Raw genomic sequence first — 115343 nt, 5'->3', positions numbered from 1 at the left:
TTCCTCGCTCTGACGGCGGCGCCACTCCAGCGCGTTGATGTTGGCTTCGGCCGCAGCCACCTGTCCCTTGGCGGCGCGGTTCTGCAGCGGCATGGAAAAGGTGAAACCGACCACCGCCTCGAACGGATCGCGTGAACGACCGCCCAGGCCCTGCTCGCCGAAATCCTGTCCGGCTTCGGCAAACAGCCTGAGCGAGGGCAACAGGCGGTTGCGTTCGAGCTCGAGCCGGGTTTCGCCCTGTTCCAACCGCTGTTCGATAAGCTTGATATCGGGTCGCCGTGCGAGCACCGCCGCCGGATCGGTCGCCCGCGCCGCGGGGATCATCGGCAGACGGGCGGGCAGGTCTGCGGGGGTCGCTACCCTGGGCCTGCCGTCATTGTCACGCCAGAACAGCGACAGTCGCTGCGCGGCATTGGCCAGATCGCGCTCGGCGGCAACCAGCAGCGACTGGCGGCGCAGCAGGTTCTGCTGGTTTTCGGTCAGCAGGATCGCAGCCCGTGCACCCAGCTGGACCTGGCGGCTGATGCCGTCCTGCCGGTCCTCGGCCAGCTGGACCTGCGCGCGATAGACCTGCACCTGCTGCCCGGCTGCTACCCACTGTCCATAGGCCTGGATCGCCCGCTGCTGCACCCCGATGGCGATGATCAGGGCATCGAGCCCCGCCATGTCGCGTTCGATCAGCGCGTTGCGCTGGCCGAAGCGGCGGTCGTCGATATAGCGGTCGCGCAGCAGCGCGAAAACGCCGCGCACCTTGAGCTCGCCCAGCCGGTCGGTGAAGCTGTAATCCTCATAGACCGGAAAGTCGCCGCGCGAGACGCGATAGCTCGCCTCGATCTGGCCGCCATTGTTGGTCAGCGGCTGGATCGCCTTTCCCTGCACATAGGTGCCGTCATAGAATCCGGTGATCCGCGAAAAGCCCTCGCCGGTGAACAGCAGGTCGAACGCACCTTCGCTGGCAAGCACGCGCCCATCGGCGGCGCGGGCGTTGGCAAGCGCCTCCAGGATGGACGGGGCAAAGCGCCGCGACGAGGCCAGCACCTCTTCCAGCTGCAACCCCTTCGCCTGCCGCACCGGTTGCACCCCTTGTGTCGCGGCGGCGGGTGCCTGCGTTCGGGCCTGAGCCTGGGCAGGGGTTGGCGCGGTAAGGCTGACCAAAGCCAGCGCAGTGAGGCTGGCCAGCGATGCGGAGCGGCGCATCAGCGCTTCTCCTTCCTGGCCGTGCCGCCATTCTGGTTCTCCTCGATCAGCGCGGGGTTCTGCAGCGGGAAGTCGTTGAGCTGACGCCACAGTTCAAAGCCAACCGAAACCTCTTCCATCGCGACCCAGCCGCGGGCATTGGCGCCCAGGCGGACATAGGGCTCGCCCGGCCAGCGCGTCTTGCCCTTGGCTTCCTGCACCAGCACGCGGAACAGCCCGTTGGTCGAAGCGGCAAGATCGACCTGCTGCACCTCGCCATCGAACAGGCCTCGCGCCACCGACGGCCAGCCCGAGAACTGGATCGCGGGCCAGCCTTCGAACTCGAGCCGAACCGGCTGGCCACGCCTGATCAGCGGCACGTCGCGGCCATCGACATAGATTTCGACCACGCGCCGGGTCTGAGTGGGGGCAAAGCTTGCCAGCACGTCGCCCTGCGAGACCATGGTGGCCTTGTCGCCGCCGCTGATCCGCTGGATCACGCCGTCGCGCGGCGCACGCACCGTCTGCAGCGATTGCCGCGCCAGGTTGATGTCGATCTGGGTGATCGCCGCGCGTGCCTCTGCCAGCACGGCTTCCATCTCGGCGACCTTGATCCGCGCAAGTTCGCTTTCGCGCTGCGAGGCAAGACCTTCGCGGAACAGCGTTCCGGTGCGTCCGACGTCCAGCCGCGCAGTGCTAAGCGCACTCGCGGCGGCCGCAACCTTGGCCTCGGCGAGGCTGCGTTCTGCGCGCAGCCGCTGCAGCAGCATCGGATCGTTGTCGGCGATGAGGGCGATGGGGTCGCCTTCCTTCACCACCTGGCCATCCTGCACATACCATTTCTCGATCCGCCCGGGGACCAGAGCGGTGACGTTCTGCAGCCGGTCCTGCGGGTTGAGCGCAATTACCTGACCCGCGCCATAAGCGGTTTGCACCCATGGCACATAGATCATGAAGAAGGTCGCGGCGATCAGCCCGAACACCACCATCAGCCCGAAGGCGCGCAGCGGGCGCGGGGTTCGCATGTTCGCAAGGGTGCGAAAGCGGCTGAGCGCATGATCACGCGTTGCCATTGCGCGCCTCCGTTGCATGCGCTTCGACGATGCGGCTGAACTCGTCGGGATCGTCTATGATCCGTTGACCGTCATCCCCCAGCCACAGATACTGGCAATCGGGCTGGTGTTCGGAACGCTGGGTGAACTGAATCACCGTAGAGCCTGCCTCCCGCATGACAACGCGCACATCGGCCAGGATCGCGGGGTCGATCATGTCGAACAATCCGGTCAGGATCAGGATGCGCGGGCATTTCAGCATGGCGCCTGCCAGCTTGAGCCGCAGCGATTCGGCATAGGACAAGGGCCAGCCGCTGGTCGACAGCTGGGTATCCAGTCCGTCGGGGAGCGCCATCACCCGCTCTTCCAGGCGGACCAGCGCAAGCGCCTGCAACGCATCCGACGAGGTGATGTCGGGACCGGCCAGGCGCAGATAGTCCCGAATGCTTGCCTGCACGATGGTGGGGCGGTCGAGCACGATGATCTCGCTGCGCAGCCGGAACATGTCGACCATGGCGATATCCTGTCCGCCCAGCGTCACGACGCCGGTGTCGGGAGTAATATAACGTTTCATCGAATGCGTGAACAACCGCTGCACATCGTGGTTCCGGCTCTGCGCAATCAGCTGGCTGCCCGCGGGGATGGAAAGGTTGAAGGTGACGTCCTTGACGGTTGCCGGGTGGGTCACGCGGCGCAGCACCAGATCACCGCCGCCGATTGCGTCCTCGCCTTCGCGAGCCTCCACTTCCTGCTCGATATTGTAGAGCAGGCCAATCTCCTCGGCCGCTGCGATCAGGTCATAGGTGATGTCGAGATACGCCCCCATCTGGCCCAGGCCGAAGAAGGCCGCTGACAGGATGAGCTCGGCTGCGACCAGCTGGCCGATCGACAGCTCACCCTCGATGACCAGCCAGCCGCCGAGCGCCAACAGTCCGGCGCTGGCAAAGGCATAGAGCAGCAGAAACGCGACGGTCTGCGAGATGGTATAGCGGAAATGCTTGGCCTTGGCGGCGATGTAGTCTGCCGTCACACCTTCGGAACGATCGAGCGCATAATCGACATGCCGCCCGGATTTGTAGAAGCCGTTGGATGCGCCGACATTCTCCAGCCAGCTCGCCGCAGCGTATTTGGCATGGCTGAGCGCAATGCCCGAGCGAATCGCCCCGCGGGTCCACACCAGCAGGATGAAGAAGGCGAGGGCGATGACGATGAGGTTGAAGGCCAGGAAGAACGGGTGGTAGAATGCGGTGACGGTGAAGCCGACGGCCGACTGCAGGATGATGGTGAACCCGCCGATCAGCAGGCTGGGCACCGCTTTCTGCACGGTGACAACGTCGAAATAGCGGTTGAACAGATCCTGCCGCTTGGTGTCTTCGAAGAACGGGTTGCGCGCGTGGATCGACCGCAGGGTGATTTCGGCCACCTGCCGCGCGTAGAATCGCCGCGTGAACAGCTCCATCGCATAGATCCGCAGTGCGGAAAGCAGAACCGCGATCAGCAGCAGTCCCAGCAGCGTGCCAGCCAGCGTCACCAGAGGTGTCACCAGCGCGGTGTTGGCGACCGAATTGATCAGCATCTGCACGGAAATGGGCGTGGCAAGCGACAGCACGGACACGGCCACACCATAGACCAGCGCCAGCCAGATGAAGCTGCGCTCGGCCTTCAAGAGTCCCAACATCCAGCGCACAGCTTCCCGTGCGCCCATAATCTGTCCAGTTGCTGCTGCCATCTATCTGCCTGCCCGTTGGTCCAAGGTCGCTGACCACGAATTAGGTTGTAAACCCGATAAGCCTATTCGAAAGGTACTGCTGCAGGCGATTGGTTTTTTCTATCGAAAAACTCGCGCAGGCAGCATGCCCCATGTGCCTCGGAACGACCTGAAGCACAACGCAACACGCGAATTCAACAAAAGTTCATGAGCGCCAGTGCGAAACGTCCAAACCTGAAGCCAAAGCCCGATCTTCGGGCTGTTGGCTTCAGGAGTAAACCCGAACGCACAGCGCATTCAATCGGCTCGGTAGGGCTCGGAATGCGAGGGCTCAGCTCAGCGCCTCGCCTCGCGTGCCTGCCCCAGCCCCATTATCGCACGAGCATCTGAGCGAGATACTGGCCGGTGTAGCTGCGCGCGACCTTGGCGACCTTTTCCGGGGTGCCCTCCGCGACGATCTCGCCGCCCTTGACGCCGCCTTCGGGGCCCAGATCGATGATCCAGTCGGCGGTTTTGATGACGTCGAGATTGTGCTCGATCACCACCACGGAGTTGCCCTGATCGACCAGCCTGTGCAGCACCTCGAGCAGCTTGCGCACATCCTCGAAGTGCAGGCCGGTGGTGGGTTCGTCGAGGATGTACAGCGTCTGCCCGGTCGAACGGCGGCTGAGTTCCTTGGCAAGCTTGACGCGCTGCGCCTCTCCGCCGCTGAGCGTCGTTGCCTGCTGGCCGACCTTGACGTAGCCCAGGCCCACTTCCCACAGCATCGCCATCTTGTCGCGGATCGGCGGCACTGCCTTGAAGAATTCGACTGCGTCCTCGACGGTCATGTCGAGCACGTCGGCGATCGAGTGGCCCTTGAACTTCACCTCGAGCGTCTCGCGGTTGTAGCGCTTGCCGCCGCAATCCTCGCAGGTGACGTAGACGTCGGGAAGGAAGTGCATCTCGATCTTGATCAGGCCGTCGCCCTGGCATTTCTCGCAGCGGCCGCCCTTGACGTTGAAGCTGAACCTGCCCGGCTTGTAGCCGCGCGCGAGGCTTTCGGGCAGTCCGGCGAACCAGTCACGGATATTGGTGAACGCACCTGTGTACGTCGCTGGGTTCGATCGCGGGGTGCGGCCGATCGGCGATTGGTCGATATCGATCACCTTGTCGCAATGCTCGAGGCCCGTGATCTTGTCGTGCGCCCCGGCGATCACCCGCGCACCGTTGAGCGCGCGCGCAGCGCCCGCAAACAGCGTGTCGATGGTGAAGCTGGACTTGCCCGAGCCCGATACCCCGGTGATGCAGGTGAAGGTACCCAGCGGGATCGACGCCGTCACGCCGGTGAGATTGTTGGCGCGCGCATTATGGACGGTGAGCTTCTTGCCATTGCCCTTGCGGCGCTTGGCCGGAATCTCGATCTTGCGTTCGCCGGTGAGATATTGCGCGGTGAGCGAGCGCTTGGACTTGAGGATCTGCTCGAGCGTCCCTTCGGCGACGACCTCGCCGCCGTGGACGCCCGCGCCCGGACCTAGATCGACGATATAGTCGGCGGTGCGGATTGCGTCCTCGTCATGCTCGACGACGATCACGGTATTGCCCAGATCGCGCAGCCGCTTCAAGGTCACCAGCAGCCGGTCGTTGTCCTTCTGGTGCAGCCCGATGCTGGGCTCGTCGAGCACATAGAGCACGCCCGAGAGACCGCTGCCGATCTGGCTGGCGAGCCGGATGCGCTGTGACTCTCCGCCCGAAAGCGTCCCCGAGGTCCGATCGAGGTTGAGGTAGTCGAGCCCGACATTGTTGAGGAAGCCCAGCCGCTCGATAATCTCCTTGAGGATGGACTTGGCGATCTGCTGCTGCTGGGGACCGAGCTTGTCGTTGAGCGTCTCGAAAAACGCCAGAGCATCGGACACCGAACGCCGTGTCGAGATCGAGATATCCTCGCCGACGATCTTGACCGAACGCGCCTCTGGCTTGAGCCGCGCGCCATCGCAGACTTCGCAGGGCTGCGCGGTCTGGTATTTGCCCAGCTCCTCGCGCATCCACGCGCTGTCGGTCTGCAGCAGACGGCGGTTGAGATTGCCGATGACGCCCTCGAACGGCTTCTTGACCTCATAGCTCTTGCGCCCGTCCTGGAAGCGCAGCGTGACCGGCTTGCCGCCGGTGCCGTGCAGGATGATCAGCTTCACCTCGCCAGGCAGTTCGCTCCACGGCGTGTCGAGCGAGAAGCCGAACTCGCGGCCCAGGCTAGCCAGCACCTGCATGTAATAAGGCGAGGGCGGGTTCGACTTGGCCCAAGGCACCACCGCGCCCTTCTTCAGGCTCAGATCCTCGTTGGGGACAACCAGTTGGGGATCGAAATACATCTTCTCGCCCAGACCGTCGCAGGCAGGGCAGGCACCCTGCGGTGCGTTAAACGAGAACAGCCGAGGCTCGATCGCCTCGATGGTGAAGCCAGACACTGGGCAGGCGAATTTTTCTGAGAAGATGATCCGGTTGTCGGGGATGCCGACGTTCTTCATGCCCTTCTTGCCCCCCTCACGTTCACCTTCGGTGGCCTGCGGCTCAGTGGAGGGGCTGGGTGTGGGGGATGAACTTCCTGGCTCCGCTACCGTCCCATCCGCCAGATCGACATAGGCCAGACCTTCGGCAAGCTTCAGCGCGGTTTCGAAGCTGTCGGCGAGGCGCGTCTCGATGCCTTCACGCACCGCCATGCGGTCGACCACGACCTCGATGTCGTGCTTGTACTTCTTGTCGAGCGCGGGGGCTTCGTCGATCTCGTAGAACTCGCCGTCGATGCGCACGCGGGTGAAACCGGCGCGCTGCCATTCGGCAAGCTCCTTGCGATATTCGCCCTTGCGGCCGCGCACCACGGGTGCAAGCAGATAGAAGCGCGTACCCTCGGGCAGCGCCATCACCCGGTCGACCATCATGCTGACAGTCTGCGCGGTGATCGGAAGACCCGTGGCGGGCGAATAGGGCACACCGACGCGCGCCCACAGCAGGCGCATGTAATCGTAAATCTCTGTCACCGTCGCGACAGTCGAACGCGGGTTGCGGCTGGTGGTCTTCTGCTCGATGCTGATCGCAGGGGAGAGCCCGTCGATATGCTCGACATCGGGCTTCTGCATCATCTCGAGGAACTGGCGCGCATAGGCCGACAGCGATTCAACGTATCGACGCTGGCCCTCGGCATAGATGGTGTCGAACGCCAGGCTTGATTTGCCGCTTCCCGAAAGACCGGTGATCACGATCAACTGATCGCGCGGCAGATCGATATCCACGCCCTTGAGATTGTGCTCGCGCGCGCCGCGCACGGAAATATGAGTCAGCATGGAGTGCCTTATGTTCTATTGATGTTCTGGTTGCAAGCCGGGGAATGCGGCAAGCGGTCAGGATGAGGATGCGTCGCTCGCAAATGGTGCCCAAGGCGCTGCGGTGCAAGAGCAGCCGGGCCGGTTATGGAACGGCTTTGCGCCATCTGCGTAGCCGTGTTAACCGAGATCAACTTTGGTTTGAGGGAATGACCATCATGAAACTTCGCATTTCGCGCACCGCTTCCGCTGTGGCGCTGCTGGCCTCTTGCCTGGCGGTTGCTCCGCTCAGCGCGCAGCAGTCCAGCCCGCCCGCCGAGCAGGCGCCTGATTCCGGATCGATGGAGCCTTCGCCCGTCACCGTGAACCCGAGCTCGCCCGAAGAGCAGGCCGCGCGCGAGGCCGCCAACGCGCGCCAGCTCGAGATGTCCAACGCTCAGCTTCAGCAGAACGCCGCCAACCAGGCCGAATACGACGCCCGGCGCTCGAGCTATGAGAGCCAGATGAAGCTGTACGAAAATACGGTGGAATCGCGCGCCCGCGCCGAAGCGGAATACGCCCAGATCAAGCAGCTCTATGACGCGATCCATGCGCAGTGGGAGGCCGATGTTGCCGCGTGCAACGCCGGCAACCGCAAACGCTGCGCCCAGACCCCGCCGCCGATGCCGCAATAACCGGCCCGCGCTCCCCACCCCAGGGTGCGGGGCGGGTCAGTCTGTTGGCAGTAGCAGAGTGAAACGCGCGCCCTGACCTGGCGCGCTTTCGACCGTCAGGTCGCCCTGCATCGCGAGCGCGAGACGCCGCGAGATGTACAATCCGAGCCCGCTGCCGCCATCGCCGCTGCGCCCCAGCCGTTCCCATTTGTTGAACAGGCGCTGCTGGTCCTCGGCGCTGAGGCCTGGACCCTGGTCGGCGACGGTGACGCTGGCCCAGCCGGGGCCGTCGTCGAGCCTCAGCCATATCATTGAACCATCGGGTGCATAGTTGATCGCATTGCCGAGCAGGTTGAGCAGCACCTGCAGCACGCGGCGAAACTCGCCGGTCGCGGGCAGCATTTCATCTTCCGACGGCTTGTCGATGCGGATTTTGCGGTCCGCGGCCTTGAGCGCGAGCAGCCCCGCCGCGCGCCGGGCGATATCGGCCAGATCGACAGGCTCCCTGGCAGCGCTGAAGCCTGCGCCGTCGATCGCTTCAAGATCGGCCAGGTCGTCAACCAGAGCCAGCAGATGGCGCCCGGCAGCTGCGATGTCGCTGGCATAGTTCGCGTAATCGGCCCGCAACGGACCCTCGAGCCTGCCGCCGATGGTTTCGGCGTTGGCGATGATCCGTCCGATCGGCAGCCGCAGCGCCGGGCCGATCTGGCGGCCGAACAACTGGCCGATCCGCTCGCCGTCGAACAGCGGCGGCATCTCCGGGGGAGCGGCGGGGTCGGGCAGGGGAGGCGCGTGCCTCAGCGTGATGACGCACCCCGTCGCAGTTCCGGCGGGGCGCAGGCTGGCAATCCATTCGCGTTCGTCGCCGGCCAAGGTGACGCGCTGGCCATCGATCTGCTCCGCCCGAGCGAATGCAGAGCCGTCGCTCGGCTCGAGCACCGCGGTCACCGGCTTGAGCAGCAGGCCCGAACTCGCATCGTCGGTGCCGGCTCCGGCAGGCGGCGAGTATCGCACCACTCGTTCGAGACGGTCGAGTTGAAGATGGGCGACGCCAGGCTCGGCGGTGAAATCGGCGCCGTCTTCGGTCGCATCCGACCGGTCCGGCAGTGCGTGTTCACGCCAATGGGTGAGCAACAGCGCCACCCCTTCGGCGTCGGGTGTGCATTCGCACCACATGTCGATCAGCGCGGACGACCCCGCAGCCTTGACCGGGCGAGACAATCGCATGCCCAGCCGCATGCTGTGCCGCGCCAATTCCAGCAGCGGGGGCACTGCGAGCTCGCCGCCCGACGTGCTGCCGCCAAGCTGCTGGTGCAACCGCATCAGTCGGTCATCGGCGTGCAGCAGCATTCCGTTGCGGTCGATCCGCCCGGTTTCCGCAGCAACCCACACGGTGGTGAGGCCCGCCTCGTCCGATGATGGGATCTGCGCGTTCACCACAACGGTCCGGGCGTTGTCAGCGGCAGCTGGTTACGCCAGCCCGCGATGAGCCGCGCCGCATCATCGGGACCGATCGCGGCCAGCGCCGCAGCCGAAGGCACGGCCTCGAGCCGCAACGATGCCAGCATCGCGATGCCCTCGATAAGCCTTGCGGCGGTGTCGGCGGGCACGTCGCAGCCACGCACCACGACGGCAAGCCGCGAAAGATCTGGGTCGCGTGCCATGTCGATCAGATGATCGAACGGCAGGCCGCTGGCGCGCGCGAGCATGGCAAAGCCGAGCGAAGGGCCATTGTCCGCGAGTGACCAGTCGTCACCCGCGCGCGGCAGTGCGAACAGATGGCAGAAGCGCATCAGCCGGTGCGGGCGTCCTCTCCGTTCGTCAAAACCGCCCAGCAAGGCATCGGCGCGCGCGCGCAAGACCAGCGGATCGGCCTGCAGCCGATCCTGCATCCAGCCGGTCAAGCGCTGTACAAGAGCGTTCACCGTCTCGGGCGGAAGCTCGGACAGATCGAGACGAAATCCCTGCGCGTTGCCGACAAAGCGGCTTTGCGCGACGATCAGCGCCATCGCGGCTTCAGCCAGTTCGTCCTGCGTATCGGCGACCTGTGCCTCGACTCGCGGTGGCAGCTCGGCCATCGCAAGACCGATCAGCGGCGCGTTGCGGCACAGCCGTGCCTCGATTGCGCGCGCATGAGCCAGCCGGGTGGCAGCGGGATCGGCCAGCACCACTTCGTGTGCCACCAGCGAGGCATCGACGGCGTCGGGATCGGGCGCCAGGGCCTCGACCAGATGCCGCGCGATCGAATCCGCAAAGCCGCCCGCCAGGCTGAGATCGTCCTCACGCAAGGTGGCCGCGCTGCCCGGAGCGAGCCGCTGGCGTACCAGCACCGGAATAGCGCCCGCCAGCCGCGCCTGCTCTTCGGCATGGCGCAGCAACGCTCCAACGTCCCGTGGAACCGGGCGTGCGGGGGCCATGTCGGTACTCATCGGCTTGACCTAGCAATTGCTGGTTAAAATGCTGTTAGTTGAAGTGCGCGAAACGGGCTTTCGTCCAAGGTTAGATATGGCGCTTTGCCGGGTCGCTCGCAAGCGGCGAGGGGCGAGTCTGCCACCACATCAGCGTCAGCAAAATCAGGTTCCACAGCATCAGCGCGGGCAGCATCACGCCAAAGGGTACCGCCAGCATCGCCGCAACCGCAACAAGGCTGGGTGACCGCGCCAGCTGCACCCACAAACGCGGAAGCGGGCCGGAAATTCTTCCCAGAATCAGGGCCATGGCTGGCAGGATGAGCGACACGAAAAGCCCGGCGAGCCGGTCCGATGCCGCCACGGTCAGCACTGTGACCGCGATAAACGCGATCGCAAAGGCAAGATCGCGCGCCGCCCGCTCGGCAGCAGGCAGCGTCCTGGCGGCAAAGCGTCCGAAAAGCCGATCGGCTGCATGCCCCGCCGCGCGCCCGCCGATCAGCAGGGCCAACGCGGTCATGCTCCAGTCGGCCACCGCCAGGCCGATCGCGCCCAGCGGCAGCGCGAGCGCGGAGACACGCAGCGCGGGGTTGATCCAGCGCGCCGCCCATGCCCGGCGCGCGAGCGCCTGCACCGGAGCCATCCGCACCAGCCTGGCCCCCATGGTACCCGAAGATCCGGCCAATTCCTGCAGCGCCAGCGCATCGGCCTCGGCGCCATCGCGGACAATCGCGATGCGCCCCGCCTCGGCGAGTGCGAAGGGCAGGACCTGCCGCCGGTACCCGCGCTGGACCGCCAGCCGCAGCAGCGCGGACTGCACGCTCCAGTCTTCGGGCAGGTCGCGCGCCTCGACCAGATCCCGCGCGCGGACACAGGCCAGCCCCGCCCAGACATGGTTTATGTCGATCCGCTCGAACCGTTCAATCAGCGATCGCGCGCCATCGCCCGGGGCGAAGCTCGCGACAAAGGTGCCGCTCTGACGCGCCATCGGCTCGATCTCTTCCGGCGCGACGTACAGGCCGTCGGCAATGATCAGCAGCTCGTCATCGCTCGCCAGCCGGACGCTGATGTCGGCGACCGAACGGACGAGGTGGAATTCCACGCCGCAAGAGGCGGCATAGGCCTCGATCTGGCGCACGCGCTCTCCGACCGACCCGACCAGGCAGAGGATTTCGCCTGCGCCCGCCTGCCGGGCCAGATCGACCTGCAGCATCGCGAGCTGGCCATTGGCCAGCGGCAATGCGCCGCGCAGCGCGGATCCGCCGGGAACGGTCTCGATCAGGGAGATGAGGGCGGTACGCACGCGGGGTCACAGGCTCCTTGCAGCTCGGAGCGGCCCTCTTATCGCCCGGCTGGCGCCCTGCCAACCGGCACGGTGCCCGATCGCCTGTGGTGTGACGCTTTATTGCATTCCTGCGGGAAGATCGCCGAAGTCGCACATCGCGGCATCGAGCTGGCGCAGCACGACGGGGTCGCCCGGCGCGCCCTCCAGCGCATGGTCGGCCAGATCGACGATCCCCTGGACGCCGAAGCTGGCGGCGAGGCTCTTGAGCCGGAGCGCGGCAAAATGCCAGTTGGCATCGCACCGCGCGCGGCGCAGCAGGTCGATCTGCCGGGCGGCGCTTTCGACAAACGCCCCGCGCAGCTCGGCGACGAGTGCGGGATCGCTTCCCACCGCTGCGGCCAGCGCCGCGTTCAATGCTCCGGATTCATAGGCCATGCGCCAGTCGAATAGACGAGCTGCCTTAACTTTCGGTTTCTGGTCGGCCAAAATATGTTAGGGTTAACGCCATGGGCGAGGGGAAGAAAATCATCGATCTGCGGCACGGTCGCAGTGACGACGCACCGGCGGTGCACGAGGCAGAGCCCGACATGGCGGCTCCGCCAATGTCGATGCGCGCCGCGGTATCGCAGGCCGATGATTCGGCTGCACCGTGGATGGAGGACGAGGACGTCCCATCCTCTCCCGAGTCGCTCAGCCGATGGGCGATTGCAGGGGCCGTGATGGCGGCGGGCTGGACAGGCTTTTTCATCTGGGCATCACTGCCGCAATGGCAGGCGGGGATAACTCCAGCGTCAGCATCGGCCGCGGTGACGCAATGGGCCATTCCGGTGATCGCGATTCTGGCGCTGTATCTTGTGATTCAGCGCAACAGTGTGGCCGAGGCGCGGCGCTTTGCCAAAGTCGCAGGCTCGCTGCGCGCAGAGAGCGCGGCGCTTGAAGCCCGGCTCGGCAACATCAATTCGGAACTCTCGCTGGCGCGTGAATTCCTTGCCAATCAAAGCCTTGAACTGGAATCTCTGGGACGGGTCTCGAGCGACCGGCTGCGCGGATTCGCCGAAGAGCTCCGCACCATGATCGAGGCCAGCGATACCGGCATGCGCGCGATCGGCGAGGTGAGCGAGGCGGCGTCGGGCAACATGGACAAGTTGCGCAACCACCTGCCGGTGATTGCCAATTCGGCCAAGGACGTCACCAACCAGATCGGCAATGCAGGCCGGACTGCACAGGGCCAGGTCGAAAGCATGATCGCGGCGTTCGAGAAGCTCAACGCCTTTGGCCAGGCGGCGAGCAGTCAGATCGCGACCCTCGTGCAGGATTCGGATGCGGCAACGATCCGGCTGTCCGAATCGGTCGATACCAGTGGCCAGTCGCTGACACGCAGCGTTGCCGAGGCGACCGAGCAGATGGACCGCGCGATCGAGACGGTCGCCAGCCGGCTCGCCAACACCCGCAGCAATCTCGACGCAGCGGCTGACAGCCAGACCGGCGCCTTGCACGAAACGCTGGCGCAGTTGCGCGACAATCTGGATGCGATGGCCGCCGACATGGCTGAGCGCGCAGCTGCCACCCGCCGGGATATTCGCGCGGCGGCCGACGATCTGTCGCTGACGCTGGGTACGCTCGCCGCCTCGACCGGCGAGAGCGAGGCCGTGGTCCGCCAGATGGTCGCCTCTGCCGACGCGCAGATCAGCGACGCGGAGCGTCGATTGCAGGCGATGGACAGGGAAAGCACCGAGGCGCTGGCGCGGCTTGCGTTCGCCCTGTCGGCGCTGGATGGCAATGTCAGTTCGCTGAGCGAGCGGCTCGCGGCGGGCAGCCGCCACGCCGACGATTTCGACGCGCGCAGCGAACGGCTGCGCGAGCGGCTAGGCACGATCCAGCACCAGGTCGCCGATGCCATTCCCGGCGCGCTGTCGCGGCTCGACCAGACCACGCAGGCCAGCCAGGACAAGGTCGGCTCGCTGCTGGGTTCGGTAACCGAAGTTGACGGTCAGATGGTCCGGCTGGGTTCGATCCTCGGCAATTTCGAGCAACGGATAGCAGGCCAGCAGGCCGAGATCGGCAAGCTTTCGGAAACGAGCGAGGCCGACTGGCGCGAACGGGCAGAGGATATCGGCGCGCTGATCGCGGCGATGCGCTCGGCACGCGAGGAGATCGACCAGATCAACGCCAGTTCCGCGGTCCGGCTTGTCGAGACGATGCGCGATGTACAGCGCGAGGCGCATGCCGCCGCAGACGAGGCACGCCGCGCGATGGATCGCGCGATCACCGGCGCCACCAGCAAGCTCGGCGAAGACAGCGCTGCTGCGCTGGAAAAGGTGCTGCGCGGCAAGGCGGAAGAGCTGGTCGGCAAGCTTGAATCGGCGATCAGCCGCGCGGTCGGCGCCACAAGCGATGCCAGCCTGCACCTCAAGGACCAGCTGAGCCGGGTCGACGACCTTGCCAGCCATCTCGAGCGCCGGGTCGCCGAAGCGCGCGAACTGGCCGAGGAGCGCACCGACAACGATTTCGCGCGAAGGCTGGCGCTGCTGACCGAATCGCTCAATTCGGCGGCGATCGATGTCGACAAGATCCTCTCGACCGAGGTCAGCGACACCGCCTGGTCCGCCTATCTGCGCGGCGATCGCGGCGTGTTCACGCGGCGCGCGGTGCGGCTGATCGACAATGGCGAGGCCAAGGACATCGCTGCGGCCTATGAGAACGATCCCGAGTTCTTCGAGCTGGTCAACCGCTACATCCACGATTTCGAGGCGATGCTCCGCACCGTCCTGTCCACCCGCGATGGCGGCGTGATGGGCGTGACCTTGTTGTCGTCCGAAACCGGCAAGCTCTATGTCGCGCTTGCGCAGGCTATCGAGCGGCTACGCGACTAGTCCCTCGTCGTTGCACTGACCTCTGCCACGGCAGGCGCATTTTCCCAGCCGCCGCCCAGCGCGCGGAACACCGCAACCTCGGCCTCGGCGCGGGCGGCTGCTGCAGAGCCGCTCGCGGCGCGTGCTGCCAGCAGGTTGCGTTCCACCTCAAGCAGTTGCAGCGCATTGTCGCGCCCCGACCGGAAGCGGATGCGGGTGATCCGCGCGACTTCGTCTGCGGCAGCCGCTGCGGTCTGCAGCGCCGCGTCCTGTTCGATCGCAGCCTTCAGCCGGGCAAGCGCCTGTTCGGTTTCCTGCAGCGCGGTGAGGACCGCGCCATCGAATGCCGCAAGACGGGCATCGGCCTGTGCCGAGGCGGCGTTGACGCGCGCACGAGCAGTCCCGTCGATCGGGATCGACCAGGAGATCAGCGGGCCCAGCGAGAAACCGAGATTGTTCGATTCGGTGAGATCGCCAGGCGACGTTCCGCCGATTGACAGCGAACCGGCCAGCCGGATCGATGGATAGAGCGCCGCGGTGGCAACGCCGATCCGTGCGGTGTCAGCCGCCAGCCGGGCTTCGGCGGCGCGGACATCGGGACGGCGTGCGAGCAGCGCGGCGCCATCGCCCACAGGAATGGCCACCCGCACCTTGGGCGGAATGGCACAGGCATTTGCGGCGGCATCGATCTGGCCGGGCGGGTCACCGGTGAGGGTTGCCAGGGCAAACAGCGCGGCACGGCGTTCGGCCTCGAACTGCGGCACCTGTGCGCGTGCCTGCGCAACCAGCAGCTCGGCATTGGCGACATCGCGCCGCTGGCCGCGCCCGGCGGTGAACAGCCGCTGGGTAAGGTCAAGCGTGCGCTGCTGCGCGGCGAGCGAATCGCGGGCGATATCCGCCTGCAGCCGGTTCGAACAGGCCAGCGCGTAGGTGCGGGCAACCTCGGCAGCGACACTGACCCGGGCAGCATCGAGCTCTGCCTGGGCAGCAAGCGAATCGCCGCGCGAGGCTTCGACCGAGCGGCGGATGCCGCCGAACAGGTCGATCTCGTAAGAGGCATCCGAGGCGAGCTCGTAGAAATCGAAGCGCAGCGGCTCTGGCGGGGCGAAGCCGACGCCGGCGTTTGCGCCGGTGCCGACCTGGTTGGTGGTGGCCGACCCGCTCGCCGAGAGCGACGGCAATTGCGCGCCCCTGGCCTCGCGCACCAGCGCGCGGGCGCGGCGCAGATTGGCGCTCGCCTCGCGCACGCTCGTGTTGCGCTCGAGCGCGCGGGTGACCAGCGCGTCGAGCGCCGGGTCCTCGAACAGTCGCCACCAGCCTTCGGGGAGCGGCGCCTGGGCGAAGCGCGGATCGGCGCTTTCGATGAATGCACCCTCGGCGACGGCGCCGGGGGTGGCGGGGCGTTCGAAGTCCGGGCCGACGGTGCACGCGGCCAGCGTTGCGCTCAGCGCGGCGCAGGCGAGCAGGCGGGATTTCAGGATCATGGCTGGCTGCCCTCCATGACAGGCTGAGCGGGGGGAGCGGGCGGCGGCAGATCGGCGCGTTTGCGGCTCGCCGACCAGGCCTTTATCCGGTCCTCGAGCGTCCGCACCATCACATAAAATGCAGGCGTGAACAGCAGGCCGAAGATGGTCACCCCGATCATCCCGAAGAATACCGCGATGCCCAGCGCCTGGCGCATCTCGGACCCCGGGCCCGAGGAGATCACCAGCGGCAACACGCCCAGGATGAACGCCAGCGACGTCATCAGGATCGGGCGGAGTCGCTGGGCTGCGGCATGGCGCGCAGCCTCAAGGATTGACTGGCCATGGTCCTCGTTGTGCTTGGCGAATTCCACGATCAGAATGGCGTTCTTGGCAGCAAGCCCGATCAGCACCACAAGCCCGATCTGGGTGAGGATATTGTTGTCCCGGCCCATCAGATTGACCCCGAGGATCGCGGCGAGCAGGCACATCGGCACGATCAGGATCACCGCCAGCGGCAGCACCAGGCTTTCATATTGCGCTGCCAGCAGGAGGAAGACGAACACCACGCCCAGCAGGAAGACAAGCGTGCCGGTGTTGCCCGCGGCCTTTTGCTGGAAGGCGAGTTCAGTCCATTCGAAGTCGAACCCCTGCGGCAGCGTGCGCCGCGCGAGTGCTTCCATCGTGTCGAGCGACTGACCGCTCGAATAGCCCGGCATCGTGTCGCCCTGCAGCTCGGCGGAGCGGTAGAGGTTGTACCGCACCACGCGATAGGCACCCGAATCGTTGCGCAGGTTCATCACCGCGTCGAGCGGCACCATCTGCCCGCTGGACGACCGCGTGCGCAGCCGCCCGATATCGGAAATGTCGTCGCGATAGGGAGCATCGGCCTGCGCGGTCACCCGAAAGGTGCGGCCGAGGAAATTGAAATCGTTGATATAGCTCGATCCCAGATAGGTGCCGAGGGTCGAGAAGATGTTCTCCACCGGAACGCCCAATTGCTCGGCGCGGGCGCGGTCGATATCGGCGAATAGCCGCGGGGTACGGGTGTTGAAGGTGGTGAATGCGCTGGTGATCCCCTCGGTCTGGTTGGCCGCGCCCATCATCGCGAAGGCCGCGCCTTCGAGCGCCTGTAGCCCGGCATTGCCGCGATCCTCGATGATCATCTTGAAGCCGCCTCCGGTGCCCAGCCCTGCCACGGGTGGCGGGGCGATCACCAGGATGTTGCCCGCGGTGATGCTCGACATCGCGCCGCGCAACTCGTTGGCGACGTCTTCCGAACTTACCCGCGTGCCCGCTTCCTTCAGCGTGATGAAGATCGCGGCGGCATTGGGAGCGTTGGTGAAGGTCGCGCCGTCGAAACCGGCAAAGGCGATGGTACTCACGACAGAAGCGTTCTTGAGCGCGATCGCCTGCGCGGTCTCCACCGCAGCGGTGGTCCGCTGCAGCGAGGCGCCCGGCGGCATCTGCACCACCCCGATCAGATAGCCTTGGTCCTGCGCGGGAATGAACCCGGCAGGCGTCGCGGTGAAGCGCCAGCCGGCAACCGCGATCAGCGCAAGATAGGCCAGCCCCATGAACATCAGGCTGCGGATGGTGCGTGCGGTCAGGCGGCCATAGCGCTCCGAAAGCTTGGCAAAGCCGCGGTTGAAGCCTCGTGCAAACTTCTTGCCCCAGCCCCGCCATCCTGCCGGAATATCCTGCTCTCCGTGGGTGCGCGGGCGCAGCAGCAGTGCGGCGAGCGCGGGCGACAGGGTCAGCGACACAAAGGCCGAAAATGCGGTCGCGCCAGCGATGGTCACCGCGAACTGCTGATAGAAGGCGCCCGAAATGCCGGGGATGAAGGCGGTCGGAATGAACACGCCGCACAGCACCAGAGCGATCGCGATCAGCGCGCCGGATACCTCGTCCATCGTCTTGTGCGCGGCGTCGAAGGGGCTCAGCCCTTCTTCTTCCATCAGCCGCTCGACATTCTCGACCACCACGATCGCGTCATCGACGACGATGCCGATCGCCAGCACCATGCCGAACAGCGACAGGCTGTTGAGCGAGAACCCGAGCGCTGCGAGCACCGCGATGGCGCCTGCCAGCGCGATCGGGATGGCGATGATCGGGATGACCGCCGCGCGCCAGCTTTGCAGAAACACCAGCACCACGATGGCGACCAGAATGATCGCCTCGATCAGCGTATCCTGCACCGCGGCGATCGACGCCTCGACATAGGTGGTGGGGTTGTAGGGGATCGAATAGGTCATTCCGGGCGGGAAATCGCCCGATGCGCGCTTGAGTTCGTCCTCGACCTCCTTCGCTACGGTTAGCGCATTGGACCCTGGAAGCTGCGAGATCGCCAGTGCGACGGTCGGCCGCCCGCTGGAGAATGCGTTGATGCTGTAATCCTGCGCGCCGAGCTCGATCCGGGCGACATCGGCGAGCCGGGTCAGCGCGAGTCCGTCGCGCTTGACGACGATCTGGCCGAACTCCTCGGGACTGCTCAGCCGTCCCTGGGTCTGCACGCCCAGCTGAAACGCTGTGCCATTGGTGTTGAACGGAGGCTGGCCGATCGAACCGGCGGACACCTGCGCATTCTGCGCGCGGATCTTGCCGACGATCTCGTCGACGGTGAGGTTGCGCGATGCCGCGAGCTCGGGATCGATCCAGACGCGCATGTTGTAATCGCGCCCGCCGAACAATCGCGCTGAGCCGATCCCGTCGATACGCGATATGCGGTCGATGATCTGCAATGTCGCGTAGTTGGAGATATACTGCTGCGGCAGCGAGCCGTCGGGCGAGAAGAAGTTGGCCACCAGCAGTAGGTCGGGAGAGTTCTTGCGCACGGTGACGCCGATCTGGCGGACCTCCTGCGGCAGGCGCGGCTCGGCCGTACTCACCCGGTTCTGCACCAGCACCTGCGCCTGATCGACATCGGTGCCTTGCGCGAACGTGACCGTGATCGCGAGGTTGCCATCGCCGGTCGAGGATGACGACATGTAGAGCATGTCCTCGACACCGTTGATCGATTCCTCGAGCGGCGCCGCCACGACATCGGCGATGGTCTCGGCGGTGGCGCCGGGAAAGCTTGCGCTGACCACCACGGTGGGCGGGGCGATCTCGGGATACTGCGAAACCGGCAGCGACGGATACGCCACCACGCCGAAGATCACGATCAGGATGGACAGCACCGCCGCGAAGATCGGGCGGTCGATGCAGAAATGGGCGATCCGCATCGGCTTAGCGTGCCGTTGCCTGAGCGGGCGCAGGCGCGGTGGTCGGCCGCGCGATCGGGGCATCGCCCTTGGCGCGCGCCTTGATCTGTCCCTTGCGCGGCGTCACCACCATGCCCGGCTGCATCCGGGCCAGCCCGTCGATCACGATCCGTTCGGTGGGGGCAATGCCGTCGCGAATCACGCGCAGTCCCTCGACCATGGGGCCGGTAGAGACCGGGCGCGGGGCGACCTTGTTGTCCTTGCCCAGCACGAACACCAATTTGCGGGTCTGGTCGGTCAGGATCGCCTCGTCGGGCACCAGCATCGCCTTGTACGTGCCTGATCCCAGCAGCCGCGCGCGCCCGAACATGCCGGGGACCAGAAAGCCGTTGGGGTTGTCGACCATTGCATAGGCCTGGATCGTCCCGGTATCGGGGCTGATGCCGTTGTTGAGGAATTCCATCTTGCCGCGCCAGCGAAATTCGGGCTCGTCTGCGAGCTGGATCTCGACCGGATTTGCGGCATAGCGCGAGCTGCGCCGTTCGCCATCGGCGTCCTGGCGGATATATTTGAGGTAGAAGCTTTCTGCGCCGTCGAAGCTGAAGCGGATGGGATTGATACGGACCACGCGGGTCAGCTCGGTCTGCCCGGCGGTGACGAAGTCGCCGACATCGACCAGACGGTTGGATATCCGGCCCGAGATGGGGGCGCGTACCTGGGTGAAGGAAAGATCGAGCTGTGCCGCCTGCCGGCGCGCTTGCGCGCCTGCCAGCGTGGCACGCGCCGAGCGCAGCGTGGCGGCCAGGTTGTCTGCCTCTTCGCGGCTGATGGCATCGAAGCCCAGCAATTCAGTGCCTCGTCCCGCCTGCGACTGCGCGTTGGCGAGGGCTGCACGCGCGCTGGCGACGCTCGCCTCGGCCTCGGCCAGATTGGCGCGGAAGGGCCGCGGATCGATGACGAACAACAGATCACCCTTGCGGACATCGCGCCCGTCGCGAAACGCGATCTGGGTAATCGGGCCAGAGACGCGCGCGACCAGCTGCACGTCCTCGTCCGCCGTGAAGCGGCCGATATACTCGTCCCAGTCGACGACGTCGCGTTGCAGCGGGGTCGCGACGGTGGCCGCAGGCGGCGGGGGCGGGGGCGGGGGTTCTGAACTGCAGGCGCCGGCCAGCAACGTGAACGCTGCCGCTACAAGCGCGCATCTGGGGGTGACGCGCATGATGATTTTCCATTTATGCTGTTTTGAGGCAAATTGGGCGCTGCCGTAGCGTAAGTCCAGCAAAAAGAGTTGCAAATTACAACTAATCTATGTTGATTTTTTGCAAGTGCGAAACGGAAACACGCAACCGCCGTTTTGGTTCCTGCCCAATTTGCCCTGTCGGCAAACGCCGGATGAGAGGTGCGCTTGTAGTGCGCCAACGCGGTTCCTATCTTTTAGGCCAGCTTGTGAACCGAGGGGGATTACCTGAAATGCTGTACCACGATGCCGACGATGATCACGATGTTGCCGGCAAAGGCAAAATCCCTGTTCCTGTGGATGTTCAACAGGCCATCGTCACGCTGCTGCGCTGGACCGGAGATGATCCGGATCGCGAGGGACTGCGTGACACCCCGCTGCGCGTCGCGCGCGCGTGGAAGGAATATTGCTCGGGCTACGACGACGACCCCAGCGTTCATCTCAGCCGCACCTTCGAAGAGGTCGGCGGCTATGACGAATTGGTGCTGCTGAAGGACATTCCGTTCCAGTCGCATTGCGAACACCATATGGCACCGATCATCGGCAAGGCGTCGATCGCCTATATGCCCCGCGACCGGGTGGTCGGAATCTCGAAGCTGGCGCGCGTGCTGCACGGCTTCTCCCGCCGCCTGCAGGTGCAGGAACGGCTGACCGCGGAAGTGGCGGCGTGCATCTGGGAACATCTCCAGCCGCACGGCGTGGCAGTGGTCATCGAGGCCAGCCATAGCTGCATGACCGCGCGCGGCGTGCGTACCCCCGGCGTCAGCATGATCACCAGCCGGCTGCTGGGCTGCTTCCTCGACGATCACCGCTCGCGCGAGGAAGTCATGAGCCTGATGGGGTATTGATACATGTTTGGACTCTCCCCTTCAGGGGAGAGACGCGAGACTTGGCAGCTTGCTGCCTAGTCGTAGCAGAGAGGGGGAGGCGTTTGGCGCCTTTCCCCTCTCCCAACCCTCTCCCCCCAAGGGGAGAGGGCTTTTTTGCAATCAGAGCTGCTCGAGCATGTAGTCCGCGCTGCTGACCTTGAAGTCGCCGGGCTCTTCGACGAACAATTTGTCCACCACGCCATCCTTGACGACCATGGCGAAGCGCTGGCCGCGCTTGCCCATGCCGAAGCCGCTGCCGTCCATGGTCAGGCCGACCGCGTCAGCAAAATCGCCATTGCCATCGGCGAGCATCGCAATGGAATCGGCGTTGGCCGACTTGCCCCAGGCGCCCATAACGAACGCGTCGTTGACCGCGGTGCAGGCGATCTCGTCGACGCCCTTGGCCTTCAGCGCATCGGCCTTTTCCACGAAGCCAGGCAGGTGGCGCGCCGAACAGGTCGGGGTGAACGCACCGGGAACCGAGAACAGCGCCACGGTCTTGCCGGCGAAGAAATCCTTCGCCTCGACCTGCTGCGGGCCTTCGGCGGTGGCGCGGACGAATTTGGTGTTGGGAATGGTGTCGCCGACTTTGATCATGGAATGTCTCCTGCTGTGGTTGCACTGCTGGCTGCATGTTGTCGTGATGGCGCGGCAATGCAAGGGGGCTCGGACAGGCAAGGGTCGCGATCATCGCCCCACTGGCAGCGCTCGCTCGGGCTAAAATGTCATATAAAGGAATCTTTATATTTGCCTGTATCGCCCACTCTGGCTATGGGGACGGCAGTTTCCGATGGCCCTGTTGGCGCATCGGCCGTTTGACTCAGGAGAATTTACGTGGCCAGTGCCCCGACCCTCGACCGCCCCGATTATGTCGTCGCCGACATTGCGCTCGCCGATTTCGGCCGCAAGGAAATCACCATCGCGGAAACCGAAATGCCTGGCCTGATGGCCATCCGCGAAGAATATCGCTCTGAACAGCCGCTCAAGGGCGCCAAGATCACCGGATCGCTGCACATGACGATCCAGACTGCAGTTCTCATCGAGACGCTGGTCGCTCTGGGCGCCGAAGTGCGCTGGGCCACCTGCAACATCTATTCGACCCAGGACCACGCCGCTGCCGCAATCGCCGCGCAGGGCATTCCGGTTTTCGCCATCAAGGGTGAGAGCCTGGAAGAGTATTGGGAATATGTCGACCGCATCTTCGATTGGGGCGCTGAAGAAGGCAACACCTGCAATCTGATCCTCGACGATGGCGGCGATGCCACCATGTTCGCACTCTGGGGCGCGCGCGTCGAAGCCGGTGAAGAGCTGTTCACGCCTTCGAACGAGGAAGAAGAATTTTTCGTCAAGATCCTGAAGCGTCGTCTGGCACAGACCCCGGGATACCTCACCAAGACGGTGCAGGCGATCAAGGGCGTTTCGGAAGAAACCACCACCGGCGTCCACCGCCTGTATGACCTCGCCAAGAAGGGCAAGCTGCCTTTCCCCGCGATCAACGTGAACGATTCGGTCACCAAGTCGAAGTTCGACAACAAGTACGGCTGCAAGGAATCGCTGGTTGACGGCATCCGTCGCGGCACCGACGTGATGATGGCCGGCAAGGTCGCCGTCGTGTGCGGCTATGGCGATGTGGGCAAGGGTTCGGCAGCATCGCTGCAGGGCGCCGGCGCTCGCGTCATCGTCACCGAAATCGATCCCATCTGCGCGCTTCAGGCGGCGATGGACGGCTTTGCGGTGCAGACGCTGGAAGACGTGGTCGGCACCGCCGACATCTTCGTCACCACCACCGGCAACAAGGACGTGATCACCATCGATCACATGCGCGCCATGAAGGACATGGCGATCGTCGGCAACATCGGTCACTTCGACAATGAAATCCAGATCAGCGCGCTGGAAAACATGAAGTGGACCGAGATCAAGCCGCAGGTCGACATGATCGAATTCCCCGGCGGCAAGCGCATCATCATGCTGTCGAAGGGCCGTCTGCTCAACCTCGGCAACGCCACCGGCCACCCCAGCTTCGTGATGTCGGCCAGCTTCACCAACCAGGTGCTGGCGCAGATCGAACTGTTCAAGGGTGCCAACAAGTACCAGAACGACGTTTACGTTCTGCCCAAGCACCTCGACGAGAAGGTCGCGCGCCTTCACCTCGAAAAGCTCGGCGTCAAGCTGACCGAACTGACCAAGGAACAGGCCGAATACATCGACGTTCCGCTCGCTGGTCCGTTCAAGAAGGACGAATACCGCTACTGATGCGGCTATCCCGCTGACCGCGGGGGATTAAGATTGAAAAGCCCGCTTCGCATTGCGCGAGGCGGGCTTTTTTGCGCTTGGGTGCCTGCCCTTGCGGAGCATATTCTCCCCTCCCGCTTGCGGGAGGGGCAGGTCCGGCTTGCCGGACCGGGGTGGGCTGGGAGCACAATTGGCTGTTCAGGCCAACCCCGGCCTCGCCTGCGGCTCGTCCACCCCTCCCGCCTGCGGGAGGGGAGAGGCATTGCGCCCCGCCTCCATTCACCGCGCTACCTTCGTTTTCCGATTGCGCTTGGCGTTGGCGCGGCTAGCCTGAGCGCATACCAAAAGCACTCCGGGGAACATCACCATGAAAGCACAGCATCTGTCCGCCGCCATTGCGGCGCTGGCCCTGTCCATGCCCGCGCTGGCCCAGGGCAAGCCTGCGGACAAGACCGCCAGCTGGGACGTCAACGCGCCGCCGATGAAGACGCGCACCATCCCGATCAAGGTCGATGAAGGCACCTGGATGAACCTGGATGTCAGCCCCGATGGCAGCCGGATCGTGTTCGATCTGCTGGGCGATATCTACACCATGCCGATAAGCGGCGGGGCTGCGACTCGCATCGCAGAGGGGCTGGCCTATGAGCAGCACCCGCGCTTCTCGCCCGATGGCAGCCGGATCGCCTTCACCTCGGATCGCGGCGGCGGCGACAACATCTGGGTCATGAACGCCGATGGTTCGGACAAGCGCCAGCTGACCAAGGAGACGTTCCGGCTGCTCAACAACCCCAGCTGGAGCCCCGACGGCCAGTATATCGTTGCGCGCAAGCACTTCACCACCGGGCGCTCGCTGGGCACCGGCGAGCTTTGGCTTTACCACATCAGCGGCGGAAACGGCGTTCCGCTGGTCAAGCGCCCCAGCGAAGTCCACCAGAAGGAGCTTGGCGAGCCGATGTTCGCGCCCGATGGCAAGGGTATCTTCTACAGCAAGGATGCCACCGGCGGTCCGATCTTCGAATATGCGCAAGATTCCAACGGCCAGCTCTTCGTGATCGAACGCTATGACATGGCCACCGGCAAGGTCGAGCGGGTGACCGGCGGTCCCGGCGGCGCGGCGCGACCGCAGCCTTCGCCCGATGGCCGCTACCTCGCCTTCGTCCGGCGCGAACGCGCCAAGACCAAGCTCTACGTTCGCGACATGCAGACCGGCGAAGAGCGCAAGATCTATGACGCAATGGACCGAGACGTCCAGGAAACCTGGGCGGTGCATGGCGTCTATCCGAACATGGGCTGGACCCCGGACAGCGGCAAGGTGATCTTCTGGGCGGGCGGCAAGATCCACTCGGTTGATGTGGCGAGCGGTGGCGAGAGCGTGATCCCGTTCAGCATCAACGACACCCGTACGATCATCGACCCTATTCGCCCGCAAAAACCCGTCGCCCCCGATACCGTGGCGGTGACCATGCCGCGCTTTGCCAGCGTCTCGCCCGATGGCAGCCGGATGGTGTTCGAGGCGCTGGGCAAGCTCCACCAGCAGCCCGCCAGCGGCGGTGCGGTGCAGCCGCTGGTCAGCAATGGCGGCAGCGATTTCGAGCTGTTCCCGTCCTATTCGCGCGATGGCAGCCAGATCGTCTATGTCAGCTGGGACGATGCCCGGCTGGGCGAGCTCCGTGTCGTAGGCGCAGGCGGCGGCGAGGCTCGGACGATCAGCAAGACGCCGGGGCACTATCGGCGTCCGCAATTCTCGCCCGATGGCCGCTCGGTGGTCTATGAAGCCGGCGGCGGGGGTGGCCTGACGTCGGACGCCTGGGGCGCGGCGCCTGGCATCTATCTGCTCGATATCGCTAGCGGTGAGACCCGCCGGATCACGCCCGATGGCGGCGAACCGCATTTTGGCGCGACATCCGACCGGGTGTATTTCAGCCGCGGGACGGGCGGCAAACTGGCGCTGGTCAGCACCGATCTCAACGGCGAGGCCGAGCGCACGCATGCAAGCGGCGAGATGGTCAGCGGCTATGCGCTGGCCCCCGACGGTCGCACGCTTGCCTTCCGCCAGAATTACGCTGCGTTTGTGATGCCGTTCATGGCAGGCGCGGTGGATCTGGGCGCAGGCCGGGGCGGCGGGGCGCTGCCTGCGGTGCAGGTGAGCGAGGGCGGGGCGACCTTCCTCCAATGGAGCCATGGTGGCCGCCAGCTCAACTGGTCGCTGGGGCCCGTCGTCTATTCGGCCGATCCGGCGCGCGCGATCGCACCGGGCCCGGTTGGCAAGGCGGACGCAAAGTTCGCAGCGCCCAAGACCGGCGTCGCGATCAATGTCACCGCACCAGCGGACAAGCCTTCGGGCACGGTCGCGTTCACCAATGCGCGCATCGTGACGATGGCGAATGACGCAGGCGGCATCATCGAACGCGGCACTGTGGTGGTGCGCGATAACCGTATCCTTGCGGTGGGAGCGAACGTCGCTGTCCCGGCAGGCGCGCAGACCGTGGATGTCGCGGGCAAGACCATCATCCCCGGGTTGATCGATGCGCATGCGCACGGCCCGCAGGGGCAGGACGACATCATTCCGCAGCAGAACTGGAACGCGGTCGCGCATCTCGCGCTGGGGGTCACGACGATCCACGATCCGAGCAACTCGGCGGCGGAAATCTTCCCCGCCGCCAGCTATCAGCGCGCGGGCAAATATCTTGCCCCGCGGATCTTCTCGACCGGCGAGATCGTCTATGGCGCCAAGGCCGCAGGGGTCTTTGCCGAGATCGACAGCCTTGCCGATGCCCGAGCGCACACCACGCGGCTGAAACTGCAGGGCGCACACAGCGTCAAGAACTACAACCAGCCCCGGCGCGATCAGCGCCAGCAGGTGGTCGCAGCGGCGCAGGCCGACAATCTTGCCAGCGTCGCCGAGGGCGGATCATTGTTCGGGATGGACATCTCGCTGATTGCCGATGGCAACACCACGCTGGAACACAACATTCCGATGGAAACGCTGTACGAGGATGTCCGCAGCTTCTTCGCGCAGAGCAAGGTCGGTTACACACCGACTTTGGTGGTGACCTATGGCGGTCCGGCGGCTGACCCCTATTGGCGCAGCCACATGGATGTCTGGAGCCACCCTATCCTGAGCAGACACGTTCCGCGCCGCCGTCTCGAGGCAACGTCTGTGCGCCGCGAGATTGCGCCCGAGGAGGATTATTCCGATACCGCATCGGCGCGTGAAGCGCTGGCGCTGGCGCGGCGCGGGGTCCCCGTGGGCATCGGCGCGCACGGCCAGGAAGAAGGGCTCGCATCGCACTGGGAGCTGTGGAGCTTCGTCAAGGGCGGCATGACCCCGCTCGAGGCGCTTCGCACCGCAACCATCAGCGGGGCTCGCTCGCTGGGCTTCGACAAGGACATCGGGTCGATCGAACCCGGCAAGCTCGCCGACATGGTGATCATCGATGGCGACCCGGTTGCCGATATCCGCCAGTCCGACAAGATCACCCATGTCATGCTCAACGGGCGGCTCTACGACGTGCCGACGATGAACGAGACCGTGACCGGCACTGCGATGCTGAAGAAGTGGTACTGGGAAAAGTAGGGGGCAAAGCCAGCCCGGCTGTGCCAGCCGATTTCTGTTCCCGTCACCCTGAACTTGTTTCAGGGCCCATTTTGCCGACTATAGCATCAGATGCTGCGGACAGATGGGTGCTGAAGCAAGTTCAGCATGACGGGTAGGGAGGGAGGTTTTGCAGTCGTGCGATTGGCTTTATGCAAAAGCGTTCGGCATTTTGCGCAGCCACCAAATTGAGCTACGGCCAACAGCAATGACGCGGGCGATTTCAAACAACCAATATGCGGCGATTCGGCCATGCTGATCGGCAACGGCAGCATGCTGGTGATTGCGCTTGTCTTCGCAGGCTGGACCGGCGCAGCGATCTGGGCGCTGGTCACCGGGCTGCAGATGCGAAGGTCGGCGAGCACCGCGCGGCGGCAGCTGCGCAGGCTCACACGGCTGGTCGATTCAGGGCCCGCAGTCCCGCTGATCGTGCGGTCGGATTCGCGGATCGAGGGACCTGAAAAGGTCGCGCGCTGGCTGGGCCTTGCCAAGCTGCCGCCGTATCTGTCCGAGCTGGCGCAGGAGGACAAGGGCCTGCCGCGCGATGCGCTCGACGCCTTGGGCAAGCAGATCACCACCGCGCAGAAGAGCGGTGCGCCGTTCGAGACCGCGGTCACCGCTCTGGGGTCGAACCGGCGGCTGCGGATCGAAGGCAAGCTAGCCGACCCGCAGACGATCGCGCCGGGTGCGGTGCTGTTGTGGCTCTACGATGCGACCGAAAGCGAAACCCGCATGGCCGCGCTCGCCGATGCCGAGGCAGAAGCCAAGCGCGCGTTCGATGCGCTGTCCGGGCTGATCGAGGCCGCGCCGATCCCGATGTGGTTCCGCCGCGAGGATCTCTCGCTGCTGCTGGTCAACACCGCCTATGTCCGCGCGGTCGGCGGGCAGGATGCGGCGGACGTGGTGCAGGCGGGGCAGGAGCTGGTCGAAACCATCGACGGGCTCACCCCGATGGCGGTCGCCGCGCGCGCGATCGAGAGCAACGCGCCCTCGAGCCGCACCGTCACCACCACGATTGCCGGAACCCGCCGCGCGATGGAGATCGTCGATCTGCCGATCAGGGGCAGGGGCGTTGCGGGGTATGCGATCGATGTCCACGATCTCATCCTCGCGCGACAGGCGACCGACCGGTTCCGCGATGCGCAGCGCGACATGCTCGACAACCTGTCCGCAGGCGTGGCGCAGTTCGACGCGCAGCGCCGTCTGATCTTCGTCAACCAGCCGTTCGTGCGAATGTTCGCACTCAAGCCGCAATGGCTACAGGACGGGCTGGAGTTCGAACGGCTGATCGACCGGATGCGCGAGGCGGGGCGGGTGCCCGAGGTCCGCGATTTCCCCGTCTGGCGCGACGAGAAGCGCGAATGGTTCCATTCGGCCGAGCCGAAAGAAGAGGTCTGGCTGATCCCCGATGGCACGCACCTGCGCGCCATTGCCCAGCCCACCCCCGACAACGGCCTGCTGCTGGTGTTCGAGGATCGGACCGAGCAGGTGCAGCTGGCGAGCGCACGCGACACATTGCTGCGCGTGCGCACCGCGACCTTCAACAACCTGTTCGAGGCGCTGGCGGTGTTCACCTCCGATGGCCGGTTGCATCTGTGGAATACGCGGTTCGGTGCGGTGTGGGATGTCGAGGAGGGCGTGCTCGCGCAGCATCCGCGTGCCGACGAACTGCTCAAGGCGATAGCGCCGCGCCTCAAGCGGCCCGCGCAGATATCCGCGCTGCGTGAAGTGATCCGCGCCGCAACGCTCGACCGGGTGCAGCGTGCAGGCCAATTGGTGATGAAGGATGGCCGGGTGTTCGATTTCGTCGGCATCCCGCTGCCCGATGCGAGTGCATTGTTCACGATGATCGACGTGTCCGACGCCAAGAAGATGGAAGACGCGCTGCGTGAGCGCAACGAGGCTTTGGTCGAGGCGGATGCGATCAAGACGCGGTTCCTCGCCAACATGAGCTACGAATTCCGCACCCCGCTGACCTCGATCGGCGGCTTTGCCGAGCTGCTCGCGAGCGGGGTTGCAGGGCCTTTGTCCGAACAGGGTCAGGATTATGCCAAGGCGATCATCGATTCGGTCGAACGGCTATCGGCGCAGATCAACATGGTGCTCGATCTCAGCCAGAGCCAGGCAGGCACGCTGCCGCTCAAGCTCGAGCCCACCGATATCGGAGCGCTGCTGGTCGATGTCGCCAAGGGTGCGGCGGGGCTTGCGGGCGGTCGCAACATCGCGCTCGAACTCGACGTCAAGGGCCAGCCCGGCAGCGCCGAGGTCGATCGTGCGCGCTTTGGCCAGGCGATTGCGGCGGTGGTCGACAATGCCCTGCGCTACACGCAGGAGGGCGGACGCGTGCTGCTGCTGGGCGACCGGTTCCGTGGCAAGTTGCGGATCGTGGTGTCCGACAACGGCCCCGGGCTTGACGCCCGTGCCCAGGCGCGCGCGCTCGATGGCGTGTTGCAGGCAGACGAGGCGGGCGGAAAACCGTTGCAGAAGCGCTCCGGACTTGGCCTGCCGCTGGCGAAGAACCTGATCGAGGCGCATGGCGGCAGGATGGAGCTGATGAGCGAGCCCGGCGCGGGAACGATCGTCACGATCCTGATGCCATGACGATTGCCATCGCATCGCTGGATGCCATGCAGGCGCTGGGCACGGCGCTGGCCGAGGTCGCACAGCCCGGTGATGTCATCGCGCTGTCGGGTGATCTGGGCGCGGGCAAATCGACGCTGGCGCGCGCGATCCTGTTGGCGCTCGGCTTTGCTGGCGAGGTGCCCAGCCCGACCTTTGCGCTGATCCTGCCCTATGATCCGCCAGAGGTCCGCATTCCGGTGATCCATGCCGATTTCTACCGGCTCGATGGCGCGATGGAGCTCGATGAGCTGGGGCTCGATGCGGGCGATCCGGCGCTGCTCATCGCCGAATGGCCCGAGCGGGTTGGTGGCCTTGATGGGCCGGACACGCTGGAATTGCGGATCGAGGGCACCGATGCTAGCGAGCGCACGATTACTGCGCAGGCCGGATCGAACTGGCACGCGCGCTGGCAGCAGATTGCAGGTGGTGTGAGTTGAACGATCGTGATTCGGTTATCCGGGGTTTTGCCGAGGGGGCAGGTTGGGGCGGTGCAGAGATCGCACCAATCCCCGGCGATGCCTCGTTTCGCCGTTATTTCCGGGTGATCGAGGCGGATCGCCGCGCGATCCTGATGGATGCGCCGCCGCCGGAGGAAGACCCGCGACCGTTCATCGATGTCGCACGCTACCTGACCGCACAGGGCCTGCGCGCGCCAGAGATCATCGCGGCCGATGCCGAAGCCGGGCTGGTGCTGCTCGAGGACTTTGGCGATGTCCGCATGCGCGAGACGGTCGATGCTTCTGACGGCGAAACCGAGCGCACGATCTATGGCAAGGCGATCGAAACGCTGGTGCATCTGCACCAGCGCCCCGCTGCCAGCGTGCCGCTATACGATCGCGCTGTCTACCAGCGCGAGGCCGGGCTGCTGACCGAATGGTATTGTGCCGCGCGCGGGCTGGATGTGGATGTTGCGGGCTATGTCCGCGCCTGGGATCAGGTGCTCGATGCGATGGATGCTTCTGCGCCGCAGGTCACGGTGCTGCGCGATTATCACGCCGAGAACATCATGCTGCTGGACGATGGCAAGCAGGGGCTGCTCGATTTCCAGGACGCGCTGGTGGGCGATCCGGCCTATGATCTGGTTTCGCTGCTGCAGGATGCGCGCCGCGATGTTGCACCCGCTTTGGAGGCCGAGATGATCGCGCATTATCGCGCCCTGGCCAATCCGGCCTATGATTTCGACACCGCCTATCATGTGCTTGGCGCGCAGCGGAATGCCAAGATCGTCGGCATTTTCGTGCGGCTGTGGAAGCGCGACGGCAAGCCGCGCTATCCGCTGATGATCCCGCGCGTATGGGAGGCAATGGAGCGCGATCTCAAGCACTCCTCGCTGGCGCCTGTCGCAGCCTGGTTCGACGCCAATATCCCGGCAGAATTGCGCGATCCTCGCGCCACCCTCGGCGGCGAGTTCGCGCTGTGAGCGCGCGCGCGCCTTTTGCGCGTACCGCGATGGTGATGGCTGCCGGGCTCGGCAAGCGCATGCGGCCGCTCACCATCACCACCCCCAAGCCGCTGGTGCGCGTGGGCGGCAAGCCGCTGATCGACCATGTCATGACGCACCTTGCCGAAGCCGGAATGCAGCGCGTCATCGTCAATGTGCATTATCTTGCCGACGCGCTCGAGGCGCACCTCAAGGCGCGCGATTATCCGTTCGAGGTGATGATCTCCGATGAACGCGAGCTGTTGCTCGAGACCGGTGGCGGGCTGGTCAAGGCGTTGCCGATGATTCAAGAGGACCCGTTCTTTTGCCTCAACAGCGACAATGTCTGGCTGGAGAGCGCGCGCTCGTGCTTTGACGAGTTGCGCGCGGCATGGGACGACAGCCGCATGGATGCGCTGCTGCTGCTGGTGCCGCACAGCCGCGCGGCAAATTATCAGGGAGTGGGCGATTTCCACCTCGACCAGATGGGCCGGATCATCCGTCGCCGTTCGGGGCGGGTCGCGCCCTATATCTATACCGGTATCCAGCTGCTTTCGCGGCGGCTGCTGGCGGGTGCTCCCGAGGGGGCATTCTCGACCAACATCCTGTGGAACCGCGCCATCGCCGAGGACCGGTTGTACGGCATCGCGCATCTGGGCCAGTGGTTCGATGTCGGCACGCCCGGCGCGATCGAGCCCACGGCCGAGGCCCTGTTGAATGCCTGACCCTGTCCAGACCAGCGTCTATGCCATCGGGGCGCAGCGCGGGTTTGCGGATGTTCTGGCGAGTGGGCTGCTCGGCCGTTTCGGGAAGGACCCGCTTGGCCTTGCCCGCGTCACGCTGCTGATCCCCAACCACCGCGCCGGGCGTGCGATCACCGAGGCGCTGGTGCGGCATGCGGCGAACGGCCTGCTGCTGCCGCGCATGGCGTTGATCGGCGATATCGATCTCGACGAGAGCCTGGGCGCTTTGCTCGATCCGCTGGGCGAGGGCGAGATCGTCCCGCCCGCGGTCGATCCGCTCGAGCGTCGCTTCCGGCTGGCGGCGATCATCGCGCGGGAGGGCGCGGGGCGGCCCGGCGCGCAGGACCCGGCAGAGGCTCTGCGCCTCGCTGCCGAATATGCGCGTGTGCTCGACCAGTTGCAGATCGAGGAGAAGACGCTCGACCAGCTCGACTCGGTCGATGTCGAGGCCGACCTCGCCGACCACTGGGCGCAGGCCCGCGACCTGTTCGTCCGTGTGGGGCGCGCCTGGCAGCGGGAGCTTGCCACCGAGGGGCGGATCGATCCTGCCGAACGACGCAACCGGTTGCTCGCCAAGACCGCCGAGCGCTGGCGGGTGAGCCCGCCCGACAGCGCGGTAATCGCCGCCGGTATCACCACGGCAGCCCCGGCTGTTGCGCGATTGCTGCGCAGCATTGCGCACCTGCCGCAGGGCATGGTGGTGCTTCCCGGGCTCGATCTGGAGATGGACGAGGCTCTGTGGGGAGCGATCGGTTCGCCGGTCCCGATGACCATTCCGGGCGAAGCGCCGCCTGCCGAACGTCCCGCGATCACTCACCCGCAATATCATCTCAAGCAGTTGTTGAATGCGATGGACATCTGCCGCGATGAGGTCCAGCCGTGGCTGCCCGAACCGCGCACCGGGCTGGTCGCCGATCGCGCCAATTTGCTGCGCAGCATTTTCCTGCCCGCAAGGCTCAGCGACCGCTGGGTCACGCTGGCGGCAACCGAGCGCCGCACAAAGGGCATCCGGATCATCGAAGCAGAAACGCCCGATGAGGAAGCGCAGACCATTGCCTTGCTGGTGCGCCAGGCGCTCGACATACCCGCGCGCCGCATCGCGATCGTGACGCCGGACCGCACGCTTGCCGCGCGGATCATTGCGCATCTCAGGCGCTGGAACATCGAGGCGGATGACAGCGCGGGCGAGGCTTTGCCGGTGACGCCGCCGGGGCGTTTCCTGCTGGCGGTGGCGCACTGCCTGGCCGAAGATTTTGCGCCGGTCGAACTGCTCGATCTGCTCAAGCATCCACTGGCCCAGCCGGGCGAGGGCAGACTTGCCTGGCTCGATCAGGTGCGCGCGCTCGACATAAGGCTGCGCGGGCCCCGGCCGGCCCAGGGGATGCGCGGGATCGATGCCAGCATCGGCCAACCCGAGCTTCGCGAATGGTGGGGCGGCGCCAAGGCGCTGCTGGCGCCGATCGCGCAATTCCCGCGCGATCCGCAGCCGCTGTCCAGCGTCATCGCCGCGATTGTTTCCACGGCCGAGGCACTTAGCGGCCAAGCCGTTTGGAACGGCATCGCCGGGCGCTGCGCGTCCGATCTTGTGCAGCAACTGCTCGCACGCACCGGCAGCCATGACCCGCTGGTGACAAGCACCCAGGCCGCAACCATCCTGTCGCGGCTGATGGCCGAGAAGGCTGTGCGCCCGCCCTTTGGCAAGCATCCGCGCGTTGCGATCTACGGTCTGCTCGAGGCGCGCTTGCAGAGCGCCGATCTCGTCATCTGTGCCGGTTTGAACGAGGGCGTTTGGCCGCAGATCCCGTCGCCCGATCCCTGGCTGGTACCGATGGTGCGCAACGCGCTCGGGTTGCCGCCGCTGGAGATGCGCGTCGGGCTTTCGGCGCAGGATCTGGCAGGCGCGCTCGCTTCTCCCGAGGTGGTGCTCACCCGTGCGCGCCGCGATGGCAGCGCACCCACGGTCGCCTCGCGCTTCCTGCTGCGTCTGCAGGCGGTCGCGCCCGACAAGGACATGGAGGATGCCGGCACGCTGGCGCTGGCGCGCGCGCTCGACCGGCGCATGCCACAGGTGCGAATCGAAAAGCCGTCACCGCGACCCACGCCCGCGCAGCGCGCAGTCAGGCTCTCGGTAACCGAGCTCGATCGGCTGCGCGCCGATCCCTTCGCCTTCTACGCCAAGCGGATCCTTGCGTTGCGCTCGCTCGACCCGGTCGATGCCGAACCCAGTGCGGCGTGGCGCGGCACGCTGGTGCACGAGATTCTGGAGCTTTGGCACAAGGAGGATGGGCTCGATCCCGTGGCATTGGTGCCGCGCGCCAATCTGTTCCTTGCACGGGCCAACGTCCACCCGCTGATCAAGGCGCTGTGGCGGCCCAGGTTGGTCGCGGGGCTCGAATGGATCGTCCAGCAGACGCTCGACAATGCCGAGTCCGGACGCAGGATGATCGATGCAGAACGCAGCGGCGAGATGGTCATCGATGGGGTGAAGATTTCGGGCAAGGCCGACCGCATCGACCGGATGCCAGACGGAACCCTCGCGATAGTCGATTACAAGACCGGCAAGCCGCCCTCTGCCGCGCAGGTGGAAACCGGCTTTGCGCTGCAACTGGGGCTGCTGGGGCTGATGGCCGAGCGCGGCGGGTTCAACGGAGATACCGAGCGCACCGCGATCACCGGCAGCGCCGGGGTTTTCGAATATTGGTCGCTCACCCGCCACAAGGACAGTGAAACCGGTTTCGGCTATATCGACAGCCCGGTGCTGCAGGGCCGCAGGAAGAGCGGTCTGCCCGCCGATGCCATCGTCCCGACCAGCGAAAAGTTCCTTCGCGAGGCGCTAGCCAACTGGATATTGGGCGATGCGCCGTTCGAGGCCAAGCTGGTGCCCGACCATGCGCTCTACACCGAATATGACCAGCTGATGCGGCTTGCCGAATGGTACGGCCGACAGGATGGTCGCACAGGGGGCAACACGGCATGAGCGGTGCTGCGGCAAGTCTTCACCCGCTGCACGGTGACCAGGCGCTGGCAGTGTCGCCCTGCGATCAGGTCTGGCTCAGCGCGTCTGCCGGGACCGGCAAGACGCAGGTGCTTACCGCTCGGGTGTTCCGGCTGCTGCTGGAACCCGGGGTCAATCCCGATGCGATCCTGTGCCTTACGTTCACCAAGGCCGGCGCCAGCGAAATGGCCAACCGCATCAATGCGCAGCTCGCCGCCTGGGTGCGAATGAGCGATACTGCATTGGGCGCGGACCTGCGCTGCATCGGCGCGGCGGTCGATCCCGACACGCTGATCCGGGCGCGCCGCCTGTTCGCGCGCGTGCTCGATGCGCCGCAGGGCGGACTGCGTATCCAGACGATCCACAGCTTCTGCCAGTCGCTGCTGGCAAGCTTCCCCGAAGAGGCCGGGCTGGCGCCGGGCTTCCGCCCGATCGAGGACCGCGACCGGGTGCAGCTGGCGCGTGACACGCTGGGCGCGATGCTGGTCGAGGCCACACGCAATGGCGATGCGCGGCTGTCGGACAATCTGGAAGCGCTGAGCCTGAAGCTTGGGGCAGAGGCGACCGAAAAATTTCTGATGCGCTGTGCGGCCAAGCCAGATTCCATGGACATGCTCAAGGGCGACATCCGGCCCTATGTCAACGCGGCCCTCGGGCTGAAGCGCGATGAGGATGGCGGCGATCTTTCGCGGCTGTGCAGCGATGGCCTGTTCGATATCGGCAACCTCGAAGCGCTGCAGGAGAGCCATGTCCGCTGGGGCACCGCGACAGGGCAGAAGTTCGCCGATGCCATCCAGAGCTGGTTGGACATGGGCGACGATGAGCGTCTCGAGCATCTAGACCTGATCTGGTCGGTGGTCGCGATCGCCAACGGCAACTTGCGATCATTCACGACCTCGCCCAAAAAGGTCGACCCCGATTACCCCTACAAGGCCGAGAGCCTGTACTCGGATCTGCTCTCGTTGCGCGAGCATGTCGCGCTGATCGGCTTTTCGGGCGATTATGCCCGCGCGCTCGAGGTTGCCCGCAGCTTTGCGTGGAGCTTTGCCGAGGCCAAGCGTCAGGCGGGGTTGCTCGATTTCGACGACCTGATCCGGGCCGCGGCAGAGCTCCTGTCGGGTTCCACGATGGCGCAGTGGATTGCGTTCAAGCTCGATCAGCGCTTCGACCATGTGCTGGTCGATGAGGCGCAGGACACCAACCCCAGCCAGTGGGCGATCGTCGGCGGGCTGATCGCGGACTATTTCGCTGGGCAGGGCAGCAAGGCGGACCGGTTCCGCACGCTGTTCACGGTGGGGGATTTCAAGCAGGCGATCTTCGGGTTCCAGGGCACCAGCCCGCAATATTATGCCGCCGCGCGGCACCGCATCGGTGCGTTCGCGCAGGATGCAGGCCAGCCCTTCCTGGCGCTGAGCCTCGATCGCAGCTTCCGTTCGACCCAGCCGGTGCTCGACATGGTCGACGCGGTGCTGGGCGAACTGGGGCCTGCAGCCCTGGGGATTACCGACGACACGCTGCCGCTGCACGAAGGCCGTGCCGGGCCGGGTGTGGTCGAGCTGTGGCGCCCGGTGGGCGACAGTGTCGAGACCGAGGACGGCGAGAGCGAGGCCGGAGCCGAAGGCGAAGCCGCGGAGGAATGGCTGTCGGGCGCGGACCTGCGGTTCGCACATCAGCTGGCAGACCGTATCGCAGTCTGGCTTAACCCCGCATCGCCGCAGAGGCTTTGGCTGGCGCGGCGCTCGGATGGCAGTTCGGGTTGGGCCGGTGCAGGCGATATCATGGTGTTGCTGCGGCGGCGCGGCGAGCTGGCGTCGCTGATCGTGGCGCGGCTTTATGCGGCGGGCGTCCCCGTTGCAGGGATCGATCGGCTACGGCTGGGCCAGCCTCTGGCGGTGCAGGATCTGGTCGCGGCCATCCGCTTTGCGTTGCAGCCGCTCGATGACCTGACCTGTGCCGCGCTGCTGGTATCACCCTTGTGCGGATGGACGCAGGAAGAATTGCTTCGCTATGGCCATCGCCCGGACAAGCGCGCTTTGTGGCCGCATCTGCGCGATCAGGCGCGCGATGACGCAGGCCTGCAGGCGCGGCTGGAGACGCTCTACGCGCTGCTGGGCATGGCCGAATACGGCACCGCCTATGATTTCCTCGAGCAGGTGCTTACCGGTCCCATTCAGGGTCGCGCCCGTCTGGTCGCGCGGCTGGGCGGCGAGGCGCTGGACCCGATTGCCGAGCTGCTGTCCCTCGCGCAGAAGTTCGCCTCCAGCCATGATGGCGGTCTGCAGGCGTTCCTGCACTGGTTCGATGCGGGCGACGAGGAGATCAAGCGTGAGTTGGCCGGGCAGTCGGACATGGTGCGGGTGATGACCGTGCATGGCTCCAAGGGCCTGCAGGCGCCGATCGTCATACTTGCCGATGCCTGTGTCGACCCGGCGCGAAAGGTGGACAGCAGCTTCGACTGGCCGGTGGAGATCACGGGCGCCGACGCCACGATTGATCTGCCGGTCTACAGCCTGCCAAAGGCCGAGCGGGTAGGGCCGCTTGCCGAGGCGCACGATGCCGCGCGCGAGGCCGATATGCAGGAGCATTGGCGGCTGCTCTACGTCGCGATGACTCGCGCGGCCGAGCAATTGTATGTCGGCGGAACGCTGGGCCGGCGCGCCAAGGAACCGCCCGAACAAAGCTGGTATGCCGCAATCGAACGCAGCTTCATGGGGCTGGGCTGCGACTGGTGCGACGAGGGCGATGGCGCCTTCCGCCGCTTCGGCAGCGGTGCGCTGCCATCGGACCAGGCACAGGCGCGCGCCGAGGTCCGGTCTGCTGAATCACCTGCGCTGCCGGATTGGGCGCTGACCCCCGCCGCGCCCGAGCAGCGCCCGCCGACCCCGCTGGCGCCGTCTTCGCTGGGCAAGGACGACACCGCCAGCCCCCCGATCTTGGGCGCTGACCTCGCCAAGGCGGCCCAGCGCGGGCTGATCATGCACAGCCTGTTCGAGCGGCTGCCCGCGGTGGCACCCGAAGAGCGGCGCGAGGCCGCGCGGCGCTGGCTGGCGAGCCAGCACGGCATGGCCGACAGTGCCGAGGCCGATGCGATCATCGATTCCGTGAGCGCGGTGATCGATCATCGCGACTGGGCTGACATCTTTGGTCCAGGCGCTCTCGCCGAGGCGCCGATCGCAGCGGTGGTGGGGCTGAACGTCGTTACCGGAACGGTCGACCGGCTGCTGATCGAGCCCGACCGGGTGCTGGTCGTGGATTTCAAGACCAGCCGTCGCCCGCCGCGCAGTCTGGAGCAGCTGCCGATCGCGCATGTCCGCCAGATGGCGGCCTATGTCGCGGCGCTGCGGCTGATCTTTCCGGGGCGGGTTGTCGAGGCCGGGTTGCTGTATACCGCGACGCCGCAGCTTTTCGTGCTGCCCGATGCTTTGCTCGCCGCGAAGAAGCTGGACTAAGCCACGGCACAGGAATAGTTGGGGCGCACGCCTTGAGCGGCCCGACTGCCGCGCTTACATTCCACACCAAGTCACCAACAAGGAGTTATCCCCATGGCCACCACTGCAATCAGCGATGCAAGCTTCGATGCCGATGTCCTCAAGTCCGACAAGCCGGTGCTCGTCGATTTCTGGGCGGAGTGGTGCGGCCCGTGCAAGATGATCGGCCCGGCTCTCGAAGAGATCAGCGACGAGCTTGCGGGCAAGGTCACGATCGCCAAGATCAACATCGACGACAATCCCGATGCCCCCGCCAAGTATGGCGTGCGCGGCATTCCCACCATGATCCTGTTCGACAAGGGGCAGATCGTCGAAACCAAGGTCGGCGCCGCGCCCAAGAGCGCTCTCAAGAGCTGGCTCGAAGGCGCGCTTCCGGCCTAAATGAGTATCGCTGCCGCTTCGTCCCACAGCCGGGGTGAGGCGGCGGCGATCATTCCGGTGCGGCGGTCGCCCGGCAGATAGCGCGAACCGTCTAGCCGCGCCGCCTTGCCGCCCGCTTCCTCGACGAACAGCACGCCTGCGGCATGGTCCCATGGCAGCGTGCGCTCGAACAGCGTGACATCGTTCTCGCCCAGCACCAGACGGGGATACTGCTCGGCGGCACAGCGCGGTATGTCGACGAGGCGGAATCTGCCTTCGGCTGCGCGGTTGATCGCGCTGCGGCGCGGCTCCTCGATGAACAGGGTCGAGATCGCCGCGACGGGTAGCTGCTCGCCGCTCTCGCGGGCGGTGACCGGCAGATCGTTGATGAACGCGCCGCCGCCGCGCACTGCGTGGCACATGCGGTCAGCCAGCGGATCGTAGAGCCAGCCCGCCACCGTCTCGCCGCGCTCGACCAGCGCGATGATGATGCCGAACGGCGGATGGCCATTGGCATAATTGTGTGTGCCGTCGATAGGGTCAATGATCCAGGCAGTGCTGTCGTTGACACGTTCGATCAGCACCGGGTCAGCCTCGACCGCTTCCTCGCCGACGATGCTGGCCTGCGGAAGGATGTCCGCGAGCCCCGCGCTCAGCCGCCTTTCGCTTTCCTGGTCGGCGATTGTTACCAGGTCGCCCGGGGTCTTCTCGCTGATCTGGGCCGAAGACAGCTGCTGATAGTGGTGCAGCACGACCTCGCGCGCGACGGTGCGGATCAGGTCCGAGACGGGGGTGTAGAGCGTGTGCATCAGGTCAGCGCGATCATGACATTGGCGGCAAAGCCGGGGCGCGTCTTGAGCCGGTCATACCACGCCCTGACGTGCGGCATATCCGGTCGCGGCATCGCCAGCGTGAACCAAGTATGCGCATAGGTACCCATCGGGATATCGGCGATGCCGAAGTTCTCGCCGGTCAGCCAGGGTTGCTTCGCCAGCACATCCTCGAGCATCGCCATCATCCGTGCGGTGGTCTCCGCTCCCCTGGCAATGACGGCGGCGTCGTGTTCTTCGACGGGCTTGCGCACCAGCATCAGGAACACATCGCGCTGCGCATCGGCAAAGGCGAACTGCCAGTCCATCCACTTGTCCGCCGCGGCGCGCTGCTCCAGATCATCGGGCCACAGATGCGGGGCGTAGCGCGCTGCAAGATAGCGCAGGATCGCGTTCGATTCCCACAGCACCAGCCCGTCATCGTCGATCGTCGGGATCAGCGCATTCGGATTGAGCGCAAGATACGCCGCATCCATCCCGAACTTGCCGCCGACATCATGGCGCACATAGTCCAGCCCGATCTCCTCTGTGAGCCACACGACCTTCTTGACGTTATGCGAGTTCAGGCGGCCCCAGATGGTGAGCATTCAGCTTAGCTCCGGTAGTCGGCGTTGATCGAGATATAGCCGTGGGTGAGGTCGCAGGTCCACACCGTTGCGCGGCCCTGTCCCAGCCCGATACCGGCCTCGACCAGAATCTCTTGCCCCTTGAGGTGCGCCGCAACCGGGGCTTCGTCATAGCCTTCGACGACGACCCCCTTGGCTGCAACCTCGACCCCGCCGAAGCGGATCAAGAGCAGGTCGCGCTCAGCAGGTTCGCCGGCCTTGCCCACCGCCATGACGACGCGGCCCCAATTGGCGTCCTCGCCCGCGATCGCGGTCTTGACCAGGGGCGAGTTGGCGATCGAGAGCGCAATGCGGTGCGCGCTCTCGTCGGACACTGCGCCGGTCACCCGCACCTCGATGAACTTGCTCGCCCCTTCGCCATCGCGCACCACCAGATGCGCCAGCTGCCGGCACAGATCGGCCAGCGCGGCGGCGAACGCATCCGCGCCCACGCTGTCCATCGTCTCGAGCCGGGGATGATCCGCCTGGCCGGTGGCAAAGGCGAGCACGGTATCGCTGGTCGACGTGTCGCTGTCGACGGTGATGCAGCTGAACGTGCTGCGGTTGGCCGCGCTCAGCATCTGCTGAAGCAGCGCGGGCGCGATGGCGGCGTCGGTGAAAATGTAGCCCAGCATCGTTGCCATGTCGGGCGCGATCATTCCCGAACCCTTGATCACACCGACCAGTTCGACCCGCCGGTCGCCGATCATTGCGCTGGTGGTTGCGGCCTTGGCGAAGGTATCGGTGGTGCCGATGGCGTCGGTCAGATCGCGCCAGCTGCACGGGGCTGCGGCGAACGCCGCGTCGAGACCCGCGCGCGCCTTGTCCTGTGGCAGCGGAACGCCGATCACCCCCGTGGCCGAGACGAACACCTCCTGCGCCGCGCAGCCGAGCTGTGCCGACACCGTGTCGACGACCATCTGCACCGCATTGCGGCCCTTGCCCCCGGTAAAGGCGTTGGCGTTGCCTGCGCTCACCACCAGCGCGCGGGCGCTGCCCTGGGGCAAAGCACTGCGGCACCATTCCACTTCGGGCGAGGGGCATTTGCTGGTGGTGGTGACGCCGGCGACTGTCGTTCCGGGGGCGAGCTCGACAAGGCTCAGGTCGCAGCGGTCCCAGTCTTTGTACCGCGCGCGCGCCACATGCGGGGTGACGCCGGCGATTGCCGGAAGGTGGGGAAAGGGAAGCGCGAGCGGCGAGACGGAATGGGACATGATGCGATCCAGCAAGAGCGAACACTGCGCCCGGCACTAAGCCGGATTTTGCCCCATGCAAGCCTTTTGCCTGGAAGCGCCCGGGTCGTGGTCTGGATCGGTCGGGCAGGGGCTCTTGGTGCGGGCGGTGGGACTCGAACCCACACTCCTTGCGGAACCGGATTTTGAGTCCGGCGCGTCTACCATTCCACCACGCCCGCCAAGAAGCGGCAGCCTATAACGGGTCGGGAAATTCCTGCAACCCGCAAAAGCCACCGCTGATCCTGGCCTCGTTCAGAGCTTCAGATCGCGCGCGATCGCCTTCTTCGTCGCATCGCCATAGGGTGGCAGGAAGCCGCCCAGCTTGGCGACATCTATCCGCGGCTGGCTGTAGATCGACTTGGCATGGCTGAAGGTTCGGAAGCCATCGAGCCCGTGATACGCGCCCATCCCCGAGGGGCCTACGCCGCCGAACGGCAAATCTTCCATCGCGACGTGGAAGATCGTGTCGTTGAGCGTGACGCCGCCCGAGACGGTGCGATCGGTGACCTTCCTGGCCTCGTCGCCGTCCTCACCGAAATAATACAGCGCTAGCGGGCGGTCACGGCCGTTGACGTAGTCGATCGCCTCATCGACCGTGGTGTAGGTCTTGACCGGAAGGATCGGGCCGAAGATCTCGTCCTGCATCACCTTCATGTCATCGGTGACGTTGCGCAGGATATGCAGCGGCATCTTGCGGCTGTTGGCCGATTTGAAATCCTCGTTCCCCGGATTGACCTCGATCACCTCCGCGCCCTTTTCGCGCGCGTCATCGAGATAGCCGGTCAGCCGCTGGTGATGGCGTTCGTTGACCACGGCGGTGTAGTCGTCGTTGGTCAGCAGGGTCGGGTACAAGGTGCCCGCGGACTGCTTGATGTTCTCGATGATCTCGCTCTCGTCCTCGCGCGGGACATAGAGGTAATCGGGTGCGATGCAGATCTGGCCGGCATTGAGCATTTTGCCCATGGTGACCCGCTGCGCCGCCTTGGCCTTGTCTGCCCCGCGACCGATGATCGCGGGCGACTTGCCGCCCAGCTCGAGCGTGATCGGAACCAGGTTCTTGGCGGCAGCGCGCATGATGTGGTGGCCGACGCTGGTCGCGCCAGTGAACAGCAGATGGTTGAACGGCAGCTCGGAAAACGCCTGGCCGACGTCCGGTCCACCGGTGAAGAACGCGACTTCGCTCGCATCGAAGAACTGCGGGCCGAGTTCGGCGAGCAGGTTCGAGGTCTTTTCGGTGTACTCGCTGTTCTTGATCATCACTCGGTTGCCCGCAGCAAGCGCGCCGATGGCGGGGGTCAGGCAAAGCTGGATCGGGAAATTCCAAGGCGCGATGATGCCGACAACGCCCAGCGGCTGATATTCCACCCGTGCGCGTGCGCCCAGCAGCCCCAAGGGAAACTGTACGGAACGCTTTTCCGGCTTGGCCCAGCTGTCCATGTGCTTGAGCGTGTGCCGCGCGCAGTTGAGCACGCTGACGATGTCGGTCATCTTCGACTGCTCGGCGCTGCGGTGGCCGAAATCCTCGCTCATCGCCGCGACCAGTGCATCGGCGTTGTCGTGAACCAGCTTCATCAGCCGCTTGATGCGGTCCTTGCGGACAGCCATGGGAACGGGCAGCTCGGCAAGGAACGCCGCCTTCTGCCGGTCGAGAACTTCTGTCAGCTGATCAGCCTTGAGCGCAGCGTCGGTCATGGTCGCCATTCATCGTCTCCCGATTGTGTGTTTCGCGGTGGAATAGCGCGATAGGTTGCGAAATGAAATGGCTTTGCGCCCGCAGCGCGGACGCAAAGCCTTCGCTTTATCCTAGGATTTACTTCGCCGGAGTCAGCTTGAGCAGACGACCCTTGGAGCCGCGCGCACCGTCTTCCAGCACCCAGATCGCACCGTCCGGGCCCTGTTCGACCTCGCGGATGCGGCCTTCCATCGCCCAGTTGTCGGCCTTTTCGGCGTTCTCGCCGTCAAGCTTGACGCGCACCAGCGCCTGGCCGCTCAGCGCGCCGATAAACGCGCTGTTCTTCCATGCCGGGAACAGGTCACCGGTGTAGATCATCAGGCTGCTGGGCGAGATGACCGGGGTCCAGAACACCTTGGGTGGCACGAAGCCGTCTTCGGGCGAATGGTCGGGGATGTCGCGGCCGTCGTAATGATCGCCGTTCGAAACCTTGGGATAGCCGTAATTGGCGCTGCGCTTGACGAGGTTGAGCTCGTCGCCGCCCTTGGGGCCCATTTCGGAATTCCACAGATTGCCCGCGCTATCGAACGCGAGGCCCAGCGGGTTGCGGTGCCCATAAGACCAGATCTGCGCCTTGATCCGGCCCTGATCGTACATCGGATTATCCGAGGGGATGCCGCCGGTCGGGGTCAGCCGCACGATCTTGCCGAGATTCTGCTCGAGATCCTGAGCGGGATCGAACTTCTGCCGCTCGCCCGAGGAGATATACATCATGCCATCGGGGCCGAAGGCGATGCGGTGGCCGTAATGGCCCTTGCCGCTGACCTTGGGCTCCTGCCGCCAGATGACCTGCATGTCCTTCAGGCTGGCGCTGCCATCCGCCGCAGCCACCATCTTGGCGCGGGCGACAGCAGCGCCGCTGGTATCGCCTTCGCCGGCCTCGGCAAAGCTGAGATAGACAAAGCCGTCATTGGTGAAGTCGGGCGACAGCACGACATCGCCCAGACCGCCCTGGCCGCCATAAGCCACCTTGGGGGTGCCCGAGACATCGACCATTGCAGGCTTTCCGTCCGCGCCAAAGCTGACCAGCTTTAGAACGCCCTTCTTCTCGGTGACCAGCGCGCGGCCATCGGGGAGGAAGGTCATTGCCCAGGGTTCGTCGAACGCGGCGACTTCAGCGGTTTCGAAAGGCAGGCGATCGACCGGGGAAATCGCAGCGACTTCGGTGGCGGCCTCGCCGCTGGCCACGGCTTCTCCGCCGCTGTTGCACGCAATCAGGGCGAGCGGCAGCGCGGCGCTCAGGGTCAGTCGGTGCATCAGGGTCACTCCGTTTTTCATGGAAACGATCATCGCCATCCGGGGACAGATTGCAAATGATTCGGGATATTTGCGCTCGTTTGGCGGGGCAGTGCTTGCGGTCGCAAGGGCCTTGCGGCAGAGACGCACGATGACCCGGTCCGGTTCCCTCGATCTGCCCTTTTGCCTGTCTGCAACCATCGCGGGTGTGGACGAGGCGGGCAGGGGTCCGCTGGCGGGTCCCGTGGTCGCCGCAGCCGTGATCCTCTGCCCGGATGGCATCGAAGGGCTGGCCGACAGCAAGGTGCTGAGCGCTGCAAAACGCGCGCGGCTGGAAGCCGAAATCCGCGAGCGCTGCAGCTTCGGGATCGGTATCGCCAGTGTCGAGGAGATCGACGCGATCAACATCCTGCAGGCAACCATGCTGGCAATGACCCGCGCGGTCGAGGCGCTGGGCGATGCGCCGGGGCACGTGCTGGTCGATGGCAACCGGCTGCCGCGCTGGAGCTACCGCGCCGAGGCCATCGTCAAGGGCGACGCGCTGCATCCGTGTATCTCTGCGGCTTCGATCCTTGCCAAGCAGCACCGCGACCGGATGATGCTCGCCGCTGCGGCAGAACACCCGCATTACGGCTGGGAGCGCAACATGGGTTATGGCACCGCCCAGCACCTTGCCGCATTGCGCCAGCACGGGCCTTGCCCGCTTCACAGGAAGAGCTTTGCCCCAGTGGCGCAGGCAATGCTGCTCTGACGCAATTTTTTTGCGTGCCGAGTCCTCGATGTCACACCACTAGGCGTTGAGTCCCGACCGGTTAACAAGACTCAACATCTGGATTTGGACTCATTGTGTTCCGCATAAGCGCGGCCTCGTTAACCATTTGAACACCCGGAATCCCTAGGGTTTTGGCCTTGACCGATGGTCGCCGAGGACTCATGCAGGGCCCTGTTCCAAGGGTATGTGGGGGTAAAGATGGTTTTGACTGGCGAGATGATGGCGCCTGTGGTGCGCAAGGCGAAGGCGCCGGTGCGCGTGCGGCCCGCGGCCAAACCCGAGCTGCCCCTGGGCCAGATCCTGCGCGGCGATTGCATCGAGGAAATGCGCAAGCTTCCCACCGGTTCGATCGACATGATCTTCGCCGATCCGCCCTACAACCTGCAGCTTGGCGGCGACCTGTTCCGGCCCGAGGGCGGCCGCGTCGATGCGGTCGACAATGACTGGGACAAGTTCGACACCTTCGCCGCCTATGACCGGTTCACCCGCGAGTGGATGACCGAAGCCCAGCGCATCCTCAAGCCCGATGGCTCGATGTGGGTGATCGGCAGCTATCACAACATCTTCCGTGTCGGCGCGACGCTGCAGGACCTGGGCTTCTGGATCCTCAACGACATCGTCTGGCGCAAGGCCAACCCGATGCCCAATTTCCGCGGCACCCGCTTCACCAACGCGCATGAAACGCTGATCTGGGCCTCGCGTGACGAGAAATCGAAATACACGTTCAACTATCGCGCGATGAAGACACTGAACGACGAGCTGCAAATGCGCTCCGATTGGGTGATCCCCATCTGCGGTGGGCAGGAGCGGTTGAAGCGCGGCGGCACCAAGGCGCACCCGACGCAGAAGCCCGAGGCGCTGCTGTATCGCATCCTGCTGGCCTGCACCAATCCGGGCGATGTGGTGCTCGATCCGTTCTTCGGCACGGGCACCACCGGTGCGGTCGCCAAACGGCTTGGCCGCGAATGGATCGGCTGCGAGCGCGATCCGGTCTATTGCGAGGTCGCCGAAGAGCGCATCGAAGCTGCGCTGCCGCTCGATGAATCGGGCTTGAAGACCATGCAGTCGCCCAAGAGCCAGCCGCGCGTCGCCTTCGGTACGCTGGTCGAAACGGGTTTTATCCAAGTCGGCGCGGTAATCATGGACAAGGCGCGCAAGCACCGCGCAACGGTTCGCGCCGATGGCTCGCTGCTCACCGGCGATCATACAGGATCGATCCACAAGGTCGGCGCGAGCCTGCAGAATGCGCCGTCGTGCAACGGCTGGACCTATTGGCATATCGAGACCAAGGACGGCCTCAAGCCGCTCGACAGCCTGCGCCAGACCTATCTGCTCGCCACCGAGCCCTGAGGCCCATGTCCGGTACAGTCTATGTCCGGCCTGTCGGGCTGGCCGAAAACCCGCAGACCTTCGATGGCGCCACCATCCGGCTGGGCAACAGCCTGGTGTGGTGCCATCTGCTGGCGATCGAGACGATTGAGGCGGGCAGGCTGGTCGCGCGGCAGATCGTGCCGGTCGATGGCTTTGCCGAAGCGCTTGCAACGATGCCCGGTGACCAGGCTGACCGGGCTCGCACCCAGTTCGCCAATCTGTCGCGGCAGCACGCGCCGCTGGCGGTGGGCGAGCGGATTCTGCGGTTCGACCAGCCGCAGGTGATGGGGATATTGAACGTCACCCCGGACAGCTTCTCCGATGGTGGCCGCTTCACTGACGACCCGGCCGGTGCGGCCGATGCAGGCTTTGCGATGCTGACCGCGGGCGCATCCTTGATCGACATCGGCGGCGAATCCACCCGCCCCGATGCGCCGGTGGTTTGGGAAGGCGACGAGATCGCCCGCGTCGTCCCGGCGATCAAGACGCTCGCCCACAGCGGCGCAATCCTGTCGGTTGATACCCGCAAGGCTGCGGTGATGGAGGCCGCGCTTCAGGCTGGCGCGCACATCGTCAACGATGTCTCGGCGCTGCTGTTCGACAGCCGCGCGATCGATGTCGTCCGCCAGGCCGGGTGCCCGGTGGTGCTGATGCACGCGCCCTCGCAGGGGCAGAACCCGCACACCGGTGCAGGCTATGGCAATGTCGTCACTGACGTGTTCGACTGGCTCGAGGCACGGATCGCTGCTGTGATCGCAGGCGGGATTGCGCGCGATCGCATCCTGATCGATCCGGGCATCGGCTTTGGCAAATCGCTCGCCGACAATCTGGCGCTGATCAACGCGCTGCCGCTGTTCCACGCGCTGGGCCAGCCGATCCTGTTCGGCGCCAGCCGCAAGCGGATGATCGGGGCGCTGTCCAACGAGGCATCTGTCGACGCGCGGCTGGGCGGATCGATCACGCTTGCGCTGAGCGCGATCGGATCGGGCGCGCAGATCGTCCGGGTGCATGACGTGCCCGAAACCGTGCAGGCGGCGCGCGTCTGGCGCGGATTGCGCGATGCCGCCTTGACGATGCCGGGTCTGGACTGACACACGGGCGGGCATGACCAGCTTTGTTCTCTCGCTCGCCGTGCTCACTGCCTTCGCGCTGATCGCAGGCGCCATCGTTCTGCTGCGGCGCGGTCAGCGCAAGCAGCCGGTGCTGATGCTGATCCTGGCGGCGGTGATGATCGGCAATGTCGTGATCTGGTCCATCCCGACGCCCAGTGGCGATGTCCTGGCCGACAAGCCAGAACTTCCCAAGAATTAGGCCTGGCCGACGGTCAAGGCTGGACGGTCCGCCTGCGCCGCTGCTTTTCCAGTATAGCCTGCTCGGCCTCGTCGAGCGCGACCGAATCCGCCAGCGCCGCGCCGCGCTGGCCCAACGGACGGTCGGCGCCCACGGTTGAATCGCGGAAAGTCTGGCGCTCGGTCTCGGCATTGATCTCCGCGCCGATCAGCACCGCATAGGCCGACAGGAATAGCCACATCAGGAAGATCACGATCGCCGCGAGAGAACCATAGGTCGCGTTATAGTCGCTGACATTGGCGGCGTAGAAGCCGAAACCCAGCGTTATGCACAGCCACAGCACCGTCGATGCCATAGAGCCCAGCGACAGCCAGCGCCACTTGGCGGCGCGGCGATCGGGAGCGTAGCGGAAGAAGATTGCGAAGGTCACGCTGACCAGCATCGCCGCGACGACCCAGGTCAGCGTCTGGATCAGCATCAGCGACGATGCGCCGATATAGGGCGCCACAAAGTTGCGGACATAGCTGAACAGCGAGATCGACACGAGACCGACCACCGCGATGCCAGCCATTCCCAGCGTGATCATCACTGCGACCAAGGTGGTGCGGAAGAACCCGCGGGTTTCGTGCTCTTCATAGATGATGTTAAGCGCGCGCATCATCGCGGTCGCCGCGCGCATCGCGCCATACGTTGAAAACAGCAGCGCAAGTACCAGCCCCAGGCCCTGCTGGGTCGAACTGGTGGTGACGATCTGCAGCAGCTGTTCGCGCACGATCACCAGAACCTCGCTCGGCACGACCTCGTTGAGCAGGTCGAGGCTGTTGGCGACGGTCCCCGGATCGGCGATCAGCCCGTAGAGCAGGACGATGACCGCGATAAGCGGCACGAACGCCAAAAATGCGAAGAACGCGACGCCCGCCGCGAGCAGCGCGAGGTTGTGCACCCCGTTCATGACATAGACCCGCTTGATGATCGCCCACCACGCGCTGGGCGGCATATCCAGCGGAGAATGGGCCCTGGCGCCGGGCACCTGATCGGCCAGCGCCTCGACGTCGGCGGGCATGGCGCCTGCGTCGGCAAGGGTGGCGGGAGGTGTGGAGGCCATGGCTACTTCGCGTCTGTGACTGGGGCAGGGGTCGGGGCGGTTGCCGGCTTGCCAAGTTCGGCGCGGGCCCGCTCAGCTTCGCGTGCGGCATTGAGCTGCTTTTCGGTATCGGTATCGATGCTGCGCGCCTTTGCGGCAAGATTGCGCGATTGCTGCTCGAACTTCGTGTCAAAATCCGGTTCGGCCTGGCAGCCGCCGAGCAGCACCATCGCCGTGCACGCCATCAGAAGAATGCTGCTCCGCATCAATAGTCCTTTCGGTACTGGACGTTGACATTCGATCCGCCGAAGCTGCCGACCTGGCTCAGCACCGACAGTGCCTTGCTCAGGCTGATCTCGATCTGCGTCGCTGTAAAGCCGCGCGTGTCGGTGATGATTTCGACATAGACATCGTTCGAGATATACTGCCCCACCGCGAGCGAGGTGCCGCGCCCGGTGTCCTCGTCGGCTCCCAAAATGCGCAGCCGGTCGATGCCCGATGCCGATTGCAGCACGCCCAGCGGGTTGAGCCCGCCGCTGCCGCCGCGCAGGCTATTGAGCGAGGCGGCGAGCTGCACCGCCTGGATCGGGGTCAGCTCACCGATCGAATTGCCGAACAGGATGCGCGCCATGACCTCGTCCTGCGGGAGCGCGGGCGTCGAGGAGAACGCGATGTCTGGATTCTCGCCGGTGCCCGATACGTTGATGTTCACCGTAACATCGCCCGCTTCGCCGCTGGCGCGCAGATTGATCACCGGATTGGTGGCGCTGCCGCCGTTGAACCGCAGGCGGCCCTCTTCCAGATCGAACGAGCGCCCGGCAAAGCCCAGCGTGCCGCGCACCAGATCGATACCGCCGGTGATCCGCGGATTGCCTTTGGTTCCGGTGATGCGGATGTCCGCCGCCCATTCGGAATCCAGCCCCATTCCCGAGACATAGACCTGGTTGTCCGCGACCAGCTTGACGTCAAGCCGCCAGTCGCTGGGCACGCCCGAAATGGGATCGGGGTCGCCGGTGATCCGTGCACGGCCCAACGCCGGCTTGCGCCTGACCCCGGTGAGCTTGGCGACCTGCGCCGAACCCTGGCGCACGATGCGGTAGCGGGTCTCGGGCAGCCGGATGGTGCCCGAGATCAGCGCTGGCTGGGTCGCGCTGTTGATGATGCTGAGCTGTCCGGTGGCGGTCGCGGCTAGGCCGCTGCCATCTGCCAGTCGCGCATTGTCGAGATTGAGCGCGAGCTGCACCGGAAAACCCTGCGCCGAGCTCAGCGAGACGAAGCCTTCGCCGCTGATCGTGCCGCTGCCGGCACGCGCTGTCAGCTGCTCGACCTGCAGCCGGTCGCCGGTGAAGCTGCCGCGCAGCCGCATGTTGGTCAGCCGGGTGCCGTATTGTTCGTTTTCGTACGTGAGGTTGTTGGCGCGCACGATGCCGCGCAGCTGCGGCTGTTGGACACGGCCCGTGAAGTCCGCTGCCACGCCGATCGCGCCAGACAGGCTCTGGTCGGGAAGCGCGGCGAGCGAGAACAGGGTGTCGGCAGGTCCATTGTAGCGCAGGCCGCCGCTCAGCGGAGCGGCAAGCAGCCGGGTGGTCCAGCTGCCGGCGCCAGCGGCGAGCGGGGTGAGCGCGACCTGCATGCGGCCGATCACCGCACCACGCCGCCTGATGATCGCGCGGGCATTGCCGCCCTCGGGCTGCAGCGTCCCGACCACTCTCATGTCCACCGGCTGCGAAACCGAAGTAAGGCTGGTGCGGGTGAAATTGTCGATCGTCAGCCGGGCATCGGCCTCGGGGAAGCTGTTGGCATTCGCTTGGCGGAAATCCAGGCTTCCCGAGGCCGTTCCGCCCAGGCCCAGTCCGGGCATGATCGGGTTGATCAGCGCCATATCGACCTCGGCAAGCCGCGCTTCGATATCCATGCCTGCGCCATAGCGGCCTGCGAGCTGGATTGTGCCGCGTGACAGATCGATGGTGGTGGGCATCAGCCGGTACTGTGCGGCCTCGGGAATGATCCGCGCCGGGTTGCGGGTCTTGAAGTCGATGCCGTTGGCACGGCCATCAAGCGCGACGCGCCACAGCTCGGGTTGCAGAACCGCATTGGCGGCAAAGCGGAACGGAAAGCTGTTGCGCCCTTCCGCCATCACCCGGGCGCTGCCCTGGCCGTTGCGATAATCGATCTTGGCGCGCGCGGCGGCGATCTGCAGTTGGCCCATTCTGGTGCCCGCGAGCTGGACATCGGCGACGATCTGCGGCTGTTCGGTCAGCACCATGTCGGCTGCGATGATCGCGCGGCCGATGACCACGCCTGCGGGCCCGGGAAGCCGCGCATCGCGGGCGTTCAACGCCAGCACCGCGCGCTGATAGGCACCCGCGGCGGAGAGGTCGACATTGCCCGACACTCCGGCGCCATCGGCTATGAGCTGGCCTGCGAAGGGTCCGGCGCTGGTCTGGCGGACCCTGCCGGTGATGCCGATATCGGCAAAGCGGGTGCCCGGGTTTACCGCGATCTCGAGCGGTCCGCGTGCCGTGAAGACGTTCACATCGGCAGCAAACGCGCCGTAATCGGTGTCGCCATTGCCGGTCACCGCATAGCTGTTGCCGTCTCCGCGAATGGTGGCGATGACGTTGGACATGCCTATGCCCAGCCCGGGCCGCGCAGCTTTCACGGTTGCGACGGGTCGTGTCACCGTCCCTGTCACCGCGACGGTCAGCGGGCCATATTGGTTGGATGAACCGCGCGCGTCGAAGCGGATCTGGCCGTCGGTAGAATAAGAGCCCCGGCCTTCGGAGAGCCGGAATGCCGGCGCTGCCACGGTCAGCCTTGTAACCCGGCCGATGCCGTCGCTGCCATAGCTGACATCGGCGTTGATCAGCGCATCGCCGCCCATGAACTCGCGCAGGCCGTCGTTGAGGATCTGGCTGGATCGCGCCGAAATCTTGCCCGCGAGGCGGAAGCCGCCATTGCCGGTGGTTTCCAGATCGATATCGGTCGCGACGTTGAAGATGCCCACGCTTTCTACGCGGTAGCCGTTGACCCGGCCATTGAGCGCGCCGGTATACAGCCCGGTATTGAGATCGGCGAGGATCACCGCCGTTGCATCGATGCGGCTGGACCGGATTTTGAGGTTGTCGGACATCAGCCGGGCGTTCGAGTAAGCAAGGTCGCCGTCGAGCCGGACGTTTTCGAGGAGGCCACCAGCGGCGGCATTCAGCCCCGCGATGCGCCGCGCGCGCGCGCTCACCGGGATCATCCAGGAATCGGCATCAAGCCGGGCCGCGCCGGTCGCGGTCAGGCCGATCACCGAAATATCGTTGAAGCCCAGCCGCGCGGCGGTGATGTCATAGCCGATCTGCGGGGATGCAAACCCGCCGTTGAGCGTGAGATTGGCCGCAATCCCCGCACCGCTAAGATTTTCGGCGATCGTTCCGGGCTGCAGCAGGCGGAAGGCCACCTGCAGATCGCGCATCTGGCTTGTCCCCAGATCGACCAGACCATCGGCATCGAACGCGAAATTGGCGTTGCCGATTTTGGCCGCGATATCGAACTGCCGCTCGTTGGCGGTGGTGGTGATGTCGATCGTCGTTTCGGGCTCGAGCAGCGCGCCGGGCTGGGCTGCGAGCAGCAGGGCAGGGCGCATCTTGCCGCGCGCGGTGAAGGTACCCTTGCGCGCGGTGAGCACGACATCGGCGAGCGACTGCCCGCCCAGCGTGCCGCCCAGCGCACCGTTCCATGCGTCCCAGTCACCCTTGCCGCGCAGATCGACGCGCATCGGCTGGGCAACGCCGGTCAATCCGGCGATCAGGCCTTGCGCCGGGGCGTCGAGATTGAAAGCCAGGTCGAGCGTGTTGGTTTCCGGAACCGCGCGCAGATCGAGCGTCATCGTCTCGCCGCCTGCAAATCCGGTGCCTGCCTGCGTCGCCGCGCGCGCGCTGACCACGGCGGTGCGGTCGGCAATGTGGACCTTGCCTTCGAGGGATGCGCGATGGCGCTGGCCTGTCACTGCCGGATCGATGTCGATGCGGCGTAGATCCAGCCGGGCGATGTCGATGTCCAGATCGGGAAGCAGCGGCTCGTTGGTGGGCGTGGTCTCATTGAACGCGGGCAGGCGGCGCAGGCGCATCTGCGGCACAACCAGCGAGCGGATATCGACATGGCTGCGTGCAAAGGCAAATGGGCGCCAGTCGACCTCGACCAGTGGCGAGGAAGCAAAAACGCCCCGCGGATCGCGCAACGTCAGATCACGGATCCGCATCCGCCCGTACAGCGAACCTTCGATCCTGCCGATGCCGACGTTGAGTCCCTTCTCGAACTCCATCCCGGCAATCTGCTTGGCAACGAAACGCTTTCCGCTGCTGCTATCCAGCCAGACATAGCCGATCGCGAGCAGCGCCAGGATCGTGCCGAGCAGCACCGCGATACCGATGGCGATGCGGCGCGGCCAGGATTTTCGCGGGTGTTCGGTCTGCACCGCCTCGGCCACGGGTTCGGCGGCGGTGTCGATTGCGTCGGCCATCAGAAGGCCTGACCGATAGAGATATAGACCGCGACGCGCGATTCGCCGGGGCGCCGGGCGATCGGGGTTGCGACATCGAGCCGCATCGGCCCGAAATTGGTATAGAAACGCCCGCCGATCCCGACGCCATAGCGAAGGTCGTCAAACCCCGGGGTCGAGCTGGTCGAAACCTGCCCTGCGTCGACAAAGCCAACGATCCCGTAATTGCCGAAGCGATAGCGGATTTCCGCCGCCGCCTCGACCAGGCTGCGCCCGCCGATCGGACGGTTGTCGGGGTCCTTGGGACCCAGTTCCTGATAGCCGAAGCCGCGGACCGACCCGCCGCCTCCCGCATAATATCGCCGCGAAGGCGCGATGTCTGTGCGGTCGGCGCCAAAGATCGACCCCACCCGTGCGCGTCCGGCAATCACGATGTTGTCGCCCACCGGGTAATAGCCGGTGCCCTCGAGCAGCCCGCGGCCATAGAACAGCGTTCCGCTGCCAAGCGACGCCTCGGGCGAAACCTGCGCCGAGAGCCGGAAGCCGCTGGTCGGGTCGAGCAGATCGTTCGAACGATCCCAGGTGATCTGGCCCGGCAGCGCAGCCACATAATAGGTCCGCCGGTCGCGCTGGCCGAGGGTGAAGTTGTAATCCTGCTCGTTGGTGCCCAGTAGCTCGAAGCCATAGCTGTAGGTCAGCCGCTTCTGCCAGATCGGCGTGCTGTAATAAGAGACACGCCCCGCCAGCCGCCCGGTGAAGGATTCATACGCTGCAAAGTCGCTGCGCAGCGCCGACAGGCTCAGTTCGACCGCGCGGTCACGGCGTCCGGCGTTCGATCGGCGGAAGGTCGCCGATGCGCCCTGTTCCTGCGTGCCTGCGGTTATGCTGGCGATCAGCGCGCCTTCGGGCGGGAAGAGGTTGCGATGGGTCCAGCTGCCCTGCGCGCGGATGCCCTGGCCGGTGCCGTAACCGGCATTGGCCGCGAGCGTGCGCGCGGGGCCAGCCTCCTGATCGACCCTGAGATCGGCATATCGGGTTCCGTCGGGCGCTGCGGTGCCCGAAGGTTCGGGCTGCACGGCGACCACCGAATAGAGCCCCGTGGCCACCAGCGCCTTGCGCAGATCGTCGACCAGTCGGCTGTCGTAAAGGTCGCCCTTGTCGAAGCGGGCAAGCTTGGCGATGTGGTCGGCCTCGAACACGGTCGATCCGCTAGTGACGATATCTCCAAAGCTGCTACGCGCGCCAGCGGTGACGGGAAGCGTGTAATCGCCGGTTACGCTTTCGGGATCGAGCAGGATGTCGCGCTGGCCGACCTTGGCAAACGGATAGCCCTGCTGCGGCATGGCGATTGCGATATTGGCCTCTGCCGCAAGAATACGCTCGGCATCGATCGGCTCACCGGATGCGGGAACGAAATTGCGCGCGATCAGATCGGCAGGCTCGACCGGCGGCGCGTTGAAGGTGATCGTGCCGAGGCGATAGCAGGGGCCGGGACTGGCGGTGAGCACGACCATCATCGGCCCGGTGGTGCCGCTTTCGGCAAATTCGATCGCGCCGTTCACGGTGGCGTCGAAATAGCACTGGCCGATCAGCAGGTCGGCGAGGAGCTGCTGGTCCTCGAGCATCCGCGCCGAAACCATCGCTCCGTTGCTCGCCTTGCCATCGCCATCGTCGAGCGCGGACAGCTCGCCAAACCGCGCGCGGATCGAACCTGCGCCATCGGGCTCGGGGTTGGCTTCATCTGCTGCATCGAGTGCGTCCAGGCCGTCGATCCGGTAGCTGTAACGGACCGCGCGGGCAGCGTCGTCGTCTGCCTCGGTGTAGCGGCTTTCATCGAACGGCTCGACATCAAAGCTCTCCAGCGGGCCCAGCGGCGCGGCAAGCTCGGGGTCATCGGCCAAAGGCGCGGTCAGCAGATCTCCCCCCACGGTCGCATCGCCGGTCTGACCAAGCGCGCGCGCTCGGGAATCGAGGCGTGACTGCTCGGCGTCCCAATCCTCGATCGTCCCCATCGGCGCATCGGGGTCGATCGACGGAATGGTCGCGTCGAACTCTTCGTCGGTGATGATCGGAGATTCGCCTGTCTCATTCCCGGGCGCGGGCGGAGGAGCTTGTGCGGTCCGCTGCATGGCGATGGCCGCCGGGGTATCGCAAAGTGTCGGCAAAAGGACGCAACAAACCGAGCATAGGCGCAGAAACATCTAAAATCCTGAATTCCGGGCGCCTGGCATGAACGTCCCCCGCTGCTCTACGCGGCAGCTGGGCAATTGGTTCACGCACATAGGTTAGAAAGTTTGTCGGGCTGGATGCGAACCGGACGCAACGTGCCCAAAGGGCGGTGCGCCGATAGCTCGCGCACACCACCCACATAGGATCAAGCGATCCTGCTGGCTTGGAAATTCTAGACCTATGGAAGGTCCCGGAATTGATCGACATCCTCAAAAGGATGGTGACCCCTACGGGAATCGAACCCGTGTTTCAGCCGTGAAAGGGCCGCGTCCTAACCGCTAGACGAAGGGGCCATCTTCGCGGGAAGCGCCCCATTAGGGATTCGCGGCTGGGCAGTCAAGCGCGCTATTTCTCTTTTCGCAGCTTTTTCAAAGATCGACTGCGGCAAGGTCGTCAACGTGCATTTCTGCGGCGTGATTGCCGTTCCAGTTGTCGATCTTGACGCGCCCCGCCAGCCAGAAGCGTCGGTCGCGCGGCGCGCCCAGCAGCGCCTGGCCCAGCGGGGTATCGACGCTGCGAAACGCCATCGCCTTGAACGATGCGCCGTCATCGCCCGCCGCGATCGCGCGGACGTGCGTCGTGCCCACGACATCGCAGCGCACGATTCGCACCGGGCCGGTTGCAAGCCGCGGCGCGGGCCAGCCCATGCCATAGGGGCCTGCGCTCTCCATCCGATCGATGAGGTCCGGCGTCAGTCCGCGCGGAGCGACCAGCGCATCGACCAGCAGCCGCGCCGCTCCCGATGCGGCAGCGACCCTCGCTGCCAGATGCTCCTCCAGAAACTCGCTGAACCGGTCGATTTTGTCGGCGTTGATCGTCAGCCCTGCCGCCATCGCATGGCCGCCGCCTGCCACGAGCAACCCGGCATCCTTGGCCGCGATAATCGCCGCGCCCAGATCGACGCCCGGGATCGAGCGGCCCGAGCCCTTGCCGATGCCCTTGTCGTCCAGCGCGATCACCAGCGAGGGTTTGCCCGTCCGCTCCTTGATCCGGCCTGCGACGATACCGATCACGCCCGCGTGCCAGCCCTGGCCAGCAAGCAGCGCCACCGCCCGGTTGTGCTGCCCGGCGAGAAGCGCCTCGGCCTCCTCCTGCACCATTGCCTCGATCGCGCGGCGTTCCTCGTTGAGGCGCGAGAGCTGGGCTGCGATATCGCTGGCTTCCGCCTCGTCCTGCGTGGTGAGCAACCGCACGCCAAGGTCCGCCGCACCGACACGTCCGCCCGCATTGATTCGCGGGCCGAGTGCAAAGCCCAGGTCCGAACACACCGGCACGCGGGTGAGGCGGCTGACATCGATCAGTGCGGCCATGCCGATATTGCGCCGCCGCGCCATGATCTTGAGCCCCTGCGCGACAAAGGCGCGGTTCAGGCCCTTGAGCTGGGCGACATCGGCAACGGTGCCCAGCGCCACCAGATCGAGCAACTCCATCAGCGCAGGTTCGCTGCGGCTGGCGAAATAACCCTGGGCGCGCAGGGTGCGCACCAGCGCTGCGCCGAGCAGGAAGGCGACGCCGACCGCAGCAAGATGGCCGTGCGCGGCCGCCTCGTCGTCTTCGTCGAGCCGGTTGGGATTGACCAGCGCAAAGGCGCGCGGAAGCTCGGCAGCGCATTTGTGGTGATCGACCACCACGACATCGACCCCGACGTCGTGCGCCATCTGCAGTGCCTCATAGGCCATTGCGCCGCAATCGACGGTGACGATGAGGGTGGAGCCCGCCTCGGCGAGGCTGGTAAGCGCTGCGCCCGAGGGGCCATAGCCTTCCATCAGCCGGTCGGGAATATAGGCGCCGGCATCAAGGCCGAGGTCGCGCAGCAGGCGGATCAGCAACGCGGCGCTGGTTGCGCCATCAACGTCATAGTCGCCATAGATGGTGACCTTTTCGCGCGCGATCACCGCCTGCGCCAACCGGTCGGCGGCGCTGTCCATGTCGCGGAAGATCGACGGGTCGGGCATGAAGCCACGGATGGTCGGTGCGCGATAGCGGTCGAGATCGTCGCGCGGCACGCCCCGGCTGAGCAGCAGCAAAGCGACCAGATCGTCGGGCTCGAGATCGGCCTGGCGCCGATCGCCTTCTGCGCCGCGCCAGTGCCAGGGCTGGCCGGTCAGCGACTGGGTGATGCCGAGAACGGGTTCGGGATGGAGTGTGGCCATCGGTGGCGGTTTCCTAAAAAGTCGGTCGTTCAGCCGGCGCTCTTGCGGCGAAAACGGGAACCCGGGGCGGGTGCAGTGCCATCACGCATCCGGGCTCCGGCGGTGGCCGGAGAGCGACAGGGATGCCCCGGGGTCTAGCGCTGCTGCAACGATTTGGCGAGGTCTAACGAAAACGGGTGGACCCTGTTCTGCGGGTGTCTAAACCAGACATGATGACCGACACCCCGACCCTGCTGATCGTCTGGCACAGCCGTACCGGCGCGGCAAAGGCGATGGCGCAGGCCGCTTTCGAGGCGGCAGCGGGCGAGTGTACGGCGCGGATGCTCGCCGCCGACGATGTACAGCCCGAAGACATGCTCTGGGCCACAGGCTATCTGTTCGTGTGCCCCGAAAATCTCGCCAGCATGACCGGGGCGATGAAGGAGTTCTTCGATCGCCATTATTATCCTGTGCTGGGGCGGATCGAGGGGCGGCCCTATGCGGCGATGGTTGCCGCAGGATCGGATGGGCAGGGCGCGGTGCGGCAGATCGAGCGGATCGCGACCGGCTGGCGGCTGAAGCGGATTGCAGACAGCCTGATCATCTGCACCCATGCTCAAAGCCCGGAAGCAATCGCCGCGCCCAAGCTGCTGGGTGCGGGTGAGCTTGCGCCGTGCGGTGAACTGGGCGCGATGCTCGGCGCGGGGTTGGCCATGGGGATATTTTGACACTAAGACCCTGAAAATCCTCCCCGAAACGGGGAGGGGCCCGCGAAGCGGCGGAGGGGAAGCGGGGTTGTGCGCCCCTGTGATCTGTGTACGATCCCGCCTCCCCTCGGTCGGTCCTGCGGACTGCCACCTCCCCGGTCCGGGTGAGGATCATCGAGTGTGTTTTCTTAGGAGTGTCGCATGCTTTACCGTTCGTCCTTGCTGGCCTTTGCCGCATTGATCGCTGTCCCCGCCACCGCGCAGCAGGCGCCGGTCGAGACCCGGCAGGTGGGCACCGCGCGGCTGGAGAACGTGCCGGAAATCCCGCAGGACATCCGCGAGGCGGTGCAGCGCTATCAGAACTATCGCGAGGCGCGGTTCCAGGACTGGCTGCCTGATGGATCGATGCTGATCACCACCCGGTTCGGATCGACCTTTCAGGTGCATCACGTTACCGCTCCCGGCGCGGCGCGGCGTCAGTTGACCTATTTCAACGAACCCGTCGGCGGGGCCAAGGCGGTGCCCGGCCAGAGCCGTTTCCTGCTCACCCGCGACACCGGCGGAGACGAATGGTTCCAGCTGTTCGTGCGCGATCTCGATGGCGTGGCGCAGTCGCTGACCGAGCCGGTAACGCGCAACCAGTCGCCGGTGTTCGCCAAGGATGGCAGCCTTTTGGTCTGGTCGCGCGCCACCAAGGGATCGGCCGATTATGCGATCATGGCCGCCGATCCTGCCGATCCCAAGAGCCGCCGACTGGTGTGGCAGGGGACAGGTGCGGTCGGGCCGCAGGATATCAGCGCGGACAAGGCGACCGTGCTGCTGGGCAAGGGTATCTCCAACCGCGAAAACCAGCTGATGCTGCTCGATATGGCGAGCGGCAAGGTCACCCCGCTCGAATTCTCGGTCAAGGCCAAGGCGCGGTTCGAGGAGGCGCGTTTTGTCGATGGCGGCAAGGCGATCCTTGCGATCACCAACGCGGGCGGCGACTTCCGTCGGCTGGTCAGGATCGACATCGCGTCGGGACAGATGGCCCAGCTTTCGGACAAGGTGAACTGGGACGTCGAGGCCTACGACCTTTCGCCCGATGGCAGGACCCTGGCCTACACGATCAACGAGGACGGCTTCTCGCGCGTGCTGATCTCGTCGCTGACCACCCCGCAGGCAATCTCTTCGCCCGAGCTGCCGCGCGGCGTCATCAGCGCGCTCGAATTCTCCCCCGATGGCGGCAAGCTTGCGATCGGGCTGACCAATGCCACCACCGCAGGCGATGTGTGGGATATCGATCTGGGGACCGGCGCGGTCACCCGCTGGACGCAGTCCGAAGCGGGCGAACTCGATCCGGCAAGACTGGTCGAGCCCGAGCTGATCCGGTTCAAGAGCTTCGACGGGCTGTCGGTCCCCGCCTTCGTCTACCGCCCAAAGAACGCAGCAGCCGATGCAAAGCTTCCGGTGATCATCGACATCCATGGCGGACCCGAGGCGCAGACTCGCCCCTCATGGAACCCCGGCGCGCAATATTTCGCCGATGTTCTGGGCGCGGTGGTGATCCTGCCCAATGTGCGTGGGTCGGACGGCTATGGCACCAAGTACCTCAATCTCGACAACGGACCCTTGCGCGAAGACAGCGTCAAGGACATTGGATCGCTGATCGACTGGGCAGGCAAGCAGCCGGGAATGGATGCCCGGCGCATCGCGGTCTATGGCCAGTCCTATGGCGGATACATGTCGCTTGCAGCCATGACCTTCTATTCGGACCGGCTGGTCGGCGGGGTCGAGCGCTATGGCATCAGCGATTTCATCAGCTTCATGGCGAACACCGAGGCCTATCGCCGCGACAACCGCCGCGCCGAATATGGCGACGAGCGTGACCCCAAGATGCGCGCCGTGTTCGAGCGGATCGCGCCGCTCAAGAACGTGGCCAAGATCACCAAGCCAATGCTGGTGATGCAGGGGGCGAACGACCCGCGGGTTCCGCAGTCCGAATCCGATCAGGTGGTAGCAGCCCTGCGCGGCAACGGGGTGCAGACCTGGTACGTGCTCTATGCCGATGAGGGGCATGGCTTCCTCAAGAAAGCCAACAACGATCTGCGCCGCGAGGTCGAGACGGTGTTCCTCAAGCAACTGTTCGCGCAATGAAGACGTTCTTCGACGCGCGGCAGCACGACCATGCGCCCGCGATGGAATTGCACAATGGCGCCTATGTGCCCTATGCCGAGCATCGCGGGCGAATGGAGAATGTGCTGGCGACGCTGTCCCAAGTGGGGGCTCCGCGCGACCATGGCATGGAGCCTATCCGGCGGGTGCATAGGGACAATTATCTCGCCTTCCTGCAAAGCGCGCACGAACGCTGGGTGGCCGCGGGGCGCAACGGCGATGCGCATGGCTATGCCTGGCCGGTGGTGGGACGGCGCCCGCTCAACCTGAACCGGATCGATGCGGATCTTGGCCAGTTCAGCTTCGATGCTTCAAGCCCGATTTCGGCAGGCACCTGGACCAGCGCCTATTGGGGCGCGCAATCCGCGCTGGCGGCCACCGAGGCGGTGCTGGGCGGTGAGCGCGCGGCCTTCGCGTTGTGCCGTCCTCCAGGGCACCATTGCGGCGCGGATTATCTCGGCGGATACTGCTTCCTCAACAATGTCGCGATCTCGACCGAGGCGGCGATCGCGGCGGGCAAGCGGCGGATTGCGATCCTCGATGTCGATTACCACCACGGCAACGGCACGCAGGACATCTTCTACGAACGCGGCGACGTGCTATTCGTCTCGGTTCATGCCGATCCGGCGACCGACTATCCGTTCTTCTGGGGCCATGCCGACGAACGCGGCAAGGGCGCGGGCGAGGGCGCGACGCTCAACCTGCCGCTGCCGCGCGGGAGCGGGCTGGAGGCGTATCGTGCCGCGCTCGACACCGGGCTGGCTGCGATCCGCGATTTCGGTGCGGACATGCTGTGCGTATCGTTCGGCGCAGATACCTTTGCCGGCGATCCGATCTCGCAGTTCGCACTGCAGACGGCGGATTATACGCCGATCGCCCGCTCGATTGCCGACCTGGACCTTCCCACGGTGATCGTGATGGAAGGCGGCTATGCCGTCGATGCGCTGGGCGCAAACGTCGCGGCGTTTCTGGCGGGGTTCGACTGACTGGGTGAGGCCCTGGGCCGGCTTAACCCTTCATCTGATCGACCAGTCGCCCGCCCTTGAACAAGGCGACGCAGCGTCCTTGGACCGGCAGGCGGTCGAACGGGGTGTTGCCCGCGCTCGCCGCCATCTTGGCAGAATCGACCTGCCAGGGGCGGTCGGCGTCGACCACCACCACGTCGGCCTCGTAGCCGGTGCGCAGCGCGCCGGCCTGAACCCCGAGGATGCGCGCGGGATTCGCCGCGATCAGATCGAACAGCCGCTCGGTGCTGATCACGCCGTCACGCACCAGCCCCAGCGACAACGGCAGCAGCGTTTCCGCGCCGGCCATGCCCGGCTGCGAATCGGCGAAGGGAAGGCGCTTGTCCTCCGGCCCGCGCGGATCATGGCCCGAGGCGATGACATCCAGCGTGCCATCGCCGACGGCGGCGATCGCGGCCTGGCGATCATCCTCGCAGCGCAGCGGCGGCGACAGCCGCGCAAAGGTACGGAAGCCGCCCAGTGCGACATCGGAGAGGAAAAGATGCGCAGGCGTGATCCCGGCGGTTACCGGTAGCCCTTCGGCCTTGGCGGCACGGATCAGCGCAAGGCCTGCGCGCGTAGTCACCTGGCGGAAATGCACCCGCGCCCCGGTCATCCGCACCAGCGACAGATCGCGCGCGATCGCAATACTCTCGGCCTCTGATGGCGCCTGGGGCAGACCCAGCCGGGTCGCCATTTCGCCTGCGGTGGCGACGGCGTTGCCCGACAGGCCATGGTCCTGGCTGTGGACGATCAGCGGCAGGTCGAGCATCGCACAATATTGCATCAGCCGATGCATAACGCCGGTATCGACGATCCAGCGTCGCCCGGTGGCAACCGCGCGTGCGCCTGCCTCCTTCATCAGCCCTATCTCGGCCATCTCGCTTCCCGCAAGGTCGCGGGTTGCTGCTGCGAGCGGGTGCACCCAGAAATCGGGCTTGCCCGAATAGGCGGCAAAGCGCACCCGCGCCGGGTGGTCGAGCGGCGGGCTCTGGTCGGGCATCAGCGCAGCGCGGCTGATCCCGCCAAAATGGAACGCGGGCGGATCGATCGCGAACACGCCCAGATCCACGAGGCCCGGTGCGATCAGCGCGCCCCTGGCATCGTGCACGGAATCTTCGGACCCGGGCGTCACGTCGCCGATCTCGGCAATCCTGTCGCCGATGATGCGCAGCGCGCCTGGCACAGGCTCAGCCTGGCCCGGCAACACCAGACGGCCGTTGGTGATTGTCAGCGGGCGGGTGGGAAGCTTGCTCATGCCCAGCCCTCCACGCCGCGGCGCCTGCGGGTGAGCACGTCAAGGCACGCCATCCGCATCGCCACCCCCATTTCGACCTGATCGGTAATCGCGGATCGCTCGACATTGTCGGCGATATGGCTGTCGATCTCCACCCCGCGATTCATCGGGCCCGGGTGCATCACCAGCGCATCGGGTCTGGCCAGCGCCAGCCGCACGTCGGTCAGCCCGTACAGATGGCGGAACTCGCGCGGGGAGGGGATGAACTGCCCTTGCATGCGTTCGTTCTGCAGCCGCAGCATCATCACTACGTCAGCGCCATCGAGCGCCTCGGCAAAATCGCGGCAGGGGGTGCCGCCCATCGATTCGACCGCAGGCGGCATCAGCGCGGGCGGCCCTGCGACGCGGACCTCGGCGCCCAAAGTGGAGAGGCAGATCATGTTCGACCGCGCCACCCGGCTGTGGAGGATATCGCCGCAGATCGCGACGCGCAGGCCCGCGATCTGCCCCTTGCGGCGGCGGATGGTCAGCGCATCGAGCAGCGCCTGGGTCGGGTGTTCGTGCGTGCCGTCGCCGGCATTGAGCACAGGACAGCCGACCTTGTCCGCGATCAGCTGCACCGCGCCCGAGCTGCCGTGGCGGATGACGATGGCATCGGCGCGCATCGCATTGAGCGTCACCGCGGTGTCGATCAGCGTCTCGCCCTTCTTCACGCTCGATTGCGCGGCGTGCATGTTGACGACATCGGCGCCCAGCCGCTTGCCGGCGATCTCGAACGACAGCAATGTGCGGGTGGAGTTCTCGAAAAAGGCGTTGATCAGCGTCAGCCCCGCCAGCCGGTCGTCGTGCTTGCTGGCCTGGCGGTTCATGTCCACCCACTGCTCGGCCTCGTCGAGCAGGAACTCGATTTCCCATGGCTGCAGCCCGGCAATGCCGAGCAGATGCCGGTGCGGAAAGGCCATGCTGCCGGGCGGATAATCGCTGGCCGGGCGGCGGGCGGAGCTGTTTTCTGGCGATGTCATCAAAGCCAAGCGTCTAGGAGCGAATCGTGATTGGCTCAAGCGTCGTTTTCATGGCAGCCACCCCCCGTTTGCAGGGTGGACAGGTGCGGCTGCAGCCGCAATGATAAGCACTGACAAGAATGTAAGCGGGAGGGATTCTGGATGGAGCTGGTAACCGAAGGCTTGCGCTTTCCCGAAGGCCCGGTGGCGATGCCCGACGGCAGCGTGGTGCTTGTCGAGATCGAGCGCGGCTGTGTCACCCGCGTGCTCCCCGATGGCTCGCAACAGGTGATCGCCGAGCTTGGCGGAGGACCGAACGGCGCGGCGATCGGCCCCGATGGCAGGCTGTATGTCTGCAACAATGGCGGCTTCGATTATATCGAACGCGCAGGTCTGCTGGTGCCGCACGGCCAGGCATCCGATTATTCCGGGGGCCGGATCGAGCGGGTCGATCTTGAAACCGGAGCAGTGGAGACGCTGTACCGTGATGGCGATTTCGGCTGCACGCTTCGCGGCCCCAACGATATCGTGTTCGACGATGCAGGCGGCTTCTGGTTTACCGATCACGGCAAGACCCGCGAGCGCGAGCGCGACGTCACCGGCGTTTTCTATGCCAAGGCCGATGGCTCGCTGCTCAAGGAAGTGATCTTCCCGATGGAGAACCCCAACGGCATCGGCCTCTCGCCCGATGGCAAACGGCTCTATGTCGCGGAAACCTACACCTGCAAGCTGTGGGCGTATGACGTTGCCGGTCCGGGCGAGATCGCTTTCAGCCAGGGGCTGCTCGGGCCAAGCGGGACGTTTCTGTACAGCCCGCCGGGTTATACCTTTTTCGATTCGCTGGCGGTCGATGGTGCGGGCAATGTCTGCGTCGCGACGATCGGGCAGAGCGGCATCTCGGTGGTTTCGTCCGACGGCCAACTTATCGAATTCGTCGCGACCGATGATCCGTTCACCACCAACATCTGCTTTGGCGGGCCCGACCTTAAGACCGCGTGGATCACGCTGTCGGGCACCGGGCGGCTGGTGAAGATGGACTGGCCGCGCGGCGGGGCGAAGCTGAATTATCTGAATGTCTGATAATGTTTTCACCTTCGTCATTCCCGCAAACGCGGGAATCCCGCTACTGCGCTGAAGGTAGCCAGAAAGCGGGACCCCCGCCTTCGCGGGGGTGACGGACACTTGAGATGCTGGAACGAGGAACCAAAACCGTGACCGACCAACGCTGGGCCATCGACATCGACCACGATCAGATCGCCAATGCGCAGATCGTCGCCGCGCCTGAGCCCGAGCTGCCCGAAGGTGCGATCGAGGTGACGATCGACCTCTACGCCATGACCGCCAACAACGTTACCTACGCGGTGTTCGGCAAGCCGCTCGGCCTGTTCGGCAATGATCAGGGCTATTGGGACTTCTTCGCAGAGCGGGACGCACCCGGACGTCTGCCGGTCTGGGGGTTTGCCACGGTCAGCCGCAGCCATCACGAGGGCGTGCCTGTAGGCACCCGGCTTTACGGCTATTTCCCGATGGCGAGCCATGCCGTGCTGATGCCGGGCAGGGTTGGTCCGCACGGTTTCACCGACATGACCCCGCGCCGCACCACGCTGCCGGTGATCTACAACCAGTATCAGCGGATCGATGCTCTGGGCGATTATCGCGCGCAGGATCATGATTACTGGCCTGTGTTCCGCCCGCTGTTCCTGACTGGCTGGCTGATCGCCGATCTGCTGGAGGACGAGAGTGACTATGGCGCGCAGCAGGTGCTGGTCGCCAGCGCATCGAGCAAGACTGCGATCGGGCTCGCTTATGCCCTCGGCCAGCGCTCGGCGCGGCCCCGGATCGTGGGACTGACCAGCGCGGGCAATGCCGCCTATGTCGGATCGCTGGGGCTCTATGACGAGGTAGTCACCTATGACGCCATCGGAGCGATGGATGCGGGCAAGACCAGCGCGATGGTCGACATGGCCGGCAATGCGCAGGTCGCCGCCAGCGTGCACAACCATTTCGGCGATGCGCTCAAGGCCTCGATCGTCGTCGGCAAATCGCACTGGGATTCGGCCGATGATGGCACGGCGATGGCAGGGCCCGCGCGGCAGATGTTCTTTGCGCCCGGGCGCAGCGAAAAGCGGATCGGCGAATGGGGGCCGGACAAGTTCCGGCAGAAGCTCGAGGCCGCGTGGCTGGGCTTTGCCGATCTGGCGCCGCGGCTGCTGGGCATCGAGAAGCGCGCTGGCGCCGATGCCGCGCTGGCCGCCTATCGCGAGACAGTCGAAGGCAAGGCCGATGCCAAGACGGGGCTGGTCATCACCCCATGACGTTTTCCGCCGTGATTTTCGATTTCGGCGGGGTGATCACCTCGTCGCCCTTCGAGGCGTTCAACCGGCTGGAGGCCGAGCGCGGGCTGCCACGCGACTGCATCCGCAGGATCAACGCCACCGATCCCGATCACAACGCCTGGGCGCGGTTCGAGCGCGCGGAGATCGATGCGTCTGCCTTCGATACCGCCTTTGCTGCCGAAGCCGCTGCGCTGGGGCTGGAGATCAGCGGCGCAGATGTCATCTCGTGTCTGGCGGGCGATGTCCGCCCACGCATGGTCGCCGCGCTCGATGCCCTCAAGGGTGCAGGGTATTCGCTCGGTTGCATCACCAACAACGTGCGCGCAGGCAAAGGGTCGGCGATGGTGTTCGATGATTCGCGCGCCGCTCAGATCGCAGCGATCATGGCGCGCTTCGACCATGTCATCGAAAGCAGCAAGGCGGGCGTGCGCAAGCCCGATCCGCGTATCTATGCGATGATGTGCGACGCACTGGAGGTTGCGCCCAAGGCCTGCATCTATCTCGATGACCTTGGAGTGAACTGCAAACCCGCAGCCGCGATGGGCATGGCCGCGATCAAGGTGACAGGCGAGACGCAGGCACTGGCCGATCTGCGCGCGCTGCTCGGTTTGCCCGGCGATTGGCCACGCGCATGATGCGGCCTCTGGTCGCGCTGCTGGCGTTGTGCGCGGCTCCGGCACTCGCCGATCCGGGGACGGTTGTCGCCGTGGGCGGCGCGCTCGAGGATGACAACGCGGCGTTGTTTCGTGCGCTGGTCGATGCGATGCCCGCCGATGCGCCCGGGATTGTCGTCATCCCTGCAGCGTCGGGGTCGGCGGGAGGATCGGCGTCGCGCTTTGCCGATGCGCTCGCCCGGCATGGCGTCGCGCGCGACAGGGTCGATCTGGCGCAGGTCGCAATGGTCGACGATCCCGAAACCCCGGATGCCGACGAATCCCTTTGGCGCGATGGCGGCAGCAATCCCGCCGAGATCGCCAGGATAGAGCGTGCCGGGCTCATCTGGTTTGCAGGCGGCGATCAGGCGCGGATCATGGCGACACTGGTAAGGCCCGATGGCAGCGACACGCCAATGCTCGCCGTCATTCGCCAGCGACTGGCCGCTGGCGCAGTCATCGGCGGCACCAGCGCAGGCGCAGCGGTGCTGGGCGAGCACATGATCGGTTGCGGCAGCCCCGATGTCGCGCTTGTCGCGCCGGTCTCGCGCAATCTGGCCGACTGTGCCACCACCGAAGAAGGCGCGACCGGTGCGCCTCTGGTGCTGGCCCAGGGCTTGGGCTTCCTCCCAGGCATCGTGTTCGACCAGCATTTCAGCCAGCGCGGCCGCCTGACGCGGCTAGTGCGCGCAGTCGCATGTATCGACGCGGAGGCGGTGACCGGAATCGGCGTGGACGAGGACACCGGCTTTGTCTTCGGGCTGGGCCGCGAAACCGGCCATGCGGTGGGCAAGGGCACGATCACGCTGGTCGACCCGTCCGACGGGCGCAAGACCTGTGATGGTGCGGTAATGGACAATGTCCGCCTCGCCCGCATTCCCGCCCGCACCGGAAACTGAACGGCCATGGACAATTTCACCCACGGCCTCGCCGGATGGGCGCTGGGGCAGGCCGGGCTCAAGCGGATGACCGGGCTTGCGGTGCCGACGCTGATCATCGGCGCGAACCTGCCGGATATCGATGCGGTGCTGAGCGTGCTGGGTACCCAGTCACTGGCGCTGCGGCGTGGCCTCACCCATGGGCCGATCGCCCTGCTGATCCTGCCGCTGCTGCTCACCGCCGCGATGGTCGGCTTCGAGCGCTGGCAGGTGCGGCGGCGCAAGCGGCCAAGGTCGCGATTGCCGGTGCGACCGGTGCCGCTGCTGATCCTCGCCTATATCGGAACGCTGTCGCACCCCGCGCTCGACTACATGAACAATTATGGCATCCGCCTGCTCGAGCCGTTCTCGCCTCGCTGGTTCCACGGCGATACGCTGTTTATCATCGATGCTGTGCTGTGGACCATCCTGCCGTTGGGCATCTGGGCCTCGCGGCGCAGGGAGGCGGCGGGACGGAACGGCTGGGAGCGTCCGGCGCAGGCGGTGCTGGCGCTGGCGCTGGTCTATATCGCAGGCAATTTCACGCTCTCGGCCAAGGCGGAGGCGGACACCGCGCAGGCCATCCGCAGGCAGCGCGGGATCACGCCCGATCTGGTTATCGCCAATGCGGTTCCGGTGCGCTTCTGGCATCGCGACATGCTGTGGCGCGGCGATGATCTGATCGGCAGGGGCGCGTACAGCGCATTGGGCGCGCCCGCGCTCAGCCTGCAGGCCGGGCAGGCTGCGACCAACATGGCAAGCCCCTGGGTCGCGCGCGCGGCGGCGCAAAACTCTGATGCGCGGGCCTTTTTGTTCTGGGCGCGGATCCCATATGCCAGGCTGACCAATATCCCGGGGGGCAAAAGAGTGACCTTGCGCGACGCACGTTTTGACAGTTCGCCGATTGCCGACCGGTTCACCGTGGTCGTCGATGTGAAGGGCAGGCCATGACCCGCCCCGCGATTGTCTGGCTGCGCCGCGACCTCAGGCTCGCCGATCAGGCAGCGTTCGTGGCGGCGGCAAGTGCGGGGCCGGTGATCCCCGTTTATGTCCTCGACGACGACACACCCAGGCACCGCAAGATGGGCGGGGCATCGCGCTGGTGGCTGCACCACAGCCTTGCCGCGCTTGATGCGGATCTGCGCAAGCTGGGCTCGCGGCTGGTGCTGCGCCGGGGCGCTGCTGCCGATGTGCTGGCCGAACTGGCGCGCGAGACCGGTGCGGCATCGGTGCACTGCGTGCGGCACTACGAACCCTGGTGGCGCAATGCCGAAAAGGCGCTGAAAGAGGCGCTGCCCGATGATTGCGCGCTCGAGCGGCATCACGGCAACTATCTGATGCCGCCCGGATCGGTGACCACCGGCAGCGGCCAGCCCTACAAGATCTACACGCCGTTCTGGCGCGCGCTGGCGCAGCACATGCCCCCGCCTGAGCCGCTGCCCGCTCCGAAGTCGCTCGACGCGCCCAAGGCCTGGCCGAAAAGCGATGAACTTGCAGACTGGAAGCTGCTGCCGACCAAGCCCGATTGGGCAACGGGTTTTGCCGAGGAATGGACACCCGGCGAGTCGGGGGCGGCCAAACGCGTGGATGCCTTTGTCGACAAGGCCAGGCATTACGAAGACCGCCGCAACCTGCCCTCGATCGAGGGAACCTCGCGCCTGTCGCCACACCTGCATTTCGGCGAGATTTCGCCTGCGACCGTCTGGCACGCGACGATGGAAGCGGGCGGATCGGTCGAGACATTCCTCAAGGAACTGGTCTGGCGCGACTATGGGCAGAACGTGATTGCGCAATACCCCGATTACGGCAGGGCCAACGCGCGCGAACCGTTCGATGCGTTCCCCTGGCGCGATGCCGATGACCCCGAGGTTCGCCGCGAGGTCGATGCCTGGCAGCAGGGCCGCACCGGCTATCCGCTGGTCGATGCCGGAATGCGCCAGCTCTGGGCGACAGGCTGGATGCACAACCGCGTGCGGATGGTCGCGGCCTCGTTCCTGATCAAGCATCTGCTGGTCGACTGGCGCGTGGGCGAGACGTGGTTTTGGGATACGCTGGTCGATGCCGATTACGGTTCGAACGCCACCAACTGGCAGTGGACCGCTGGCACCGGCGTTGATTCGAACATGTTCGTCCGCATCATGGCGCCGCTGACCCAGTCGGAAAAGTTCGATGCCGCAGGCTATATCCGCCAGTGGGTACCCGAGCTTGCCGATCTTTCCGACAGCGCCATCCATGATCCGGAAGCAGCGGGCAAGTTCGTCAAGGGCTATCCCAGGAAGATCATCGCGCATAAACAGGCGCGCGAGCGCGCGCTGGCGGCGTATGCGGCGATGAAATCATGAAAGACATAAAAGAGGAGACAGGGTGATGCGGGTTTGGACGAGTTTTGCAGCGGCGTGTGCGCTGGCGGTGGGCGCAGGATCGATTGCGGTTGCCAAGGAATCTGCCCCGGCGGTCAAGGCGATCCAGCAGATGAGCCCCGCCGAGATGGAGCGGGTGCGCACTGCGGGCGCGCAGATCCTGTTCTGGTCCGACGCGCAGCGCTCGGCCAATTTCCGCAGCATGGAGGCGCAGTTCCCCGGCACCACCGCCAAGGCAGGAACGCCGCGAGCGCTGCCCAAGGGTGCGGCGCTTCCCGTGAGCGATGCCGAGATCGAGGCCTTCATGACCGCGCAGAATGTCGCCGGGCTGATGGTGATCCAGGACGGCAAGGTGCGGCTGGAGCGCTACGGCCTGGGGCTGGGCGCGCAGGATCGCTGGACCAGTTTTTCGGTCGCCAAGTCGTTTACCTCGACGCTGGTCGGCGCTGCGGTCAAGGATGGCCTGATCACCTCGGTCGACGATCCGGTGACCAAGTATGTCCCCGAGCTCAAGGGCAGCGGCTATGACGGGGTGTCGGTCAAGCAGATCCTGACGATGACCTCGGGGGTCAAATGGAACGAGGATTACACCGATCCCAACAGCGATGTCGTCAAGATGCTCTCGGTTGCGGTGAAGCCCGGCGAGGATCCCAACAGCGCATACATGAAGACGCTGCCGCGCGAGGCCGAACCTGGAACCAAATGGGTTTACAAGACTGGTGAAACCAACCTCATCGGCGTGATCGTCCAGCGCGCCACCGGCAAGACGCTGACCGAATATGCCGAAGAGAAGATCGTCAAGCCTGCGGGCTTCGAGGGCGATCTGTTCTGGATGGTCGATTCCGCCGGGCAGAATGTCGGCGGATGCTGCCTCTCGATCCGGCTGGCGGACTATGCCCGCATGGGTCTGTTCGCGATGGAAGGCGGCGCAGGCCAGGTGCCCGAGGGCTGGTTTGCCGAAGCCGGCAAGGAACAGGCGCCGATCGGCCTGCCGGGCTTTGGCTATGGCTATCAATGGTGGACCTATCCCGGCGGCGCCTGGGGCGGACAGGGTATCTTCGGCCAGGCGATCCTGATCGTGCCGGAAAAGAAGCTGGTCATCGCGGTGGTCAGCAACTGGCCCAAGGCGAGCGGGGCAGATCTGCGTATCCCGCAGCTGCAGTTCTTTCAGCAGCTTGCCATGGCGGCGGATTGATCAGGACCGATGACCGACGACAGCCGCCTGCACAAGGAACTGACCGCCGCCGGGATCGCGTTCGATCAGGTCGAGCATGAAGCCGTCTTCACCGTGCTGGAAAGCAGCGCGGTGGAGCGGCTGGTGCCCGGTGCGCACACCAAGAACCTGTTCCTGAAGGACGCGGGCGGGCAGTTCTATCTGGTGACGGTGCTAGCCGAAAAGCAGGTCGATCTGGGCGCGCTCAGGCATATGGTGGGGGCAGGGCGATTCAGCTTCGGCAGCGCGGACGAGATGATCGAGCTTCTGGGGATCACCCCGGGCTCGGTGACGCCGCTTGCCGTATTGAACGACGCGCGCGGGCGGGTGCAGCTGGTGCTCGACGAGGTGCTTGCGGCGCAGCCCCGCGTCAATGTCCACCCCTTGCGCAACACCGCGACTTTGGGGCTATCGGGGCTGGATCTGGTGCGGCTGCTGGTGCGCTGGCGGCATGCGCCACTGATCGTTCCTGTCCCCAACAAGGCCCCGGCGCCCGAGCAATCCCAAAATTGAGGGTGGGCGCTGGCCGATGCTTGCTGTAGTCCTCACTGAATGACCCTGGTAACCGCCCGTCCGCTGATCGACAGCTTTTCGCGCACGATCAGCTATGTCCGCCTTTCGGTGACCGATCGCTGCGACCTGCGCTGCTCCTATTGCATGCCCGAGCGGATGCAGTTCCTGCCCAAGGCTGAAGTGCTGAGCCTTGAGGAGCTGCACCGGCTGGGCCTAGCCTTCATCGCGCGCGGCGTGCGCAAGATCCGGCTGACCGGGGGCGAGCCTCTGGTGCGGCGCGACCTGATGACGCTGATCGGGAAGCTGGGTCGCGAGCTGGGCAACGGGCTTGACGAACTGACGCTCACCACCAACGGGACGCAACTCAAGCAGCATGCGGGCGCTCTAGTGGATGCCGGGGTCCGCCGGATCAACATCTCGCTCGATACGCTCCAGCCCGATCTGTTCGCGAAACTCACCCGCCGCGATGCGCTGGCACAGGTGCTCGAAGGCATCGATGCGGCCGACCGTGCGGGGCTGAAGATCAAGCTCAACACCGTAGCGCTCAAGGGTCTGAACGAAGAGGAGCTGCCCGCGCTGATCGGCTGGGCGCACGGCCGCGGCTTCGATGTCACGCTGATCGAGGTCATGCCGCTGGGCGAGGTCGAGGAAGACCGGTTCGACCATTACCTGCCGCTCACTGCGGTGCGCGACCGGCTGGAACAGGATTGGACGCTGCAGCAGAGCCCGCACGACAGCGGCGGCCCTGCGCGCTATGTCGATATCGCCGAAACCGGCGGGCGGCTGGGCTTCATCACCCCGCTGACCAACAATTTCTGCGCCAACTGCAACCGCGTGCGCGTTACCGCGACGGGGCAGATCTTCATGTGCCTCGGCCAGAACGACCAGGTCGATCTGCGCGCCGCGATGCGTGGTCCGGACAGCGAGGCGGCGCTCGATGCCGCGCTGGATCGCGCAATCGCAAGAAAGCCCGAGCGGCATGATTTCCACATCGATGCCCCCGGCGCGGCACCCGCGCTGGCGCGGCATATGTCGATGACCGGCGGCTGAGCGCGGACCATGGCACAATTGCTGTTCTTTGGCCGTCTGGGTGATCTGGCCGGCGGGACCGAGCGGATGCTGGGCCTGAGCGAGCCGCAGGCGATTGCCGATCTGATCGGCATTCTCGGGCAGAGCGACGACCTGCTGGGCAGCGCGCTCGCCGAACCGCGCATCCGCTATGCAATCAACGGCGCGATCGTCGATGCCGATGCGCTGGTCGAGGACGAAGACGAGCTGGCGTTCCTGCCGCCCGTCAGCGGGGGCTGACATGCGCTGCGACATCCGCCTCCTGAGCGAGGGCTTCGATCCGGAGGCCGAAGTGGCGGCGTTCCGCGCGTCGCTGGACGCTTCGGGCGCGATGGTCAGCTTCACCGGTATGGTGCGGCCATCGGGCACCGATGGCGCGGTGAGCGCGCTTTGCCTGCAGCATTATCCCGGGATGACCGAGCGCGGCATTGCCGAGGCGGTCCAGGGGGCTGCAAACCGCTGGCCGCTCGAGGCGGTGCTGGTGATCCACCGGGTGGGCGAGATGGCACCGCGTGATCCGATCGTTCTGGTCGCCACCGCCAGCGCGCACCGCCGAGCGGCTTTCGAGGCTGCCGATTTCCTGATGGATTTCCTCAAGAGCCGCGCGCTGTTCTGGAAAAGCGAAACCGGGGCTGCGGGCCGCAACTGGATCGAGCCGCGCGACGACGACTATGCCGATGCCGCACGCTGGGACGCGGACTGACAGCAACGCTTGCCGGGTCAGCCGAACACCCGCCTGCCATGAGTCACCCGGTCGGCCATCGCCATGGTGGTCAGCTGCGCGTTGACGCGAATGCAGCTGGGCATCACGCTCGCGTCCGTCACCAGCACGTTGGTGGTGCCGTGCACCCGCTGGTCTAGATCGACCACGCCCTTGGCAGGGTCCGCGTTGATCGCATTGCCGCCATGCGGGTGACTGGAAGACAGCACGACGTCATCGGGTTCCTCGATATGCTTCCAGTAGAATTCGTCGATCTCGGCATCGGTCATGCCTGCCTTCAGCGTCTCGCCGTGCAGCAGCGCGGGGTAGACCTCGATCGCACCCCCCGCAAAGTGTATCTTGGTCAGCATCGACAGCGCGCGGCGAAGCACGGCAAGATCGGTCGGCTTGAGCTCGAAACCAAGCTTGCCCTTTTTGATCTCTCCCAGTCGGTCGGCGGGGAATAGCGCGCCTGCCGAAGCCAGCCGGTTGTAGTTGAGCATCCGGCGGAAGTGCTCGTCGAACCAGCCCGGCACCAGCGAAGCCATGCTCATCGGCGGCTGGAAATGGCTCTCGATCAGGAAGTCGCCGCGATCGATGAAGGTCGCCATCTGGTCCTCGTCCCAGGCGTTGACCGGATCGGGCATCAACGCAGGCACAGGGCAGGCGATGTTGAGCGAGATGCCCTTGCCGGTGCCTTCGATGCCGCTCGCTGACAGGATGTTGCTCGATGCGATGGTGCCGGCGGCGACGACCACGCCCTTGGTGACCCTGATCGTCTTGCCGCGGCCATCGGGCAGCATCACCTGCACCGATGTCGCCACGCGCCGTCCGTCTATGGCACGGTCGCCCCAGCCGATCTGCGCGACCTCGGCATGCGCCAGGATGCGCGCCTTGCGTGGCGCGCTGAGTGTCGCGTGCCGCAGGAAGCTTTCCGGCATTGCGCGCTTGCGTCCATAGGGGCAGCCGGTGTTGCAATAGCCGCACGAGACGCAATGATTGGGTTCGGTCTTCTGGCCCCAGTTCTTGCGGAACCATCCCGAGATGGCACGCTGGTCGAGCGGATCGGTGGATCCCGCGCGATAGGCGTTCCACCCATCAAGCAGCCGGGTGCCGTTGTTGCGCCCCAGCCTTCTGTCGATCTCGTGTACGCCCAGCCGCTGCTCGACCCGGCAATAGCTCTCCTCCAGCGCTTGCGGTTCCACGCCCGCGCCCAATGCACGCCACGTCGCCAGCACGTCATTGGCATCGGGATGGGTTTCGCCCTCGCGTTCGAGCCTGAGGCAGATGCCGTTGTTGACCACGGTGGAGCCGCCGACCGTACGCCCCTGAAAGACTATGATGTCGCGGTTGCGCGTTGTCTGGATTGCTCCGTCCTTGAACAGGCTCGAAGACATGTGCGCCTCGTTGGGGGTCATCCGGCTGCTGGGCATGTAAGGACCGGCTTCGACCACAAGGACTTCATAGCCCTGATCGGCAAGGTTCGAGGCAGCGACCGCACCGCCCGCGCCCGAGCCGATCACGATCACCTCGACGCTGTCGGGGATCGCATCTTCGCCAACGAACACCGTGTGAGGAAGGTCGTTGCCGACATGCTCCTCGATCAACGGATCATCGGGGGTCCCTGCACGGGTCCGGTGGCGGGGCAGGGTGAAGCCGATCGCATTGAACACCGGGTTGGCACGATTGGCGTCTTCGGAGGCGGCGTCGCTGGCGTTTTCGTCGTCCTGGTCGAGCCAATGCCCGTAATAGCCCGCATAGACAATGCCGCGGATGCGGGCCATGTCCTGGAACAGATCGATCCGGCTGTTCTTCAGCCGCCGCTCGATCCGCCAGATGCGGAAAGGACGCGGGGCGAAATGCCAGATGGGACCACCCAGTACCACCCAGGTCGCGATCACCGACAGCGCTGTATCGCGCGGCGTGTTGCCTTCGATATTGGCAAAAAGGCGCTGAAGATTGTCGACCACCTGACTGGGGCTGATCGCCATCTGTGCGGGTTGGACAAACAGCGTTTCGGCAAGCCTTCGCCAGATTGCCGCCTCAAACGGATTGAACGGTTTTCTGAGCATGCTGCGAATCCCCCCGGTGTCGGAGGATAAACTAGCAGGGCGAATGTCGATTGTAAGTTTTGGACGATTATCGCGCGTTAATTCATCGTGCAGACCGTGGCGGACAGGCTGCCGCCCTCGACCGTGATGCGGTTGAACGAAGGTCGCGAGGTCCGGACGCGCTCGGACAATGTGCCCGCGCCGATCAGTCTCACCGGCCCATAGGCCGTCGTAACACGCTGGTCGAACGGATCGTGGACATGGCCGGACAGAACGGCATGCGCACCTGCCGCAGCAATGGCCTCCAGCGCCGCGCGGCCGCCCGTGGTGCGCCCGCTGGTGCGGGTGGCAGCCTCGATCAGCGGGTGATGCGTCAGCACGATCCGGCAGGTGTCATCGGGGCCTGCTTCGAGCGATTGCACCGCATTGTGCAGCGCGCGGCTGCCGACCTTGCCCTTGGACCAGTTGAGACGCCATTGCGCGCGCGCAGTGGTGGGGAGCGAGACCAGATGGACGTGATCGATGCTAACGCCATCGTGCAACTGCTCCTGCAGCCGCATCACCCGGCCATAAGGCCGCCATATGCGCCGGACGGGGTTGAAATAGGGCAGGTCGTGGTTGCCGGGCTCGATCAGCACGGGCACGCCCAGTGCGGTCAGCCAGCTTTGCGCCGCGGCGAATTCGCGCGAGCGCGCACGCATGGTCAGATCGCCGGTGATCACCACCGCCTCGGGCGCGTCTTCCTCGACACAGCGCGTGAACCAGTCGAGCGCGGCGCTGTCCTCGGCTCCAAAATGCAGATCGCTGGCGTGGAACAGCAGCGTCATCGGTCGGCAGGTCCTCGTGTATCGATGAAGTTGTGCGGCGCGCGGCCTAGCACCAAGGTATCGCCCGGAGCGCAATCTGCAGGTTCGCCATCGATCAGCAGGCCGATGCTGTCGGCTTCGCTGACCAGCGTCGCGCGGCTCGCCTCGCCCAGATCGACACGGGGTCCATCGCGAAAGTCGCCATCAAGCCAGGCGCCGGCGTGCGCGATCACCTCGCCAATGCTCGATGCGGTAAACCCGCACAGCGCCAGCGTGTTTTCACGCGGCGCCGCGAAGATCGCAGGATAAGTGCCATCGTGGCCCTCGATGCCGACCTGCGGTCCGCTCAGGCTTTCGGATATCGCAGCCGGGATGGTGGTGAACACCAGATCGGCAACGTCGGCATGCCGGGCATTCTCGCGGACCTTGGCCCAGCTCGTGGTGGGGCCTGCGATCACGCCGACATAAGCGATGTTCTCGCCGATCTGGACCGTGTTGAGCCGCCGCGTGTGGCGGTCGCGACAGGCATATGCGATGATATCCTGGCACGAATGCTCGCCATGCAGCGCGCGCGCCAGCAGGTTCATCGTGCCTCCAGGCAGGATCAGAACATCTCCGTCCCAGCCTTGCGCCGCCTTGAGCGCGCTGTTGGTGGTGCCATCGCCCGCATAGATCGCCAGGATCGAAACACCCCCGGCCTCAAGCCGTTCGGGCGTCGGCAGTGTATCGTCGGGGCAGCGGACGACGCAGTCCACCGGCTGTCCGCCATCGGCGAAGCGGGTTACGATATCGGCGATCACGTCAGCATCGTAGCTGCCGCTTGCCTCGTTCACGATGAGCCATGTGCCTGTCATGCGCGCTCAACGCACCAAGGCGCCGAAAGGTGCCACAAAAAAGGGCCGCGCTCCCCAAGGAAACGCGACCCCTTTTTATTCAAGGACTTCAGGCGATCAGAACTTGGCGCCCGCCGCCATGAAGAAGGTGCGGCCGATGCCGCTGACCGGAAAGGCCGAGCTTGCCAGGTACGGTTCGCGGTCGGACACGTTGTTGATGCCCGCGGTGATCGTGAAGTTCTCCGCGACGTCAAAGCTGGCAGCGATGTTATGCAGCCAGTATTCCGGAGCAAAGCCTGCCGGACCGAACTCGGTCTGGATACGCTCAATCTGGATGACCGATGCGGCCGCCTGCTTGCCGACATATTGCAGCGAATAGTTCAGCGTAAACCGTCCGCGGTTGTAGGTCACCGATCCCACGCCCGACCATTCGGGCGCGCCGAGCTCGTTGAGGCCGGGATTTACCAGCGTGGTGTCCACCGGATCGAAGAACCGGTTGACCTTGTCGGTCCAGTTGCCCGCGATGTTGAGAGCAATGTTGCTGCCGCCGATCGAGAAGCGGTAATCGATCGAGGCATCGATCCCTGCGGTTTCGATCTTGCCGAAGTTGAGCTGGGTCTGGCGCAGGAAGTTGAACCCGAAGGTCGTCGGTCCCGAGCCAGGTCCGTTGCGGGTGAACAGGTCGCAGAACTGGTTGGGGAAGGTGGTGTTGTCATAGCAGGTGTTGACGATGTCCTGCGCGGTGACCGCTGCGATCGCATCCTCGATCTTGATCGAGTAGTAATCGACCGACACGGTCAGGCCGGGCAGGAAGCGCGGTTGCAGCACGCCGCCGACGGTAAAGGTCGTGGCGGTTTCCTCGGTCAGGTTGGGATTGCCGCCGCTGGTTCCGGAGAAACGCGCGGTCAGCGGGTCGTTGTAGTTGGCGAGGAAGGTCGTGGGGTTGGCGATCCCCAGCGCGGTGGCCGCCGCGATGCAGTTGGGCAGGCGGTTGGGCGTGGCCGACTGGTTGATCAGATCGCACGGATCTGCCGGACGGAAGGTCGCACCCTGCGCCGGATCGAACAATTCGGCGATATTCGGCGCGCGAATGGCGCGTGAATAGGTGCCGCGGAAGCGGATATCGGGGATCGGTGCCCAGATGCCGTTGACGTTCCAGGTGAACGCGCCGCCGACGGTCGAATAATCCGAATAGCGCGCTGCGCCGCCCACGGTCAGTTCGTGGAAGAACGGCGTGTCCTTGAGAATCGGGATCGAGATTTCACCGAATGCCTCGATCACGTCGAACGAACCACCGGCGTTGAAGGTGCGGGCAGATGCGTCGAACAGCAGCGACTGATTGTCCGAAATATCGCCGATGAACGTACCGGCAGGGCCGGCGGGCGAGCCTTCGGGCAGCACGCCGAGCTCGAGATCGCTGAACCGTGAACGCGACTTTTCCTTGCGGTATTCGCCGCCGACCGCGAACTGGATCGCACCGCCGGGCAGGTTGAAGAAGCCGCCGGTATCGCCGCTGACGATGCCAGTGAACACGATCTGCTCAAGCCGGAACCGGTCGGTGGTCGGCGTGGTGATGAAGTTCACCGCTTCTGCGCTCACCGAATTCTGGCCTGCCAGAATGTTGGCGGGGCGGCACTGGCCATCGCCGGGGCGGAAGGTGAAGAAGCCGGGCGCGATCACCGGGAAGATTTCGCTGCCCGGATGCGGCACGCCGCTGATGTCCGAGCGGCAGATCGGCTGGCCATTGGGCCCGCGCACCACGTCGATCGCGGCGAACAGTCGGTCGTACCGGACCGAGTTGCCTTGGGTCACCTGGCTGTCGGTGCGGCCATAGTTGCCGACCAGCTCATACTTCAGGTGATCGGTAATATCGCCGGTGAGGCCGCCAACGATGCGGTAGGTTTCGCGCTTGGCCCGCTGGATGTTGGGACCAAGGTCGAGGAAGTCACGGCTGACGCGCAGGCCGCCCGCCTGGTTCGCATCCGCTTGCAGCACCGCAGGGATGAACGGGTTGTCGGGGAAGATCAGCAGGCTGTCGTAGAAGGTGTTGTAGTTGTTGCGCGAAACCGAGGTGTTGCGCGCATATTTGGCGTCGATGAACACGTTGGCCGCAGGCGAAAACTCATAGTTCGCGCGCAGGTTGGCAAAGATGCGCTCGCTTTCCGGGATCAGCGAGGAATCGTTGGTGCGTTCGACCGCACCATCGCCACCGAACTGGTTGGATCCGGTCGAGATCACACCGTCTTCGAAGATCTTCACGCCGCCGCCGGGGGTGGAGACATAGCAGCCGCCGCCGCCAAAGCCGGTGAGGCCGATATAGCTCTCGCGGCAGTCGTTGACGCCGTTGCGGTTGATGTCGGCGTTGAAGAAGCCGAAATCGTTGCGGAAGATCAGGCCCTGGCCCGAGCTGATCGCGAACTTGGGATCGCGGCCGATGACGAACAACGGTGCGGTCGCCGCGCGGTCGATCAGCGCCTGCTCAGCTGCGGTCGGCGTGCGACCGGGGAACTGGGTGGCGAACTGGGCTGCAGTGGGGATGGCGAAGCCGATCGGGAAGCGCCCGGCGGCCTGCGAGAAGCGCGATGCGAAGTTGGGGGTCGCAGCGGCGCTGATATCGCCGCGCTGGAAGCGACGGTCGGGGTTGGCGTACGTGGTGCTGTTGTTGCCGCGGCCGTTGTCGCGGGTGAAGTCGCGCTGGCCGAACAGCACTTCCAGTTCCTTGGTATAGCCGGCCGAGAAGGTGATGTTGCCGCGACCGTCGCCGAAATTGTGGCCGATGGTGCCGTCCAGCCGGTAGCTGCCGCCTGCGCCCTGCGATGCCATGTTGACAAAGCCGTCGAGCGCAATGCCCTCGAAATCCTTTTTGAGCACATAGTTGACCACGCCGGTGACAGCGTCTGCGCCATAGATCGCCGATGCGCCGCCGGTGAGGACCTCGACGCGCTCGATCAGCGCTGCCGGGATGGTCGACACGTCAACGGTCTGCTGGCCGGCGACGCCCGAAACGTGGCGATAGCCGTCCACGACCACCAGCGTGCGGTTGGAGCCAAGCTGGCGAAGGTTGAGCGTTGCCTGGCCGATGCCGCCGCCGCCGCGCTCGATCGAATCCGCGACGGTGCCAGAGGAGATCAGTGCGGGAATTTGACGCAGCGTTGCCGTGGGGTCGGAGTTGCCCGCTGCAGCGAGCGCCTCTGCAGTCACGGTGCTGATCGGCAACGGTGCTGTGGCATTTGCGTCACGAGACAGGCGGCTGCCGGTGACCACGATGGTGCCTTCAGTGGCTTCTGCGGTCGCTTCGACCTGTTCCTGCACATCCTGCGCGAATGCGGCAGGGCTGACCAGGCCGCTGATCGCCAGCGCGGTCGCCATCGCCGGAAGAGAGACGAAATTCGAATGTAGATTTGCTTTTGACATGAATACCCCCAAGCCATTTTACAGGCGAGATCGCACACCGAACCATATCGGTGCGTGCATATTTCCGGGCGCTGAAAGCGCCTGGCCCTGTTCCCCTGCCAGGTCCCGGCGTCGTTCTGTGGCGCGCCGAAGTCCCTGTTTATGTTGCAAGGCTATTCGCCCTCGCCACCAAGTTGCAACATTCGCTTCATAGGAGGTTCATCTTTCTGCGAGGTTGTGACAATGGAGCAACAGCGCCCCGGTCGGTGCTTTCCCTGCTGACACTGGGGCAAGCCCCTGCTAATCGCGCGGACATGACCGAACTCAAGCACATCCGAAATTTCTCCATCATCGCGCATATCGACCATGGCAAATCGACCCTGGCCGACCGGCTGATCCAGCAGACCGGGGGGCTTTCCGAACGCGAAATGTCCGCACAGGTGCTGGACAACATGGACATCGAAAAAGAGCGCGGGATCACCATCAAGGCGCAGACCGTGCGGCTGAACTACACCGCCAAGGACGGGCAGCTGTACGAGCTGAATCTGATGGACACGCCGGGGCACGTCGACTTCGCCTATGAGGTGTCGCGCTCGCTCGCCGCGTGCGAAGGCGCGCTGCTCGTCGTCGACGCCGCGCAGGGAGTCGAGGCGCAGACGCTCGCCAACGTGTATCAGTCGATCGAACACGATCACGAGATCCTGCCGGTCATCAACAAGATCGATCTGCCGGCTGCAGAGCCTGAAAAGGTGAAGAAGGAGATCGAGGACATCATCGGTCTAGATGCTTCCGAAGCTGTGCTGGCGAGCGCGAAATCGGGGATCGGCATCGAGGAAATCCTTGAGCAGATCGTCAAGAAAATCCCCCCGCCCAAGGGTGACCGCGACGCGCCGCTCGAGGCGATGCTGGTCGACAGCTGGTACGATCCGTACCTTGGCGTCGTCATTCTGGTGCGCGTCGTCAACGGCGTGATCAAGAAGGGTCAGAACATCAAGTTCATGGCCGGCGGGACCGAGCATCTGGTCGACCGTGTCGGCTGCATGCGCCCCAAGATCGAGACGCTGCCCGAGCTGGCAGCCGGCGAGATCGGCTTCATCACCGCGCAGATCAAGGACATCAGCCAGACCCGCGTCGGCGACACGATTACCACGGTGAAGAACCCCGCAGCTGCCCCGCTGCCGGGGTTCAAGGAAGTGCAGCCGGTGGTGTTCTGCGGGTTGTTCCCGGTCGATGCAAACGACTTCGACAAATTGCGCGACTCGATCTCCAAGCTGCGGCTCAACGACGCATCGTTCAGCTTCGAGATGGAATCGAGCGCGGCATTGGGCTTCGGCTTCCGCTGCGGTTTCCTCGGCCTGCTGCATCTGGAGATCATCCAGGAACGTCTGACCCGCGAGTACGACCTCGACCTCATCACCACAGCGCCGTCGGTGGTCTACAAGATCCAGCTGACCTATGGCGGCGGCGAGATAGAGCTGCACAATCCCGCGGACATGCCCGATCCGACCAAGATCGACGAAATCCAGGAGCCGTGGATCGAGGCGGTGATCTATTGCCCAGACGAGTATCTCGGCAGCATCCTCAAGCTCTGCCAGGACAGGCGCGGTATTCAGAAGAACCTGACCTATGTCGGCGGCCGCGCGCAGGTGACCTACGAGCTGCCGCTCAACGAAGTGGTGTTCGATTTCTACGACCGTCTGAAATCGATCAGCCGCGGCTATGCGTCGTTCGATTACCACCAGATCGGCTATCGCGAAGGCGACCTCGTCAAGATGTCGATCATGGTCAATGCCGAGCCGGTCGATGCGCTGAGCATGATCGTCCACCGCGGCACCGCCGAATCGCGCGGGCGCGGCATGTGCGAGCGGCTGAAGGACCTGATCCCGCGCCACCTGTTCAAGATCCCGATTCAGGCGGCGATCGGCGGCAAGGTGATCGCGCGCGAAACCATCGCCGCGATGCGCAAGGACGTCACCGCCAAATGCTATGGCGGCGACATCAGCCGCAAGAAGAAGCTGCTCGACAAGCAGAAGGAAGGCAAGAAGCGGATGCGCGAGTACGGTTCGGTCAGCATCCCGCAGGAAGCCTTTATCGCGGCGCTCAGGATGGGTGAAGAGTGATCAGGCCGGAAGGCTGGGCTCGGTCGGAATAGCCACCGGGTCCGCCTGCGGCTCTATCAGAGAGGCGGCGACAACCGCCTCGCCGGTCTCTTCCGCCTTGGATATGCGCATCGGGATGGCCATCGCGATGCCATAGCCGACGATCAGCGTGCCCAGGATCGACCACATCGCCACCGCGCCCAGGCCGATCAACTGCGCCAGTAGCTGGCCGCCAAAGCCGCCGCCATCGGGATAGCCGATTCCGCCGAAGCTCGCGCTCGTGAACAGCGCCACCAGCAGCGCGCCGATCAGGCCGCCGACGCCGTGCAGAGCAAATGCGTGGTTGCTGTCGTCGATGGCCAGCGTCTCGGTGACGAAGCGCAGCGCGAAATAGCAGGCGGGCGCGGCGATCAGGCCGATCAGGATGGCAGCGCCCGGAGACACCAATCCGGCAGCGGGCGCAATCGCGGCGATGCCTGCGGTAAGTCCGCTGACCAGTCCCAAGGCGGAGACGCTGCCCGTGCGCAGCTTTTCGATCAGCAGCCAGACAAGGCCGCTGACGCTTGCTGCGACATGCGCGTTGATGATCGCGCTGCTGGCATCGTCGGTGGCGGCCAGCGTCCAGCCACCGGCCAATGCAAAGTTGCCGACGAACAGCAGGGCTGCGCCTGCCAGCACCAGTGTTGGATTGTGCGGAGCCATCTCGGCGCCCTGCCACCCGGCGCGCCGTCCGATGATGAGTGCCGCGACCAGTGCGGAAATGCCTGCGCAAAAGTGCAGTGCGATGCCGCCTGCGAAATCGAGCACGCCAAATCCGAACAGCCAGCCGCCGCCCCAGATCCAGTGCGCGACCGGCGCGTAGACGATCAGGCTCCACAGTCCGCCAAAGGCCAGCGCCCAGCCAAAGCGGGCGCGCCCGACCCAGGCACCCGCGACCAGCAGCGCAGCCAGCATGGCCCCGGCGATCTGGAACAGAACGAACGAGCTTTCAGGAACAGCGGTGCCAAAGCGGACATTGCCCAGAGCGATCAGCATCCAGGCATTTCCGCCCCCGATTACCCCGCCGCCTGCATCTCCGAACGCCAGCGTGTAGCCGACCACAACCCACAGCAGCGACACCAGCGCTGCGATCGCCGCGCCCTGCAGGAACACCGGCTGAACTGCCCGCGCGGTTCCCCGGCCAGCCTGCATCAACAGTACCCCGGGCAGGGCAAACAGCATCACCAGCACCGCAGATATCAGGACAAAGGCGGCATCGCCCGAATCCGCCGGATCGATCGCGGCCATATCGATGACGCCCGGCGCCGCCCATGCGGGGGTCGCCAGCAAAGCTGCTGAAACAACTGCGGCGCGTGCCAGCCTTGCGATCATGCCTTGAACTTTCCGATTCCCGTAACCGCCGTGCACACCGGCTCGATGTTTGGGCAGAATGTGCAGCAGTTTGGCAAACAATCGATTAACGCTGACATGGGGCGGCGCGCATCGAGCGGCAGCTGCGGCGCGAACTACATCCAGCCTTCGAGCACCTGATCGGGCGGGCGATGGCCATCGAACCAGAAGCGGATATTGGCGATGACCTTCTCGCCGGCGACGCGGCGCCCTTCGAAGGTGGCGCTGCCGACATGCGGCAGCAGCACGACGTTCTTCAACGCGAGCAGCCGCGGATCGACCTGTGGCTCGTGGGTGTACACGTCCAGCCCGGCGCCTGCGATCCTGCCGGCTTCCAGGGCATCGATCAAAGCTGCCTCGTCGACGATCTCGCCGCGCGCGGTGTTGATCAGATAGGCGCTGGGCTTCATCAGGCCGATGCGCCTTGCGTCGATCAACCCGCGGGTTTCGGGGCTGCGCGGACAGTGAAGAGTGATGATGTCAGACTGGGCGACCAGCGCATCGAGATCGGGCTCGAAGCTCGCGCCGAGCATCTGCTCGAGGCTCTCGGGCAGGCGGCGGCGGTTGTGATAGCGCACGTCCATGCCGAAACCGCGCGCGCGATGCGCCACGGCCTGGCCGATCCGGCCCATGCCGACGATGCCAAGCTGCTTGCCGCCGATTCGGTGACCGAGCATGCCGGATGGGCTCCAGCCGTCCCATTCGCCGGAACGCACGAGCTTCTCGCCCTCGGCGAGCCGGCGCGGTACCGACAGGATCAGCGCCATCGTCATGTCGGCGGTATCGTCGGTGAACACCCCCGGCGTGTTGGTGATGATGATGCCCTTGGCGCGCGCGGCCTTGAGATCGATATGATCGACCCCGGCACCAAAATTCGCCAGCAGTTTCAGACGATCTCCGGCACCCGCGATCAGCTCGGCATCGAGCGCATCGGTGACCGTGGGTACCAGCGCATCGCAATCGGCCATTGCTGCAGCAAGTTCGTCGCGGCTGAAGGCGTGATCGTCCTCATTCAGGACAACATCGAACAGTTCGGCCATGCGCGCTTCGACCGAGGGAGCGAGCTTGCGTGTCACGACAACGCGCGGGCGCGCGCCGGGTGCATGCTGCGGGGCTGACGGCTGGGAAGAGGCGTTTGCAGGCATGTTTTTGCTATGCCGCAACCCGGGCAAAGGTCAAGCTGCAGCACTTGCTTGCGGGGCGTTTTTTCCGGTAAGCGGGGCAGGGGGCGAATTTCGGCCGGGCGTCTTGCCCGGGCCATGGGCTGGGGACAGGGATATGCGGACATCATGGTTCAAGGCGCTTGTGCTTGGCGGCATGGTGGCGGCTGTCGTGATGCCGGGAGGCAGCCCCGTGCAGGCGCAGGCAGAGGTCGAAGTCCCGTATTGGGCGTCGATCCAGCGCGACGAGGCATTTGCCCGCGCCGGGCCGATGGCAAGCTATCAGATCGAATGGGTGTTCCGGCGCAAGAACCTGCCGGTCAAGGTGGTCAAGCGCTATGGCACGTGGCGCCAGATCCAGGATCCCGATGGCTGGACGGGCTGGATGCACTCCAACATGCTTAGCCGCAAGCGCACCGCGATCGTGCAGGGCAGTGTGAGCGCGATCCGCGCCGCGCCGCAGGACAGCGCCAAGCTGATGTGGCGCGCGCAGCCCGGCGTCGTTGGCGAGCTGGGTGATTGCGAGGCCGGATGGTGCGAGTTTGCTGTCGATCGCCGCGCAGGCTGGGTGCGGCAGGACGAAATCTGGGGGGCCGGCGCGCCCTGACGGAATCAGGCCCGCCCATCGCTTGGGCCAAGCGATGGGCGGACCGTCATTCTACCGGCGAAAGGACTTACCAGTAGAAATTGGGGATGACGCGGATGACCGTGCCATTGCGCTGGTTGACCAGCAGCATGTCGTTATAGTGCCGCACCCACGCCTGCCGCGCGCCCGGATTGGGCAAGCGATAGTTGCGATAGTTGTTCACGACATAGCGCTGGCCGAAATAGTTCGGTGCGATGCGGACGCCGGGGCGGAACTGCTGATAGCGGAAGTTCGCGCGGAAGTTCTGGCCACGGAACGCCTGACGGTTGGTGCCGCGATACTGGCGATAGTCGCGCAGATCCTCGCGATATTCGCGGCGGGCTTCCTGGACGTCGCGGCGCTGTTCGCGCACATCGCGGCGTTCTTCGCGAACATCACGCGCGTTGCCATAGCGGCGGGCGTCCTGGACATCGCGGCGTTCGCGCTGCAGTTCACGCTGCTCCTGGCGCACGTCGCGTTCGGAACGAACCACCTCGCCACGCGACTGCGCGAAAGCGGGAACGGTGGCGACAGGCAGTGTGGTCGCCAGCATCAGTGTCCCTATCAGGGTCTTGGAGAGCATCTTCATAGTCGTAACTCCTGTCATGGCCGGAGCATGGGGGAACCGCTCTGGACATGTTCAGGAATACGCTTGGTTATCTGAATGGGTTGCGAATGCTGCGCTCATTTTCATGAAATGTTGTCGCAAGGTGTAACGAGGGGAAATCGGACGCTCTTTCCGTCACCCCCGCGCACGCGGGGGGCCCGCCTGCGAGGGAATGACGAAGAGATTTCATTTCGCGATTTTCGCCTTTGGCAGCAAATCTGCGGGATCATTTGCCACGATCCCCAATACCGTCACCCAGGCTGCGACATTCTGCTGCATCGCCTTGGGGTCGATCTTGTCAAGCGTATCGTCGGGGGTGTGGTGGAGGTCGAAATAGTCGGTGCCGTCCTGCTGCAGGTCGATCGCATTGACCCCCAGCGCGACGATCGGGCCGTGATCGGGCCCGCCACCGGCAACATCGCGGCCGCGCCCGACGCCCAAGGGAGCAAGCGCGTTGGCGATGCGGGTCTGCAGATCATCGGTGCCTTCCGGCAGACGGAAATCGACCTGCCAGATTCGGTCGGCGCCGAAGTCTGATTCCATCGCCAGCGCATGGCCTGCTGCGCCGTGCTTTTCCGCATAAGCACGCCCGCCGAAAATGCCGACCTCTTCGGCACCCCACCATACGACACGAATGGTGCGCTTCGGCGTGCCCGCGTCCATGATCATCTTGGCCGCAGCGGCGCTGATCGCGACGCCCGCGCCGTCATCGATCGCTCCGGTGCCCAGATCCCAGCTGTCGAGATGCCCGCCGATCAGGATCATGCCCGCCGCCGGATCGCTGCCCGGCACCTCGGCAATCACGTTGCCGGACTGGGTGGTGCCGATCTGGCGCGGGGTGAGCACCAGCTTCATCCGCACCGCCTCGCCCTTTTTGGAGGCGCGCGCGATCATGCGCTCGAGATTCTCCGCGTCTGGGATCGAGAGTGCCGCTGCCGGAATGGGAACGCCCTTCTCGCCAAAGCTGGTGCCACCGGTGTGCGGGTTGCGATGATAATCGGTGCCGACCGACCGGATGATGATCGCCGCTGCGCCCTTTTCCGAGGCCAGGCTGGGGCCAATCCGCCGCACCCCGCCGAACTGTCCATAGCTGGCGCCGTTTTGCGTTTTGGTCATCTTGTGGCTGACAAAGGCGATCTTGCCCTTCAGGCTGCCTGCAGGTGCAGCGCCCAGATCCGCCAGAGTGCGGAAATAGACGACCTCGGCCTCGAGCCCCTTTTCGCCGGTGCTGGCCGAATTGCCCAGCGCCGAGATATGCATCTTGCCGCTATAAGGGCCGGTGACCTCGGCGGTTTCGATGCCGCGCACCCAGGTCTTCATGTCGAAAGGTTCGATACGCACATTGGCAAAGCCCATCGCCTTGAGCCGCGTCACGGCCCAGGCGCGCGCCGCCGCCTCGCGTTCGGTGCCTGCGAGCCGCGGGCCGATCTCGGTGGTGAGATCTTCGACGATGCCATAAGCGGTATTGTCCCCCAGCGCCTTTTGCTGGAGCGCGGCAGGGTCATGGGCCGGGCTTTGCTGGGCGATAAGGGGGAAGGGCAGGGTGAGCGCGGCCAGTGCCGCAAGGATGCGCATGTTCATGGGGTAACGGCTTAACCAGCCTTGTGCGCTTTGCCAATGCCATGCTGCCTCTCCGCCAACCTGCCCGCCCAATGCTGTCTTGCCCGTAAGCTGCGTGGCCGCTAAGGCGCGGGTCAAATCCTGCCATTTTCCACAAAGGGCGTTTCTCAGCATGGCCGCACAATATTCCTACGTCATGAAGGGTCTGACCAAGACCTTCCCCGGCGCCAACAAGCCGGTGCTCAATGGCATCCACCTGCAATTCTATTCGGACGCCAAGATCGGCATCGTCGGCCCCAACGGATCGGGCAAGTCGACGCTGATGAAGGTGATGGCCGGGCTCGACAAGGAGTACACCGGTGAAGCGTGGCCGGGCGAGGGCGTCACCGTCGGCTATCTGGCGCAGGAGCCCGAACTCGACCCCACCAAGACGGTCAAGCAGAACGTGATGGACGGGGTGCGCCCGGTCGCCGATCTGGTCGAGCGCTTTGACGAGATCAGCAACCTGATGGCCGACCCGCCGGAGGACGCGGATTTCGACGCCCTGATGGAAGAGATGGGCACGCTGCAGGAAAAGATCGACGCGGTCGATGGCTGGACGCTCGACAACCAGCTCGAGATCGCGATGGAGGCCTTGCGCTGCCCTCCCGGCGATGCCGATGTCGCCAACCTGTCGGGTGGTGAAAAGCGCCGCGTGGCCTTGTGTCGCCTGCTGCTCGAAAAGCCCGGCATCCTGCTGCTCGACGAACCCACCAACCACCTCGACGCCGAAAGCGTCTCGTGGCTGGAGCGGCATCTGGTCGATTATCCGGGCAACGTGATCCTCGTCACCCATGACCGCTATTTCCTCGACAATGTCGTGAACTGGATCCTCGAGCTCGATCGCGGAAAATACTTCGTCTACGAAGGCAACTACTCGACTTATCTCGACAAGAAGGCGCAGCGGCTCCAGCAGGAATCGCGCGAGGACGAGGGCCGCCAGAAGGCGATCCAGGACGAGCTCGCGTGGATCCGGCAGACCCCCAAGGCACGTCAGACCAAGTCCAAGGCGCGTATTCGTGCGTTTGACGAACTGGTCGAGGCGCAGGAAAACCGCAGCCCCGGCAAGGCGCAGATCGTCATCCAGACGCCCGCACGCCTCGGCGGCAAGGTGATCGAGGCGCATGGCCTGACCAAGGCCTATGGCGACAAATTGCTGTTCGAGGACCTGTCGTTCACACTGCCCCCGGGCGGCATCGTCGGTGTGATCGGCGCCAACGGCGCGGGCAAATCGACCTTGTTCAAGCTGATCACCGGCAAGGAAGAGCCCGACAGCGGGACCATCGCGATCGGCGATACGGTCAAGCTCGGCTATGTCGACCAGAGCCGCGACGATCTCGACCCCAATCACAACGTCTGGGAGGAAATCTCAGACGGGCTCGATTTCTTCAAGCTGGGCAAGCACGACGTGCCTACCCGCGCTTATGTCGGTGCGTTCAACTTCAAGGGTCAGGACCAGCAGAAGAAGGTCGGCCAGCTCTCGGGCGGTGAACGCAACCGTGTCCATATGGCCAAGATGCTCAAGGAGGGCGGCAACGTGCTGCTGCTCGACGAACCGACCAACGATCTCGACGTCGAGACACTGCGCGCACTCGAGGAAGCGCTCGAAAGCTTTGCCGGCTGCGCGGTGGTCATCAGCCATGACCGCTTCTTCCTCGATCGCCTGTGCACGCACATCCTGGCGTTCGAAGGCAACAGCCATGTCGAATGGTTCGAAGGCAACTTCGAAAGCTATGAAGAAGACAAGCGCCGCAGGCTGGGCGACGAAGCCGATCGCCCGACGCGGATGAGCTACAAGAAGCTGACGCGCTAAAGCCTCTCCCTTCCCGCTTGCGGGAGGGGCGGATGAGCCGAAGGCGAAGACGGGGTGGGCCTGAGCAGGTAATTGTGCTCCCAGCCCACCCCGGTTCAGCAAGCTGAACCTGCCCCTCCCGCAAGCGGGAGGGGAAAGATATTATCCCGCCAGCATGCCTTCCAACCGACCGCGGATAATCGTCTCCGCCTCGGACATGATCCGGTCGATCAGCTCCTTGCACGTCGGAATGTCGTGGATGAGTCCTGCGACCATGCCGCAGCTCCATGCGCCAGCGTCCATGTTGCCTTCCATCATGATGCGCGGATAGACGCCCGCGACCTGCTCGATGATGTCGGTGAACTGGAGGTTTGCACCCTTTTCGCGCTCGATCACCAGCAGCTCTTCGACCGCAGCGTTGGTCATCACGCGCTCTGTGTTGCGCAGCGGACGCATCACGAGGCGGGTGTCGAGTTCGGAGGCAGCGACGATCGCCAGCTTGACGTTCTCATGCACCGGCGCTTCCTTCGTGGCGATGAAGCGGGTGCCCATGTTGATTCCGTCTGCGCCCATCGCCAGCGACGCGACCAGCGAGCGGGCATCGGCCTGACCGCCCGAAGCGACAAACGGAATGTCGAGTTCGTCTGCGGCGCGGGGCAGCAGGATCATGTTGGGCACATCGTCCTCGCCCGGATGCCCGCCGCATTCGAAGCCGTCGACCGAAACCGCATCGCAGCCAATTGACTGCGCCTTGAGCGCATGGCGCACGCTGGTGCATTTGTGGATGACCTTGATGCCTGCCTCCTTGAGATAAGGCAGCACCATTTGCGGGTTATTGCCCGCAGTCTCGACCGCTTTCACCCCGTTTTCGATGATCACGCGGACATAGCCGGGATAATCCGGCGCGGTGAGCACGGGCAGGAAGGTCAGGTTGACCCCGAACGGCTTGTCGGTCAGAGACTTGCACTTCTTGATTTCGGCATCGAGTTCTTCCGGCGTCTTCTGGGTGAGGCCGGTGATGATGCCCAGCCCGCCTGCGTTCGATACCGCGGCGGCCAGTTCGGCAAAGCCGACATAGTGCATGCCGCCCTGGATGATCGGGTGCTGGATGCCGAAAAGCTCTGTGATCCGGGTCTTCATGAGGTGCTCTCCTGAGTGAACTCTATAGCAATTGAAGCGGCGCGATCAGACGAACAAGGCCACACTCTGCATTGCGGCCATCACCGGTTCCAGCCTGCTGTTCCAAACGGTCATATACTGGCTCGAGGCACCGTGATGCGCATGGTGCGTCACCGATTCGAGCAGCCACCAGCCGTTATCCGTCTCCGGCGCATCGGTCAGCATGTTGACCTGCCAGTTCATCGAACTGATCGGTCCGGCGATGTCCATGAGCCCCATAGCAGACGGCGGCAGCCCATCACCAATGCATAGCAGCTCGGTCATGGCATCGAGCCCGTCGCGCTCGGCAAAGCGGTGCCAGCTGGCAAGCCTGGGCGTGTTCATCCCCAGTTCGAGGCGCTTTTCGGGATACTCCATCTGCGAGGTGAAGAATTCGGGCGGACCGCTGCGGGTCGATCCTTCTGCCGGCGGCGGGGCGACATCGGGGCGGTGCACGCCCTCATAATCGATTCGGCTCTCGCGCTTGCTCATGAAGATAAAAGTGCCGATGAAGCCGAGCCCTTCGTCGCTGCGGATCTTGGTCTCGACAAAGGCGGTGTTGCGGCCCCGGCGTAGCAGATCGCAGCTGATCGTGACCTCGCCTGCCAGCGGGCCGACAAAGGCAACCTGCGCAGACCGTAGCGGCGGCGCATCGGGCACGGCGAGCCGCGCGGCGTGATGCGCAAGCGCAGAGGAGAGTCCGCCATAGGCGGTGCGCCCCTGCATCCAGCAGGACGGGATGGTGACGGTCCAGCCGGTATCGGCAGGAACAAGCGAAGCGAGGGTTTGAGCCAAATTCATCGGGCGATTAAGACCAGAGAATGCGGCCCAAATCCACCGCAAAATTCAACGCCCACCGATGCGCCCGGCCTCTAGCCCCACCACGCGATCAGCCCGCCGATGACGGTCGCCCCGCCGATCGGAGCGACGAACAGCAGCAGCACATTGAGGCCGATCGCCTGCATCAGCCGCTTCTGCTGGCGTGCATCGAGAAGCACCGGCGGTGCCTTGCGCGCAGGCTCGCGCCGGGGCGGATCGATCGGTGGCCAGTCGGGATCGAAGCGAAGAAACATGGCTAAAGGCCCTGACTATTGCTGCTTGCCGAGTTCGCGGTTGAACCACAAGGCGATCAGCGTCGCCAGCGCGCCCGACAGCAGATAGCCGCCCGCTGCCAGCAGACCGTAATTGGCCGACAGCCACAATGCGACCATCGGCGCAAAGCCTGCGCCGAACAACCAGGCGAGATCGGCCGTCAGCGCCGATCCGGTATAACGGTGCTTGAGCGGGAAGAACGACGACAAAGCGCCCGAGGACTGGCCGAAGGCGAGGCCAAGCAGGATGAACCCGCCGAACATGAAGGCGACCTCGCCCGCGCCGCCGGCATCGAGCAGCTGCGGGGCAAAGCCGCTGAATGCGGCGATGGCGACCGCAGTGCCGGCGAGCACGTTACGGCGTCCATAGCTGTCGGCCAGCTTGCCCGATGCGAGGATCGCGAACACCCCCAAAGCGGCTGCTGCCGCCTCGATCAGCAGGAAGCGCGCGGGCGATTCCTCGGTGAACAGGAAGACGTAGCTCAGCGGATAGACCGTCACCATGTGGAACATCGCAAAGCTCGCAAGCGGGGCAAAGGCACCCAGCACGATGATCCGCCATTCGTTGCGGATCGTGCTCAGCACCGGCTCGGGCTGCAGCGTCTGGTTCTTGAACAGCTCGGTATATTCCGGCGTCACCACGATGCGCAGCCGCGCGAACAGCGCGACCACGTTGATCGCAAAGGCGACGAAGAAAGGATAGCGCCAGCCCCAGGCGAGGAAGTCTTCCGCCGGAAGCGCCGAGATCAGGAAAGCGAACAGCAGGCTGGCGACGATCAGCCCGAACGGTGCACCCAGCTGCGGGATCATAGCATACCAGCCGCGCTTCTCCTTGGGCGCGTTGAGCGCGAGCAGCGAGGCGAGACCGTCCCACGATCCTCCCAGCGCCACGCCCTGGCCCATGCGGAACAGTGCGAGCAGCAGCGCCGATCCGATACCGATCGAGGCATGGCCGGGCAGGAAGGCGATCGCCGCGGTCGATCCGCCGAGCAGGAACAGCGCGATGGTGAGCTTGGCACCGCGGCCATAGGCCTGGTCGACCAAGGTGAAGATCGCCGTTCCCGCCGGGCGTGCGACAAAGGCCAGCGCGAAGATCGCGAACGACCACAATGTGCCTTCGAGCGCGCCCAGATAGGGGAAGACCAGCTTGGGGAACACCAGTACCGAGGCGATGGCGTAGACGAAGAAGTCGAAGAACTCCGATGTGCGGCCGATGACCACACCGATCGCGATTTCTCCAGGACCGACCGGGTGGCCATCATCATTGACCGCCCGCGCGTCGCGCTCGGCCTCGGTGGTGGGGACGGTGTTGGCCGCCATAACGGTTCATCCTTGAAGTGAGCGCACAAATATCGACGCTGGCCTTATGCATCTTTGATCCAGATCATTGCATTGGACAAAATGTCCTATGTGCGCACCGTCGCCGGCCCTCTAGATGAGACGGCATGAAGAGCCCCTCATTGCCCATGCGCGCACGCCCCATGCTGGCCGCCCTCAGCCTGCTCCCGCTGCTTGGTGGATGCGGGATGGTGGTGCTCGATCCGGCGGGCGATGTCGCCCGGCAGCAGGGCGACCTCGTCGTTATCTCCACCCTGCTGATGCTGATCATCATCGTGCCCGTTATGGCGCTGACCGGCTGGTTCGCCTGGAAGTATCGCGCCGCCAACACCGCTGCGACCTACAAGCCCGACTGGGATCACTCGACCCAGCTCGAGCTGCTGATCTGGGCGGTTCCGCTGCTGATCATCATCTGCTTGGGAGCCGTGACCTGGGTCGGCACGCATCTGCTCGACCCCTATCGCCCGCTTGCCCGCACCGCACCGGGCCAGCCGGTGGGCGCAGACGTCAAGCCGCTCGAGGTCCAGGTCGTCGCGCTGCACTGGAAGTGGCTGTTCATCTATCCCGAACAGGGCATCGCCACGGTCAACGAACTGGCCGTGCCCGAAGGCCGCCCGCTCAAGTTCCGCATCTCGTCCTCGTCGGTGATGAACAGTTTCTACGTGCCCGCGATGGCCGGGCAGATCTACGCGATGCCCGGCATGGAAACCAAGTTGCACGCGGTGTTCAACGAGACCGGCAACTATGAAGGATTCTCCGCCAATTATTCGGGCGCGGGCTTTTCCAACATGCGCTTCGGGGTGCGCAGCATGACCGAGGCGGGCTTCGAGCGCTGGGCGTCACAGGCCAAGGCTCGCGGCACCACGCTCGACCGCGCGGCATATCTCAAGCTCGAGCGGCCCAGCGAAAAGGAGCCCGTGCGCCGCTACGCGCAGGTCGATTCCGAGCTGTTCGACCGGATCGTCAACATGTGCGTCGAACCCGGCAAGATGTGCATGCACGACATGATGGCGATCGATCAGCGCGGCGGAATGGGCCGCGCCGGGCTCTACAATGTCCGCCAGCTCTCCAACGACAAGTTCGCCGCTCGCGGTACCGGCGATACCGGCAGTGATCGCTATATCGCCGAAAACTGCTCCAACCCCGAGCTGCTCGGTACCAGTCTCGCGCGGGTCGAGGACCAGCCCGTCAACCTGGCCGAACTGACCGGGGCAGGGCTCTCGCGTCCCGGCGCCCGCGCGCTTTCGCCCGCGCGCGATTCAGACAAGCCTGCCTCCGCGCGACCGGCGCTTACCCCGGTCAGCATCACGGAACCCGCATCATGACCACCGACGCCGTCGTCTCAACCTCCGCCGCCGAGCCGAGCTTCCTGCTGGGCAAACTGTCCTGGAACGCGCTGCCGCATGATCCGATCGTGCTGGCGACGATGGTCGTGGTCGTGATCGGCGGCGCCGGGCTGTTTGCGCTGGTCACCCGCTACAAGCTCTGGAGCTATCTGTGGAAGGAGTGGTTCACCACCGTCGACCACAAGAAGATCGGGATCATGTACATGATCCTGGGCCTGGTCATGTTCCTGCGCGGCTTTGCCGATGCGATCATGATGCGACTGCAGCAGGTGGTGGCGTTCGGCGGGTCCGAGGGATACCTCAATTCGCACCATTACGACCAGATCTTCACCGCGCATGGCGTGATCATGATCTTCTTCGTCGCTATGCCGTTCATCACCGGGCTGATGAACTATGTCGTCCCGCTGCAGATCGGTGCGCGCGACGTGTCGTTCCCGTTTCTCAACAACTTCAGCTTCTGGATGACCACGGCAGGCGCTGTTCTGACGATGGCGTCCTTGTTCATCGGTGAGTTCGCCGCGACCGGCTGGCTGGCCTATCCACCCTTGTCGGGAATTTCGTACAGTCCCAGCGTCGGTGTCGACTACTACATCTGGGCGTTGCAGATCGCAGGCGTCGGCACGACATTGTCGGGGATCAACCTGATCGTCACGATCCTCAAGATGCGCGCGCCGGGAATGGGCCTGATGAAGATGCCGATCTTCACCTGGACCTCGCTGTGCGCCAACATCCTGATCGTCGCATCCTTCCCGGTGCTCACCGCGGTGCTCGGCCTGCTGACGCTCGACCGCTACATCGGCACCAACTTCTTCACCAACGACTTTGGCGGGTCGTCGATGATGTACGTCAACCTGATCTGGATCTGGGGTCACCCCGAGGTGTACATCCTCATCCTGCCGCTGTTCGGAGTGTTCAGCGAGGTCACCTCGACCTTCTCGGGCAAGAAGCTCTTCGGCTACACCTCGATGGTCTATGCGACGGTAGTGATCACCATCCTGAGCTATGTCGTGTGGCTGCACCACTTCTTCACCATGGGTTCGGGCGCGAGCGTCAACAGCTTCTTCGGCATCACCACCATGGTCATCTCGATCCCGACGGGCGCGAAGCTCTTCAACTGGCTGTTCACGATGTACCGCGGCCGCATCCGCTTCGAGCTGCCGATGATGTGGACGGTGGCGTTCATGCTAACCTTCACCATCGGCGGGATGACCGGCGTGCTGCTCGCGGTGCCGCCTGCCGACTTCGTGCTGCACAACTCGCTGTTCCTGATCGCGCATTTCCACAACGTGATCATCGGCGGCGTACTGTTCGGCATCTTCGCGGCGATCAACTACTGGTGGCCCAAGGCGTTCGGCTTCAAGCTCAACCAGTTCTGGGGCAAGGTCAGCTTCTGGTGCTGGGTCCCCGGCTTCTGGGTCGCGTTCGCGCCGCTTTATGTGCTCGGCCTGATGGGGGTGACTCGCCGGATGCGGGTGTTCGATGATCCGAGCCTGCAGATCTGGTTCGCGATCGCCGCCGTGGGTGCGTTCATGATCGCGGCTGGCATCGCCGCGATGCTCATCCAGTTCGCAGTCAGCATCTGGAAGCGCGAAGCGCTTGCCGAGACGACGGGCGACCCGTGGGATGGCCGGACGCTCGAATGGGCGACCAGCTCGCCGCCGCCTGCCTACAACTTCGCCTTCACCCCGCGCATCCATGCACTCGATGCCTGGTACGACATGAAGGGGGCAGGCGTCGCGCATCCGACGGACGGCTACAAGGACATCCACATGCCGGCCAACACCGGCGCAGGGATCATTCTGGCCGGCATCAGCACTGTGTGCGGTTTCGCCCTGGTGTGGCACATCTGGTGGCTGGCAGGCGCGAGCTTCCTCGCCCTGATTGCGACCGCGATCATCCACACCTTCAACTACAAGCGCGATTTCCATATCCCCGCTGCCGAGGTCGCCGCGACCGAGGCTGCGCGGATGCGCCAGCTGTCAGCGGCAGGAGCATAAGCGATGGCCAGCACCACGATAGCCGCCGGGAGCGAAGCCCCGGTCTATTACGAGATCGACGAGCATCCGCATCCCGAAGGGCACAGCACGATGCTGGGCTTCTGGATCTATCTGATGAGCGACTGCCTCATCTTCGCGATCCTGTTTGCCTGTTACGCCGTGCTGGGAGGCAACCTTGCTGCCGGGCCGGGGCCGAAGGACCTGTTCGACCTCAACCTGATCGCACTCAACACCGCGATGCTCCTGTTCTCGTCGATCACCTATGGCTTTGCGATGATCGCGATGCAGGGCAGCAATGTCCGCCACACCCAGATGTGGCTGGCGGTCACCGGCCTGTTCGGCGCGGGGTTCCTCGCGATCGAGATTTACGAGTTCGCGCATCTGATCCACATCGGTGCAACACCGCAGCGCAGCGCGTTCCTCTCTGCGTTCTTCACTTTGGTTGGGACGCACGGGCTGCACGTGACTTTTGGGCTGATCTGGCTGGTAACGCTGATCGTCCAGCTTGGCCGCCATGGCCTCAACCCCGCCAACCAGCGCCGCGTTGCCTGCCTCAGCCTGTTCTGGCACTTTCTCGACGTGATCTGGATCGGCGTGTTCACCTTTGTCTATCTGATGGGAATGCTGCGATGAGTGCCAACACCACTGCCGAGGACCCTGCATTGCACGCCGATACGTCTGACCATGCCGATGATCATCACCACGGCATCGAGATTCCGCACGCGAGCTATCGCGATTACGCCACCGGTTTCGGCCTGTCGGTCATCCTGACCGCGATACCCTTCGCGCTGGTGATGACCGGCGCACTGTCGCCTGCTGTGACGGCGGTGATGATCATGGGTTTTGCGGTGGTGCAGATCATCGTCCACATGGTCTACTTCCTCCACATGAGCCCCAAGGCAGAGGGTGGCTGGACGATCACTTCGCTGGTGTTCACGATCATCGTGGTCGGGATCATGCTGTCCGGATCGCTCTGGGTGATGAGCCATCTCAACACCAACATGATGCCGATGACGCACGAGGCGAGCCAGCTGCCGTGACCGGGCGCCGGCCAGCCACGCGGGTCGTGCTGGCGATCATGATGCTGGTCATGGCGCTGGCGGGCATCGGGCTTGGCGTCTGGCAGGTGCAACGGCGCGCCTGGAAGCACGCGCTGATCGAGGCGGTCGAGACGCGCAGCACGGGCCGCCCGGTGGAAGCACCGGGGCCTGAACAATGGCCCGATCTCAGCGCCGAGCGCGATGCCTATCGCGGCGTGACGCTGACCGGCACCTTTCTGCATGACCGCGAGACGCTGGTGCAGGCAGTAACAGATCTGGGCGGCGGCTATTGGGTGCTGACCCCGCTTGAGGGGAAAACCTTCACGGTGCTGGTCAACCGGGGCTTCGTGCCCTCGTCCAGGCGAACCGGCGCCAGCAGGCAGGCGGGCAATACCGATGGCCCGGTTCGCGTCACCGGGCTGCTCCGAATCACCGAGCCGGATGGCGGGTTTCTGCGCAGCAACGATGCTGCTGAAGGCAAATGGTATTCGCGCGACGTCGCCGCGATCAGCGCTGCAAAGGGCATTTCCAGGCCTGCCCCCTATTTCATCGATGCCGATACCACCGCCAACCCCGGCGGCTATCCGGTGGGCGGCCTGACGGTGGTGCACTTTTCCGACAACCACCTGGTTTACGCTTTGACCTGGTTTGCGCTGGCGATCGGCTGCGTCTGGGGCGCAATCATGATATGGCGGCGGCAATGATCCCCATGTCCGCCCCAGAAGTCACCGATGCCGTTCGCCGCAACATGGCGCTGCTGATCCAGCTGCGCTGGCTGGCGGTCGGCGGGCAGCTGTTCACCATCCTTTTCGTCGATGGACCGATGGGAATCCCTCTTCCGCTGGCACCTTTGCTCGCGGCGATCCTGCTGCTGGTGCTGATCAACCTCGGCACGCTCTACATGCTGCGCAGCCATGAGGCGGGGCTGGAATATGCGCTGTTCGCCGCACTGATGTTCGATATCGCGGCACTCACCTGGCAGCTGCATTTCACCGGGGGCTTGGCCAACCCGTTCGCCGCGCTGTTCCTGCTGCAGGTGGTGATCGGAGCGATGCTGCTGCGCCCGGCGGCGTCGTGGCTGATGGTGGTCGCGACCCTGTGCGCGCTGGCGATCCTCGCTGCCGATTCGGTGCCGCTGGCGCTGCCGCCCGATCTGCAGGATGACGAGTTCGGGCTGTACCTGCAGGGAAGTTTCGTCTGCTTCGGGTTGATCGCGGTGCTGCTGGTCGCCTTCGTGACCCGGATTGCGCGCAACCTGCGCGAGCGCGACGCTGCGCTTGCTGCTATCCGCCAGCGTGCGGCGGAGGAGGACCATATCGTGCGGATGGGGCTGCTCGCTTCGGGTGCGGCACACGAGCTGGGCACGCCGCTCGCGACGCTTTCGGTGCTGGTCAACGACTTCCGCGCGATGCCCGAACTCAGGGCGGTGAAGGACCTCGACGCCGACCTTACCGACATGGAAATCGCCGTGCGCCGCTGCAAGACCATCGTCAGCGGTATCCTGATGTCCGCCGGGGAGGCGCGCGGCGAGGCGCCCGAGCGCACCACCATGCGTACCTTTCTCAAGGACGTCGTCGGTGAATGGCGCGTCGCGCGCGGGCTTGCCGAGCTCGACTATCAGGATCGTTTCGGCGCAGACATCGCCATCGTTTCGGACCCCGCGCTGCGCCAGGTGATCGGGAACGTGATCGACAACGCCATCGACGTCTCGCCCGAATGGGTGGGCATCGAGGCGGCTCGCAAGGGTGATGCGCTGGCGCTGAGCATAATGGACCGCGGCCCCGGCTTTCCGGACGAGATTCTCGAAAGCCTCGGCCAGCCCTATCGATCGACCAAGGGGCGACCGGGCGGCGGCCTCGGGCTGTTCCTGCTGGTCAATGTGATGCGCAAGATGGGCGGGGAGGTCCATGCGAGCAACCGGGAAGGGGGCGGAGCCGTTGTCACCATGCTGCTGCCCTTGCCCGCCATCGCCTATCCCGCAGGAGACCGCTCATGAGCGCCGACCGCCATCTGCTGATCGTCGAGGATGACGAGACCTTCGCCCGCACCCTGCGCCGTTCGTTCGAGCGTCGCGGCTATCTGGTCGAGTCCGCATCGAGCTTCGATGGCCTGCAGGACCTGCTGGCAGGCGGCTTGGTTCCCACCCATGCCGTGCTTGACCTCAAGCTTTCGGGCAGCGTCTCCGGGCTGGCGTGCGTGCAGGCGGTTCGCGCAGCAGCGCCCAGCGCCAGGATCGTGGTGCTGACCGGCTTTGCCAGCATTGCCACAGCGGTCGAGGCGATCAAGCTTGGCGCCGATCACTATCTTGCCAAGCCGTCCAACACCGACGATATCGAGGCAGCCTTTGCGCGCACCGAGGGCGATGCCGGCGCGTCGGTCGAGGCGCGTCAGTCGTCGATCAAGACCGTCGAATGGGAGCATATCCACCAGACACTGGTCGATACCGATTTCAACGTTTCGGAGACCGCGCGCAGGCTGGGGATGCACCGCCGGACCCTGGCCCGCAAGCTCGAGAAGCGGCAGCTGAAATAGCGCATGCAGCAAATGGCGTCGCTCCGATGGATTGCGTCGCATCCCGTTGCCACCGATGCGGACGAGCAGGGCCACTGGTTCATCCGCGGCGGCATCGACCGGATCGACCACACGGGCAGTGTGAACCTGTCGTCGAGGTCTGAGATTTCGCGCGCTTCGGCGGCAGATCCGGGCGCTATCTCTTGATCATCAAGCCCTGTCCGGTGGGTAGCGTTGCGATGTTCTGGTGCCGCTCGGCCGCAAATCGGTTCCAGACATCCCGCTGCGCTTCGTGACCCTTCCAGTCATAGTCGTCGATGAGGATGGCTGCGCCAGTCACGATGCGGTCCCACAACGCCTCGATTACCGCGCGTTCGGATGGTGCCATGTTCAGGTCGACCGAGAGATAGGCGATCGCTCCCAGTTCGGCCTGTTCCAGACTTTCGGGCAACACGCCGCGGACCAGAATGGCATTGGGAAAAGGGGAAAAGTTCTGCTGCGCTACATCGTGGACATCGCGATACAATGTGGCATTCAAGTGTTCCGCGCGCTCGTGTTCGCTCGGCGACAGCCTGTCCAGCGGAATGCCGTCGAAGGTGTCGAACAGGAAAAAACGTCGCGGCTGATCGGCGAAATCCATCGCATGACAAATGACCAGCGACAGCAAGCCGGTATGCACCCCGCACTCGACGAAATCGCCCTCGAGCGAAGCGCCGTTCCTTGCCGCCCACAAGGCGACATGCGCTCGCCAGCGGATATCCGGAACACCGTCGGGCCAACCCGCCTCGTTCGCCTTTGCCGATACGTCCCAGGCTGCGGCGAATTTGGTTTCGCTCAGGAAATGGGCATTGCGGCCAAGAGCCGAGATCCAGTCCGGCGCCGACACGATCTGCTCGTCAAGCGCGGCCAGCCGGTCCGCATATTCGCGGTTCTGCCTGCGCGATTCCTCAAGCTCGGCTTCAAGCATCCGCACCCCTGCAATCGGAAACACTTTAGCAAGGGCACGCTTCAATATCCGGGCTGAACGCATCACGGCATTGTGGCCAAAGCAACCGCCCGGCGCAACGCTTATGCTGAAGGGTGACGGGGCGGGTACAGCACACGCCACTTTGCGCCGCTGCAGTATGGCCATGAGGCACGGGTGGCACGCTTTGCCAACCCGATGCCGCGTAAGTATCTGGAAAAATGGTGGACGCACTTGGGCTCGAACCAAGGACCCGCTGATTAAGAGTCAGCTGCTCTACCAACTGAGCTATGCGTCCATCCCGTGGCGGGCGGTGTCGAATCGACCGCCGCGCCGGAAGAGCGCTGCCTATAAAAGATTGCGCGGGGATGAAAAGGGCTTTTGTGGCCTGAGCCGCAATTTTGTTGTCCGGTCGGTCCCGGGTGTTCGCAATGTCCTGGTCAGCCGACGACGCGTCCGCCGCTGCCGCTGCCCTGGCGGGTGCTGCGTTCGATGCCCATGAGCAGGCCGATGCAGATCATGATCGTCATCATCGACGATCCGCCATAGCTCAGAAAGGGCAGGGGAATACCGACCACGGGGGCAAGCCCCATCACCATGAGCAGATTGATCGCGATGTAGAAGAAGATCGTCATCGTCAGCCCGCCGCCCGCCAGCTTTCCGAAGCGGCTGGGGGCATTGAGAGAGACGGATGTCGCCCAGCGCAGCAGCAGCGCGAACAGCCCGATCACCACCAGCCCGCCGATCAGCCCCCATTCCTCGGCCATTGTGGCAAACACGAAATCGGTGTGGCCCTCGGGCAGGTAATCGAGATGGCTCTGCGAGCCTTGCAGATATCCCTTGCCGCCGATGCCACCCGAGCCGATCGCGATCTTCGACTGGCTGATGTGATAGCCGGTGCCCAGCGGGTCGCTTTCCGGATCGAGGAAGGTCAGCACGCGGTTCTGCTGATATTCCTTGAGCAGGAAGAAGAAGGCGAAGGGGACGAAGGCAGCGCCTGCAACGCCGGCTCCGATGAACAGCCTGAGCGGGACGCCGGCGAGGAACATCACCGTCACACCGCCGATCATGACCGCGATCGACGTGCCCAGGTCCGGCTGGGTCATCACCAGAAACCAGGGAACCCCGATGAGCAGCAGCGGCGGCCAGATTGCGCCCCAGCTGCGCGCCTGACCGATGGGGAGCAATTCGTAGAACCGGGCGATCGCCAGCACCACCAGCGGCTTCATGAACTCCGATGGCTGCAGGCGGATAAAGCCCAGATCGATCCAGCGCTGGCTGCCGCCCTTCACCGCGCCGACCAACTCCACCATCAGCAGCAGCACCGCAAAGACGATATAGCCGGGATAGGTCCACAGCTTGATGAAGTTCTCGCTGAACATCCGGATGACCAGCGCCATCGTCAGGAACACGACAAAGCGCAACGCGTGCGTGCCCGCCCAGGGGCTCACACTGCCACCCGCGGCGGAATACAGCACGATCACGCCGAAGCTTGCGATGGCGATGGTGATGCAGATGATCTGCCATGGCATTTCGGCCACCTGGCGGGGGACAAAGCTCAGCATTTCAGTCGGCAGAGTCTTCGGCAGCGGTCTCGGGCGCACGGCCTTCGCTGCGCGCGCGGAAGCCTGCAAATTCAGATGCCATCCGCTCGGCGATGTTGCCACCCCAGCCCGCCTCGAGCGCGAGCAGGCTGTCCATCGCCTTTTGCGGATCGAACATATAGGTCATGAAATCCTTCGCCACCGGTGCTGCGGCGCGTGATCCACCCAGCCCGTGCTCGATCACCACGGCAGCGGCATAAAGCGGTTGCTCGACCGGAGCAAAGCACACGAACAGACCATGGTCGCGATACTTCCAGGGCACGCCGGCACCACCGCGGCTGCCCGAGCCAAAGCCCCGCACCTGCGCGGTGCCGGTCTTGCCTGCCATCGCGATGCCGTCGAGCGGTAGCTTGCTGCGCGCGGCGGTGCCCTGGCTGACCACCTGCGCCATGCCGAGCTGCGCGATGGCGAGATGCTCGGGCGGATAGGGCAGGGTGGGGGCGACCTTGTTGTTGGGGATAAAGTGCGGATAGAGCTTGCGGCCAGACGCGATCCGCGCGGTCATCACCGCCAGTTGCAGCGGATTGACGATAACATAGCCCTGGCCGATCACCGCGTTGAGCGAATCCGATGCGGTCCAGGCCTGCTTGTACTTGCGCAGCTTCCATTCGCTGTCGGGAATGGTGCCATAACGCTGGTTGGCACCGGCCAGATCGAAATCCTCGCCCAGCCCCAGTTCGCGCGCCACCACGGCGATCTTGTCATAGCCAAGCTTGTGCGCCTGGGCATAGAAATAGGTGTTGCAGCTCTTCTCGATGGCGCGGGTCATGTTGACCGGCCCGTGGCGGCCGAGGCACTGGTAGAAACGGTTGCCCAGCCGGTAGCCGCCGGGGCAGTTGATCGTCTCGTCCGGATCGACGCCGTTCTGCAGTGCCGCGATCGCGGCCATCGGCTTGAGCGTCGATCCCGGCGGATAGAGGCCGCGGGTCGCCTTGTTGAGCAGCGGCACACGCTCGTCCTGCGACAGCATTGCATATTCCAGCCGCCCGATCCCGTCGGAGAAACTGTTGGGATCGAAGCACGGCATCGACGAGAAGGCGAGTATGCCCCCGGTCTGGCAGTCGATCACCACCGCCGCGCCCGATTCCCGCCCCATGCGGCGCGCGACATAGTCCTGCAGCCCGCCATCGATGGTCAGCTGGAGCGGCTTGCCGGGCACATCTTCCTGCACGCCCAGTTCGCGCACGATCTTGCCGCGCGCGGTGACCTCGACCTTGCGGGCGCCGGGCTTGCCCTGGAGCTGCGGTTCGAAGAACTGTTCAAGCCCGTCCTTGCCGATCTTGAACCCCGGCGTGATCAGCAGCGGGTTCTTGTTTTTCTCATACTCCTCGGCATTGACGATGCCGACATAGCCCAGCAGGTGGCCGACCGCCGCCCCAGTGGGGTATTGCCGCGAAAAGCCGCGCTGCGGCGCAACGCCGGGCAGATCGGGCAGCCGGACCGAAAGCGCTGCGAAATCCTCATAGGTCAGCCCCGATGCCACCGGAACCGGCTGCAGGCCGCGGGCATCCTTCATCGCTGCACGCAGATCCTCGACCTTGTCGGGCGGCATGTTGAGGATATCGCGCAGCTGGCCGATCGTGGCCTCGACATCGCGCACCCGCTGCGGGATCAGGTCGACGCGGAAATCGGCCTTGTTGTTGGCGAGCGGCTTGCCGTGGCGGTCGATAATCCAGCCGCGCCGGGGCGGAATCAGCGTCAGGTTGACTCGGTTGCTCTCCGACAGCATCTTGTAGCGCTCGTTCTCGACCACCGAGATATAGCCCATCCGCGCGGCGAGGATCGCGCCGACCAGCCCCTGGGCACCACCGATCAGCGCCGTGCGGCGGTTGAACGTCATGTTCAGCGAATTTCGGGTGATCAACTTGCCCGGCCGCTTCATGGCTGCGCAGCCTTCACCGCTTCAGGCGGACATGGTCGAGCCGCGCCACCAGACGCAGCACCAACGGAAACGTGAAGATAGCCAGGATCATCTGGGGAAACAGCACCGAAAGGCGGACATCGCTGACGAGAAGATTGTTGATGGCAAGGCCTCCTGCCAGCACGAGTATAATCGAGACCGCGGCGATGAACCAGTCCTGCCAGTAATTGCGCCAGATATAGCGCTGGTCAATCAGGTCGATCCCGATAAGGATGATCGACCACAAAAGCACCGCACTGCCCACCGGCTGCCCGCCGATGATGTCGTCGAACACGCCAAAGGGCATCCCTGCCCAGACCGGCCACAGCCCCGGACGCAGGATCTGCCACGATATCAGCACCATCAGGCCGAACGGCGGCAGGACGGGCGCAGAAGCGACGAGCGGCAGCAGCGGGGTCATCGATCCGATCAGCACCGAGGCGATCGGCACGGCGGCCTTGCGCAACGGAGATGCCTCGCGGTTCAGCCGGGCGCGATACGGAGCCTTCATGGCTGCGGCGTGCCGGTCGCCGCGGCCGTAGGTGCCTGTTCGGGCGACGCTTGCGGATTGGCGTGGGCAGGGGTCGAGGCCGGCCGGCCCTGCTGCTGGCCTTGCTGCGGACGTCGGGCGGGCGCGGTGCTCGCGGGCGCGGCCGATACAGGTGGCAGGCTGCCGGTTTCAGGATTGACCAGCTCGGGCTCGTACATCTCCTGCACGATGACGAAATCGGTTCCCGCCGGATTGGCGAGCAGCTTGCCAATGGCGCCATCGCTGGTCAGCTTCTCGATGATCGCGACCGGGACATTGGGCGGATAGATGCCGCCATTGCCTGATGTCACCATGACATCGCCGACCTTGAACGGATTGATGCCGATGTCGATGAGCTTGATATCCACCCGGCCGTCGCCGCGGCCTTGCGAAAAGGCGACGACACCGTCACGCGCGCGGCGCACGGGCACCACGTTCTCCGGATCGCTGAGCAGCAGCACCCGCGAGGTGTTGGGTCCGGTTTCGAGCACCCGTCCGATCAGGCCGCGCTGTCCGCGCACCGGCTGGCTGCGCTGCACGCCCTGGCGCGAGCCGACGTCGAGCGTGGCGAACCGGCGGCTGCTTGATGCGCTGGAGTTGATCAGGCGCGCGGTGGCGACCGGGCGGCCTTCCTGCTTGATCAGTCCCAGCAGACGGCGCAGCTCCCGGTTTTCCTGTTTGAGCGCGCGCGCCTCGATCAGGCGGACGCGGTTGCGCTCGACCTCGCGCTGTAACCTGGCGTTTTTCGAACCCGCTTCGAAATAGGCCGCAACCTCGCGCCAGCCGGTCTGCGTGCTCACGCGCACCCCAGTGAGCAGCCGCGCGGGCGGCGCGGTCACTTCCGCGGCCATGCTGCGCACGGCTGAAAACGCTGCGGGATCGAAATAGGACAAAGCGAGCAGCAGCAACCCGGCAAACGCACCGGTGAAAGCCAGCAGATAGCCGGTGAAGATTTGCAGCTGCGCCTTGCGGGAGAACCCGGGGCGCCGTTTGCGGGGCGGCGCCATGCTGTGATGTCCTTAGGCGGTCATCAGCACGCCCCGGAAGATCGGATCTTCCATGGCGCGCCCGGTGCCGATGGCAACGCAGGTCAGCGGATCCTCCGCCACCGAAACCGGCAGGCCGGTCTCTTCGCGAAGATGTGCGTCCAGTCCCTGGATCAGCGCGCCGCCGCCGGTGAGCACGATGCCCTGGTCGACGATATCGGCGGCGAGTTCGGGCGCGGTGTTTTCCAGCGCGATGCGGACGCCTTCGACGATGGTGCTGATCGGTTCGGACAGCGCTTCGGCGATCTGGCCCTGGTTGATCGAGATTTCCTTGGGGATGCCGTTGACGAGATCGCGGCCCTTGATCTGGATGGTGTGGCCGATGCCGTCAGCAGGCGCGACGGCGACACCGAAGTCCTTCTTGATCCGCTCGGCGGTGGTTTCACCGATCAGCAGATTGTGGTGACGACGGACATAGGAGACGATCGCTTCGTCCATCTTGTCGCCGCCGGTGCGGACCGAGGTGGTGTAGGCGAGACCGCGCAGGCTGAGCACGGCAACTTCGGTGGTGCCGCCGCCGATATCGACGACCATCGAACCGATCGGTTCGGTCACCGGCATGTCGGCACCGATCGCAGCGGCCATCGGTTCGACGATCAGCATCACCTGGCTGGCACCGGCATTCGATGCCGCATCGCGGATCGCGCGGCGCTCGACCGAGGTGGACCCCGAGGGGACGCAGATCACGATTTCGGGATAAGAGAACATGCTCCGCTTGCCGTGCACCTTCTGGATGAAATACTTGATCATGTGCTCGGCGACTTCGATGTCGGCGATGACGCCATCGCGCAGCGGGCGGATCGCCTCGATCGAATCCGGGGTCTTGCCCATCATCATCTTGGCATCCACGCCCACGGCCTTGACCCGCTTGATGCCGTTGATCGTCTCCAGGGCGACCACCGAGGGCTCATTCAGGACGATGCCCTGATCCTGCACATAGACAAGCGTGTTCGCGGTGCCCAGATCGATCGCCATGTTGTGCGAACCGAACCGGAAAAGTTTGGAGATGAACGACATGCAGACTTTCCAAATTCTAAAGAGGTGAAAGCGGCGATCGAGCCAGAAGAGTGCGCAATTTTCCCAGGGCGGAGGCTAACCCGAGAGCCCGGCCAGACCAAGCGTGGATATGCGGGAAACTCGGGAGTCGCGTCCAAGCCGCGCTTGGGCTAGGACCGGGACCATGTCAATACGAAGGCTTCCAAACGCGCTGATAAACCGGATCGCAGCAGGCGAAGTGGTGGAAAGACCAGCCAGTGCGTTGAAGGAGCTGGTTGAAAACGCGATCGACGCAGGCGCGGACCGGATTGCGATCGCGCTGGAAGACGGCGGGCTCGGTTCTATCGAGGTCATCGAAAATGGCTGCGGAATGTCGCCTGACGATATTGCCCTGGCGCTCGAGCGACATGCCACCTCAAAACTGCCCGACGATGCGATAGAACTGGTGGCAACGCTGGGTTTCCGCGGTGAGGCGCTGCCCAGCATCGCCAGCGTCGCGCGGCTGTCGATCGCCAGCCGGACCGCGGATGGCGATGGCTGGCGGCGGGTTGTCGATCATGGCGATGTGGTCGAGGACGGCCCCGCCTCCTTGCCTCCCGGTACCCGGATCCGCATGGACAGCCTGTTTGCGCGCGTCCCTGCACGTCGCAAGTTTTTACGTTCGGCGCGCAGCGAATATGCCGCATGCAGCGATGTGGTGAAGCGGTTGGCGATGGCGCGCCCCGACATTGCGTTCAGCCTCGAATCGGACGGGCGACGCGTGTTTTCGGTGCAAGCGGGCGAAGCGAGGCTGACGCGGATCGCGGCGCTCACTGCGCGCGGCCTGGCCGATAACGCGGTGCTGCTCGATTTCGAGCGCGAAGGGCTGAAACTCACCGGTGTGGCCGGGCTTCCGACCTACAACCGGGGTGTTGCCGATCACCAGTTCCTGTTCGTCAATGCCCGGCCTGTGCGCGACCGGTTGCTGGTGGGCGCGGTTCGCGCGGCCTATGCCGAGATGCTGGCGCGCGACCGGCACCCGGTGGTGGCGCTGTTCCTCGACGTTGCCCCGCAGGATGTCGACGTCAACGTGCACCCCGCCAAGACCGAGGTGCGCTTTCGCGATTCCGCGATGGTGCGCGGGATGATCGTTTCAGGATTAAGGCGCGCGCTCGATCAGGGCGGGTTCCGTGCGGTGCAGCGTCCGGCACAAGGCGCGCTGGCGCGCTGGCAGAGCGAGCCTGCCGCACCCGCGCCGCTGCCGGAACGCGACATGTTCAGCCCCGCGCCCATCGCGACAGCCCCCTCGCAGGAGCCTGCCTGGCTCGCCGCCGCCGGGGTTGCCGAACGCAGCCAGCCCTATATCGCCGCAGCGCCGATGGGTCGCGCCGAGCCGTCCTATTCACCGGTGCCGATGGCCGAGCGCTATCCTTTGGGCATCGCGCGCGGGCAGATCGCCAAGACCTATATCGTCGCCGAGGCCGAGGACGGGTTGGTGATCGTCGATCAGCACGCGGCGCACGAACGGCTGGTGCTCGAGCGGATGCGCAAGGCGGCCGATGGCGGGCGCGTTGCGGCGCAGGCGCTGCTGATCCCCGAGGTGGTCGAACTCGACGAGACCGCCTGCGACCGGATCGAGGAGCGCGCTGCCGAGCTTGCCGATTTCGGGCTTGAGGTCGAGCGTTTCGGCCCGGCGGCAGTGCTGGTGCGCGCCACCCCCGCGATGCTGGGCGGCGGGGACGTGCACGCGCTGGTGCAGGACATCGCCGACGAGCTGGGCGCGTTCGATGCCGCCTTGTCGCTCAAGGAACGGCTCGATCTGGTCGCCTCGACCATGGCGTGCCACGGGTCGGTCCGCGCAGGCCGCGTGCTCTCGGTCGCCGAGATGAACGCGCTGCTGCGCGAGATGGAGATCACGCCGCATTCCGGCCAGTGCAACCACGGGCGGCCGACCTGGGTGAAGCTGGCGCATGGCGACATCGAGAGGCTGTTCGGGCGTAAGTGATGGCATCACTCTCTCCCCTCCCGCAAGCGGTAGGGGAAAACCATGAAGGTTTCGTCTCGCTAGCTGTCACGCTATAGGCGCGCCATCATCCTCGTACCCGGAGCCTCCCCATGCGCCTCGCCCTCCTGTTCCCGCTTGCCCTGCTCGCCGCGTGCAGCAGCGAAAAGCCTGCCGACGATACGCTGGTGACGCTTGATGGAGCCGACGGAGCCTCGCCTGTTCCAGCGCCTGTGGTGACCGGTCCTGCTGCTCCGCAATCCGGGCTTCAGGCGGTCGATGCCGAGGGATCGAAGCTCGAGCCTTTGCTGTCCAGCGCGATCAGCGCGGCGGGGATGGACAGCGGTGCGTGCAAGTTCAGCCCCGCCAAGGGCGCGCTTCCCGTGCTGGTGGCGAGCAAGACCGGCGGCAAGGGCATCATCTCGGTCGCGGGCAGGCAGATCGACGTCGCGCCTTCGGGTGCAGTGGCGGCAACCGGGGGCAGCTTCGCAGCGCAGGGCGTGATACTGATGGTCTCGGCATCGGGCAAGGATTCTGCGGGCAGCGCCGCCAGCATGCAGGTCAGCGATACCGATGGCCCGGCATTCACCTATCAGGACGGTTACTGGGCCTGCAACTGAGGCTCCAGCGGCGTTAGTCCTCGATCGGTGCGTCGGGATTGCGGACCTTGATCAGCCCGTTGCTGCGCATTGTCATCACCGGCTCGTCGTTCTGGTTGAACACGGTGAGGTCCGACTTGAACAGCCCCATGTCTGGGCGCTTCTTGGAGCGGCGCTTTTCGATCACGCAGGTTTCGCAGCGCAGCGTGTCGCCAGGATAGACCGGCTTCACCCAGCGTAGATCATCCATCCCGGGCGAACCCAGCCCCGCCTGCTTGTGCTCCTTGAGGTTGGCGACCAGCATCGCCATGGTCATCGCGCAGGTGTGCCAGCCGCTCGCCGACAGCCGCCCGAAATGGGTCTTGGCCGCGGCTTCGTCGCTCAGGTGAAACTCCTGCGGATCGTATTTGGAGGCGAATTCGATCACCTCCTCGCGGATGACGTCATAACGGCCAAAGCTTTGCGTGACGCCGATTTCGAGATCTTCATAGTATATCATGGGCATCAGTTTCGTTTGGCAACCTTCAAACTGCAAGGGAATTATCGGGCGACGATGCCCCAGAGTGTTTTCGCATCGCCATCCGAGGGCAGCGGCTCGAACCCGGTCAGCCGCGCGATCAGCGGATAGACATCGACATTGTCGAACAGCGGCAGGCTGGCGGTGGGGCGGATCGAAGAGCCGAATGCCATGAACATTGCGTGCATGTCCGAATTGGTCGGATCATAGCCATGCGCGCCACCGGTCACCGGATGCCGCGGCGGGCCCGCCAGGATCGTCCAGCCGTTGGAGGCGATGCAGATGATTGCCGCGACGCGCGGGTTCTTGCCGTAATGCAGGTGGCTGGGCAGCTCTTCCTTGCGGTAGCAAACGATATGTTCGCGCTTCTGCAGCAGAGCGTCAAAGACTCTGGAGTCGGTGCCGGCTGCGGGTTCGATCGCCGCATAGGGTCCTGTTTCGACCGCGATATAGGTGTCGCGCGGTAGGATATCGTCGAGCTGAATGACGCGATCCTCGGCGGTCTGCGCCATGCCATGATCCGCGGTGATGATGAAGTTCGCCGCCACGCCCATCGCTTCGACCCCGCGGACGAGTTCGCCGATGCGCGAATCGACCTCGGAGATCGCGGCATCGAGCTCGGGCGAACGGTCCGGGCCGAAGCGATGGCCTGCGGTATCGACAGTGTCGAAGTACATCGTCACCAGCCGCGGGCGGATATTCGCCGGACGGCGCATCCAGTCGAGCACGGTATTGACCCGCTGCTCGTTGCTGATCGCCTGGTCAAAGCGCATCCAGTCGCGCGGGCGAACGTCGTTGTGCGCGACTTCGCTGCCCGGCCAGAACATGGTCGCGGTGCGCAGACCCGCCTTTTCGGCGGTGACCCACACCGGCTCGGCCTCGATCCACCAGAACGGGTCGAGCGCCTGTCTGGCATCGCCCATGCTGAACATCTGCCCCGGCCGCATTGGGTCGATCATCGAATTGCCGACGATGCCGTTGCGGTCGGGGCGCTTGCCGGTGACGATGGTGTAGTGGTTGGGGAAGGTCTTGCTGGGGAAGCTGGGGCGCATCGCAGCGGCAACGCCCTTTGCCTTCAGCGCGGTGAGGTTGGGGGTCAACTCGCGATCGAGATAATCGGGGCGCATCCCGTCGATCGAGACCAGGATGGTGACAGGCCGGCTGGCGTGCTGCGCAACTGCGGGATGCACCAGCGCCATTACGCACAGCAACGCCGCGCCCAGCAGCCTTGCGATCATGCCGACAGGCCCGTCATCCGCGCGCCCGGAACGCCATGTGCAATCTCCGCAGTGGCACGGCGCTTCATGGTGTTGGCGCGGACCGAAACCTTGTCGACCACCTGGAAGTGGCTGAGCCACGCATCGGGGGTGACCTCGCACACGACATAGCCACGCTGGTCGTTGAGGAACTTGAGTTCCGGATTGTTCTTCATCATCTGCTCGCTGCCATAGCGCAGGTCCGCTCCGTCGCCGCCGCTGCTGATCGAGGTCGCGACGATTTCGGTGCCCACCACATTGTCTCGATGGACCAGATCGCCGACGAAATTCTGGTGCTCGTCGCCGGTGAGCACGATGACATTGCCGAGGCCCGCCATGCGCGAGAGCATCCGCTGGCGCGGGACCTCGTAAGCGGCCCAGCTGTCCATGTTGGCGATGCGGGTGTCCTCGTTGGCGGCGCGCCGCCTGTCGAGGCTCATCATCATGATCTGCTGGCCGAGGCAGTTCCAGCGCGCCTGGCTGCGCGACAGGTTCTTGGCTAGCCAGGCCTCTTGCTCGGCGCCCAGCACCTGCGCAGTCTTGTCGTTGACGCCCTCGCACAGCGGCTTGAAGCCATCGTCGCACGCCTGGTCGCTACGATAGGAGCGGGTGTCGAGCAGCTGGATTTCCGCCAGATTGCCGAAACGTGCGGTGCGATGGAACTGTCCGCCACCGAAGCGCGGCATGTTGACCTTGCGAACCGGCATATGCTCGTACCACGCCTGCAACGCTGCGGCGCGGCGAAGCTCGAACGCCTCTGCCGGGGCCGGATCGTCGCCACCGCTGATCCCTGCGACCCAGTTGTTCTCGATCTCGTGATCGTCGAATGTGGGGAAGAAGCTGTGCGCGGCGTGCGCGCGCTGCAGATCGGTGTCGGTCTTGTACTGCGCATAGCGCTGACGATAATCGGCAAGGTCGTACAGCGCCTGGCCCGCATGCTGGCGCACTGGCACCTGCAGCCCGCCACCGAAGTAATTGGCGCGCGTCGGGCTGCCGCGATATTCGTAGATATAGTCGCCATAATGGAAGACGAAATCGAGCTCTTCGCGCGCCAGATGGTTGTACGCGCCGAAATATCCGTCCTCGTAGTTCTGGCATCCGACCACACCGAACTTGAGCCTGTCCATCGCGGCGCCGGCCATCGGCAGAGTGCGCGCGCGGCCCATGAAGCTGCGCTCGCCGCCCGCGGTAAAGCGGTACCAATAGGGGCGGTTCGGCTGCAGGCCCGCCACCTCGACATGCACCGAATGCGCCATTTCGGGCCGCGCAATCACCTCGCCGCCCGCCACGATGGTCGTGAAACGGTCGTCGCTGGCGACCTCCCATTTGACCGGCATCGGGGTCATCGCCATTCCGCCGTGCAGCTCGAGCGGATCGGGCGCGAGCCGGGTCCAGATCACGAAGCCATCGGGCGACGGGTCGCCCGAGGCGATGCCCAGCGCGAACGGAAAGGTTCGGAACACGCTTTGCGCGCGCAACAGGCCCGGCGCGCCGATCAGGGTGAGCGGAGCGGCGGCGATGAACAAGCGGCGGGAAAGCATCAGGCGATGTCCTTCATGGCAAGGAGCGACGATCGGTCCCCCTTAGGCGTCAAGTCTGGCAGTTCGATGACAACCTGCCAAGCAGCGGCAGGCCCGGTTTGTCAGACATTGAACTTGAAGTGCAGCACGTCGCCATCCTGCACGACATATTCCTTGCCTTCCTGCCGCAATTTGCCCGCATCGCGCGCTCCGGCCTCGCCATTGAGCGCGAAGTAATCGTCATAGGCAATAGTCTCGGCGCGGATGAAGCCGCGTTCGAAATCGCTGTGGATTTCGCCTGCGGCCTGCGGACCCTTAGAGCCGACCTCGACCGTCCAGGCGCGCGCTTCCTTGGGGCCGACGGTGAAGAAGGTGATCAGGTGGAGAAGGTCGTATCCGGCGCGGATGACGCGCGCGAGGCCGGTCTCCACGAGCCCGAGGTCGGCGAGGAATTCCATCCGGCCTTCCATGTCCATGGTGATCAGCTCGGCCTCGATCGCGGCAGAGACCACCACGGCTTCGGCGCCCTCGGCCTTGGCCTTTTCGAACACCCGCGCGCTGAACGCGTTGCCCTCGGCGGCGCTGCCTTCATCGACATTGCAGACATAGAGCACCGGCTTGGAGGTCAGCAGCTGCGCCTGTGCGAGCACGCGTGCTTCTTCCTCGTCGGCAGGCTCGGTCAGCCGCGCAGGCTTGCCCTCGCGCAGCAGCTCGAGCGCCTTGCCGAGCACCGACGCGCCGATCTTCGATTCCTTGTCGCCCTGCTGTCCGCGCTTGACGAGCCCGGGAACGCGCTTTTCGAGGCTTTCCAGATCGGCGAGCAGCAATTCGGTCTCGACGGTTTCAGCGTCCGAAATCGGATCGACCTTGTTTTCGACATGCTGGATGTCGTCATCCTCGAAGCAGCGCAGCACATGGACGATGGCATCGACCTCGCGGATGTTGCCGAGGAACTGGTTGCCCAGGCCTTCGCCCTTCGATGCGCCGCGCACCAGGCCAGCGATGTCGACAAAGGCGAGCTGGGTGGGGATGATCTTCTGGCTTCCCGCGATCGCCGCGAGCTTGTCGAGCCGGGGATCGGGCACCGCGACGTTGCCGACGTTGGGCTCGATCGTGCAGAACGGATAATTCGCCGCCTGCGCTGCCTGCGTCTCGGTGAGCGCGTTGAACAGGGTGGACTTGCCGACATTCGGCAGCCCGACAATACCGCATTTGAAACCCATTGATCAGTCCTTGCCGAATGTGTTTGCCGTGGTGGGCAGCAATCTCGAATCTTCCAGCGCCGCCGTACGGTGGCCAATTCCGGCCAGATAGGCGGCATCTCCGTTCCACGCAATAAAGGCTTCCACGCTGGCCTGACGGATCAGCATGACCGCGTCCCAGCGTTCCCCTGCCGGCCCGATTAGCCACGCTCCGCCATCGCCCAGATACTCGACCGACCCGCCACTCGCCTGCAGGAAGGGCAGCGTGTGCTCGAAATAGCGCATGAAGGCGTCGCGTCCGCTGATCGGCGCATCCGGTGCAAGCTCCGGTGTCGCCGAATAGTCCGCCTCTGCGCGGAACCGTAACAGGTTGAGCATCACGACCGGGCCGGTGAGCGCGCGCATCATGAAATCCCGCCCCGCCTCCGCGCTGACATCAAGATAGGGGGGTGCAGAGATCATGGAAGTGCCTTCGTCTTTGCCATGGCTGCGCCCTTAGCGCCATCGGACAATCAACTCCAGCCTGACGGCCGGGCCTGCGCACTGGTGGCTTGTCATTGGCATAGACCGCAATAGATATGCCTGCATGGCGCCTCCGGTCACCCTCGGTCATCTTGTCGCCGATCTGTCGGCCTCTGGCCTTGCGCCGGGCGATATCGTCATGGTCCATGCCGGGCTGCGCAGCATCGGTCCGATGATCGGCGGGCCGGACACGCTGATCGCCGCGCTTCGGCAGGTGGTCGGCGATGCCGGGACGGTGATGGCCTATGCCGACTGGGAGGGCGCCCCTGAATGGGCGTGCGACGAGGAAGGGCATATCCTGCCGCAATGGCGCGCGCATGTGCTGCCGTTCGATCCGGCGCGCT

Annotated in this window: 91 protein-coding genes and 3 tRNA genes (2 of these 94 running past the window's edge); 44 read left to right on the top strand and 50 right to left on the bottom strand. The window is 65.0% G+C overall.

Annotated elements, in window-relative coordinates; genetic code table 11:
• The 4 genes from BSY18_RS07435 to uvrA all read right to left on the bottom strand — a co-directional run.
• A protein-coding gene (locus BSY18_RS07435; protein WP_083231359.1) for a TolC family protein crosses the window boundary here: on the bottom strand, positions 1 to 1197 show its 5' portion. 306 nt of this gene lie to the left of the window's left edge; only the first 1197 of its 1503 coding nucleotides appear in the window; the start codon lies at positions 1195 to 1197; its stop codon lies beyond the left edge, outside the window.
• A complete protein-coding gene (locus BSY18_RS07430) occupies positions 1197 to 2249 on the bottom strand; it encodes an HlyD family secretion protein (RefSeq protein ID WP_054136402.1) in 1053 nt (350 codons plus the stop codon). The genes BSY18_RS07435 and BSY18_RS07430 overlap by 1 nt, the downstream gene beginning before the upstream one ends.
• A complete protein-coding gene (locus tag BSY18_RS07425) occupies positions 2236 to 3906 on the bottom strand; it encodes an ABC transporter ATP-binding protein (protein WP_236823474.1) in 1671 nt (556 codons plus the stop codon). The genes BSY18_RS07430 and BSY18_RS07425 overlap by 14 nt, the downstream gene beginning before the upstream one ends.
• Positions 3907 to 4307: 401 nt before the next feature.
• Positions 4308 to 7253, bottom strand: a complete 2946-nt coding sequence (gene uvrA / locus BSY18_RS07420) for an excinuclease ABC subunit UvrA (protein ID WP_069050164.1) — start codon at positions 7251 to 7253, stop codon at positions 4308 to 4310.
• Positions 7254 to 7450: 197 nt separating this feature from the next.
• On the opposite strand from uvrA, the gene BSY18_RS07415 reads away from it, so the two are divergent.
• Positions 7451 to 7906, top strand: a complete 456-nt coding sequence (locus tag BSY18_RS07415) for a hypothetical protein (RefSeq protein WP_150126232.1) — start codon at positions 7451 to 7453, stop codon at positions 7904 to 7906.
• Between the two features lie 36 nt (positions 7907 to 7942).
• Here the strand turns inward: BSY18_RS07415 and BSY18_RS07410 are convergent, their stop codons facing one another.
• The 4 genes from BSY18_RS07410 to BSY18_RS07395 all read right to left on the bottom strand — a co-directional run bounded on the left by BSY18_RS07410 (position 7943) and on the right by BSY18_RS07395 (position 12013).
• Entirely contained in the window at positions 7943 to 9322 is a 1380-nt protein-coding gene (locus tag BSY18_RS07410) for a sensor histidine kinase (protein WP_236823473.1), read from the bottom strand.
• On the bottom strand, positions 9319 to 10314 hold the full coding sequence (locus BSY18_RS07405; RefSeq protein ID WP_150126231.1) for a hypothetical protein: 996 nt from the start codon (positions 10312 to 10314) through the stop codon (positions 9319 to 9321). Before BSY18_RS07405 ends, BSY18_RS07410 begins: the two co-directional genes overlap by 4 nt.
• A 70-nt stretch (positions 10315 to 10384) precedes the next feature.
• The gene (locus tag BSY18_RS07400; RefSeq protein WP_069050162.1) at positions 10385 to 11596 is read right to left on the bottom strand and encodes a hypothetical protein; all 1212 of its coding nucleotides are present in this window, start codon (positions 11594 to 11596) and stop codon (positions 10385 to 10387) included.
• 99 nt (positions 11597 to 11695) lie between these two features.
• Complete coding sequence (locus BSY18_RS07395) at positions 11696 to 12013, bottom strand: Hpt domain-containing protein (RefSeq protein ID WP_054136409.1); 318 nt, start codon at positions 12011 to 12013, stop codon at positions 11696 to 11698.
• 71 nt (positions 12014 to 12084) lie between these two features.
• On the opposite strand from BSY18_RS07395, the gene BSY18_RS07390 reads away from it, so the two are divergent.
• Positions 12085 to 14451, top strand: coding sequence for a hypothetical protein (locus BSY18_RS07390; RefSeq protein WP_069050161.1), 2367 nt, complete (start codon positions 12085 to 12087; stop codon positions 14449 to 14451).
• Here BSY18_RS07390 and BSY18_RS07385 read toward each other — a convergent pair.
• The 3 genes from BSY18_RS07385 to BSY18_RS07375 are packed head-to-tail and all read right to left on the bottom strand — an operon-like array spanning position 14448 to position 20318.
• Positions 14448 to 15914 (bottom strand): efflux transporter outer membrane subunit, encoded by a 1467-nt coding sequence (locus BSY18_RS07385; RefSeq protein ID WP_069050160.1) that lies wholly within the window; start codon positions 15912 to 15914, stop codon positions 14448 to 14450. The two genes, BSY18_RS07390 and BSY18_RS07385, sit on opposite strands and share 4 nt — an antisense overlap.
• Positions 15911 to 19117: an efflux RND transporter permease subunit gene (locus tag BSY18_RS07380; protein ID WP_069050159.1), complete on the bottom strand. Its 3207-nt coding sequence runs from the start codon at positions 19115 to 19117 to the stop codon at positions 15911 to 15913. The genes BSY18_RS07385 and BSY18_RS07380 overlap by 4 nt, the downstream gene beginning before the upstream one ends.
• Positions 19118 to 19121: 4 nt before the next feature.
• Positions 19122 to 20318: an efflux RND transporter periplasmic adaptor subunit gene (locus BSY18_RS07375; protein WP_069050158.1), complete on the bottom strand. Its 1197-nt coding sequence runs from the start codon at positions 20316 to 20318 to the stop codon at positions 19122 to 19124.
• 251 nt (positions 20319 to 20569) lie between these two features.
• Between BSY18_RS07375 and folE the strand changes: the two genes are divergently transcribed.
• Positions 20570 to 21184: a GTP cyclohydrolase I FolE gene (gene folE, locus BSY18_RS07370; RefSeq protein ID WP_054133808.1), complete on the top strand. Its 615-nt coding sequence runs from the start codon at positions 20570 to 20572 to the stop codon at positions 21182 to 21184.
• Positions 21185 to 21325: 141 nt separating this feature from the next.
• Here folE and BSY18_RS07365 read toward each other — a convergent pair whose 3' ends face one another.
• Positions 21326 to 21802 carry a peroxiredoxin gene (locus tag BSY18_RS07365; protein ID WP_054133807.1) on the bottom strand — a complete coding sequence of 159 codons (477 nt, stop codon included), beginning with the start codon at positions 21800 to 21802 and terminating at the stop codon, positions 21326 to 21328.
• Positions 21803 to 22039: 237 nt separating this feature from the next.
• On the opposite strand from BSY18_RS07365, the gene ahcY reads away from it, so the two are divergent.
• From ahcY to trxA, 9 genes are all read left to right on the top strand, one after another.
• Positions 22040 to 23458 (top strand): adenosylhomocysteinase, encoded by a 1419-nt coding sequence (gene ahcY, locus BSY18_RS07360; RefSeq protein WP_054133806.1) that lies wholly within the window; start codon positions 22040 to 22042, stop codon positions 23456 to 23458.
• 394 nt (positions 23459 to 23852) lie between these two features.
• Positions 23853 to 27014: an amidohydrolase family protein gene (locus BSY18_RS07355; RefSeq protein ID WP_069051774.1), complete on the top strand. Its 3162-nt coding sequence runs from the start codon at positions 23853 to 23855 to the stop codon at positions 27012 to 27014.
• 270 nt (positions 27015 to 27284) lie between these two features.
• Positions 27285 to 29633, top strand: coding sequence for a sensor histidine kinase (locus tag BSY18_RS07350; RefSeq protein ID WP_069050157.1), 2349 nt, complete (start codon positions 27285 to 27287; stop codon positions 29631 to 29633).
• Positions 29630 to 30091 (top strand): tRNA (adenosine(37)-N6)-threonylcarbamoyltransferase complex ATPase subunit type 1 TsaE, encoded by a 462-nt coding sequence (gene tsaE, locus BSY18_RS07345; protein ID WP_069050156.1) that lies wholly within the window; start codon positions 29630 to 29632, stop codon positions 30089 to 30091. Before BSY18_RS07350 ends, tsaE begins: the two co-directional genes overlap by 4 nt.
• A complete protein-coding gene (locus BSY18_RS07340) occupies positions 30088 to 31074 on the top strand; it encodes an aminoglycoside phosphotransferase family protein (protein WP_083231358.1) in 987 nt (328 codons plus the stop codon). The genes tsaE and BSY18_RS07340 overlap by 4 nt, the downstream gene beginning before the upstream one ends.
• A gap of 29 nt (positions 31075 to 31103) precedes the next feature.
• Entirely contained in the window at positions 31104 to 31799 is a 696-nt protein-coding gene (locus BSY18_RS07335) for a nucleotidyltransferase family protein (protein WP_150126230.1), read from the top strand.
• Positions 31792 to 34794, top strand: coding sequence for a double-strand break repair protein AddB (gene addB, locus BSY18_RS07330; RefSeq protein WP_069050154.1), 3003 nt, complete (start codon positions 31792 to 31794; stop codon positions 34792 to 34794). The genes BSY18_RS07335 and addB overlap by 8 nt, the downstream gene beginning before the upstream one ends.
• Entirely contained in the window at positions 34791 to 38261 is a 3471-nt protein-coding gene (gene addA, locus BSY18_RS07325) for a double-strand break repair helicase AddA (RefSeq protein ID WP_069050153.1), read from the top strand. Before addB ends, addA begins: the two co-directional genes overlap by 4 nt.
• 93 nt (positions 38262 to 38354) lie before the next feature.
• Positions 38355 to 38681, top strand: coding sequence for a thioredoxin TrxA (gene trxA, locus BSY18_RS07320; protein ID WP_054133800.1), 327 nt, complete (start codon positions 38355 to 38357; stop codon positions 38679 to 38681).
• Here the strand turns inward: trxA and BSY18_RS07315 are convergent.
• From BSY18_RS07315 to BSY18_RS07290, 6 genes are all read right to left on the bottom strand, one after another.
• Positions 38678 to 39469: an inositol monophosphatase family protein gene (locus tag BSY18_RS07315; protein ID WP_069050152.1), complete on the bottom strand. Its 792-nt coding sequence runs from the start codon at positions 39467 to 39469 to the stop codon at positions 38678 to 38680. The two genes, trxA and BSY18_RS07315, sit on opposite strands and share 4 nt — an antisense overlap.
• Complete coding sequence (locus BSY18_RS07310) at positions 39469 to 40077, bottom strand: glutathione S-transferase family protein (RefSeq protein WP_069050151.1); 609 nt, start codon at positions 40075 to 40077, stop codon at positions 39469 to 39471. Before BSY18_RS07310 ends, BSY18_RS07315 begins: the two co-directional genes overlap by 1 nt.
• 5 nt (positions 40078 to 40082) lie before the next feature.
• Entirely contained in the window at positions 40083 to 41309 is a 1227-nt protein-coding gene (gene argJ / locus BSY18_RS07305; protein ID WP_069051772.1) for a bifunctional glutamate N-acetyltransferase/amino-acid acetyltransferase ArgJ, read from the bottom strand.
• A gap of 116 nt (positions 41310 to 41425) precedes the next feature.
• Positions 41426 to 41509: transfer RNA gene (locus BSY18_RS07300), tRNA-Leu, on the bottom strand.
• Between the two features lie 73 nt (positions 41510 to 41582).
• Positions 41583 to 43031, bottom strand: coding sequence for a coniferyl aldehyde dehydrogenase (locus BSY18_RS07295; protein WP_069050150.1), 1449 nt, complete (start codon positions 43029 to 43031; stop codon positions 41583 to 41585).
• Positions 43032 to 43140: 109 nt separating this feature from the next.
• A complete protein-coding gene (locus tag BSY18_RS07290; protein ID WP_236823471.1) occupies positions 43141 to 44340 on the bottom strand; it encodes a PQQ-dependent sugar dehydrogenase in 1200 nt (399 codons plus the stop codon).
• Between the two features lie 109 nt (positions 44341 to 44449).
• Between BSY18_RS07290 and BSY18_RS07285 the strand changes: the two genes are divergently transcribed.
• The 4 genes from BSY18_RS07285 (at position 44450) to BSY18_RS07270 (ending at position 47752) form a co-directional block, all read left to right on the top strand.
• Positions 44450 to 45049, top strand: coding sequence for a ribonuclease HII (locus tag BSY18_RS07285; RefSeq protein ID WP_069051770.1), 600 nt, complete (start codon positions 44450 to 44452; stop codon positions 45047 to 45049).
• 219 nt (positions 45050 to 45268) lie between these two features.
• The gene (locus BSY18_RS07280) at positions 45269 to 46420 is read left to right on the top strand and encodes a site-specific DNA-methyltransferase (protein WP_069050149.1); all 1152 of its coding nucleotides are present in this window, start codon (positions 45269 to 45271) and stop codon (positions 46418 to 46420) included.
• 5 nt (positions 46421 to 46425) lie between these two features.
• Entirely contained in the window at positions 46426 to 47532 is a 1107-nt protein-coding gene (gene folP, locus BSY18_RS07275) for a dihydropteroate synthase (protein WP_069050148.1), read from the top strand.
• Positions 47533 to 47545: 13 nt separating this feature from the next.
• Positions 47546 to 47752 (top strand): hypothetical protein, encoded by a 207-nt coding sequence (locus BSY18_RS07270; protein WP_054133794.1) that lies wholly within the window; start codon positions 47546 to 47548, stop codon positions 47750 to 47752.
• Between the two features lie 13 nt (positions 47753 to 47765).
• Here the strand turns inward: BSY18_RS07270 and BSY18_RS07265 are convergent, their stop codons facing one another.
• From BSY18_RS07265 to recJ, 6 genes are all read right to left on the bottom strand, one after another.
• Complete coding sequence (locus BSY18_RS07265; protein ID WP_083231357.1) at positions 47766 to 48836, bottom strand: YihY/virulence factor BrkB family protein; 1071 nt, start codon at positions 48834 to 48836, stop codon at positions 47766 to 47768.
• Positions 48837 to 48838: 2 nt separating this feature from the next.
• Positions 48839 to 49081 (bottom strand): hypothetical protein, encoded by a 243-nt coding sequence (locus BSY18_RS07260; RefSeq protein ID WP_054133792.1) that lies wholly within the window; start codon positions 49079 to 49081, stop codon positions 48839 to 48841.
• Entirely contained in the window at positions 49081 to 53325 is a 4245-nt protein-coding gene (locus BSY18_RS07255; protein ID WP_069050146.1) for a translocation/assembly module TamB domain-containing protein, read from the bottom strand. The genes BSY18_RS07260 and BSY18_RS07255 overlap by 1 nt, the downstream gene beginning before the upstream one ends.
• Positions 53325 to 55433 carry an autotransporter assembly complex protein TamA gene (locus BSY18_RS07250; RefSeq protein WP_069050145.1) on the bottom strand — a complete coding sequence of 703 codons (2109 nt, stop codon included), beginning with the start codon at positions 55431 to 55433 and terminating at the stop codon, positions 53325 to 53327. Before BSY18_RS07250 ends, BSY18_RS07255 begins: the two co-directional genes overlap by 1 nt.
• A gap of 318 nt (positions 55434 to 55751) precedes the next feature.
• Positions 55752 to 55826, bottom strand: a tRNA-Glu gene (locus tag BSY18_RS07245).
• Between the two features lie 75 nt (positions 55827 to 55901).
• Entirely contained in the window at positions 55902 to 57686 is a 1785-nt protein-coding gene (gene recJ / locus BSY18_RS07240; RefSeq protein ID WP_069050144.1) for a single-stranded-DNA-specific exonuclease RecJ, read from the bottom strand.
• Positions 57687 to 57898: 212 nt separating this feature from the next.
• Here recJ and BSY18_RS07235 point away from each other — a divergent pair, with 212 nt between their 5' ends.
• From BSY18_RS07235 to BSY18_RS07225, 3 genes are all read left to right on the top strand, one after another.
• Positions 57899 to 58393 carry a flavodoxin family protein gene (locus BSY18_RS07235; RefSeq protein WP_069051769.1) on the top strand — a complete coding sequence of 165 codons (495 nt, stop codon included), beginning with the start codon at positions 57899 to 57901 and terminating at the stop codon, positions 58391 to 58393.
• Between the two features lie 180 nt (positions 58394 to 58573).
• Complete coding sequence (locus BSY18_RS07230) at positions 58574 to 60508, top strand: prolyl oligopeptidase family serine peptidase (RefSeq protein WP_069050143.1); 1935 nt, start codon at positions 58574 to 58576, stop codon at positions 60506 to 60508.
• The gene (locus BSY18_RS07225) at positions 60505 to 61512 is read left to right on the top strand and encodes a histone deacetylase family protein (RefSeq protein WP_069050142.1); all 1008 of its coding nucleotides are present in this window, start codon (positions 60505 to 60507) and stop codon (positions 61510 to 61512) included. Before BSY18_RS07230 ends, BSY18_RS07225 begins: the two co-directional genes overlap by 4 nt.
• 22 nt (positions 61513 to 61534) lie before the next feature.
• Here BSY18_RS07225 and BSY18_RS07220 read toward each other — a convergent pair whose 3' ends face one another.
• Complete coding sequence (locus BSY18_RS07220) at positions 61535 to 62788, bottom strand: dihydroorotase (RefSeq protein WP_069050141.1); 1254 nt, start codon at positions 62786 to 62788, stop codon at positions 61535 to 61537.
• The gene (locus tag BSY18_RS07215) at positions 62785 to 63789 is read right to left on the bottom strand and encodes an aspartate carbamoyltransferase catalytic subunit (protein WP_054135970.1); all 1005 of its coding nucleotides are present in this window, start codon (positions 63787 to 63789) and stop codon (positions 62785 to 62787) included. Before BSY18_RS07215 ends, BSY18_RS07220 begins: the two co-directional genes overlap by 4 nt.
• Before the next feature lie 141 nt (positions 63790 to 63930).
• Here BSY18_RS07215 and BSY18_RS07210 point away from each other — a divergent pair, with 141 nt between their 5' ends.
• The 11 genes from BSY18_RS07210 (at position 63931) to BSY18_RS07160 (ending at position 73531) form a co-directional block, all read left to right on the top strand.
• The gene (locus BSY18_RS07210) at positions 63931 to 64848 is read left to right on the top strand and encodes an SMP-30/gluconolactonase/LRE family protein (RefSeq protein ID WP_069050140.1); all 918 of its coding nucleotides are present in this window, start codon (positions 63931 to 63933) and stop codon (positions 64846 to 64848) included.
• 131 nt (positions 64849 to 64979) lie between these two features.
• Positions 64980 to 66083, top strand: a complete 1104-nt coding sequence (locus BSY18_RS07205; RefSeq protein ID WP_236823470.1) for a DUF2855 family protein — start codon at positions 64980 to 64982, stop codon at positions 66081 to 66083.
• Positions 66080 to 66739 (top strand): HAD-IA family hydrolase, encoded by a 660-nt coding sequence (locus tag BSY18_RS07200; protein WP_069050138.1) that lies wholly within the window; start codon positions 66080 to 66082, stop codon positions 66737 to 66739. The genes BSY18_RS07205 and BSY18_RS07200 overlap by 4 nt, the downstream gene beginning before the upstream one ends.
• Positions 66736 to 67656 (top strand): cyanophycinase, encoded by a 921-nt coding sequence (locus tag BSY18_RS07195; protein WP_069050137.1) that lies wholly within the window; start codon positions 66736 to 66738, stop codon positions 67654 to 67656. The genes BSY18_RS07200 and BSY18_RS07195 overlap by 4 nt, the downstream gene beginning before the upstream one ends.
• Positions 67657 to 67662: 6 nt before the next feature.
• Complete coding sequence (locus BSY18_RS07190) at positions 67663 to 68625, top strand: metal-dependent hydrolase (protein WP_069050136.1); 963 nt, start codon at positions 67663 to 67665, stop codon at positions 68623 to 68625.
• The gene (locus BSY18_RS07185; protein ID WP_069050135.1) at positions 68622 to 70016 is read left to right on the top strand and encodes a cryptochrome/photolyase family protein; all 1395 of its coding nucleotides are present in this window, start codon (positions 68622 to 68624) and stop codon (positions 70014 to 70016) included. Before BSY18_RS07190 ends, BSY18_RS07185 begins: the two co-directional genes overlap by 4 nt.
• 25 nt (positions 70017 to 70041) lie before the next feature.
• Entirely contained in the window at positions 70042 to 71229 is a 1188-nt protein-coding gene (locus BSY18_RS07180) for a serine hydrolase domain-containing protein (protein ID WP_069050134.1), read from the top strand.
• Between the two features lie 9 nt (positions 71230 to 71238).
• Positions 71239 to 71760: a prolyl-tRNA synthetase associated domain-containing protein gene (locus BSY18_RS07175; protein WP_069050133.1), complete on the top strand. Its 522-nt coding sequence runs from the start codon at positions 71239 to 71241 to the stop codon at positions 71758 to 71760.
• Positions 71761 to 71799: 39 nt separating this feature from the next.
• Positions 71800 to 72810, top strand: coding sequence for a GTP 3',8-cyclase MoaA (moaA, locus tag BSY18_RS07170; RefSeq protein ID WP_069050132.1), 1011 nt, complete (start codon positions 71800 to 71802; stop codon positions 72808 to 72810).
• A 9-nt stretch (positions 72811 to 72819) separates the two neighbouring features.
• The gene (locus BSY18_RS07165) at positions 72820 to 73068 is read left to right on the top strand and encodes a MoaD/ThiS family protein (protein WP_069050131.1); all 249 of its coding nucleotides are present in this window, start codon (positions 72820 to 72822) and stop codon (positions 73066 to 73068) included.
• A gap of 1 nt (position 73069) precedes the next feature.
• A complete protein-coding gene (locus BSY18_RS07160; RefSeq protein WP_069050130.1) occupies positions 73070 to 73531 on the top strand; it encodes a molybdenum cofactor biosynthesis protein MoaE in 462 nt (153 codons plus the stop codon).
• A 17-nt stretch (positions 73532 to 73548) separates the two neighbouring features.
• Here BSY18_RS07160 and BSY18_RS07155 read toward each other — a convergent pair whose 3' ends face one another.
• From BSY18_RS07155 to BSY18_RS07140, 4 genes are all read right to left on the bottom strand, one after another.
• Positions 73549 to 75600, bottom strand: a complete 2052-nt coding sequence (locus BSY18_RS07155) for a GMC family oxidoreductase N-terminal domain-containing protein (protein ID WP_069050129.1) — start codon at positions 75598 to 75600, stop codon at positions 73549 to 73551.
• A gap of 77 nt (positions 75601 to 75677) precedes the next feature.
• The gene (locus BSY18_RS07150; protein ID WP_069050128.1) at positions 75678 to 76406 is read right to left on the bottom strand and encodes a metallophosphoesterase family protein; all 729 of its coding nucleotides are present in this window, start codon (positions 76404 to 76406) and stop codon (positions 75678 to 75680) included.
• Positions 76403 to 77239, bottom strand: a complete 837-nt coding sequence (locus BSY18_RS07145; RefSeq protein ID WP_069050127.1) for a diacylglycerol/lipid kinase family protein — start codon at positions 77237 to 77239, stop codon at positions 76403 to 76405. The genes BSY18_RS07150 and BSY18_RS07145 overlap by 4 nt, the downstream gene beginning before the upstream one ends.
• Before the next feature lie 96 nt (positions 77240 to 77335).
• A complete protein-coding gene (locus tag BSY18_RS07140) occupies positions 77336 to 80632 on the bottom strand; it encodes a TonB-dependent receptor domain-containing protein (protein ID WP_069050126.1) in 3297 nt (1098 codons plus the stop codon).
• A gap of 293 nt (positions 80633 to 80925) precedes the next feature.
• Here BSY18_RS07140 and lepA point away from each other — a divergent pair, with 293 nt between their 5' ends.
• Entirely contained in the window at positions 80926 to 82731 is a 1806-nt protein-coding gene (gene lepA / locus BSY18_RS07135) for a translation elongation factor 4 (RefSeq protein ID WP_069050125.1), read from the top strand.
• Here lepA and BSY18_RS07130 read toward each other — a convergent pair whose 3' ends face one another.
• Positions 82732 to 84081 carry an ammonium transporter gene (locus BSY18_RS07130; protein WP_069050124.1) on the bottom strand — a complete coding sequence of 450 codons (1350 nt, stop codon included), beginning with the start codon at positions 84079 to 84081 and terminating at the stop codon, positions 82732 to 82734.
• A 134-nt stretch (positions 84082 to 84215) separates the two neighbouring features.
• Positions 84216 to 85244 (bottom strand): 2-hydroxyacid dehydrogenase, encoded by a 1029-nt coding sequence (locus BSY18_RS07125; RefSeq protein ID WP_054135952.1) that lies wholly within the window; start codon positions 85242 to 85244, stop codon positions 84216 to 84218.
• A 133-nt stretch (positions 85245 to 85377) separates the two neighbouring features.
• On the opposite strand from BSY18_RS07125, the gene BSY18_RS07120 reads away from it, so the two are divergent.
• Positions 85378 to 85866, top strand: coding sequence for an SH3 domain-containing protein (locus BSY18_RS07120; protein WP_083231355.1), 489 nt, complete (start codon positions 85378 to 85380; stop codon positions 85864 to 85866).
• 67 nt (positions 85867 to 85933) lie between these two features.
• On the opposite strand, the gene BSY18_RS07115 is transcribed toward BSY18_RS07120, so the two are convergent.
• Complete coding sequence (locus BSY18_RS07115; protein WP_231684080.1) at positions 85934 to 86473, bottom strand: RcnB family protein; 540 nt, start codon at positions 86471 to 86473, stop codon at positions 85934 to 85936.
• 204 nt (positions 86474 to 86677) lie between these two features.
• A complete protein-coding gene (locus BSY18_RS07110) occupies positions 86678 to 88072 on the bottom strand; it encodes a M20/M25/M40 family metallo-hydrolase (protein ID WP_069050123.1) in 1395 nt (464 codons plus the stop codon).
• A 151-nt stretch (positions 88073 to 88223) separates the two neighbouring features.
• Here BSY18_RS07110 and ettA point away from each other — a divergent pair, with 151 nt between their 5' ends.
• The gene (gene ettA / locus BSY18_RS07105) at positions 88224 to 89903 is read left to right on the top strand and encodes an energy-dependent translational throttle protein EttA (RefSeq protein ID WP_054135950.1); all 1680 of its coding nucleotides are present in this window, start codon (positions 88224 to 88226) and stop codon (positions 89901 to 89903) included.
• A 141-nt stretch (positions 89904 to 90044) separates the two neighbouring features.
• Here ettA and BSY18_RS07100 read toward each other — a convergent pair whose 3' ends face one another.
• The 4 genes from BSY18_RS07100 to BSY18_RS07085 form a co-directional block, all read right to left on the bottom strand.
• A complete protein-coding gene (locus tag BSY18_RS07100; protein WP_069050122.1) occupies positions 90045 to 91022 on the bottom strand; it encodes an NAD(P)H-dependent flavin oxidoreductase in 978 nt (325 codons plus the stop codon).
• Between the two features lie 45 nt (positions 91023 to 91067).
• On the bottom strand, positions 91068 to 91841 hold the full coding sequence (locus BSY18_RS07095; protein ID WP_069050121.1) for a thioesterase family protein: 774 nt from the start codon (positions 91839 to 91841) through the stop codon (positions 91068 to 91070).
• Between the two features lie 71 nt (positions 91842 to 91912).
• The gene (locus BSY18_RS07090) at positions 91913 to 92113 is read right to left on the bottom strand and encodes a hypothetical protein (RefSeq protein WP_069050120.1); all 201 of its coding nucleotides are present in this window, start codon (positions 92111 to 92113) and stop codon (positions 91913 to 91915) included.
• Positions 92114 to 92128: 15 nt separating this feature from the next.
• Positions 92129 to 93451, bottom strand: a complete 1323-nt coding sequence (locus BSY18_RS07085) for an MFS transporter (protein WP_069050119.1) — start codon at positions 93449 to 93451, stop codon at positions 92129 to 92131.
• A 161-nt stretch (positions 93452 to 93612) separates the two neighbouring features.
• Here BSY18_RS07085 and cyoA point away from each other — a divergent pair, with 161 nt between their 5' ends.
• From cyoA to BSY18_RS21245, 8 genes are read left to right on the top strand one after another with little or no spacing between them, the layout of a single operon-like run.
• Entirely contained in the window at positions 93613 to 94794 is a 1182-nt protein-coding gene (gene cyoA / locus BSY18_RS07080; RefSeq protein ID WP_236823469.1) for a ubiquinol oxidase subunit II, read from the top strand.
• Positions 94791 to 96812, top strand: a complete 2022-nt coding sequence (gene cyoB / locus BSY18_RS07075; protein WP_069050117.1) for a cytochrome o ubiquinol oxidase subunit I — start codon at positions 94791 to 94793, stop codon at positions 96810 to 96812. The genes cyoA and cyoB overlap by 4 nt, the downstream gene beginning before the upstream one ends.
• A 3-nt stretch (positions 96813 to 96815) precedes the next feature.
• Positions 96816 to 97445 (top strand): cytochrome o ubiquinol oxidase subunit III, encoded by a 630-nt coding sequence (gene cyoC, locus BSY18_RS07070; RefSeq protein WP_069050116.1) that lies wholly within the window; start codon positions 96816 to 96818, stop codon positions 97443 to 97445.
• Positions 97442 to 97852, top strand: a complete 411-nt coding sequence (cyoD, locus tag BSY18_RS07065; RefSeq protein WP_069050115.1) for a cytochrome o ubiquinol oxidase subunit IV — start codon at positions 97442 to 97444, stop codon at positions 97850 to 97852. Before cyoC ends, cyoD begins: the two co-directional genes overlap by 4 nt.
• On the top strand, positions 97849 to 98556 hold the full coding sequence (locus tag BSY18_RS07060) for an SURF1 family protein (RefSeq protein WP_236823468.1): 708 nt from the start codon (positions 97849 to 97851) through the stop codon (positions 98554 to 98556). Before cyoD ends, BSY18_RS07060 begins: the two co-directional genes overlap by 4 nt.
• Positions 98557 to 98561: 5 nt before the next feature.
• A complete protein-coding gene (locus tag BSY18_RS07055; protein ID WP_335617683.1) occupies positions 98562 to 99848 on the top strand; it encodes an ATP-binding protein in 1287 nt (428 codons plus the stop codon).
• Positions 99845 to 100384 (top strand): response regulator transcription factor, encoded by a 540-nt coding sequence (locus tag BSY18_RS07050; RefSeq protein WP_069050114.1) that lies wholly within the window; start codon positions 99845 to 99847, stop codon positions 100382 to 100384. Before BSY18_RS07055 ends, BSY18_RS07050 begins: the two co-directional genes overlap by 4 nt.
• A 3-nt stretch (positions 100385 to 100387) precedes the next feature.
• Complete coding sequence (locus BSY18_RS21245; protein WP_171900188.1) at positions 100388 to 100570, top strand: hypothetical protein; 183 nt, start codon at positions 100388 to 100390, stop codon at positions 100568 to 100570.
• Here BSY18_RS21245 and BSY18_RS07045 read toward each other — a convergent pair.
• The 7 genes from BSY18_RS07045 to BSY18_RS07015 all read right to left on the bottom strand — a co-directional run bounded on the left by BSY18_RS07045 (position 100560) and on the right by BSY18_RS07015 (position 107423).
• Positions 100560 to 101330, bottom strand: a complete 771-nt coding sequence (locus BSY18_RS07045) for a TylF/MycF/NovP-related O-methyltransferase (protein WP_069050113.1) — start codon at positions 101328 to 101330, stop codon at positions 100560 to 100562. The genes BSY18_RS21245 and BSY18_RS07045 overlap by 11 nt on opposite strands.
• A gap of 219 nt (positions 101331 to 101549) precedes the next feature.
• Positions 101550 to 101625 (bottom strand) — tRNA-Lys (locus BSY18_RS07040).
• Positions 101626 to 101767: 142 nt separating this feature from the next.
• On the bottom strand, positions 101768 to 102889 hold the full coding sequence (rodA, locus tag BSY18_RS07035) for a rod shape-determining protein RodA (RefSeq protein WP_054134836.1): 1122 nt from the start codon (positions 102887 to 102889) through the stop codon (positions 101768 to 101770).
• 4 nt (positions 102890 to 102893) lie between these two features.
• Entirely contained in the window at positions 102894 to 104813 is a 1920-nt protein-coding gene (gene mrdA / locus BSY18_RS07030; RefSeq protein WP_069050112.1) for a penicillin-binding protein 2, read from the bottom strand.
• A 13-nt stretch (positions 104814 to 104826) separates the two neighbouring features.
• On the bottom strand, positions 104827 to 105342 hold the full coding sequence (gene mreD, locus BSY18_RS07025; RefSeq protein WP_054134824.1) for a rod shape-determining protein MreD: 516 nt from the start codon (positions 105340 to 105342) through the stop codon (positions 104827 to 104829).
• On the bottom strand, positions 105339 to 106367 hold the full coding sequence (mreC, locus tag BSY18_RS07020) for a rod shape-determining protein MreC (RefSeq protein WP_069050111.1): 1029 nt from the start codon (positions 106365 to 106367) through the stop codon (positions 105339 to 105341). The genes mreD and mreC overlap by 4 nt, the downstream gene beginning before the upstream one ends.
• Before the next feature lie 12 nt (positions 106368 to 106379).
• A complete protein-coding gene (locus tag BSY18_RS07015) occupies positions 106380 to 107423 on the bottom strand; it encodes a rod shape-determining protein (protein WP_017670842.1) in 1044 nt (347 codons plus the stop codon).
• Positions 107424 to 107586: 163 nt separating this feature from the next.
• On the opposite strand from BSY18_RS07015, the gene mutL reads away from it, so the two are divergent.
• Together mutL and BSY18_RS07005 are read left to right on the top strand one after the other, a co-directional pair.
• A complete protein-coding gene (gene mutL / locus BSY18_RS07010) occupies positions 107587 to 109386 on the top strand; it encodes a DNA mismatch repair endonuclease MutL (RefSeq protein ID WP_069050110.1) in 1800 nt (599 codons plus the stop codon).
• 110 nt (positions 109387 to 109496) lie between these two features.
• Positions 109497 to 110003 (top strand): hypothetical protein, encoded by a 507-nt coding sequence (locus tag BSY18_RS07005; RefSeq protein WP_069050109.1) that lies wholly within the window; start codon positions 109497 to 109499, stop codon positions 110001 to 110003.
• Positions 110004 to 110016: 13 nt separating this feature from the next.
• Here the strand turns inward: BSY18_RS07005 and BSY18_RS07000 are convergent, their stop codons facing one another.
• The 5 genes from BSY18_RS07000 to BSY18_RS06980 form a co-directional block, all read right to left on the bottom strand.
• Positions 110017 to 110481: a MaoC family dehydratase gene (locus BSY18_RS07000; RefSeq protein WP_069051765.1), complete on the bottom strand. Its 465-nt coding sequence runs from the start codon at positions 110479 to 110481 to the stop codon at positions 110017 to 110019.
• 41 nt (positions 110482 to 110522) lie between these two features.
• Positions 110523 to 111737 (bottom strand): alkaline phosphatase family protein, encoded by a 1215-nt coding sequence (locus BSY18_RS06995; protein WP_069050108.1) that lies wholly within the window; start codon positions 111735 to 111737, stop codon positions 110523 to 110525.
• On the bottom strand, positions 111734 to 113296 hold the full coding sequence (locus BSY18_RS06990) for an alkaline phosphatase D family protein (RefSeq protein WP_069050107.1): 1563 nt from the start codon (positions 113294 to 113296) through the stop codon (positions 111734 to 111736). Before BSY18_RS06990 ends, BSY18_RS06995 begins: the two co-directional genes overlap by 4 nt.
• 101 nt (positions 113297 to 113397) lie before the next feature.
• On the bottom strand, positions 113398 to 114498 hold the full coding sequence (gene ychF / locus BSY18_RS06985; RefSeq protein ID WP_069050106.1) for a redox-regulated ATPase YchF: 1101 nt from the start codon (positions 114496 to 114498) through the stop codon (positions 113398 to 113400).
• Positions 114499 to 114501: 3 nt separating this feature from the next.
• Positions 114502 to 114939, bottom strand: coding sequence for a DUF1330 domain-containing protein (locus BSY18_RS06980; RefSeq protein WP_069050105.1), 438 nt, complete (start codon positions 114937 to 114939; stop codon positions 114502 to 114504).
• A 124-nt stretch (positions 114940 to 115063) separates the two neighbouring features.
• Here BSY18_RS06980 and aac(3) point away from each other — a divergent pair, with 124 nt between their 5' ends.
• Positions 115064 to 115343, top strand: partial view of an aminoglycoside 3-N-acetyltransferase gene (gene aac(3), locus BSY18_RS06975; protein WP_069050104.1) — the 5' portion only. 536 nt of this gene lie beyond the right edge of the window; 280 of the gene's 816 nt are visible here — the first part of the coding sequence; its start codon is at positions 115064 to 115066; its stop codon lies beyond the right edge, outside the window.

The organism is Blastomonas sp. RAC04 (genome assembly GCF_001713435.1).
GTDB lineage: Bacteria > Pseudomonadota > Alphaproteobacteria > Sphingomonadales > Sphingomonadaceae > Blastomonas > Blastomonas fulva.
Note: the sequence above shows the minus strand (reverse complement) of the source record. Positions and strands in the feature narration are given on the sequence as shown.

What these genes read in the sequence shown, in the direction of transcription:
- BSY18_RS07430 (WP_054136402.1), bottom strand. Translation starts at nt 2,249, where the DNA reads ATGGCAACGCGTGATCATGCGCTCAGCCGCTTTCGCACCCTTGCGAAC.
- BSY18_RS07425 (WP_236823474.1), bottom strand. Translation starts at nt 3,906, where the DNA reads ATGTTGGGACTCTTGAAGGCCGAGCGCAGCTTCATCTGGCTGGCGCTG.
- uvrA (WP_069050164.1), bottom strand. Translation starts at nt 7,253, where the DNA reads ATGCTGACTCATATTTCCGTGCGCGGCGCGCGCGAGCACAATCTCAAG.
- BSY18_RS07415 (WP_150126232.1), top strand. Translation starts at nt 7,451, where the DNA reads ATGAAACTTCGCATTTCGCGCACCGCTTCCGCTGTGGCGCTGCTGGCC.
- BSY18_RS07405 (WP_150126231.1), bottom strand. Translation starts at nt 10,314, where the DNA reads ATGAGTACCGACATGGCCCCCGCACGCCCGGTTCCACGGGACGTTGGA.
- BSY18_RS07395 (WP_054136409.1), bottom strand. Translation starts at nt 12,013, where the DNA reads ATGGCCTATGAATCCGGAGCATTGAACGCGGCGCTGGCCGCAGCGGTG.
- BSY18_RS07390 (WP_069050161.1), top strand. Translation starts at nt 12,085, where the DNA reads ATGGGCGAGGGGAAGAAAATCATCGATCTGCGGCACGGTCGCAGTGAC.
- BSY18_RS07385 (WP_069050160.1), bottom strand. Translation starts at nt 15,914, where the DNA reads ATGATCCTGAAATCCCGCCTGCTCGCCTGCGCCGCGCTGAGCGCAACG.
- BSY18_RS07380 (WP_069050159.1), bottom strand. Translation starts at nt 19,117, where the DNA reads ATGCGGATCGCCCATTTCTGCATCGACCGCCCGATCTTCGCGGCGGTG.
- BSY18_RS07375 (WP_069050158.1), bottom strand. Translation starts at nt 20,318, where the DNA reads ATGCGCGTCACCCCCAGATGCGCGCTTGTAGCGGCAGCGTTCACGTTG.
- folE (WP_054133808.1), top strand. Translation starts at nt 20,570, where the DNA reads ATGCTGTACCACGATGCCGACGATGATCACGATGTTGCCGGCAAAGGC.
- BSY18_RS07365 (WP_054133807.1), bottom strand. Translation starts at nt 21,802, where the DNA reads ATGATCAAAGTCGGCGACACCATTCCCAACACCAAATTCGTCCGCGCC.
- BSY18_RS07355 (WP_069051774.1), top strand. Translation starts at nt 23,853, where the DNA reads ATGCCCGCGCTGGCCCAGGGCAAGCCTGCGGACAAGACCGCCAGCTGG.
- BSY18_RS07350 (WP_069050157.1), top strand. Translation starts at nt 27,285, where the DNA reads ATGCTGATCGGCAACGGCAGCATGCTGGTGATTGCGCTTGTCTTCGCA.
- tsaE (WP_069050156.1), top strand. Translation starts at nt 29,630, where the DNA reads ATGACGATTGCCATCGCATCGCTGGATGCCATGCAGGCGCTGGGCACG.
- BSY18_RS07335 (WP_150126230.1), top strand. Translation starts at nt 31,104, where the DNA reads ATGGTGATGGCTGCCGGGCTCGGCAAGCGCATGCGGCCGCTCACCATC.
- addB (WP_069050154.1), top strand. Translation starts at nt 31,792, where the DNA reads ATGCCTGACCCTGTCCAGACCAGCGTCTATGCCATCGGGGCGCAGCGC.
- addA (WP_069050153.1), top strand. Translation starts at nt 34,791, where the DNA reads ATGAGCGGTGCTGCGGCAAGTCTTCACCCGCTGCACGGTGACCAGGCG.
- trxA (WP_054133800.1), top strand. Translation starts at nt 38,355, where the DNA reads ATGGCCACCACTGCAATCAGCGATGCAAGCTTCGATGCCGATGTCCTC.
- BSY18_RS07315 (WP_069050152.1), bottom strand. Translation starts at nt 39,469, where the DNA reads ATGCACACGCTCTACACCCCCGTCTCGGACCTGATCCGCACCGTCGCG.
- BSY18_RS07310 (WP_069050151.1), bottom strand. Translation starts at nt 40,077, where the DNA reads ATGCTCACCATCTGGGGCCGCCTGAACTCGCATAACGTCAAGAAGGTC.
- argJ (WP_069051772.1), bottom strand. Translation starts at nt 41,309, where the DNA reads ATGTCCCATTCCGTCTCGCCGCTCGCGCTTCCCTTTCCCCACCTTCCG.
- BSY18_RS07295 (WP_069050150.1), bottom strand. Translation starts at nt 43,031, where the DNA reads ATGGCGACCATGACCGACGCTGCGCTCAAGGCTGATCAGCTGACAGAA.
- BSY18_RS07290 (WP_236823471.1), bottom strand. Translation starts at nt 44,340, where the DNA reads ATGAAAAACGGAGTGACCCTGATGCACCGACTGACCCTGAGCGCCGCG.
- BSY18_RS07285 (WP_069051770.1), top strand. Translation starts at nt 44,450, where the DNA reads ATGACCCGGTCCGGTTCCCTCGATCTGCCCTTTTGCCTGTCTGCAACC.
- BSY18_RS07280 (WP_069050149.1), top strand. Translation starts at nt 45,269, where the DNA reads ATGGTTTTGACTGGCGAGATGATGGCGCCTGTGGTGCGCAAGGCGAAG.
- folP (WP_069050148.1), top strand. Translation starts at nt 46,426, where the DNA reads ATGTCCGGTACAGTCTATGTCCGGCCTGTCGGGCTGGCCGAAAACCCG.
- BSY18_RS07270 (WP_054133794.1), top strand. Translation starts at nt 47,546, where the DNA reads ATGACCAGCTTTGTTCTCTCGCTCGCCGTGCTCACTGCCTTCGCGCTG.
- BSY18_RS07265 (WP_083231357.1), bottom strand. Translation starts at nt 48,836, where the DNA reads ATGGCCTCCACACCTCCCGCCACCCTTGCCGACGCAGGCGCCATGCCC.
- BSY18_RS07260 (WP_054133792.1), bottom strand. Translation starts at nt 49,081, where the DNA reads ATGCGGAGCAGCATTCTTCTGATGGCGTGCACGGCGATGGTGCTGCTC.
- BSY18_RS07255 (WP_069050146.1), bottom strand. Translation starts at nt 53,325, where the DNA reads ATGGCCGACGCAATCGACACCGCCGCCGAACCCGTGGCCGAGGCGGTG.
- BSY18_RS07250 (WP_069050145.1), bottom strand. Translation starts at nt 55,433, where the DNA reads ATGCAGCGGACCGCACAAGCTCCTCCGCCCGCGCCCGGGAATGAGACA.
- recJ (WP_069050144.1), bottom strand. Translation starts at nt 57,686, where the DNA reads ATGGCCACACTCCATCCCGAACCCGTTCTCGGCATCACCCAGTCGCTG.
- BSY18_RS07235 (WP_069051769.1), top strand. Translation starts at nt 57,899, where the DNA reads ATGACCGACACCCCGACCCTGCTGATCGTCTGGCACAGCCGTACCGGC.
- BSY18_RS07230 (WP_069050143.1), top strand. Translation starts at nt 58,574, where the DNA reads ATGCTTTACCGTTCGTCCTTGCTGGCCTTTGCCGCATTGATCGCTGTC.
- BSY18_RS07225 (WP_069050142.1), top strand. Translation starts at nt 60,505, where the DNA reads ATGAAGACGTTCTTCGACGCGCGGCAGCACGACCATGCGCCCGCGATG.
- BSY18_RS07220 (WP_069050141.1), bottom strand. Translation starts at nt 62,788, where the DNA reads ATGAGCAAGCTTCCCACCCGCCCGCTGACAATCACCAACGGCCGTCTG.
- BSY18_RS07215 (WP_054135970.1), bottom strand. Translation starts at nt 63,789, where the DNA reads ATGACATCGCCAGAAAACAGCTCCGCCCGCCGCCCGGCCAGCGATTAT.
- BSY18_RS07210 (WP_069050140.1), top strand. Translation starts at nt 63,931, where the DNA reads ATGGAGCTGGTAACCGAAGGCTTGCGCTTTCCCGAAGGCCCGGTGGCG.
- BSY18_RS07200 (WP_069050138.1), top strand. Translation starts at nt 66,080, where the DNA reads ATGACGTTTTCCGCCGTGATTTTCGATTTCGGCGGGGTGATCACCTCG.
- BSY18_RS07195 (WP_069050137.1), top strand. Translation starts at nt 66,736, where the DNA reads ATGATGCGGCCTCTGGTCGCGCTGCTGGCGTTGTGCGCGGCTCCGGCA.
- BSY18_RS07190 (WP_069050136.1), top strand. Translation starts at nt 67,663, where the DNA reads ATGGACAATTTCACCCACGGCCTCGCCGGATGGGCGCTGGGGCAGGCC.
- BSY18_RS07185 (WP_069050135.1), top strand. Translation starts at nt 68,622, where the DNA reads ATGACCCGCCCCGCGATTGTCTGGCTGCGCCGCGACCTCAGGCTCGCC.
- BSY18_RS07180 (WP_069050134.1), top strand. Translation starts at nt 70,042, where the DNA reads ATGCGGGTTTGGACGAGTTTTGCAGCGGCGTGTGCGCTGGCGGTGGGC.
- BSY18_RS07175 (WP_069050133.1), top strand. Translation starts at nt 71,239, where the DNA reads ATGACCGACGACAGCCGCCTGCACAAGGAACTGACCGCCGCCGGGATC.
- moaA (WP_069050132.1), top strand. Translation starts at nt 71,800, where the DNA reads ATGACCCTGGTAACCGCCCGTCCGCTGATCGACAGCTTTTCGCGCACG.
- BSY18_RS07165 (WP_069050131.1), top strand. Translation starts at nt 72,820, where the DNA reads ATGGCACAATTGCTGTTCTTTGGCCGTCTGGGTGATCTGGCCGGCGGG.
- BSY18_RS07160 (WP_069050130.1), top strand. Translation starts at nt 73,070, where the DNA reads ATGCGCTGCGACATCCGCCTCCTGAGCGAGGGCTTCGATCCGGAGGCC.
- BSY18_RS07155 (WP_069050129.1), bottom strand. Translation starts at nt 75,600, where the DNA reads ATGCTCAGAAAACCGTTCAATCCGTTTGAGGCGGCAATCTGGCGAAGG.
- BSY18_RS07150 (WP_069050128.1), bottom strand. Translation starts at nt 76,406, where the DNA reads ATGACGCTGCTGTTCCACGCCAGCGATCTGCATTTTGGAGCCGAGGAC.
- BSY18_RS07145 (WP_069050127.1), bottom strand. Translation starts at nt 77,239, where the DNA reads ATGACAGGCACATGGCTCATCGTGAACGAGGCAAGCGGCAGCTACGAT.
- BSY18_RS07140 (WP_069050126.1), bottom strand. Translation starts at nt 80,632, where the DNA reads ATGTCAAAAGCAAATCTACATTCGAATTTCGTCTCTCTTCCGGCGATG.
- lepA (WP_069050125.1), top strand. Translation starts at nt 80,926, where the DNA reads ATGACCGAACTCAAGCACATCCGAAATTTCTCCATCATCGCGCATATC.
- BSY18_RS07130 (WP_069050124.1), bottom strand. Translation starts at nt 84,081, where the DNA reads ATGATCGCAAGGCTGGCACGCGCCGCAGTTGTTTCAGCAGCTTTGCTG.
- BSY18_RS07125 (WP_054135952.1), bottom strand. Translation starts at nt 85,244, where the DNA reads ATGCCTGCAAACGCCTCTTCCCAGCCGTCAGCCCCGCAGCATGCACCC.
- BSY18_RS07120 (WP_083231355.1), top strand. Translation starts at nt 85,378, where the DNA reads ATGCGGACATCATGGTTCAAGGCGCTTGTGCTTGGCGGCATGGTGGCG.
- BSY18_RS07115 (WP_231684080.1), bottom strand. Translation starts at nt 86,473, where the DNA reads ATGAAGATGCTCTCCAAGACCCTGATAGGGACACTGATGCTGGCGACC.
- BSY18_RS07110 (WP_069050123.1), bottom strand. Translation starts at nt 88,072, where the DNA reads ATGAACATGCGCATCCTTGCGGCACTGGCCGCGCTCACCCTGCCCTTC.
- ettA (WP_054135950.1), top strand. Translation starts at nt 88,224, where the DNA reads ATGGCCGCACAATATTCCTACGTCATGAAGGGTCTGACCAAGACCTTC.
- BSY18_RS07100 (WP_069050122.1), bottom strand. Translation starts at nt 91,022, where the DNA reads ATGAAGACCCGGATCACAGAGCTTTTCGGCATCCAGCACCCGATCATC.
- BSY18_RS07095 (WP_069050121.1), bottom strand. Translation starts at nt 91,841, where the DNA reads ATGAATTTGGCTCAAACCCTCGCTTCGCTTGTTCCTGCCGATACCGGC.
- BSY18_RS07090 (WP_069050120.1), bottom strand. Translation starts at nt 92,113, where the DNA reads ATGTTTCTTCGCTTCGATCCCGACTGGCCACCGATCGATCCGCCCCGG.
- BSY18_RS07085 (WP_069050119.1), bottom strand. Translation starts at nt 93,451, where the DNA reads ATGGCGGCCAACACCGTCCCCACCACCGAGGCCGAGCGCGACGCGCGG.
- cyoA (WP_236823469.1), top strand. Translation starts at nt 93,613, where the DNA reads ATGCTGGCCGCCCTCAGCCTGCTCCCGCTGCTTGGTGGATGCGGGATG.
- cyoB (WP_069050117.1), top strand. Translation starts at nt 94,791, where the DNA reads ATGACCACCGACGCCGTCGTCTCAACCTCCGCCGCCGAGCCGAGCTTC.
- cyoC (WP_069050116.1), top strand. Translation starts at nt 96,816, where the DNA reads ATGGCCAGCACCACGATAGCCGCCGGGAGCGAAGCCCCGGTCTATTAC.
- cyoD (WP_069050115.1), top strand. Translation starts at nt 97,442, where the DNA reads ATGAGTGCCAACACCACTGCCGAGGACCCTGCATTGCACGCCGATACG.
- BSY18_RS07055 (WP_335617683.1), top strand. Translation starts at nt 98,562, where the DNA reads ATGTCCGCCCCAGAAGTCACCGATGCCGTTCGCCGCAACATGGCGCTG.
- BSY18_RS07050 (WP_069050114.1), top strand. Translation starts at nt 99,845, where the DNA reads ATGAGCGCCGACCGCCATCTGCTGATCGTCGAGGATGACGAGACCTTC.
- BSY18_RS21245 (WP_171900188.1), top strand. Translation starts at nt 100,388, where the DNA reads ATGCAGCAAATGGCGTCGCTCCGATGGATTGCGTCGCATCCCGTTGCC.
- BSY18_RS07045 (WP_069050113.1), bottom strand. Translation starts at nt 101,330, where the DNA reads ATGCTTGAAGCCGAGCTTGAGGAATCGCGCAGGCAGAACCGCGAATAT.
- mrdA (WP_069050112.1), bottom strand. Translation starts at nt 104,813, where the DNA reads ATGAAGCGGCCGGGCAAGTTGATCACCCGAAATTCGCTGAACATGACG.
- mreD (WP_054134824.1), bottom strand. Translation starts at nt 105,342, where the DNA reads ATGAAGGCTCCGTATCGCGCCCGGCTGAACCGCGAGGCATCTCCGTTG.
- mreC (WP_069050111.1), bottom strand. Translation starts at nt 106,367, where the DNA reads ATGGCGCCGCCCCGCAAACGGCGCCCCGGGTTCTCCCGCAAGGCGCAG.
- BSY18_RS07015 (WP_017670842.1), bottom strand. Translation starts at nt 107,423, where the DNA reads ATGTCGTTCATCTCCAAACTTTTCCGGTTCGGTTCGCACAACATGGCG.
- mutL (WP_069050110.1), top strand. Translation starts at nt 107,587, where the DNA reads ATGTCAATACGAAGGCTTCCAAACGCGCTGATAAACCGGATCGCAGCA.
- BSY18_RS07005 (WP_069050109.1), top strand. Translation starts at nt 109,497, where the DNA reads ATGCGCCTCGCCCTCCTGTTCCCGCTTGCCCTGCTCGCCGCGTGCAGC.
- BSY18_RS07000 (WP_069051765.1), bottom strand. Translation starts at nt 110,481, where the DNA reads ATGATATACTATGAAGATCTCGAAATCGGCGTCACGCAAAGCTTTGGC.
- BSY18_RS06995 (WP_069050108.1), bottom strand. Translation starts at nt 111,737, where the DNA reads ATGATCGCAAGGCTGCTGGGCGCGGCGTTGCTGTGCGTAATGGCGCTG.
- BSY18_RS06990 (WP_069050107.1), bottom strand. Translation starts at nt 113,296, where the DNA reads ATGCTTTCCCGCCGCTTGTTCATCGCCGCCGCTCCGCTCACCCTGATC.
- ychF (WP_069050106.1), bottom strand. Translation starts at nt 114,498, where the DNA reads ATGGGTTTCAAATGCGGTATTGTCGGGCTGCCGAATGTCGGCAAGTCC.
- BSY18_RS06980 (WP_069050105.1), bottom strand. Translation starts at nt 114,939, where the DNA reads ATGATCTCTGCACCCCCCTATCTTGATGTCAGCGCGGAGGCGGGGCGG.